Origin of the sequence: Nitrospirillum amazonense (assembly GCF_029594735.1) — a bacterium.
Taxonomy (GTDB): domain Bacteria; phylum Pseudomonadota; class Alphaproteobacteria; order Azospirillales; family Azospirillaceae; genus Nitrospirillum; species Nitrospirillum amazonense.
In genome coordinates this window covers 1,042,536-1,128,018 of record NZ_JARPAF010000002.1, presented here as the reverse complement: position 1 = coordinate 1,128,018, position 85,483 = coordinate 1,042,536, and the positions used below count along the sequence as shown (strand labels likewise).

The following is an 85,483-nucleotide window of genomic DNA, read 5'->3' as shown; positions in this document are numbered from 1 at the left end:
AGGCGATGATCTTCGCGACCACGCCGGCGCCGACGGTGCGGCCGCCCTCGCGGATGGCGAAGCGCAGGCCTTCGTCCATGGCGATCGGGGCGATCAGCTCGACGGTCACCTGCACGTTGTCGCCCGGCATCACCATCTCGGTGCCTTCCGGCAGCGAGACCATGCCCGTCACGTCCGTGGTGCGGAAGTAGAACTGGGGACGGTAGTTGGTGAAGAACGGGGTGTGACGGCCGCCTTCTTCCTTCGTCAGGATGTAGGCTTCGGCCACGAACTTGGTGTGCGGGGTGATCGAGCCGGGCTTGGCCAGGACCTGGCCGCGCTCGACGTCTTCACGCTTCGTGCCGCGCAGCAGCGCGCCGATGTTGTCGCCAGCCTGGCCCTGGTCCAGCAGCTTGCGGAACATTTCCACGCCGGTCACGGTCGTCTTGACCGTCGCCTTCAGGCCGACGATCTCGATTTCCTCGCCCACCTTCACGATGCCGCGCTCGACGCGGCCGGTCACCACGGTGCCGCGGCCCGAAATCGAGAACACGTCTTCGATCGGCATCAGGAAGGGCTTGTCAACCGGACGCTCCGGCTGCGGAATGTAGGCATCGACCTGCTTCATCAGCTCCAGGATGGCTTCCTTGCCGATCTCGGGGCTGCGGTCTTCCAGGGCGCACAGGGCGGAGCCCTTCACGATCGGAATGTCGTCGCCAGGGAAGTCGTAGCTGCTCAGCAGCTCGCGCACTTCCAGCTCCACCAGCTCCAACAGCTCGGGGTCGTCGACCATGTCGACCTTGTTCATGAACACCACCAGCGCGGGCACGCCGACCTGGCGGGCCAGCAGGATGTGCTCGCGGGTCTGCGGCATCGGGCCGTCGGCGGCGGACACCACCAGGATCGCGCCGTCCATCTGCGCCGCGCCCGTGATCATGTTCTTCACATAGTCGGCGTGGCCGGGGCAGTCGACGTGGGCGTAGTGACGGTTCGACGTCTCGTACTCGACGTGCGCCGTCGAGATCGTGATGCCGCGCGCCTTCTCTTCCGGCGCCTTGTCGATCTGGTCGTACGCGGTGAACGTCGCGCCACCGGTCTCAGCCAGCACCTTCGTGATCGCAGCCGTCAGCGACGTCTTGCCATGGTCAACGTGACCGATCGTGCCGATGTTGCAGTGCGGCTTGGTGCGTTCGAATTTCGCCTTGGCCATGGTCTTATCCGCCTTTGCCTGACAGTCTGAAGTTAAGCTTTAGGATTTCGCGTGGAGCTTCGTACTGGAGCGGGTGAGGGGAATCGAACCCCCGTCGTAAGCTTGGAAGGCTTCTGCTCTACCATTGAGCTACACCCGCCTAAGTCTCTGCCGCTCCATACCCCGGAACTGCTTCGCGCACGCGGGGAGCCAGTAAACCCACCCCTCATCACTGGGGGGCGGTTTTACCGGCAAAGTGGTGGAAGGGGTAGGATTCGAACCTACGTACGCTAACGCGGGCAGATTTACAGTCTGCTGCCTTTAACCACTCGGCCACCCTTCCGTCGCCGCGTGTCCGACCGGGGTCGAAAACGGTGGACAGGTGGGTAGGCGTTTCGACCCCCTCCTGTCAACGGGGAAATGTTGGTCGAACGAAAAGACTTGGCGGCAACCGTGCCATGCCTTGCGGAAAGCAGTGGCAACCCTGCACCGCTTGGCGCTAAGGATGGCACCATGAAGCGATCTGGATTTTCCAATCAGGGTGGTTCCCGCGCCGGCGGCAACGGCCCCTCCTCCCCCAATTCCCCCCGCCCGCCCCGCGATGGCGGTCGTCCGGGTGCGTCCACGCCGCGCGTCCAGGGTGAGCGCCCGCGCGCGCAGGATGGGCGTCTGGACGGCGCCAAGAAGACCACAGCCCCCAAAGCCACGCCCAAGCCCGGCATGCTCTACGGCCAGCACCCCGTCGTGGCGGCCTGGACCAATCCCGAGCGGCGCTGCAAGGCCCTGCTGGCCACGCCGGCGGGGCTGGAGCTGATAGCCGAGGCCTTCGCCCAGGCCAAGGCCGCCGGCCTCGCACGGCCCGAGCCCACGGTGGTGGAGCGCGAGGCGCTGGACCGCCTGCTGCCGGCCGGCGCCGTGCACCAGGGCCTGGTGCTGGACGCCAGCCCCCTGCCCGAGCTTGACATCGCCGACGTCGCCCGCGCCTGCGGGGAGACGGATATGGTGGTGGTGCTGGACCAGGTGACCGATCCGCACAACGTGGGCGCCATCCTGCGCTCCGCCGCCGCCTTCGGCGCCAAGGCCGTCATCGTCCAGGACCGGCACGCGCCGGAAGTGACGGGCGTGCTGGCCAAGACGGCCTCGGGCGCCCTGGAAGTGGTCCCCCTGGTGCGGGTCACCAACCTGTCCCGGGCCCTGACCGAATTGCAGGACGGCGGATTCTTCTGCGTCGGCCTGGCCGAATCGGGGCCGAAGCCCCTGCACGCACTGGATTTTCCGGGCCGCGTGGCCGTCGTCATGGGTTCGGAGGGCGATGGACTGCGCCGCTTGACCATGGAACGCTGCGACGCGCTGGCCCATCTACCGACCCGGCCCCCCATCGGCAGCCTGAATGTGTCGAACGCGGCCGCCGTGGCGCTTTACGAGGTCGCACGGCGACGCTAAGGTCTGCCCGCGTTCGACACCCCGGGCTGCCCCGGGGTCCTGGGAGCCGGCTTAGCTCAGTTGGTAGAGCAACCGCCTTGTAAGCGGTAGGTCGCGAGTTCAAGTCTCGCAGCCGGCACCAGTTTCAGGCTTCCCACTCCCAGATGCCGGATGGCCGCCTGCGTGGTCTTGGCCGATCCCCGGTTTCCGGTCCGCTACGCTTCACCTGATCACATACGGCTTGTGCCCCAGATCCAGCCCGACATTGCCCTCGGGCACGTCGTTGAAGCTGCGGTAATGGGTGCCGGGGCCACCGACATATTCGGCCAGCGCGTCGTCGTTCACGTAGTAGACCGCCTGGGAGCGGTAGATGTAGTAGCCGTCCCGACTGATGGAGACGGTCAGCATCAGCTCGGTCGAGGTCTCCTCCACCGTGGCGCGGGCGGTGTCCAGCGCCACGCCGCCGGCTGCCGCCGTGATCCCCCAGGGCATGGCGTCCAGCATAAGCTTGCCCACGGCGACACCGGCACCGAGGGCCGTCAGTGGGCCGGGCACGGTGTGGTTGGCGTTGGTGAACTTGGGATGGGCGATGGCGTTGGCGTCGATGGCCACCGCCACCACGTCGGGCTTGGGCTCCATGGCCACGGCGTGGCCGTTCTGGACGAAGGCCGTGGTCAGCGCCTGCTGGAAGGCGTCGGCGAAGGTGGTGTCGCTGTGCCGCGTCAGGTAGATCTGCACCGGCGGTTTTTGCCCCGTCTGCTCCTGCAGATAGGCGGAAACTGCCGAGGCCACGTCCTTGGCCACGATCACCCAATGGGCCGCCGTCTCCATCTTGTACTGCGGCGGCGTCAGAAAGGCGGCCGCCATGGGCCGCTCCGAACAGCCGGACACCAAGCCGCCCGCCAGCAGCAGGCCACCGAGCGCCGCCACAGGCAGGGCGCGCAGGTGGGGGGAAAGGCGGGACCGAAGCGCGGCGCGGGGCATGGGGCTATTCATCTCTGGCGTCTCGATTCTTGGGGGAGGAGCCGCCACCGGGCGGTCCCCCACCAGTCACAAGAGCAAACCACGTGCCAGGTTTATGCTTGGTTGCCCGCGCCCCGCCCCGGCCGTCACACCCGCGGCGTGACGATGGCCCTAAGTCACGCCGGCGGCGTGACGGCAGTCTCGGGTCACGCCGGGGGCGTGACGATGGTCAGCGCGGTATCATCACCCTTGGCGCGTTCCGCGTCGGGGGCCTGGCCAAGGACCTGGAAGCATAGCGTTTCGGCGATGTTGGTCGCGTGGTCGCCGATACGCTCCAGGTTCTTCGCGGCGAACATCAGATGGGTGCAGGCGGTGATGCGCTGCGGCGCTTCCATCATATAGGTCAGCAGTTCGCGGAACAGGGCGGTATAGGCCAGATCCACCTCGTTGTCCGCCTCGCGCACGGCCAGCGCCGCCGCCGCGTCGGCATCGGCGTAGGCCGTCACCACCCGGGTCAGCATGTCGTTGGCCGCATCGCCGATGCGGCGCAGCGAGCGGGTCAGCTCCACCTCCGGCATCTGGTTCAGGGCGAGCGAGCGCTTGGCCACGTTGGCCGCGAAGTCACCGATGCGTTCCAGGTTGTTGGCAATCTTCAACGCCGCCACCACCTCGCGCAGGTCACGGCCCACCGGGGCCCGCAGCGCCAGCAGCTTCAGCGTCTGGTTCTCGATCTGCTGCTCCAGGGCATCGACCTGGGCGTCATCGGCCATGACGGCCGCGGCCAGATCGCCGTCACGTTCCAGAGTCGCCTTCAAGGCCCGGCTCAGCTGTGTGGAAGCCAACCGCCCCATGTCCGTGATGGTGCGGTGCAGCTGGGCCAGTTCCTCGTCATAGGACGCCACGATATGGCCGGTCGACATTGGTTCTTGTTCCCTGAAAACGATAAACAGCGAAAACGACAAATGGCGGCATCCCGGCAGGGCCGATCCGGATCTTATAGGCCCCTGGCCTCCGATTCTGCCTTGGCCCCGCCATCCCTTTACCCGCCACGCGGATGCAGATTTACGACCTAGCTTGTCCAATGTGCCGCCAGCGTCAATGTTTTCTTAGCAAAGGGGTAGGATGTTTAGTTGTAACCAGCCCGAAAGAAATACAGACTGCCCGCAAATTTGTGATCGCTGCTGAGGGGCCCAATCGGGGCATGACACCGCACGAACTGATCGCCGTATTGGAAAAGCACGATCGCTGGCTGAAGCGGAAGACCGGCGGCGCGCGCGCCATGCTGCCCCTGGTCGATCTGCAGGGCGCCAGCTTCGTCGGCATGAACCTGCAATCGGCCAAGCTGTCGGGCGCCAACCTCACCGGCTGCGACTTCACCACCGCCAACCTCAGCATGGCCGACCTGTTCGCCGCCAAGCTGACCCGCGCCATCCTGATCAACGCCAACCTCTACCGCGCCGACCTGCGCGGCGCCCACATGCGCGGCGCCCGCCTGAAGGGCGCCATCCTGCGCGAGGCCGACTTGCGCGGCGGCGCGCTGCTGGACCGCCGGGGGCCCGGCCAGGTCAGCATGCAGCAGTCCGACCTGCGTGGCGCGGACATGGACGACGCCCTGCTGTCCAGCGCCAACCTGGCGGGCGCCGACCTCAGCGAGACCAGCATGGTGGGTGCCGACTGCTCAGGCGCGCAGCTGTCGGGCTGTAACCTGGCCAAGTCGGTGCTGAAGTCGGCCAACTTCACCAACTGCGACATGCGCGGCGTGAACCTGTCGGGCAGCAACCTGACGGGCGCCGTGCTGCGGGACTGCCGCCTGACCGGCGCCACCCTGGCCGGCGCGATCCTGATGAACGCCGACCTGACGGGGGCCAACCTGGACGGCGTGGACCTGACCGGCGTGGACACCACCGGCGCCAACCTGGCGCGCGGGTCGGAAAACTTCTCGGAGAAGATCCAGAAGGCGCTGGGCCACCATCGCACCTGGATTCTCAGCAACGGCGCCAAAGGCATCCGGGCGGAACTGGCGGCCGAAGACCTGAGCCACATCGACCTGAAGGGCGTGAACCTCAGCGGCGCCGACCTGAAGGGCGCCAAGATGGTGGGCGCCAAGCTGCGCGATTCCATGTTCATCATGTCGGACCTCGCCGGGGCCGACTTGCGCGGCGCCGACCTGACGGGCGCCACCCTGGATGGTGTCAGCCTGCGTGGCACCGACCTGACGGGCGCCAAACTGGACGGGGCCGAGATCGGCTCCGTCGACATCAAAGGGCCGGACGGCCGCCCCATCGGCCGGCTGTGGCCCGCCAACCTGGCCGACGCGCTGTTGCTGAAGGCCAGCCTGCAGCGCGCCAATCTGCGCAGCGCCAACCTGTCGGGCGCCGACCTGCGCGGCGCGGATCTGTCCGGCGCCAACCTGATCGACGCCAACCTGCGCGGCGCGCAGCTGGAGGGCGCCATCCTGGACGGCGCCGCCATGCCCGCCCAGATCGACGACGACGACGAATAAGCGCCGCCATCGGAGCGTTGCCCTACCACTGTAGTACAGGTGGGATGACGCCGCGGTCATCGCCGCGACGGGCTGCCACCTGCCGGTCCTGCGACCCCAGCGCGAATCGGCCATGCCCTGGAACCGATGCCTACCCGTACCATTTAAGGCGCGACGGCGCGCTAGTGCCTGTCATGAAGACGGTTATGATGGGCCCGGTTTCAGGATCGGCGGCTGAGGGAGGGAGTGCGATGCGACAGGTGACGGTGGCGGCCACCCAAACGTGGTGCGACTGGAACAAGGGGGGCAACATCGACCGGGTGGAGGCGCTGGTGCGCCGCGCCGCAGCCGAAGGCGCCCAGATCATCCTGCCGCAGGAACTGTTCGAGACGCCCTACTTCTGCATCAACCAGAAGGCCGCGCACTTCGCCCACGCCGCCCCGGCGGAGGGCCATCCCGTGCTGAGCCGCTTCACCGCCCTGGCCCGCGAGCTGCAGGTGGTCCTGCCCACCAGCTTTTTCGAGCGGGCGGGCAACGCCTATTTCAACTCCCTGGCCATGATCGACGCCGACGGCAGCATCCTGGGCATCTACCGCAAGAGCCATATCCCCGACGGCCCCGGCTATCAGGAGAAGTTCTACTTCAGCCCCGGCGACACCGGCTTCCAGGTCTACAGGACCCGCTACGCCACCATCGGCACGGCCATCTGCTGGGACCAGTGGTTCCCGGAGGCCGCGCGCATCATGGCCCTTCAGGGGGCGGAGATCCTGTTCTACCCCACCGCCATCGGGTCGGAGCCGCAAGACCCCACCCTGGACAGCCGCGACCACTGGCAGCGGGTGATGCAGGGGCACGCCGGCGCCAACCTGGTGCCGCTGGTGGCCAGCAACCGCGTGGGCACCGAGCCGGACGACGACCGGTCCATCACCTTCTACGGCTCCTCCTTCATCGCCGGCCCCAAGGGCGAGAAGGTGGCGGAAGCGAATCGCGAGGAGGAGACGGTGCTGACCGCGACCTTCGACTTGGACGAAATCGCGAAGGTCCGTTCCTCCTGGGGGGTGTTCCGCGACCGCCGGCCGGAGCTGTATGCGCCGCTGTTGACCCTGGATGGACGCACACGCAGGGGTTGACGGCAAATCGTTGCCAATTCAGTAGGCAAATGGCGCGTTAACCAACAATAACCATTACAAATGTGTCATGCATTGGCCTTAACTGCCGCATCCTCAGATAAATCCTTTTGCCAAGGGCGATTCTGCGATAAATGAGGGACGGCAGTTGTTAAATCGAGGTCAATACAAATGGGTGCTCAAAAGAGCTCTGTGACCGGTACCCTTGCGTCCGCGTACTCACTTTCCAAGCGTGGCGAGGGTCCCAATCCTATCGATATCCATGTCGGCAATCGCTTGCGCTTGCGCCGTACTTTGCTGGGCCTGAGCCAGGAAATCCTGGGTGAGGCCGTGGGCATCACGTTCCAGCAGCTGCAAAAGTACGAGCGGGGCATGAACCGCATCAGCGCCAGCCGGCTGTTCAACCTTTCCCAGGTGCTGGGCGTGCCCGTCGGGTACTTCTTCGAAGACCTGCCGGCGACCGAGCAGGCCACGCGCATCGCGCTGGGCAGCGAGGAAGGCGAGACCATGGCCCGGCGTGAGACGCTGGAGCTGGTGCGCGCCTACTACCGCGTGCCGGACGGTGCCGTGCGCCGCCGCGCCTTCGATCTGCTGAAGGCCCTGGGCGGTGACGTTCGGGAAGCCGAAGACGCCTAAAGCCTGAAAGCGTCACGTTTTTTCAGGTATAGTGCCGACCGCCGGATGGTCCCCATCCGGCGGTTGCCTTTTTGGGCCCCTCACCCGCGGATGCCAGAATGCCGCTGACCACCGAAGAGATCATCCTGGACCATGGTTTCCCGGGCACCCACCGGGCCGTGACCGTCCATCGCTTCGGCCCGGCAGACACCGACGCGGCCCCCCGCCCCAAGGCGTACATTCAGGCGGCCCTGCACGCCGACGAGATCCCCGGGCTGCTGGTGGCGCAGCACCTGCTGGCTCGGCTGAAGGCCGCCGACGCGGAAGGCCGCGTGCGGGGCGACATCATCCTGGTGCCCTACGCCAACCCCATCGGCCTGTCGCAAGCCGTGCTGGGCACGGCCATCGGCCGCTTCGCGCTGAGCAGCGGCGTCAACTTCAACCGCGATTTCCCCGATCTGGCCGCCCCGGTTGCCGACCAGGTGCTGGGCCGTCTGGGGTCTGACGCCGCCGCCAACGTGGCCCTGGTCCGCCGTGCCGCCCTGGCCGCCATCGCCGCCTGGGAAACGGCGACCGAGGCCGACAGCCTGCGCAAGACCTTGATGGGCCTGGCCATCGACGCCGACCTGGTGCTGGACCTGCATTGCGACAGCGAAGCCCTGGTCCACGCCTACACCGGCACCGAATCCTGGCCCGACGCCGCCGACGTGATGGCGGAGTTGGGCTGCCGCGCCGTTTTTCTGGCGCTGGAGTCGGGCGGCAATCCGTTCGACGAGGCCTGTTCCGGCCTGTGGTGGCGCCTGCGCAACCGCCTGACCGCCGGCCTGTCCGGCACGGTGCCCCCCCTGCCCGCCGCCTGCCTGGCCGCCACCATCGAGCTGCGCGGCCGCCGTGACGTGGATGACGCCCTGGCCGCCGCCGACGCGGCCGCGCTGGTGCGCGTGCTGACCCGGCGCGGCCTGCTGGCGGGTGACATAGGGGCCCCGCCCGCCCCCGCCTGCCAGGCGACGCCGCTGGCCGGGGTGGACCGCGTGCGGGCCCCCGTGGCCGGGGTGGTGCTCTACACTGTGGCGCTGGGCGACACCGTCACCGTGGGCCAGACGGTGGCGGAGGTGGTGGACCCCGTCACCGGCGCCCGCCACGCCGCCCGCGCCCGCACCCCGGGAATCGTCTGGGCAAGGGCGGAACAGCGCTACACCGCCGCCGGCGCCATCATCACCAGCATCGCCGGCGACCGCCCCCTGGCGGAAGAGGGCAGCGGGCTGTTGACCGCGCGATGACCTCGTCTGCGGTCCCCTTCCTGATAATGGCCCCCTTCCCCTTCACGCGGGCGGCCCTTGCCCCTGAACGCGCTTCCAAGGGAAACTGTTGCCGGGAGAAGACCCGCCGCGGGCGCGGCGGCCGATGAGTCAACGCGGGGATATCATGGTGCGGGGATTTCGGGCGGCGCTGGCCGCTTTCATGTTGGCTGGGCTGACGGCGGTACTGCCGGCGCCGGCCGACGCCGCCTGGTACACAGGGCGCAATGTCACGGTCGACCAAGCGGCCGATGATACGGTCATCGCCTTGGGGCGCAACGTCCAGCTGGATAGCACGGTGGCCGGCAGCGCCATCCTGATCAGCTCCACCGCCACGGTCAGCGGCACGGTGGCCGACAGCCTGATCGTGATGTCGGGCAGCACCACCCTGACGGGCCAGGTGGGCGGCGACGTCGTGCTGGTGGCCGGCAACATCGACATGCAGAAGGGTTCCGTCGTGTCCGGCGACGCCACCCTGCTGGGGGGCGAGGTCACGCTGAACGGCACGGTGGCCGGCGATGTGGCCGTCAAGGGCGGTGAGCTGACCGTGGCCGGCACCATCATGGGCGACGTCGATGCCACCTCCGGCAAGCTGATCCTGCAGCCCGGCGCCCACATCATGGGCGACGTCACCTTCAGCGGCGGCCACGCGCTGGAGCTGCCGGCCGGCGCCCATATCGAAGGCAAGGTGCAGTACAAGGGCGACGGTATGGAACGCCACCGCCACCGGGACCGGGATGAAGACGCCGACGCGGATGGCGGCAACGACACCCGCGGCCACCACCACAGCGGCTGGCACATCTGGATGCCCTGGTTCGGCGGCATCGGCATGATCAGCTTCGCCGTCGGCATGCTGCTGGTGGGCGCCGTGCTTTACATCCTGTTCCCCGGCGCCGTCACCAACGTGGCCGCCGGGATCGCAGGCGATCCCGGCCCGGCGGCGGTGAAGGGCCTGGTGCTGCTGGTCCTGGTGCCGCTGTTCAGCCTGTTCTGCCTGATCACCATCATCGGCATCCCCGTGGCCCTGGTGCTGGGCTTCGCCTACGTCCTGGCCCTGATGGTGGCGATGCCGCTGGCCGGCTTCGCCTTGGCCGACATGGTGACCCAACGGCGCGGCCCGCCGGTCAGCCCGGGGGACCGCATCCGCCGCTATGCCCTGGTGGTGTTGATCCTGGCCGTGCTGCAGCTGATCCCCTTCGTGGGCGGGCTGGTGAAGTTCGGCCTGCTGATGATGGGCCTGGGTGGCCTGGTCAGCCACCTGCGCCGCCGTGGGCCGGTGGCGGCTTACTGAACCGCCACCGCATTAGGGCATTGATGCGGGCGGCCGTGGTCCATCCCAGCCCGCAGCGCCTGTCCCTCCGCCAGGATGTCGGACAGGCGCACCTGGCCCAGCGCTGCCTCCAGCGCCGCGCTGGCTTGGTCCATGGCACCGGTGATGGCCTGGTTGGCCAAATGCTCCACCGGGCACGCCGCGTGGTCGTCGCTGGGGCCGATGGTGAAGACCGACGCCGTCTCCAGCGCCTGGTGCACATCCAACAGGGTGAGCTCCTCCAAGCGCCGCGTCAGGCGCCAACCGCCGCGGGGCCCCTTTTCCGAGGTGACGTAGCCCCGGTCGCGCAGGCCCGCCATGGTCCGGCGCACCACCACGGGGTTGGTGTTCAGCATGCGCGCAATGGTTTCGGACGTGGCCACCCCATCGTGAAAGGCCATGTGGACCAGGACATGCGCCATGCGCGCCAATCGCGAATCCCTGCTCACAGCCCCTAACCTTTCCTGGTGGCGGCCCAGCCTAGCGGCCCCTGCCATCATTCGCAACTGTCACGGTGGCGTGTTCCTTGACAGGCTGAATCAAATCGTAATAGTCGAAGTTACGTTTGATTCAGATGGAGCCTCCCCCATGCGTTACGATGTCCTCATCATTGGCGGCAGCTTCGCCGGCCTGTCGGCGGCCTTGCAGCTGGGCCGCGCCCGCCGCCGCGTGCTGGTGATCGATGCCGGCCAGCGCCGCAACCGCTTCGCCACCGCGTCCCACGGTTTCCTGGGCCAGGACGGCGTGCCCCCCGGCCAGATCATCGCCACGGCGCGTGAACAGCTGGCGCGCTATGCCACGGTGGAGATCCGCGATGGCGCGGCCCTCGGCGTGACGGGGGACGAACAGGGTTTCGTGGTGGGGACCGACGGCGGCCCCGTCGCCGGCCGGCGCCTGATCCTGGCAGGTGGCGTCACCGACACCCTGCCCGAGGTGCCGGGCCTGGCGGAGCGTTGGGGCAAACACGTCTTCCACTGCCCCTACTGCCATGGCTATGAGCTGAACCAGGGCCCCATTGGCGTGCTGGCAACGGGGCCCATGTCCCTGCACCACGCCCAGATGCTGACTGACTGGGGCCCCACCACCCTGTTCCTGAATGGCGCCTTCGAGCCCGACGCCGACCAGTTGGCCGACCTCGCGCGTCGCGGCGTGACGGTGGAACGCACGCCCGTGGCCGGCTTCTTCGGTGAGGCCGCCGACATCCGGCTGGCCGACGGACGCACCGTCCCCTTGGCCGGCGTCTTCACCCTGGCCCAGACCCGCCTCACCGGCCCGCTAGCCGCCGAATTGGGCGTGGACGTCGAGGAGGGGCCGCTGGGCCAGTGCATCCAGGTGGACGCCATGCAACAGACCAGCGTCGCCGGCGTCTTCGCCTGCGGCGACGCGGCCCGCCTGGCGGGCTCGGTGGCCCTGGCAGTGGCCAGCGGCACCATGGCCGGCGTGGCCACCCATCGCTCGCTGATCTTCACAGCGTAACGTTTTGGACCGCCTCTCCGGACGGGGCGGGCGGCGAACCGAGGAGCGGCGGGCGGATGCGCCGCTATCCTCAGTACAGCGCCCGCTTGCCGGGCGGGCGGCGCGGCAACGTCGTTTCCCGGCGCAGGGTGGCGTAGGCGACGGCGATCTGCGCGGCCACGCCGGCGTTGTTCAGCAGCAGGGCGCGGTTGGCCACCAGGCTGGCGCCTTCGGTCAGCTGCTCCAGGCGGGACAGCAGGAAGGGCGTCAGCTCCTTGCCGCGCACGCCCTGCCCCCCGGCCTCCGCCACCGCCAAGCGGATGGCCTGCTCGATGGCCTCGGCATCCAGGGCCGCCTCTTCCGGGATGGGCACGGCGATGATGGCGCCGCCGCTGAGGCCCAGCTGCCATTTGGCGCGCAGGATGCGGGCAACATCGTCCGCCGAATCACAGCGGCTGTCGACCGGCAGGTTGCACTGGGCGGTGTAGAAGGCGGGGAAGTTGTCGGTGCCGTAGCCGACCACCGGCACGCCCCGCGTCTCCAGGTACTCCAGGGTTTTGGGCAGGTCCAGGATGGCCTTGGCGCCGGCGCAGACCACGGCCACGTCGGTGCGGGCCAGCTCCTCCAGATCGGCGGAGATGTCCAAGGTCGTCTCCGCCCCCCGGTGCACGCCGCCGATGCCGCCGGTGGCGAAGACGGAAATGCCGGCCAGGCGCGCGGCGATCATGGTCGCGGCCACGGTGGTGGCGCCGTCGCCGCCGGCCGCCAGCACCAGCGGCAGGTCGCGCCGGCTCACCTTGCGAATGTCGCCGGCGGCCAGGCGCTCAAAATCCTCCGCCTCCAGGCCGATGCGGATGCGGCCGTCCAGGATGGCGATGGTGGCGGGAACGGCGCCGTGGGCCCGCACCGTCGCCTCCATGGCCTTGGCGGCCTCGATATTGGCGGGGTAGGGCAGCCCGTGGCTGATCACCGTGGATTCCAGGGCCACGACGGCGCGCCCGGCCTTGATGGCGGCCGCGATCTCCCCCTTGATCACGCAATAGTCCAGCATGCCCGCCCCCTTTGTCGATGCCCTCAAGCGCCGGGCGCGGCCATCCGGCCGCTTGGCTTCCTCAGTTTCCAGTCCGCTACGCTCCCCGGAAACTTCCGGCGGATGCAGTCGCATCCTAGCAGCGGCAGGCGAAAAGTCTCATGCCGCCGCAGGTGCCTTGATGCCCTCAAGCGCCGGGCGCGGCCATCCGGCCGCTTGGCTTCCTCAGTAGCATGAGCGCGTTACAGTACCGCCGCCAGGCGTCGGATCAATTCGGCGGCACCGGCCGCCGCCGCCTGGCAGAAGGCGGGGAAATCCATGTGGCTGTCGGCCCCGGCCAGGTCGCTGAGGCTGCGCACCACCAGGTAGGGCACGCCCCAGCGTGTCGCCACCTGCGCCACCGACGCGCCCTCCATCTCCACCGCCTGGGCCGCGAAGGTGCGGAACAGCCGGTCGCGCGAGGTCTCGCAGTTCAGGAACTGGTCGCCCGTCAGCACGGTTCCGAAATGGATGCCGGGCACCCGCGCCTCCCCGCCCGTGGCCTCCGCCGACAGGGCGGGCAGCGTCAGGCCGTCCAGGGCCGCACGGGCCTTGGCCTCGAGACCCTTGTCCAGCTCATAGCCGTGCGCCTCGTCGAAGCCCGGCAGGGGCGGCACCCCCGGCTGGTAGACCTTCAGCTCGCCATGCGCCAGGGCGCCGTAGTCATGCTGCACCAGGCGGGTCGCCACCACCACGTCGCCGATGGCCAGGGCTGGGTCCACGCCGCCGGCCACGCCGGAGAACAGCAGGGCGCGGGCGCCGAACACCTGCAGCAGCAGGGTGGAGACGACGGCGGCGTTGACCTTGCCGATTCCCGCCTCCACCAGCACCACCTGGCGGCCGTCCATGCTGCCCCGCTGGAAGGTGAAGCCGGCGATGACGCGCGTCTCCTCGGCCTGGAAATGCGCGCCGAAATGGGCGATTTCCTCCGGGATGGCGCAAATCAGCCCCAGCGGGCCGTCCTTCTGCTCGGTCATGTCGGACTTGATCCCCTTATTCGCACAGGAGGCCGGCAGCATCCTCTTGGGCGCCGGGCCTGAACCTCATATATCCTGAGGACATGCCGCCTGTCGCGCTCTTCCCTGAACCAGAGTTGTTGCCTGCCAACATCGCGGGCTGGTTCGCCCATCGCGGCTGGACCCCGCACGCCCATCAGCTGGAGATGCTGCGTGCCGCCCAGCGGGGGGACCATACCCTGCTGATCGCCCCCACCGGCGGCGGCAAGACGCTGGCGGGATTCCTGCCCAGCCTGATCGACCTGTCGGAACGCCCGCGCGAGGGGCTGCACACACTCTACATCTCCCCCCTCAAGGCGCTGGCGGTGGATATCGCCCGCAACCTGGAACAGCCGGTGGCGGAGCTGCGCCTGCCCATCCGGGTGGAAACGCGTACCGGCGACACGCCGGAGGCCAAACGCCGCCGCCAGCGCGCCCACCCGCCGCAGATCCTGATGACCACGGTGGAAAGCCTGGCGCTGCTGCTGTCGTATCCGGAGGCGGCGACGCTGTTCGGCACCCTGCGCACCGTCATCGTGGATGAGCTGCACGCGCTGGCCGGCAGTAAGCGCGGCGACCTACTGTCGCTGCACCTGGCGCGGCTGGCCAGCCTGGCGCCGGGCGCCCGCCGCGTCGGCCTATCGGCCACGGTGGCCCACCCCCAGGCCCTGGCCGACTATCTGGCCCTGCCCAACCACCCGCTAGCCCCCTCAACGCCCGTGAAAATCGTGCGCGGCGCGCCGGGCGCCCCAGCGGAGGTGGGCATCCTGCTGACCATGGAGATCCCCTGGGGTGGGCATATGGCGCTGCAGACCATGCCGGACGTGTATGAGCAGGTGAAGGCCTGCGGCACCACCCTGATCTTCGTCAACACCCGCGCCCAGGCCGAGCTGGTGTTCCAGGAACTGTGGCGGGTGAACGCCGACGCCCTGCCCATCGCCCTGCACCACGGCAGCCTATCGACCGAGCAGCGCCGCAAGGTCGAGGCGGCCATGGCACGAGGCGCCCTGCGCGCCGTGGTCGCCACCAGTTCGCTGGACCTGGGCATCGACTGGGCCGCCGTGGACCTGGTGGTGCAGATCGGCGCGCCCAAGGGCGTCAGCCGACTGCTGCAGCGCATCGGCCGCGCCAACCACCGCATCGACCTGACCTCCCGCGCCCTGCTCGTTCCCGCCAACCGGTTCGAGGTGCTGGAGTGCAAAGCCGCCATCGACGCCGTTCACGCCGGCACCCTGGACGGCGACCCGCCACGCCCCGGCGGGCTGGAGGTGCTGGCCCAGCACGTGGTGGGCACCGCCTGCGCCGGGCCCTTCGACGCCGACCACCTGTTCGCCGAGGTCACCAGCTGCGCGCCTTATGCCCATCTGACTCGGGAGCGGTTCGAGCAGGTGATGGATTTCGTCGCCACCGGCGGCTATGCCCTGCGCGCCTATGAACGCTTCCAGCGCCTGCGCCGGCGCGAGGATGGGCTGTGGCAGCTGGCCAACTATCAGGTGGCGCGGCAATACCGCCTGAACGTCGGCACCATCGTGGAAGAGCCGACGGTCAAGGTGCGGATGTCCAATGGCGGGTCCATCGGCGATGTGGAGGAATATTTCATCCAGGGCCTGGTGCCGGGCGATACCTTCATCTTCGGCGGCCAGCTGCTGCGTTTCGTCGGCATGCGCGACAACGCCGCCATCGTGGTCAAGGGCGGCCAGGGCCAGCCCAAGGTGCCGGTCTATGCCGGCGGCCGCCTGCCGCTGACCACCCACCTGGCCGACAGGGTGCGCGCCATGCTGGCCGACCCCAGCCAATGGCGCGACCTGCCGGCGGAGGTGGCGGAGTGGCTGCGCATCCAGCGTTATGTCTCAGCATTGCCCGACCGCACCGGCCTGCTGGTGGAAACCTTCCCGCGCGGCGGCAAGGAGTTCCTGGTGGCCTACACCTTCGAGGGCCGCAACGCCCACCAGACCCTGGGCATGCTGCTGACGCGCCGCATGGAAAGGCTAGGCCTGCACCCGCTGGGCTTCGTCGCCACCGACTATGTGCTGGCCATCTGGTCGCTGAGCACCGCCACCGACATGGACGCTCTGTTCGCCGAGGACATGCTGGGCGACGACCTGGAGGAATGGATGGACGAGTCCAGCATGCTGCGCCGGACCTTCCAGACCGTGGCCACCATCGCCGGCACCCTGGAGCGCCGCCATCCCGGGGAGGAAAAGACCAAGCGCCAGATGACGGTCAGCGCCGACCTGATCTACGACGTGCTGCGCCGCCACGACCCCGGCCACCTGCTGCTGCAGGCCACCCGGGCCGAGGCCGCCGCCGGCCTGACCGACGTGCGCCGCCTGGCCGACATGCTGGCCCGCGTGAAGGGGCACATCCGTCACATGGCGCTGGACCGTATCTCGCCCCTGGCGGTGCCGGTGCTGCTGGAGATCGGCCGTGTCATGGTGGGCGGCCGGGCGGACGAGGTGCTGTTGCAGGAGGCGGCCGAAGAGCTGGCGGCGGAAGCGCTGCCTAAATCCATGCGCCAGGGCCAGGGCCTGTTGCCGTTTTGAAGCTCCAGACGCCAAAACGGCGCGGGATCGCTCCCGCGCCGTCTGGAAAAGCGCCGCCGCCTGCGTCAGCCCGCGTTGGACGGATGGGTGTCGTAGGCGTCCATGACGCGGGTGGTGTAGACCAGTGCGGCACCAGCGCCGATGGCTACCGCCACACCCAGGGCCTCGGCGATTTCCTCCTTGGTGGCACCATTCTTGATGGCGGCGTCGGTATGGACGGTGATACAGCCGTCGCACTTGACGCTCACGGCCACGGCCAGCGCGATCAGCTCGCGGGTCTTGGCGTCCAGGTGGTTGGTGTGCTGGCCGGCGCCGCTGATGGTGACGTAGCCCTTCACCGTGTCGGGGCTGAGCTTGGCATAGGCACCGACGCCGGCGCCAATCTGCTGACGATACTGGTTCCAATCGAGCATCATGATCTGCTTCCTTTCATCCGCGGGGCGCTGTCGGGTGAGGCGCCGTCCGGTGTGCGTTTCGATGAGTGAAAGGTAGCCCCGAGCCGCACGCCGCTGAATGCCCGGGCGGATCAAGGTCATGACCGGCAGGATCAACGTTGGCTGGGTGAAGCAAAGTCGATGGACGACGATCGCAACGATGTGCTGAGCACGCTGGCCCCCCTGATCCAGGTGCGCCCGCAGGTAGAGCAGCACTGCCTGTTCGGCCCCGGCTGGTCGGCCCCGCACGGGCGGGAAGCCTTCGGTCTGGCGCCCTTCCACATCGTCACGGCGGGCAAGGCCCAGGTGCTGCTGCCCGACCTGGACCGGACCCTGGACATGAGCGATGGCGATGTCCTGTTGTTGCCCCACGGCGCGCGGCACACGGTGCGCACCGCCGGCGCGCCGGCCGACGCCACAACAAGACTGGAACGTCACGACAACGGCGTGGTGGAGGTGCGGCGGACCAGCGACCTGTCCGGCGGGGCGTCTCCGGCCCCGGCCCTGGACCTGATCTGCGGGCGATTCGCCTTTGAACGGGTGGCCGACAACCCGCTGCTGGCCCTGTTGCCGGAAGCGGTGCGCCTGCGCGGTGGCGGACCGCGCCTGGCCCGGCTGGTGGAAACCATCCGGGACGAGGTGGCCGCCCCACGCCCCGGCGCCCGTGCCATCGCCACCGACCTGGCCCGCGCGCTGTTCACCATGATCTTGCGCGGACATCTGGAGGATCACGGTGAGGGCATGGAGGTGGCGGGATTGCTGGCTCGACCGGCGACGGCCCGCGTGGTGGCCGCCCTGGTGGGGGATCCCGCTCGGCCTTGGACCCTGGATGACTTGGCGGACCAGGCCCATTTGTCCCGCGCCAGCCTGGTGCGCGCCTTCCGTGCCGCCGGTGCCCCCGCCCCCCTGGCCTTCCTGGCCCAGGTGCGCATGACGCTGGCCGTGCGCCACCTGGTGGCCGAGGGGCTGTCGCTGGCTGAAACGGCGGCCCGCGTGGGCTATGAATCGGAAAGCGCGTTCAGCCGCGCCTTCAAACGCCACTACAATGCCGCCCCCGGGGATTACCGGGACGCAGCGCGGGCCTGACCAGTTGGGGACCTTTTACGCATGAACGCCCGTTTCGGCACCGGCAGCACCGGCGACCAGACCAGCCTGACCTTGAATGGCGCCGTGGTGCTGGCCGACGCTAGCGGTGCCCTGTTCTGGCCGGACCGGGGCTTGCTGGTGGTGGCCGACCTGCACCTGGAAAAGGGCACGGCCTTCGCCGGCCGCGGCACCCTGTTGCCCCCCTATGACACCGCCGCAACGCTAGCCCGGCTGGAGGCGGTCTGCCGCCGCTTGGCGCCGCGGCGCGTGCTGTGCCTGGGTGACAGCTTTCACGACCGGCGCGCGGGCGCCCGCGTCTCGGCCGACGACGGGCGGCGCCTGGCGGCGCTGATCCAGGCCCATGAGTGGCTGTGGGTGGTGGGCAACCACGACCCGGCCCCGCCGCCGGACTGGGGCGGTCAAGTGGTGGACGACTGGGTGGAAGGGCCCCTGGTGTTCCGGCACGAGGCCCAGGATGTCACGGCGGCCGGTGAAATCTCAGGCCATTACCATCCCAAGGCCAGCGTCCCCACCCGGGCGCGGCGGGTGGGAGGACGTTGCTTCGTCACCGACGGCCACCGCCTGGTGCTGCCAGCCTTCGGCGCCTACACCGGCGGGCTGGACGTGCGCGAGGCGGCGTTGCGCCGCCTGTTTCCCGGTGCCTTCAGCATCGTGCTGCTGCACCGGGATCGCGGCTACGCCTTCCATTCGACCCATATCCTGGGAGCCGACCTGGCGGATACCGGCACATATTGACGGGGCCCCAAAAAGGAAACGGGCGGCCCGGGGATGGGGGGACCCGGGCCGCCCTTAGGTCGTCCGCTGAACGCGCTTTGGGGGGTGCGCAGCCAGGCCGGGATGGGGGAACCGGTACACTGGATCATCGAGCGGACACTGTTTCAAATAGGATCCCTTCTGGGAAAAACAAGCACGCCAATACATCAGTATAGGGTGGGGAATAGATTTCGCCGGGGGTGATCCACCGGATGGACGGGTACGTATCTTACGTCATATGCGGTTCGTCCTGCGGCGTTCCGTCCAACATCCTGTCAAAACCCGCGCCAGCCCCACGGCTGTCCCCGAATGCCGCCTTTTTTCTTGCCCGCTATTGTAGCGCTCACACCACGCCGGGCCGCCGGCGCATGCCTGTCATCTGCAGAAATGCTAGGGTTCGCCTGATGTCCGCCGTCCCGAAGTCGCCCGTCATCGTCTGGTTCCGTCAGGATCTGCGCCTGGCCGACAACCCCGCGCTGGGCCATGCCGCCCAATCCGGCAGGCCGGTGGTCCCGGCCTACATCCTGGACGACCACACCCCGGGACCGTGGGCGCCGGGGGGCGCCTCGCGCTGGTGGCTGCACCACAGCCTGGCGGCCCTGTCCGGGGCGCTGGCCGGCCTGGGCTGCCCCCTCATCCTGCGACGGGGCCGGCCGGACGTGGCGCTGCGCGCCCTGGTACGCGAGACGGGGGCGGAGGCCGTGGTGTGGAACCGCTGCTATGAGCCGCACGCCATCGCCCGCGACAGCATGCTGAAGGCCGACCTGAAGGCCGAGGGCATCGCCGTCGACAGCTTCAATGCCGCTCTGCTGGCGGAACCGTGGACGGTGAAGACCGGCACGGGCGGCCCCTACAAGGTGTTCACCCCGTTCTGGAAGGCTGTGCGGGAGGGATTGGACCCGGGGCAGCCCGAGCCCGCGCCCCGGCATCTGACCACCCTGCCCACGCCACCGGACAGCGACCGGCTGGCAGACTGGGGCCTACTTCCGACCAAGCCGGACTGGGCGGGGGGCCTGCGCGACAGCTGGACACCCGGCGAGGCGGGCGCGCAACAGCGTCTGGCGGATTTCCTGGCCCGCGCCGTGGCACGCTACCCGGAGGGACGCGACTACCCGGCGCAGCCGCTGACGTCCCGCCTGTCCCCCCATCTGCACCACGGGGAGATTTCCCCCCGCCAGATCTGGGCAGCGGCCCAGGCCCAGGCCAAGACCCAGGGTAATGACGGCGTGGACTCGTTCTTGCGCGAACTGGGGTGGCGCGAGTTCTGCCACCATCTGCTCTACCACTTCCCCTTCCTGCCTGAGCGTCCCTTGAATCCGAAGTTCGAGGCCTTCACCTGGGATGACAACGCCGGCCATCTGGCGGCGTGGCAACGCGGCCTCACGGGCTACCCCATCGTCGACGCCGGGATGCGCGAACTGTGGGCCACCGGCTGGATGCACAACCGGGTGCGCATGGTGGTCGGGTCCTTTCTGGTGAAGCACCTGCTGCTGCCCTGGACGGCCGGCCAGGCCTGGTTCTGGGACACGCTGGTGGACGCGGACCTGGCCAACAACGCCGCCGGCTGGCAATGGATCGCCGGCTGCGGCGCCGACGCCGCCCCCTATTTCCGCGTGTTCAACCCGGTGCTGCAGGGGGAGAAGTTCGACGCCACGGGAGACTATGTGCGCCGCTGGGTGCCCGAGCTGGCGGGCCTGCCCGACCACGTGCTGCACCAGCCCTGGACCGCCGATCCCATCACCCTGCGGGCGGCGGGCGTGCGCCTCGGCCACGACTATCCCTACCCCGTGGTGGAGCACAAGGCGGCGCGGCAGCGGGCGCTGGACGCCTTCGCGGCGATCAGGGACGACAACGATTGACCTCTGGGGTTAAATGCCGATGCGAGATCAGATGGATGACCAGGGACCCGCGAACGACGCGGGCAGCGGGAGCGCGGGTATGAAGATCGCCGTCATCGGCGCCGGCATCACGGGCATGAGCTGCGCCTGGCTGTTGGCGCGGCAGGGCCATGACGTGACCCTGTTCGAGCAGAACAGCTATCTGGGCGGCCACTCCAACACGGTGGACGTGCCCGGCCGCGGCGCCCATCCCATGCCTGTGGACACCGGCTTCATCGTCTACAATGCCGCGACATATCCAAACCTCGTGGCCTTGTTCGAGCATCTGGACGTGCCCACCCAGGCGTCCGATATGTCCTTCGCCGTCACCCTGGACCGGGGCAAGCTGGAATATTCCGGCACGAACCTGGCCGGCATGTTCGCGCAAAAGCGCAACCTGCTGTCGCCCACCTATCACCTGATGCTGCGCGACATCCTGCGCTTCTACAAGACGGCCCCGGCGCTGCTGGACCAGCCCTCGGCCGCCGCCATGACGCTGGGCGAATACCTGGTGGCACAACGCTATGGCCATCGCTTCATCTACGACCACCTGCTGCCCATGGGTGCCGCCATCTGGTCCTCCACCATCGGGGAGATGCTGTCCTTCCCGGTGCAAAGCTTCGTGCGCTTCTTCTGCAACCACGGCCTGCTGAAGCTGAAGGAACGGCCGCAGTGGCGCACGGTCACGGGCGGCAGCCGCGCCTATGTCACCCGCCTGACCCGGTCGCTGGAAGGCCGGCTGCACACCGGCCGGGCCATCGTCGCCCTGCGGCGTTCCGGCACCGCCGTGCACATCCAGGATTCCCAGGGGTGGAGCGGCAGCTATGACCACGTCGTGCTGGCAACCCACGCCGACCAGGCCCTGGCCATGCTGCTGGATCCGTCGGAGGAGGAGCGGCGCATCCTGGGCGCCTTCCGCTACCAGATGAACCGGGCAGTGCTGCACCGCGACCCGCTGCTGATGCCACGGCGCGCCAAGGCCTGGTCCAGCTGGAACTACAGCGCCCATTCCACCCGGGACCGCGACGCCAAGGTGTCCGTCACCTATTGGATGAATTTGCTGCAGGGGCTGGACAAGCGCGTGCCCCTGTTCGTCACCCTGAACCCCATCACCGAACCGCGTCCGTCGCTGAAGGTGCGGGAGTTCATCTACGACCACCCGCTGTTCGACCTGGCCGCCGTGACGGCGCAGCAGGAACTGGGCCTGATCCAGGGGATCCGCCGCACCTGGTTCTGCGGCGCCTATTGCGGCTATGGCTTTCATGAGGACGGCCTGTCCGCCGGCCTCGCCGTGGCGGAGTCGCTGGGCGCCCAGCGGCCGTGGCAAGTGACCGACGCCTCTCCCGCCGGGCGCAACGCCCGCCCGCGGGGCAGTGCCCGCCTGGCGGCGGCGGGATAAGGCGGATGGTCCTGGTCCGCACGCGCATGAAGCGAATTACCACCCCGGCCTGATCCTCAGGCCGGGCCGTTGGCGTTCGCCCCATCCTTCGCGGTTCCCAAGGACATCATCCCATGACATCCCCCACCCCCATGCTGCACCTGGTGTGCGGCAAGATCGCCGCCGGCAAGTCCACGCTCACCGCGGCCCTGGCGGCGGCGCCCGGCACCATCCTGCTGAGCGAGGACCACTGGCTGGCACGCTTGTATCCAGAGGAACTGGCCAGCGTCGCCGACTACATCCGGCTCAGCGCCCGCTTGCGTCAGGTCGTGGGCCCGCACACCGTGGCCTTGCTGCGGGCCGGGCTGTCGGTGGTGCTGGACTTCCCCGCCAACACGCCCGGCTTGCGCCTATGGATGCGCGGCCTGTTCGATGAGGCGGGCGCCGCCCACACCTTGCATTACCTGGAGGTGCCCGATGAGGTCTGCCGCCAGCGCCTGCGCGCCCGCAACGCCGCTGGCGGCCACGACTTCGCCGCCACCGACGCGGAGTTCGACGCCATCACCCGCTACTTCGTCCCACCAGATGAGGCGGAAGGGTTCATGATTGTACGCTACCCGTAAACTCAGCCCGCCAGGAAATCTGCGATGGCCCGGCCCAGGTCGGGCTTGGTCACGGCGCTCATATGGTCGCCGGGGATTTCGACGTAGCGGGCGTTGGGCAGGGCCGCGACCAAGTCGGACGCGGAGCCGTTGTCCTGGTCCTGGGCGCCGGCGGTGACGAGGATGGGCAGGTCCAGGCCGGCCAGCACGCCCGGCGGGGTGTCGACGAAGGTCTCTAGGATGTTCAGCAGGGCGACGGGGTCGCCACCGACCGTCTTCAGGAAGGCCTCCGCCATCCATTCCGGCGTGCCGCGCTCGAAGGTGCCCAGGTTGGTCAGGATGCGGCGGAAATGCTCCCCCCGGCCGGCGGTGTGGGTCAGGCCGGCCAGGCCCATGCCGGCGCAGATGGCCCGGGCCGGGGTGGCGCCGCGCGCCAGCATGCGCATGGTGGTGCGCCCGCCCAGGGAATAGCCGCCCAGGTCATAGTCGGTCAGGCCCAGATGCTCCACCAGCGCCAGACCGTCGTCGGCCAGCACGTCAGGCGGGTAGGCCGAGATCTCATGCGGCTTGGCGCTGTCACCGTGGGCCCGCAGGTCCGGCATGATGACACGGTAGCCGCGCTCCGCGATGCGGGCGGCGTGACCGTATTTCAGCCAGTTGACCGTGGCGGTGGAGAAATAGCCATGGATCAGCACCAGCGGCCGGCCTTGACCCAGTTCGCGGTAGGCCAGGCGCTGGCCATCGCGGCCGAAGAAATGCTGAACAGTGATGTCGGAGGGGGCCACGGGCATGCATCCGGCGTTGGAGGAACCTTGCCCCCAAGCTATCGCCAGGTCACGGGATTGGAAAAGTCTTCCGCCGCCTAACGGCCGAGCGCCTTGCGCATGCCCCACGCGGCCAGCTGGGTGCCGCAGCCCATGGTCATCAGCCGGGGGCCTTGGCGCTGATAGCCCATGGCTTCATAAAACCCCACTGCGTTCATGGATGAGGTGAGGCAGAGGGCGCCGGCGCCCCGGTCGCGCGCCAGGGTTTCGATCTCTTCCAGCAGGCGGCGGCCGGTGCCCTTGGCGGCCACGGGATCGACATAGACGGCCCGCACCTCGGCGCTGTAGAGCGCGGAGAAGCCGACCACGCGGCCCGCCTGCTCCGCCACCAGCACGTGCTCCCCCCACTCCGTCATGGCGGCGCGGTAGTCTGCGGCATCACGGCCGCCCAGAAGGGCGATGAGTTGTTCTGGCGAGTAATGTCCGGCGCAGAAAGCATGGACGGAGCGGATATGGACCTGCCGAATGGCCTCGGCGTCGTCGGCCTCCCCAGCCCGGATCACCGGCGTCGGGGCATCAAGGGGGGGTGTGCGTATGCTCGACCGGTACATGCCGCCCAATTCTATCCTCGCCCAAGGGCTTCGGCAGCGCCCGTCCAGCACCTGGAACAGTCGCGGTCATTTCAAAGGAAACGTGCGCCACCCGGGTCCCCAACGCGGGAAAGCTGCACGTCGATGAAGTATGCACGGGGAAGACGCCGAAAGCGATGTCTCGCATGCACCCATTGCTATTTTCCCGGTAATTCGGGCGGCTTGCAAGCCGGCCATTCATCGTTTCGACATCAGCGGTGCAGGAATGCCCGGCGGGGCCTTCCATCCCCGACTGGGCCAGCTATCCTGCCAAGGCATATTCCCTGCGATAGGCCGCCCCTTGGACACGCTTGCCTCTCCCACCGCCTTGCTCGCCCCTGACGAGCCATCCGCCGTCACGGTGGTGAATCCCCAAGGGCCCGCCCCCGTGGTGCTGCTGTGCGAACATGCCGCACGCCGCGTGCCCGCCCGCCTGGGCACCCTGGGCGTTCCAGCCGCCGACATGGAGCGGCACATCGCCTGGGACATCGGGGCGGAGGCGGTGACTCGCGCGCTGGCCCGGCGGCTGGACGCGCCGGCGGTCATCGCTGGATATTCCCGCCTGGTGGTGGATTTGAACCGCCCGCTGGACAGCGCCACGCTGATGCCGGCGGTCAGCGACGGCACCCCCATCCTGGCCAACCAGGCCCTGACCGATGCCGACCGCCAGGCGCGGCTGGACGCCCTGTTCCACCCCTACCACGCCGCCGTCGCGACGTGCGTCGATGCCAAGCGCGCGGCGGGCCAGGTCCCGGCCATCATCTCCGTCCACAGCTTCACGCCGGTCATGAACGGCTTCCAGCGCCCCTGGCACCTGGGCGTGCTGTGGGACCAGGACGGCCGCCTGCCCCTGCCCTTGTTGGACCTGCTGCGGGCCCTGCCAGGCGTGGTGGTGGGCGACAATGTTCCCTACTCAGGGCGCGACGGCCACGGCTATACCCTGAAGACCCATTCCACCCGCCCGGGCCTGCCCGGCGTGCTGATCGAAATCCGGCAGGATCTGATCGGCGACGCAGAGGGGGTAGAGCACTGGTCCGCCCTGCTGGCGCAAGCCCTTGGACAGCTGATCGGCCGCCCCGATATACACCACGTGCTGGCCGGCACTTGAACCGGCCGTCCCCCTTCACAAGGATATTCCATGGTTCCCGAGATCGACGACGCCACCCGGGTGGAGCTTGAGGCCGCCGCCTTCCGCCGGCTGGTGGCGCATTTGCGTGAGCGCACCGACGTCCAGAACATCGACCTGATGAACCTGGCCGGATTCTGCCGCAACTGCCTGTCCAAATGGTACCGCGCCGCCGCCGAGGAAAAGGGCGTGGCCCTGGACTATGAGGCCGCGCGCGAGATCGTCTACGGCATGCCTTACGAGGACTTCAAACGCCTGCACCAGCGCGAGGCCTCGGCGGAGCAGAAGGCGGCGTTCGAGCAGAGCAAGCCGAAGGACTGAGCGGCCCCTGCCGGCCCTTGCCCACGCGCACCGGCGCGGGTAAGGTCGCGCCCTCACCATTCAGACCACCCACTTAGAACGAAGAGGCATTCCCCATGTCGGACGCCCCTGTTGCGACGGATGTTGGCGGCATCGCCGGCGACCGCCTGCGCTCCATCATCGAGCGTATCGAACGCCTGGAAGAAGACAAGAAGGGCATCGCGGACGACATCAAGGACATCTACGCCGAAGCCAAGGGCACGGGGTTCGATACCAAGATCCTCCGCCAGATCATCCGCCTGCGGAAGATGGAGAAGAACGACCGGCAGGAGCAGGACGCCCTGCTGGAGCTCTACAAGGCCGCGCTGGGCATGGAGTGAGCTGCGGGGCTCGCGAGAGCCTTGCCGCCGTCAGGATCAAGGCCGGGCCGCCACGGGCGCCCGGCCTTTTTCTTCAGCCCTCGAGCCCGATCAGAGCCCCCAACTTCGCCCTCAAGTCCACCAGCACATCCAACGGAACCGCAGCCCCGATGGGCCGGATGAGCCGGGCCAAAGTATCTATACTGCGTACGTGGCTGGTCAGTATTTCGCCCGTGATCGGCAGCCCCTCCGGCAGCACCACGCTGGTTCCGAAGGGGCGAACCTTGCTGGTGATGGGACAGACGATGGCGAAGCGGCTGGCGTCCCAGAACACCGCCGGCGATATCACCACGGCCGGTCGGCGGCCGCCCTGTTCCCGCCCCAACCTGGGATCAAAATCCGTCCAGATGAGATCTCCGGCCTCAGGCCGGTATTCAGTCACTCGATCACCTCGCGGCCGACATCGTCGCCCCAGTCGAAGGCGGTCCCCATAGCGTCGGGAGTCATGCCCACCAGTAGATCAGCCAGCTGGTAACGCGGACGGGTCGGCGAGATGACGATTCGGCCATGCTCGGCCACCACCTCCACGCGGTCGCCTTCGGTCAGACCCACTTCAGCAGCGATATCCTTGGGAACCCGCAGGCCCAGGCTGTTGCCCCACCGTGAAATCTGAACCTGCATGACAGCCTCCTGGCTTCTTCCAGGCCAAAGGATATCCGCCGGATATACAAACTTGTCAATCGAACCGGTAGGCGTCCATGGCCAGGGCGCCCAGCTGCACGCTGGCGTGCAGGCGGCGGCCGGGCTGGCCGGGGCTGGAGGCGCCCACGGCGGCGAACAGGGGCAGCAGGTGCTCGTCGCGCGGGTGGTTCTGGCGGGCGAAGGGCGCGCGGGCGCGGTAGTCGTCCAGGGCCGCGACGTCGGCGCCGCTGACCTTGTCATGGATCCAGGATTGGAAGGCGGCGGCCCAGGGCGCCACCTCATCCGTGCCCTCCCACGCCAGGTCACGCAGATTGTGGGTCAGCGAGCCCGAGGCGATGATCAGCACCCCCTGGTCGCGTAGCGGCCGCAGCGCCTCGCCCAAGCGGCGGTGGTGGGCGGGTCCCAGATGCGGCTGAATGGACAGCTGGGCGACCGGAATGTCGGCCTCCGGGAACATCAGGATCAAGGGGACCCAGGCGCCGTGGTCCAGGCCGCGCGCTTCCCCGCCCGTGACCGTGATACCGGCGGTGGCGAGGGCCGCCAGGGCCGCCCGCGCCACCTCGGGCGCGCCGGGGGCGGGGTAGCGCATCTCGAACAGGGCGCGGGGAAAGCCGCCGAAATCGTGGATGGTCTCCGGCTGGTCAGCCAGGGAAGCCGTCGGTGCCACCGTCTCCCAATGCGCCGAAAGCACCAGGATGGCGCGGGGGACACCCGCCGCCCGGATGTCGCGCCCCAGGGTCTGCAGGAAGCGCCGCGCGTCACTGTCCTGCAACGCCAGCATGGGGGAGCCGTGGGAGATGAAATAGACCGGCTGGCGCTTCACCGCGGCGGCGGCGGGAACGGACGGGAGGGCGGCGGTGGACGACATGGGTGAAGCCTTGGATTCGGAAGGGTGACCCTTCCAACATGGCCCCATCGACACCATTTGCCAAATCACTGGTTATCAACATCACCATTCACCATAGTGATGGTCAGTTGCGAAGGGGGCCATCCATGGACATCAGCCAGATCGACCTGAACCTGCTGCACGTCTTCGACGCGCTGTACCGGGAACGGCAGGTGACGCGGGCCGGCCGGGCGCTGGGCCTGTCGCAGTCCGCCGTCAGCAACGCGCTGGCCCGCCTGCGCCAGCACATGGGCGACGACCTGTTCGTGCGCACCCCCACCGGCATGGTGCCCACCGCCGTGGCCGACACCATGGCCCGCCCGCTGCAAGGCGCCCTGGACCAGGTACGGGCCGCCCTGGCCGCCCGCCAGCCCTTCCTGCCGTGCGAGGCGCGGGACGCGATCACCGTGGGCCTGTCCGACCACGCCGAGTTCGTGCTGGGCCCGCCCCTGGTCTCAGCCCTGCGGGCAGAGGCGCCGGGCCTGTCCCTGGTGCTGCGCCACGCGGACAAGGACAACGCCCTGCCCGGGCTGGAATCGGGCCTGCTGGACCTGGCGCTGGGCATGTTGCCCAACCCGCCCGCCCACATGACGCGGCAGATGCTGGTGCGCGACGGCCTGGCGGTGCTGATGCGTCCGGGTCACCCAGCCCTGGATTCCCCCTGGACCCTGGAGACCTACCTCGCCTATCCCCACCTGCTGGTCTCGGCCACCGCGTCCAAGGTGGGGGCGGTGGACCGCATGCTGGAAACGGTGGGCCGGCAGCGCACCCTGGCGGTGGTGGCGTCCCACCTGCTGGCGGCCGCCCCCATGCTGCGCGACAGCGACCTGGTCTGCACCATGCCGGCACGCGTGGCCCACCCGCTGGCCGACTCCTTCGGCCTGGCGGTGCTGCCCCCGCCTGCGGACATGCCGGTGGGTGACAAGCCAGCGGGCGGCATGCGCCTGTCCATGGTCTGGCACCGCCGCCTGGACAGCCATCCGGCCCACGCCTGGCTGCGCCGCCGGGTGGCGGAGGTCGCCCGGTCCCTGCCTCCCGTCCCCGGGGTCGCGGGCGGCGGGGGCGACACCGCCGCCGCTTGACCTGCCTCATTGGCCGCCAATCGGCGGCGATGTAAAGTGCGGCCCCTGATTCTTCCCCCTGACCTGGTGACGACGCCTTGGCCGAGCCGAACTTTTTCCTGAACGACATCTGGTACTACGCCATGCCCGGCCGCACCCTGGCCGTGGGTGCCATGCGGGCGCAGACCCTGCTGGGCCAGCCGGTACTGTTCGGCCGCACCAAGGAGGGCGCCGTCTTCGCCCTGCGCGACATCTGCCCCCACCGCGGCATTCCGCTGTCCTGCGGCCGGTTCGACGGCAAGGAGGTGGAGTGCTGCTACCACGGCTGGCGCTTCGACCGGGAAGGCAAGTGCACCGACATCCCCTCACTGGTGGAGGGGCAGGAGTTCGACCTGAACCGCATCCGCGTGCGCAACTATCCGGTGCGGGAGATCAGCGGCAACGTCTGGATCTGGATGGGCGCCGGTGAGCCCGACCAGGAACCGCCCCAGCCGCCGGGCCTGCCCGCCGACAAGCAGCCGGACATGGTCATGTCCATGGACTTCCCCTGCCACCTGGACCACGCGGTGGTGGGCCTGATGGACCCGGCCCACGGCCCCTTCGTCCACCAGTCCTGGTTCTGGCGCTCCACCAAGTCCATCCACGCCAAGGAGAAGGCCTTCGGCCCCGGCCCCTACGGCTTCGTCATGAAGAAGCACCGGCCGTCCAGCAACTCGCGCGCCTACACCATCCTGGGCGGCGTGCCGGAGACGGAGATTTCCTTCCGCCTGCCCGGCATCCGGACGGAGACCATCTCCACCGGCAAGCACACCGTCTGGAACCTGACGGCGGTGACGCCGGTGGATGAGGGCAACACCCGCATCACCAACCTGTTCTACTGGACCCTGCCCTGGGCCAACCTGCTGAAGCCGGTGCTGCGCCCCATCGCGGAGCGTTTCCTGGGCCAGGACCGCGACGTGGTGGTGATGCAGCAGCAGGGCCTGCGCCACGACCCGACCCTGATGCTGATCAAGGACGCCGACACCCAGGCGCGTTGGTATTACCAGCTGAAGAATGAGTTCCGCCGCGCCCGGGAGGAGAAGCGCCCCTTCGAAAATCCCGTGCGCGACACCGTCCTGCGCTGGCGCAGCTGAGGGGTCGATCCGCTATAGTCATGTCCGACCCGCTCGCTGATGAGAGACCGGACATGACCGCAACCGCTGAAACCACCATCGACCTCGGGCCCCTGCCCAACTGGGACCTGTCCGACCTGTACAGCGGACCGGACAGCCCCCGGCTGCGGGCGGATCTGGAGCGGGTGGAGCGCGAAGCCCAGGCCTTCCATGGCCGCTATTCGGGCAAGCTGCCCGGCCTGTCGGGCAAGGAGCTGGGCCAGGCCGTCGCCACGTACGAGGCGCTGGATGAGACGCTGACGCGGATCATGAGCTACGCCGGCCTGCTCTACGCCGGCGACCAGAGCGATGGCGCCATCGCCCGTTTCTACCAATCCATGCAGGAGAAGGTGACCGCCGTCTCGGTCCACCTGCTGTTCTTCACGCTGGAGCTGAACCAGCTGTCCGACAAGGACATCGACGCCAAGCTGAAGGCGCCGGAGTTGCGGCGCTACGCTGCCTGGCTGCGCGACGTGCGCATCTTCCGCGCCCACCAGCTGTCGGATGAGCTGGAGCGCTTCCTGCATGAGAAGGCGGTGGTGGGCCGCAATGCCTGGACCCGCCTGTTCGACGAGACCATGGCGTCGTTACGCTTCCGTATCGATGGCCAGGATCTGACCTCGGCAGAGGCCCTGAACCTCCTGTCGGCGCCGGAAGCCGCCACGCGCGAGGCGGCGGCCATCGAAATCGGCGCCGTGCTGGGCCGCAACATCAAGCTGTTCGCGCTGATTACCAACACGCTCGCCAAGGATAAGGAGATCGAGGACAAGTGGCGCCGCTATGACCAGCCCTGGTCGTCGCGCAACCTGTCCAACCGCGTCGAGGACGCGGTGGTGGAGGCGCTGGTGGGTGCGGTCAAGGACAGCTACCCCGCCCTGTCGCACCGCTATTACAAACTGAAGGCCAAGTGGTTCGGCGGCGACACCCTGGACTACTGGGATCGCAACGCCCCCCTGCCCGACGTCGCGGAGCGCACCATCCCCTGGGAGGAGGCGCGGGAAATCGTGCTGTCCTCCTACGCGCGCTTCAGCCCCGACCTGGCTGGCGTGGGCCGCCGCTTCTTCGATAACGCCTGGATCGACGCCCCGGTGCGGCCGGGGAAGAACCCCGGCGCCTTCGCCCACCCCACGGTGCCCAGCGCCCATCCCTATCTGCTGGTCAACTACATGGGCAGGACGCGGGACGTCATGACGCTGGCCCATGAGCTGGGCCACGGCGTGCACCAGGTGCTGGCCGGCGGCCAGGGCCATCTGCAATCCGACACGCCCCTGACCCTGGCGGAGACGGCCAGCGTGTTCGGGGAGATGCTGACCTTCCGGGGCCTGCTGGCCGCCGAGACCGACCCCGCCCGCCGCCGCGCCCTGCTGGCCGGCAAGGTGGAGGACATGCTGAACACCGTGGTGCGCCAGACGGCGTTCTATGATTTCGAGCGCCGCGTCCACAGCGAGCGGCGCCAGGGCGAACTGTCGGAAGAGCGGCTGGGCGAAATCTGGCAGGCGGTGCAGACGGAAAGCCTGGGGCCGGCACTGCGATTCGACGCGGGCTATGCCACCTATTGGTCGTACATCCCGCACTTCATCCACTCGCCCTTCTACGTCTACGCCTACGCTTTCGGCGACTGCCTGGTGAACAGCCTCTACGCCGCGTTCGAGGAAGCGTCGGCCCACAACGGGTCCGAGGCCTTCGCGCGCCGCTATCTGGAGATGCTGGCGGCCGGCGGCACCAAGCGGCATAAGGAACTGCTGGCGCCCTTCAGCCTGGACGCCACCGAACCCGCCTTCTGGCACAGGGGCCTGGGCATGCTGAAGGGCTTCATCGATGAGCTGGAGGCGCTGGGCTGAGCGCCCGCCGGTTCGTCACCTTTCCGATTCGGGTCTTCCCGATCTTGGGGCATTCCTCCTGGTACGAAGAACAACACCCATGAACCATCGCATTTCCCGCCTGGGCCTTGGCCTGCTGGCGGCCCTGGCTTGCAGCGCCGCCGCGGGCACGGCGCTGGCGGCCGCCCCCAAGCATGAAACGGGTAAGCACGAGGCGGCCAAGAAGCCGCCGGCCAAGGCCAAGGACCTGAACGGCTGGGGCCAGGTCACCTGGGGCATGACCCACAAGCAGATCCTAGCCGCCTATCCCAAGGCGCGGGAGTTCGAAATGGGGAACGGCGCACATGTCCGCTACCTGTTCGGCCTGGAAAGCGTGCGCCTCGGCGGCTGCGCCTACGCCGTGGACTTCGAGATGAAGAAGAACGCGCTGCGTCGCGTCACCCTGTACGGCCTGGAAGCATCCAAGGAGTGCAGTGACGGTGTCGACGCGCAGTTGGTGAAGCAGCTAGGCGCCCCCGCCGGCCGCCAGAAGGACGCCGAATCGGCCAGCGCCGAATGGAAGGCCGGCCACACCAAGGTCACCCTGCGCCGGGGCATCGGCAAGGCCGCGCGCAAGGTGGCGCCGGTGGTGGAATACCAGCCGAAGTAGGCCCCTCTTCCCACTTGGCATAGCAAAAGGGCGGCCCCGATGGGACCGCCCTTTTTCATTTCGGCTGTGCCTTCTGATCAGGGGATCAGTGCAGCTTGAACCTTAATGCAGCTTGCCAGGCAGCTCCTCGATGGCCGAGGCCACCATGGCGTCGCTGCGCGACTGGTCAATGGTCTGGGCCAGCAGCGATTCGGTGGCGGCCAGGGCCACGTCGACGGCCAGGCTGCGCACCTGCTGCAGGGCGGCGGCCTCGGCCTGGGCGATCTTCTCCAGGGCCTGGGCCTCGCGGCGCTTCAGGGTCGCCTCCAGGTCCGCTTCCGCGTGCTGGCGGATGCGGTCGGCCTCTTCGCGGGCGGCGGCGATGATGGCGTCAGCCTCCTTCATCGCGTCGCGCTGCTTCTTCTGATAGGCGGTCAGGGCCGCCTCGGCGTCCTGGCGCAGCTTCTGCGCGGTCTCGATCTCCAGGCGGATCTTCTCGGCGCGAGCGTCCAGGCTCTTGCCCAGGGCGCCGAAGCCGCCCTTCCAGATCACCAGGGCGAAAAAGACGACGAAGGCGACGCCAACCCAGAAAGTGGGATTCTGCAGATCGAACATCACGCACGCTCCTTCAGGGCGGCATCGACGGCGCCATCGACGCCGGCCTGATCGGGCTCGACACCCGCCAGCTTGGCGACGGCAGCGGCAGCAGCCTCGGCGGCCACGGCGCGGACGTTGGCGAGAGCTGTCTGCTTCTGGCCCTCGATGCGGGCCTCGGCTTCCTTCTGCTTGGCGGCCAGACCGGCGACGACATCGGCCGTGCGCTTGGCGGCCGCGGCGTCGGCCGTGGCGGCGGTGTCGTTCAACAGCTTGTGGGCGCCGGCGCGGGCCTCGGCCACCGCCTTCTCATAGGCGGCGACGATGGCGTCGGTCTCAGCCTTCAGCTGCGTGGCCTTGTCCAGGTCGCCGGAAATCTTGGCCTCGCGAGCCTCCAGAACGGCGCCGACGCGCGGCAGGCCGACCTTGGACACCAGCACGTAGAGCGTGCCGAAGGTGATGGCCAGCCAGAAAATCTGTGACGCGAACGTCTTGGTGTTCAGCTGGGGCAGACCCTTTTCGTCATGCACGCCAGCCTCGTGCTCCACGCTGTCCGTCGCGTGGGCGGTTTCTTCACCCGACTGCGCGAACGACGGCGTGCCGCCCAGGGCCACCGTCAGGACGGCGGCGGCGGCAAGGCCCTTCAGCCACACCATGAGCCTTGGATTCACCATGAAGATCACCTTGTTTGCGAGATCGCCCGGAAAAGGCTGGCGCTGAAATCACATCACGGGTGTTGGCCCATGAGACATCCCGCACCGGGCCATCGCCGGAAATCGGATCGGAACCTGTGAAGCGGGTTGACGATACGGCCGGCCGCATTGGCCCCGAACATGGGCTCAGGGGCGGCGACCGGCATGATACCGGCCCCGCCCCTTCAACCTACTTCAAACGCGGGCGGCCTTCCCCTAGGGGCTGGCCGCCGCGGCCGTTCCATCAAGCCCAGGGTCAGGCTTAGGCGAACAGGATCAGGAAGGCGATCAGCAGCGCGAACAGCGCCACGGCTTCGGTCAGCGCGAAGCCCAGAATGCCGATCGGGAACACGGAGGCGCGGGCGGCCGGGTTGCGGCCCACGGAGGCGATCAGGTTGGCGAAGATGTTGCCGATGCCGATGCCGACACCAGCCAGGGCGAACATGGCCAGACCGGCGCCGATGAACTTAGCGGCTTGCGGATCCATTATAGACTTCCTCTGTGTGATGGAACGGTTGAAGGGTGAAGACAGGCCCTACGGTCGGACGATCGCGGCTTAGTGCAGCTCGATGGCGTCGCGGATGTAGAGGCAGGTCAGGATGGTGAAGACGTAAGCCTGCAGGAAGGCGACCATGATCTCGAAGCCGATCAGGGCCACGTTGATCGCCACCGGGACGGCGCCGGCCAGCCAGCCGACGGCGCCCAGGGCACCGATCATGGTGATCGTGAAGCCGGCAAAGACCTTCAGCATGGTGTGGCCCGCCATCATGTTGGCGAACAGTCGGATGGACAGGCTGACCGGCCGCATCAGATAAGAAATGATCTCGATGGGGATCAGGATAGGCGCCAGCGCGATGGGCGCGCCCGAGGGGAAGAAGAAGCTGAAGAAGTGGAAACCGTGGCGGATCAGCGCCACCAGGGTCACGAACACGAACACCAGGGCCGCCAGCGTGAAGGTCACGATGATGTGGCTGGTGAAGGTGAAGGTGCCGGGAACCATGCCGATCATGTTGCCGAACAGCACGAAGGCGAAGATCGAGAACACCAGCGGGAAGTACGGGCGCGCCTGGGCGCCGGCGTTGTCCCGCACCATGCCCGATACGAATTCGTAAAGCAGCTCCGCCACCGACTGCAGCCGGCCGGGGACCAGGGCGCGCGACGCGGTGCCGGCGACCAGCAGGCCGGTGACGAGCACGGCCGCGACCACCATGTAGAGGGAGGAATTGGTGAAGGAGACGTCGTGCCCGGCGAGATGCAGAGGAACGATCTGCTCGATGCGAAACTGATGCAGCGGATCAGTGGCCACGATTCCCCTCACCTTCATCCTTGGCGGGGGTGGAGTTGGTTCCGCCCCCTGAGTTGGCGCCCGTGTCCGGTCGCCGATATCCCACCGCGTATCCCATGCCGTTGACGGCCCGGTATACATTCAACATCGCGGCAGCCGACCCCAGGACGAACATCACGATCAGTCCCCAGGGCGACGTGCCCAGCCAGCGGTCGATGACCAAACCGCCACCGACACCGACCACCATCGCCGCGACCAACTCGGCACCGATGCGAAACGCGACGCCCAGCCAACCGTTTCCCGCCTCGTCCTTCCGCTGTGTGGGAGAGGAGGAGGAAGACTCGGCGCTCCGTCGCGCATCCCGCAAGCGGGCCTCAAGCTCATCCAAGGAAGGCGGGGGTGTCTGGTCCGTCAAGGTCTAAACCCCTGGAGGTATGCCCCTTCCGCCGCATTGGAGTCGTCGCCATGCGAAAGCGGCGGCACCATACGGGGCGGTACACCCCCTGTCAAGTCGCAAAAGCACAGTGCCAAGTGTATGATTCTAAAGGACTATTTTATCGCCCCGCGCGGCACGCGCAGGTGCGGTGCCACGAGCTCAACCGCCGCCGCGCGCGCCACCCTGCGTAGCACCGCCGCCCATGCCAGGCTCGGCCCCCGGCGCCAGCACCGTTGCCTCGACGGTAAGGGGGGCCGCGGCCTTGAAGCGCAGGGTCAAATGGACGCGTTGCCCCACCACCAGCGGCTGGGTCAGGCCCATGAGCATGATGTGCGGCCCCTCGGGCTTCAGCGTCACCGTGCCGCCGGCCGGCAGCGCCACGCCATCGGCCAGCGGCCGCATGCGGGCGATTCCGTCCACCACCTCCGCCATGTGGATCTGGGCCACCTTGCCCACGTCAGCCTCCACCCCCACCAGCCGGTCGGCCGGCCCCTTGTTGTGCAGGGTGAGGAAGGCGACACCGGCCCGGGCGCCCCGGATGGTGGGCCGCGACCAGGCGGCGGTGGCCTCGATGGCCGGCGCCGGCGCCTCCTGGGCCACGGCCGGCGCGACGGCCATCACCGGCGCGGCGGCGATCATCAGCGACGCGAGAAGGGAGCGGATGCGGACCATGGTTTGCCCTTGTTTAGGATGCGACGGGCCCCCTCTGCCCCGTGGGGCCGGATGTCGCAATTGGACAGAAGCGCCCAGCGCCCCCTATTTCCCCGCGCCTTTGGCCATGGCCTCGCGGATGCCCTTGACCATGTCCTCCGCCGTGGTGCCCCGGGCGAAGATAGTGGCCAGGCGATTGTCCGGGTCCATGAGGTAGACGTAGGTGGAATGGTCCATCAGGTAGTTTTCCGGGTCGTCGCCGGCCACCTTGGCGGCGTAGACCCGCCAGGCGCGCGTGGCGGTGGACACCTGGGCGGCCGTGCCGGTCAGGCCCACCAGGCGGGGATGGAACTGGGCGACATAGTCCGACAGCTGCTGCGGCGTGTCGCGGCCGGGATCGACGCTGATGAAGATGGGCTGCACCTTGTCGCCCTCCGCCCCCAGCTGGTCCATGGCCTGGGCCATGACCTGCAGCTCGGTGGGGCAGATGTCCGGGCAGAAGGTGTAGCCGAAGAACATCAGCCGCCAGGACCCGGCGTAGCTTTTCTCCGTCACCGTCTTGCCGGACTGGTCCACCAGGGTGAAGGGGCCGCCCACGGCCACGCCCGGCACGATCTGGCCGCCGCCGCCCGAGGCCGGGGCAGCACCCGTGCTGCTGGCGCTGGACGCGGGACGGGAGGACGGCGGCGCCCCCAGCCACCACGCCACCAGGGCCGCGAAGGCGAGCGCCGGCACCAGGGTGACCAGCAGGCGGATCAGACGTTTCTTGGCCATGGGATGTGCGGCGCCCGTGCGACGGGGGATGGGTACCGCTTTAAACTAGCGCGCCACGGGCCCGAAAACAAAGGCGGGCGGCGCCCGTCGGCACCACCCGCCCCTGGTTCTAAAGTCTAGTCCGCCCTTACAGGACTGTCAGCATGCTGGCCACCAGGGGGTGGCGCACGATGTCGCGGTCGTTCAGGCGGACGACGGCAATGCCCTCCACCGCCTCCAGCCGGCGGGCGATGTCGGCCAGGCCGGACAAGCCGTTCAGCAGGTCGGACTGGTCCGGGTCGCCGGTCAGCACCATGGTGGAGTGCCAGCCCAGGCGGGTCAGCAGCATCTTGATCTGGCCGTAGGTGCAGTTCTGCGCCTCGTCGATCACGACGAAGGCGTTGTTCAGGGTGCGGCCGCGCATGAAGCCCACCGGCGCGATCTCGATGGTGCCTTCCGCCATCAGGGTGCGCAGGCGCTTGCCGCCCAGGCGGTCGTTCAGCGCGTCATAGAGCGGGCGCAGAAAGGGGGCCATCTTCTCCCCCATGTCGCCCGGCAGGTACCCGATGCTCTCGCCCGCCTCGATGGCCGGACGGGACAGGATGATGCGGTCGACCCGCCCGGCCTCCAGCGCTTCCACCGCGCTGGAGATGGCCAGGTAGGTCTTGCCCGTGCCCGCCGGACCCAGCGCCAGCGCCAGGTTATGGGTGGCGATGGCCTCCATCAGCACTTTCTGATTGGGGCTTTGCGGCTTGACCTTGCGCACATAGCTCTGATCCCGCCGCTCCTCGATGGGGTCCCAGCCGCCGCTGGCGGGGCCGCCAGCCCCTTGAGCGGACCGGGCGGGCATCGCATCGGGGAAAAGCGGGCGCACCTTGTCGGAGCTGGAGCCGCCGGAAGTCACCTTCACTGGACGCTTGGCCATGTCTGTCTCCTCAGTCACACCGAATTGAGCCGCGGGAACGCCCGCGGCCAGGTTACTAGGCAGGCAGGAACCGCGTGCCGGGCGACCCCGGGGGTTGGGACCCCGGGCGCCGGAGACCGGGCACGAAAAAACCGCATCCCCAGGTCAGCGGGGCATGCGGTTTGGAGAGGGCCATCATGGGGCGCCGGATGGGGGATCCGCATCCCCCTGCGGGGCCGGATGCCGCGGACCGTGCGATGCGGCGGGACGATGGCGGCCGATTGCGGGCGGCCTCAAGGGTCAACGGCGGCGGGGGCATCGGGGGAAGTCCGTTCCCCCGGCAGGCACACGACAGCACAGGCAGCGGCGCACAGTTTGGCAATACCCCGACCCGTCATTCTTGAGTGACGACCCTGGCATGCACTTTACCGCACCTGCGAGCATCTGTCAGCAGGACTTGGGGCATACATCAAATATTCATACCAGATGTGGTGGCCATATAACCCCGAGTCGCCGCGCCCCGCCAACCGCGACGACACTCCCGAGTCGGGCCGCCCTTGCCCTTTGGGGATAGGGTGGCGCAGGCCGGGTGCGGCCGGCCGGCTTTGGCACCGCGGCGAAAACGCCCCCGTGATTCAAGAGGCTGCCCCATGGCCGCCCCCCGCCACCCAGGTTCGTACCGGAGGTGCAGGCACCCCGAAGGTGCACTAAGACTCAATAAATATTGTGTGGGCTGGCGCTTTCCGCTCAAAATGTGGATCTGAGGATTCCCTTGACGCCTGCGCCCATCTGGTCTTGAAACGCGCGTTCGATGGGTCCGGCCTGGGGCGCCATCCTGCCGTTCGGGTCAAGGATGTGCCGTCGCATTTCGAGGACCCTCTGCCCCCCGCGGGCGATCGGACGCAGGCCCCTGCCCCCGGCTGGGGCGCCAAGGGACGTTCCGGCCACGCGCGGACGGGTGATGGTCAGGCAGATTAGGGACTAAGGGGTCAGGGGCGAGATGAGCAACCAGGTGGCATTCCGGGACGCGCCGTTCCAATTGCGCGGCAGCAACTTCACCATGATGGTGCTGAAGGTCTCGGACCCGCATGCCCAGAATTTTTTCTTCGCCCTGTCGGACAAAGTGCGCCAAGCGCCTAATTTTTTCCGCAATGCGCCGGTAGTGCTGGACCTGGACGATCTTCCCCCGGGGCAAGGCTTTGATTTCGAGAATTTCTGCGATCTGCTCCGCACACTGGGCCTGATCGCCGTGGGCCTGCAGGGCGGCACCCGTGAACAGCAGGAGGCGGCGCTGGCCGTGGGCTTGGCCGTGTTCCCGCAGGGCCGTGCCGCGGCGGACGCCCAGCCGGCGGCGCCCCGCCCTGTGGCGGTGGCCGACGCACCGGTCGCCGCAGCACCCGTTCCGGCGCCCGCGCACGACCTGCCCTACCAGAAGGCAACCCTGCTGGTGCGGGAGAACGTGCGGTCCGGCCGGCAGCTGTATGCCCAAGGCGGCGATCTGGTGGTCATCGGGTCGGTGTCGCCGGGCGCCGAGCTAGTGGCCGACGGCAACATCCATGTCTATGGCGCCTTGCGTGGCCGCGCGCTGGCGGGCATGGCGGGGGACCACAACGCCCGCATCTTTTGCCAAAGCCTGGAGGCGGAGATGGTCTCCATCGCCGGGCTGTACCGGGTGAGCGAGGATCTGGAGAAATCCGTCCTGCGCCGCCAGGTCCAGATCTACCTGGACCAAGGTTTCCTGCACATCGATCCGGTCACCGTCTGACGCACGGCCGGTTTTCCCAGTAACCTTCTTTTCCAAGGGAGACGTTCTTGGCCAAGATCATCGTCATGACATCGGGCAAGGGCGGCGTCGGCAAGACCACCTCATCCGCCGCCTTCGGCACCGGCCTGGCCTTGCGGGGGTTCAAGACCTGCATCATCGATTTCGACGTGGGCCTGCGCAACCTGGACCTGATCATGGGGTGCGAGCGCCGCGTGGTGTTCGACTTCATCAACGTCATCAATGGCGAGGCGCGCCTCAGCCAGGCGCTGATCAAGGACAAGCGGGTGGAGAACCTGTACATCCTCCCCACCTCGCAGACCCGCGACAAGGACGCCCTGACCGAGCAGGGCGTCGAGAAGATCCTGAACGAACTCAAGAAAGAGTTCGACTACATCATCTGCGACAGCCCGGCCGGCATCGAGCGCGGCGCCCTGATGGCGCTGTACTTCGCCGACCACGCCATCATCGTCACCAACCCCGAGGTCTCCTCGGTGCGTGACAGCGACCGCATCCTGGGCGTGATCCAGGCCAAGTCGCGCCGCGCCGAGAAGGGCGAGGCCCCGGTGCAGGAGCACCTGCTGGTCACCCGCTACGACCCCGAGCGGGTGGAGAAGGGTGAGATGCTGAAGGTCGAGGACGTGCTGGAGATCCTGGCCATCCCGCTGTTGGGCATCATCCCGGAAAGCCCCGCCGTGCTGCGCGCCAGCAACGTCGGCATGCCCGTGGTGCTGGACGACAAGTCCAACGCCGGCCAGGCCTATTCCGACGCCGTGGGCCGCTTCCTGGGCGAGAAGATCGAGCACCGCTTCGTCAAAGTGGAGAAGAAGGGCTTCTTCGACCGGCTGCTGCGGAGGACCGCATGAGCATCTTCGATTTCTTCCGCACGCCCAAAAAGGCATCTGCGGCCGACCAGGCCAAGGAACGCCTGCAGATCGTCCTGGCCCATGAACGGGCGGGGCGCGACAGCCCCGACTTCCTGCCCCAGCTGCAGAAAGAGCTGCTGGACGTCATCAAGAAGTACGTCTCCATCGACGACGACAAGGTGGCGGTGAAGCTGGACCGGGCCAGCGGCTATTCCACGCTGGAGGTCAACGTGGAACTGCCCGCCCCGGCCAAGGGGGCGGCCCGCGCCGCCTCTGGTGGCAAGGTCGCGGCGGCTGGGAACGCGTAAGGTTTGAAAGGTTCCCCGTTCCGCCGGTGCTCACTCCGGAGCCAGCGGTCGCTGGCCTGAAAAGAGCCGGGTGGAGATGATGTGAACTCGGCAGAGGCCGGTCCCGAGGGACCGGCCTTTGTCGTTTCAGGCGGCATCCGCCCGGCTTTCCTGCTGATGGGGCATCTGCTGGCGCAGCTTGGCGGCCAGCGCCGTGGCCTGGGCGTCGTCGAAGCCGTCCAGCGCCTCCAGCACCACCTCGCGCAGATCGGCGTGGCGGGCGGCGCGGCGCAGGGCCACCAGGCTGTCCGCATCCACGCCGACATGGTCCATGACCGAGGCCAGGGCCGCCACCGTCTCCCGCGTCGGCGCCGCCGTCACCAGTTGCGCCAAGTCGGCGCGCACGGTGGGGCGGCCCAGCCGGCCCAGGGCGCAAACGGCGCCGGTCGCCACCGACCGGTCGGGATCGGCCCGCAACCTTTCCAGCGCGTCGATGACGGGGAATTCCGCCTGGCGCACACACCGGCAGGCCGCCGCCCGGGCGGCGGCGTCCGCCGTGCCCAGCAGGCGCAACAGCACCTTGCGGTCCAGCGCCACCTCCAGCCGCACGGCGGCGGTGAGGGCCGCCACCTCCACGGGGCCGGCCAGCCCCACGCCACCCAGCAGGCCGGCGACGATGGCCGTCGCCTGCGGCCCGCCGATAGCGGTCAGCGCCTCCAGCACCGCCACCGGTTCCCGGCCGCTGAGACCATAGCCGGCCAGCCGCCGCAGGCGCAGGCCCAGCAGAGGCACGGCAGCGGTCAGGCGGCGGCGCCCAGCCTCTGCGATCAGGAGCAGGGCCTTGCTGAGCGGTGCGTCCGGCAGCCGGGCCAGCAGCGCGGCGTCATCCAGGTCGGCTGGCGCCGGTTCGGCGGGTGGGCGGGGACGTAGGGGCGTGGGCGCGTTCACCGCGACCGGGGGCGGCGCACCAAACAAATCCATCTGGTTCACGGCCCCATCCGCCGTCTTGGGCTTGCGCGCCTTCGCCATGATCTTTCCCACCCAGATCGAACAATACAGGAACATACTAGGCACGCCTGTTCCCATTCGTCAATCTCCGGCGGCTGTCCCATCGCCTTTCGGTAGCCGGCTTTTGCAGACTTATCCCCTTCCGGCGGTCGTGATAAGAGGGATGACCTGCAATGTATGGGAGCGCATCGTGGCCGGCCTGTCCTGGATCAACATGTTCGCGGGGGTCCACCGCCCCATCGTCAGGGGCGCCGCGCTTCTGACCCTGTCCCTGGGCATAGTGCTGCATCCGGGCGCCACCCGCGCCGCCAATTGCGACCAGCCGGCTTCGGAGGAGGAGCAGGTGCAGTGCCTGGGCGCCGACCTGCGCCGTACCGACGCCGAGATCAACCGCGTCTATGGCGAAGTGCGCAGCAAGCTGGACGATGCCGGCAAGCTGGCCCTGCGCAATGAGCAGCGCGCCTGGCTGAAGCGGCGGGATGAGACCTGCGGCCTGGACAACAAGGAAAGCGACCGCGAGAAGTGGCTCCAGGCAATCCTGGCCAACCGTGCCAAGGCCGTCTGCGTCGTCCGCTTCACCAATGAACGCTCGGACCAACTAGCGGCGGAGCAGGCCGGCAAGGCCCCGGCACCGGAAGCCAAGGCCGCCGCCTCGTCCGGCGACCTCTACGAGATCTGGGGCAAGCCGCCCGTCAGTGCCGGCAAGTGGTACATCGAGGCCACCATCGATATGGGCGCCGTGGCCAAGCGGGCGGAAACCGCCCTGTTCTTCGGCGCGGAAAGCCAGGAAGGCAGTTACGGTCCGCTGATCCAGCTGCGCCATAACCGGTCCGGTGAGCCCAAACACGTGCTAGGGCTGGCCGTGGATTTGGATGGCGGCTGGCTGTACGCGCGCGTGGACGGCGCCTGGGGGAAAAGCGCGCCCGGTCAGACGGGCGGCCTGCAGATCCCGTCCCGCTTGCCGACCGTCCTGGGTCTGACCTCCAGCGTGTCCATGACCGACATGATCAAGGACGGGCTGATCAGCCTGAACTTCGGCGAGCGGCCCTTCGTCTACGCCGTGCCTGATGGCTACAAGCCGCTGAAATAAGGGTCACACCTTCGGCCGCCTTTCCGCGAACGTGTGCTCGGGCCCGGGGAATCGCCGGGCCCGGACATCCTCGGCATAGGCCTGGGCGGCGGCGCCCACCTGGGTGGCCAGGTCGGCATAGCGCTTCACGAACCTGGGCGTGAAATCGGCGAACAGGCCCAGCATGTCGTCCGACACCAGCACCTGGCCGTCGCAGGCGGCACTGGCCCCGATGCCGATGGTGACCACGGGCACCAGTTCCGTCACCTGGCGGGCCAATGGCTCCACCACCCCTTCGATCACCAGCGAGAAGGCACCGGCCTCGGCCACGGCCCGGGCGTCCCCCAGGATCTTGGCCTGTTCCGCGTCATTCCGCCCCCGGGCACGGTAGCCGCCTAGAACGTTCACCGCCTGGGGCGTCAGCCCGACGTGGCCCATGACGGGTATGCCCCGGCGCACCAGGAAGTCGATGGTGGTCGCCATTTCCTCCCCGCCTTCCAGCTTCACGGCGGTGGCGCCGGTCTCGGCCACGATGCGGGCGGCGACGCGGAAGGCCTGCTCCGGGCTCGCCTGATAGCTGCCGAAGGGCAGGTCCACCACCACGGCGGCCCGATGGGATCCACGCACCACGGCCGCGCCATGGGCCACCATCATGTCGACCGTGACGCCCAGCGTGCTGGGCAGGCCGTACAACACCATGCCCAGGCTGTCCCCCACCAGCAGCACGTCGCAGTGCGGATCCAGCAGGCCGGCCATGGGCGCGGTATAGGCCGTCAGGCACACTACGGGAGTAGCCCCTTTGCGGGCGGATATGTCAGGCACGCTCAGGCGTTTGACGGCAGTGGTGGCGCTCATCCCGATACCGACCCTTATGGGAAAGGACGTTTTGCGCCGCATCCCTACACCAAAGCGGCGCGCCGCGCCAATGGATGGCGGCGCGTCGCAGCCAGTGCATCACTCCCGCCCTCGTTCCGGCACCAGAACTTCGCTATGTTAATCTTTTGGCCCGCCGACGATGGCGGGCCCGGATCAGAGCCAGGACCAGAAAAGGCGGCGCATGCAGTCGGCGGTGGACGCGAGCAAGGACAAATGGCCCGGCCCCTCGGCGGAGCCCACGGCCGGCGTACCCGTCTCCGGGGGTTTCTGGCGCAAGCTGCTGGCCTTTTCCGGCCCCGGCTATCTGGTGGCCGTGGGCTACATGGACCCCGGCAACTGGGCGACCGACATCGCCGGCGGGTCCCGCTTCGGCTATGCGCTGCTGTCCGTGGTGCTGCTGTCCAGCCTGATGGCCATGCTGCTGCAGGCCCTGTCGGTGCGCCTGGGCATCGCCAGCGGCCGTGACCTGGCGCAGCTGTGCCGGGAGCGGTACGGCCCCCGCACCGCCGTCCTGCTGTGGATATTGTGCGAAATCGCCATCATCGCCTGCGACATCGCGGAGGTCATCGGCTCCGCCATCGCACTGAAGCTGCTGTTCGGCCTGCCCCTGATCGTGGGCGCCCTCATCACCGCCCTCGACAGCCTGCTGATCCTGGCCCTGCAAAATCGGGGCGTGCGCCGGCTGGAGGCCTTCATCCTGGGCCTGATAACCCTGATCGGCCTCTGCTTCCTGGCGGAGGTGGCGCTGAGCCGGCCGGGCGTGGGCGCCGTGCTGGCGGGCTTCGTGCCCACGGCCGACCTGCTGGGCGACCCGGCCAAGCTGTATGTGGCGGTGGGCATCCTGGGCGCCACCGTCATGCCCCACAACCTCTATCTCCATTCGGCCGTGGTGCGCACCCGCGCCTTTCCCCGGGATGAGGAGGGCCGGCGCGAGGCCATCCGCTTCGCCACGCTGGACAGCACGGTGGCCCTGTTCATCGCCTTTTTCATCAACGCTGGCATCCTGATCCTGGCGGCGGCGGCCTTCCACGGCCAGGCGCTGGTGGAGGATATCGAGGAGGCCTACCGCCTGCTGGCCCCCATGCTGGGCGCGCCGCTGGCCAGCCTGCTGTTCGCGGTGGCGCTGCTGGCCGCGGGCCAGAACTCCACCGTCACCGCCACCCTGGCCGGCCAGGTGGTGATGGAGGGCTTCGTCTCCCTGCGCCTGAAACCGGTATGGCGCCGGCTGATCACCCGCCTGCTGGCGCTGGTGCCCACCCTGCTGGTGCTGGCCGTCGCTGGCGATGCGGCGGCCACCACGCTGCTGATCTTCACCCAGGTGGTGCTGAGCCTGCAGTTGCCCTTCGCCGTCATCCCCCTGGTTCGATTCTGCGGCGACCGGGGCGTCATGGGACGCCTGGCGGCGCCGCGCTGGCTGCTGGCCCCCGCCTGGGCAGTGGCGGGCATCATCGTCATCCTGAACGGCGTGCTGATCGTCCAGACGGTCACAGGGTAAGAGCGGCGGCAGGGACTAAAGCCCGAACAGGCGGCGGAACGCCACCTCCTGCGCCGCCGGCACGCTGTGCCGGGCCGCCAGCTCGGCCAAGGCCGTCGCCATGGCCGCCATCGGGCCCGACCAGTCGTTCATGCGCGTCTGACGGAACAGCCGGGCGGTCGGGTACCAGGGACTGTCCGTCCGGTCGCGCATCCACCGCCAATCCGGCCGATTGGAAATGAGCAGCCAGACCGGCTTGCCCAAGGCGCCGGCCAAATGGGCGACCGACGTATCGACGGCAATCACCAGATCCAGGTTGGCGATGGCCGCCGCCGTCTCACCGTAGTCGCTCAGGTGTGTGGACAGGTCCGTTATCCGCCCGGCCGCCATTTGCCCCACGTCGGCTGCGCGCGGCCCCACCTGCAGGCTGTACCAGCGCACGCCGGGCACCGTCCATAGGGGGTTCAACGCCGCCAGCTGGTGGATGGACCGATGGCGGTCGCCCCGGTGGCCCGGATTGCCGGCCCAGACCAGCCCCACCCGCAGGCCGGGCGCGCGGGTGTCTGCATCCTCGGCCGCGAACCGGGCGCGCCAGCGGGCCAGGGCCGCGGCCGGCGGTGTCATATAGGGAACCGCCGCCGGCACCGTCGCCAGCGTCGTGCCCAGCAGGTAGGGCAGGCTGAGCAAAGGGGCGTGCACGTCACAGGTCGTCGGCACTTCGTCGCCCACCAGCAGCGCATCGACGCCCGGCACGCTGGACACCAAATCCGCCAAGGTGCGCGGCGTGCGCAGCACGATGCGGGCCGGGGGCCCCGAGCGTCCCGGTCCGCCCCACCAGCGCCGGTCGGCATAGCGGCTGAACTGGATCAGGTCCCCCATGCCCTGTTCGGTATGCAGCGTCAGGGTGCGGCCGGTCAGGTCCTGGCCCGGGCGCCAGGCCCGTTCGGGCATCACGTCCCACAGCCGGGTCTCGTGCCCGTCCCGCAGACGCCACTCATATTCCGCCCAGCCTTCCTCCAGCTGCCCCATCTGCAGGCAGGCCATGCCCAGGTTGACGTGGGCGGTGACGAAATTCGGCTTGAGGGCGACCGCCCGGCGCAGCGAGGCCTGCGCCTCCGCCACCCGCCCGGCGTCCAGCAACACGATGCCCAAGGTGTTGTGCATGTCCGCGTTACCGGGCGCCACCGCCAGGCCGCGGGCCGCGGCGGCGAGCGCCTCTCCGCCACGGTCCAATCCGTGGAGGGCGGCGGCCATCACACCCAGCGCCAGCTCACTGTCCGGCTGCAGCACCAGCGCCCGCCGGGCCATGTCCAGCGCCTCCTCCAGGCGGTTCTGGCCCTGCAAGGCGACCGCCAGGCAAACGCGAGCGTCGATCGACTGCGGGTCGCGGGCCAGGGCGTTGCGCCCCAGCGCCTCCACATCCTCCCAGCGCTGCCGCTCCACCAGGCAGCCCGACAGCGCGTGGATGGCATCGGACAGCCCAGGGTCCAGCGCCACGGCCCGCCGGAGGGAGTCAATGGCGGCGTCCAGTTCCTTCATGTCGCGCAGGGCCACACCCAGGCAGGTGTGGGCCAGGGCCAAGTCCGGCCGCAGGGCGAGGGCCCGGCGCGCCATGTCCGCCGCTTCCGCCAGCGCACCATCAGCCTGCAGCGCAATGCCGAGGTTGCACCAGTGCCCGGCGTCCTCGGGCGCCATCTCCACCGCGCGCCGATAGGCGCTAATGGCATCCCCCAGGCGCCCAAGGCCACGCAGAGCGTTCCCCAGGTTGCCTTGGGCGTCGGCATAACCGGGCCAGAGGGTCAGAGCCTGGGCATACGCGTCCAGCGCGGCCTGGGCGCGGCCCGCTGCAAGGTGGGCGTTGCCGAGGGCGTTCAGCTCGATCGCCTGGTCCCGCCGCCCGTCCGCTTCAGGCGGACGCGGCTCTTCTTCGGCCGGCTGCCGGGCCGGCTGCAGTTCCGCGGCCCGGCGGTGGACCGCCGTGGCCTCGTCCTGGCGACCCGCATCGGCCAGGGCGTTCCCCAGATTGACGAGCAGTTGGGCATTGTCCGGCTGGGCCGCCACGGCGGCGCAGTAGACCTCGATGGCCTCGGCCAGCTGGCCCTGGCGGTGCAAGGCCACGCCCAGATTGGCCAGCGCCGGCAAGGAGTCCGCCCGCACGGCCAGAGCCCGCCGGCAGGCGTCCACCGCCGCGTCGGCATAGCCCAGCTGCAGCAGTGCCACGCCCAGGTGGGTCCAGGCCGCAGGGTCATCCGGCGCCGCCGTCACGATCGCGTTGTAGTGGGTCGCCGCCTCGGCCCACCGGCCATCCAGCATCAATTTGTGGCCGTCGTCACTCACGCCCGCCCCGCTTCTCGTAAGCCGTCCTCGCTGGCGGCATCCTAAAACGAAAATAGGCGCCGATGTCACCACCGGCGCCCGCTTTCCTATCGAATGGACCGCGCTCCCTCCGGGCCGGTCAGTCGAACGCCTCGTCCCAGCTGCCGCCGGTGGCGGCCTTGCTGTATTCCGTGGCGCGGTTCTCGAAGAAGTTGGCGTGTTCCACGCCGTTCAGCATGACGTCCATCCACGGCAGCGGGTTCTTTTCCACGCGATAGATGGGCTGCAGTTCCAGCTGCACCAGGCGGCGGTCGGCGATCCAGCGGATGTATTGCTTCACGTCCTCGGCCGTCAGGCCCTGCACGCCGCCCATCTCGAACGCCAGGTCGATGAAGGCATCCTCATGCGCCACGATGGTGGAGCAGGCGACATAGAGTTCCTTCTGGAAGGCTTCCGTCCAGATCTCCGGGTTCTCGGCCACGAAGGTGCGGAACAGGCGGATGGCGGACTGCGTGTGCAGCGTCTCGTCGCGCACCGACCAGGTCACGATCTGCCCCATGCCCTTCATCTTGTTGAAGCGCGGGAAGTTCATGAGGATGGCGAAGGAGGCGAACAGCTGCAGGCCTTCGGTGAAAGCGCCGAACACCGCCAGGGTCTTGGCGATGTTGGCGGGGTTGTCCACCGTGAATTCCTGCATGTAGTCGTACTTGTCCTTCATCTCCTTGTAATGGAGGAAGGCGGAGTACTCGACCTCGGGCATGCCGATGGTGTCCAGCAGGTGGCTGTAAGCCGCGATGTGGATGGTCTCGATGTTGGAGAAGGCCGAGAGCATCATCTGCACCTCGGTCGGCTGGAACACCGCCGCGTACTTCTTCATGTAGCAGTTGTTCACCTCGACGTCGGCCTGGGTGAAGAACCGGAAAATCTGGGTCAGCAGGTTGCGCTCGCCGTCTGACAGCTTCTGGCGCCAGTCCTTCACGTCGTCGGCCAGCGGCACCTCCTCCGGCATCCAGTGCAGGCGCTGCTGCGTCAGCCAGGCCTCATAGGCCCACGGATAGCGGAAGGGCTTGTAGACGGGGTTCGGGGTCAAAAGCTGGCTGGGCACGGGCGAAATCCGTTCGTCTATACGTCGTTGGTGAAATAATCAGAACCAGCCTGACGACTTGGTCAGCGCCTCGAAGGGCGCCATCATCGCCGCCAGGAATTCATCGGCGGTCACTTTGCCATCGTGGTCGGCGTCCCACTTGTCGAACTTGCGCAGCGACTGGGCGCGCAACTCCTCGCGGGTCACCCGGAAATCGCTGTCGGTGTCGGCCGACATCACCGGATCCAGGCCCACCTGCAGGCGCACGCGGGAGCCCTGATAGCTCGCACCATCGGGAAGCGCCTCCACCGAATCCGGCTGCACCGCGCGGTCCTGGGCACCCAACAAGGGCGTCACCGGATGCGGCTGCGCCCGGAAGGGCTGGGTCAGGCGGTACTTCTCCAGCTCGGCCGAGGTGATGCTGCCATCGTGGTCCAGGTCGAACAGGTCGAAACTCCGGTCCGCGTCGGCGATCACCTCATCCCGGGTCAGCACGCCGTCGTGGTTGGCGTCCGTCTGGTGGAACCAGAGCATCAGCACCGCCTTGTACTGCAGCTGGCTGCCCGAGGGCGGCCCCAGGATCTGCCCCGACGGGCTGACCGGCACCAGCTGCAGGTAGGGATTCACCGGCAGGTCATGCCCCCCGCATCCCGCCAGGCCGAACCCCAGGGCGCCCGCCAAGGCCACCCTGGCCAGTGCCTTCACAACCCGCATGCGACTTCCCCGCCAGCGTCAATGGACCGATCGAGGAAGACCGGCCCCTGGAGCCATCGATCCTGGATCAACGGCTCACTGGCAAGCCAGGCATTCCTCATAGTTGCTGGTTTCCACGGCCGCCGGGGCGCTGGCTTTCGCTTCCGTCTTCTTGGCCACGACGGCGCCGATGTCGGCCTCCGCCCGCTGGATGGACATGGAGCGGAGATAGTAGAGGCTCTTCACGCCCTTCTTCCAGGCCTGAAAATGAATCTGGTGCAGGTCGCGCTTATGCACGTCGGCCGGCAGGAAGATGTTCAGGCTCTGCGACTGGCAGATGAAGGGCGTGCGGTCGGCCGCGTGTTCGATCAGCCAGCGCTGGTCCAGCTCGAACGCCGTCTTGAAGACATCACGCTCCAGATCCGACAGGAAGTCCAGGTGCTGGACAGAGCCGCCGTTCAGGGTGATGGACGACCAGGTGTCCTCGTCATTGCGGCCATAGGTCGCCAGCACCTGCTCCAGATGCTTGTTGCGCACCGAGAACGATCCCGAGAGCGTCTTGTGATTGAAGGCGTTGGCCGCCGCCGGCTCGATGCCGGGCGAGGCGCCGCCGCAGATGATGGAGATGCTGGCGGTGGGCGCGATGGCGATCTTGTTGGAGAAGCGCTCTTCCGAGCCGTAGTCGGCGGCATCCGGGCAGGCGCCACGCTCCCGGCCCAGCTTCAGCGAGGCCTCATCGGCCTGGCGCTTGATGTGGGCGAACATGCGCTTGTTCCACACCTTGGCCATCACGCCCTCGATGGGCAGGCCCTGGCTCTGCAGGAAGCTGTGGTAGCCCATGACGCCCAGGCCCACCGAACGCTCGCGCATGGCGGAATAGCGGGCGCGCTCCATATCGTCCGGTGCCTTCGCGATGAAGTCGCTCATGACGTTGTCGAGGAAGCGCAGCGTGTCCTCGATGAAGGTGGGGTGGTCCTGCCACTCCAGGAAATATTCCAGGTTCAGGGACGACAGGCAGCAGACGGCCGTGCGCTCCTTGCCCAGATGGTCCAGACCGGTGGGCAGCGTGATCTCGCTGCACAGGTTGGACATCTTCACCGACAGGCCGGCCAACTTGTGGTGTTCCGGCATGGCGCGGTTCACATGGTCGATGAACAGCAGGTAGGGCTCGCCCGTCTCGATGCGGGCGGTCAGGATGCGGATCCACAAGGACCGCGCAGAAATGCGGCGGATGACCGAGCCGTCCTTGGGGCTGGTCAGCGCCCATTCCTCGTCGGCCTCGACCGCGCGCATGAAGGCATCGGGGATGACCACGCCGTGGTGCAGGTTCAGCGCCTTGCGGTTCGGGTCGCCGCCGGTGGGGCGGCGCATCTCGATGAATTCCTCGATCTCCGGGTGGGAGACCGGCAGGTAGGTCGCGGCGGAGCCACGGCGCAAGGATCCCTGGCTGATGGCCAGGGTCAGGCTGTCCATAACGCGGATGAAGGGCACCACGCCGGAGGTCTTGCCGTTGCCGCCGACCTTCTCGCCGATGGAGCGCAGGTTGCCCCAGTAGCTGCCGATGCCGCCGCCGCGCGAGGCCAGCCACACGTTCTCGTTCCAGAGGTCGACAATACCCTTCAGGCTGTCGTTGCACTCGTTGAGGAAGCAGCTGATGGGCAGACCGCGCGAGGTGCCACCGTTGGACAGCACGGGCGTGGCCGGCATGAACCACAGCTTGGAGATATAGTCATACAGGCGCTGGGCATGGGCCGCGTCGTCGGCGTAATAGCTGGCCACGCGCGCGAACAGATCCTGGAAACTTTCACCGGGCAGTAGGTAGCGGTCGGTCAAGGTGGCCTTGCCGAACGCCGTCAGCAGATCGTCACGGGAATGATCCACAACGACCGCCGGACGGTTAGCAACTTGAATCCTGCCGAAAACGTCTCCGTCCCGCATGACTTATCCCCAGGCTGTGTATGAATTGCGCTGTGGATAACCGAGGACCGGATACCACATCTAGCGGCAACGAGCGCTGATCCTACCAAATCGTGACAGTACGCCAACGGGTTTTTTGTATCTCCGAAGGGCATTTTTCCATTGCGTCGGAAAAGCCCAGGGATACTGCGGCCAGCATGGGGTATCCTGCCCGCCAGCCATGGTTAATGAGGGTGCGGACCTGCCCGAAAGGGGGCCGCCCGATGCCCTGGAGGGTCGCCTGATGTTCATCGCGTGCTCCAACCTCATCGTTCCCAACCCCCCTATATCTTGTGCCGGCATCGCGGTGGGGGACATAGATGGTGATGGGCGCTTCGATTTCGTCGTCACCTGCGCCGATGCGCCCAACCGCGTGTTGAGCTGGGATGGCGGCGCCTTGGTCGAGCATCCGGCGGGCCCCCTGGCCGACGCCAGCGCCTGCGCCCGGGCGGCCCTGTTCGCCGACATGGATGGCGACGGCCGGGAAGAGCTCTACATATTGAACGAACCCGTCGCGGCCGGCGCGCTGCCCACGCCGGACCGGCTGTTCGCCTGCTTCGGCAACCGCTGGGTCGACTTGGCCGCCCTGCCGGAGAACTTCGCCGCCGCCAACCGTGCGGCCGGCACGTCGCTGGCCTGCCTGGACCGCCACGGCACCGGCCGCTACAGCATCGTGGTCGGGGGAGAGGGCGTGCCCCTGCAGCTGTTCGAGCTGGACCGCCGCGGCCGCCTGCACGAGGTGGCGGAGGAGGCGGGGCTGGACATCGAGGCCGACGCCCGGCTGCTGCTGGGATCCTGCCTCACCGGTTCACTGCCCGATCTGTTCGTCGGCTGCGCCAACGGCCCCAACCTGTTGTTCCGCAACCTGGGCGGCGGCCTGTATGAGGAGATCGCGGAAGAGGTGGGGCTGGATGACCCCTTCGCCAACGCCAGCGCCGCCACCATCCTGGACGCCGACGGCGACGGGCTGGTCGACCTGCTGCTGGGCAACATCCAGGGGCCGCAGCGCCTGTTCCAGCACCGTGCCGGCGGCGGCTTCGTCGATGTGGCGCCGGCGGAGATGGCGCAGCCAGGTCCGGTGCGCGCCGTCATCGCCGCCGATTTCGACAACGACGGCTATGAGGAGCTGTTCTTCCACATGCATGGGCAGCCCAACCGCCTGTTCGCCTGGCGGGAGGATCGCTGGGTGTCCATCGACGTGGGCGACGCCGCCGAACCGGAGGGCCTGGGCACCGCGGCCGTGGTGGCCGATATCGACGGTGACGGCCAGCTGGAACTGCTGCTGGGCCATGGCGACGGTGAGGCCCAGCCCCTGTCCCTGTTCCTGGCCTCCCCCACCGGCAACAACTGGCTGCGCGTCCTGCCCCTGACGGCCGGCGGCGCGCCGGCGCGGGGCGCCACCGTCTGCCTGACCGCCGGCGGCCGGCGGCAGCTGCGCAGCATCACCAGCGGGTCCGGGGGACCCTATCAGCGCGAGCCCGTGGCCCATTTCGGCCTGGGTGAGCTGACGCAGGTCGATCTGCTGGAAATCACGTGGCCCGATGGCGCGACCCTGCGGGTGGAACAGCCCGACCTCTGTCGCCTGATGGTGGTCCACCATCCCAGCCTGGGGCAGCAGGCGACGTGCTGACTCCTGCGGGTGAAACCACCGTCAAGACGGCGCCGCGACCGGCGCCTGGCGACGGATTCTACCCAGGGTCAGGCCATAGAAGCGGGCCAGCATGACGGCATAAGCCCCCCAGCCCACGCCATAGAGGCCGACGCTGACGACATAGCTGGCGGCGATCTCCACCGGATCGGTCAGGCGGCTGAACAGGGGGGTGACGAAGGCGGGCAGCACCGTCAGCAGACTGAGCGCCGTCAGCCGCACGGACAGGCCGCGGGTGGCGATCCAACCCAGGCGGAAGGAGGCGGCGCCCCCTACCGCCAGCGGCACCACCCCCACCATGAGGCGGCCGAAGATGCCCATCATGATCAGCACCAGCGGCAAGGCCACCAGCACGAACAGGCCGCCCGCCACCGATTCCGGCATCTCCATACCCAGCGCCACCAGGGCGCCATCCAGCAGGCGCAGGGAGGGCAGCAGGAAGACCAGCACCGGCAGGGCGCTGACCATGGCTGCCAGCATCCACCCCAGATAAGCCAGTTCCCGCCGGCCCAGGCTGGGGCTGAGGAAGCCGACACCGTCATCGGCCTGCAACACCCAGCGCGCCCACCAGACCTGCATGCGGATGAAGAACCAGGCGTTGAAGGCCATGGGAATGAGATGGAAGGGCAGCACCTCCGCCTCCCACGCGTCCTCCAGCGCCGGATCCACCGGGCGGGGGTGGGTCAGCGCCAGGATGACATAGAGGACCATCATCACCAGGGCCGGCATGCCGGCGAAGCGCACGGTGCGGCCGGGATCGGACAGCACCTCGCGGAACGCGGCCGCCGCCTCATGCCACACCATCGGCTTGCGCCGCACGTCCTCCATAACCACCCAACCCTCGACTACCGTCCCGCCGCCCCGGAGAATGCCGGATCGCGCCGGCCGTGGCGAAGCGTTATGTTGCCGCGCCCCGCCGGTGGCGGCGCCTTTTCCTCAAGGTCTATCCCAATGCCCTCTTCCCCAATGCCCTCGTTGCTGACCGTCCACGCCGAGACCTTCCCCATCCGTGGCACCTTCCGCATCTCGCGCGGCGCCAAGACCGAGGCCCATGTGGTGGTGGCGGAAGTGACGGACGGGGCGGCCACCGGCCGGGGTGAATGCGTGCCCTATGCCCGCTACGGCGAAACGGTGGCCGGCGTGGTGACGGACCTGGAAGCGCTGACGCCCGCCGTGGCCGCCGGCCTGACCCGGACGGAGCTGCAGCGCCTGCTGCCCCCGGGGGCCGCCCGCAACGCCCTGGACTGCGCCCTCTGGGACCTGGAAGCCAAGCGCACAGGCGTCCCCGCCTGGCGCCTGGCCGGCCTGGCGGCAGCCCCCGGGCCGCTCGCCACCGCCTTCACCCTGTCGGTGGACACGCCGGAAGCCATGGCCGCCGCCGCCCGCGCTGCCGCCCATTACCCCTTGCTGAAGCTGAAGCTGACCGGCGAGGGCGACCTGGACCGGGTGGCCGCTGTTCGGGAGAACGCGCCCCATGCCCGCCTGATCGTGGACGCCAACGAGGGCTGGAGCTTGGAACAGCTGGACCACTACGCCCCGGCGCTGGCGGCCCTGGGGGTGGAGCTGCTGGAACAGCCCCTGCCAGCCGGCCGCGATGCCGACCTGGCGGGGTACCAATGCCCCATCCCCCTGGGCGCCGATGAATCGGTGCACGGGCTGGATAGCCTGGAGGCCCTGGTCGGCCGCTACCAAGTGGCCAACATCAAGCTGGACAAGACCGGCGGCCTGACCGAGGCGCTGGCCCTGAAGGCGGCCTGCGAAGCGGCCGGTCTACGCGTCATGGTGGGCTGCATGGTGGCGACCTCGCTGTCCATGGCCCCCGCCCACCTGCTGGCCCAGGGGGCGGCCTTCGTCGACCTGGACGGGCCCCTGCTTCTGGTCCGCGACCGAATGCCCGGCCTTCGCTACGAGGGTGCCACCGCCGACCCGCCGTCCCCTGCCTTATGGGGATAGGGAAAACGAGGCGCACCAATGGCTTATGCGAGGACACCCTCCCCTTTGGCGCCGCCCCCGCCCCTCTGCCGAACGGCCTCCCCCTGGGGGCCTACGCCCAAGGGCGCACTTCGCTTTTGGCCTAAAAGAGGATTAACTCGGGGCCTGCCAAGTAAAACGTCTGGTTGGGGCTATGTTAAATCGAATTCTGGGCCGGGAACAGGGAGAGCAGCGGGAAGAATTGGCTCGTCTGCGCGCGGAAAACGCCGCCCTGAAGGCGGAAAACGCCTTGCTGAACCGCCTGTCTGCCCCCGCCCCCTGTTGGCGTTCGTGCAGGACAACGATCTTCGCTACGTCTGGGCCAAGGGGCCCGTGGCGGCCTTCGGCCCCGGCGTGCTGGGCCTGACCGACCTGGACATTCGCAACGGCCGCGGCAAGAGCGCGGAGGGTTTCACCACCCTGCACGCCATCAAGGGCCGAATCCTGGAAACCGGCCGGGGTGAGCGGCACATGTTCCGCCTGGAAATCCCGGGGGAAACGGAAAGCCGGCTGTACGACCTGGTGCTGGAACCCCACCGCGAGCCAGACGGCAGCATCACCGGCATCATCGGCCTGGGCCTGGACATCACGGTGGAAACGGCGCGGCGTGGCGCCGTGGCCTTGGCCGAGGCGCAGGCGGTGAAGGCGGAAGCGGAACGGGCAAACCGCGCCAAGTCGCGCTTCCTGGCCGCCGCCAGCCACGATCTGCGCCAGCCCTTCCAGGCCATGCGCCTGTTCCTGCATCTGCTGGAAACCCGCCTGACCGACGATCCCCAGCGCGACCTGGCGACCAAGCTGACGGAGTCGCTGGACGCCACCGAGGATCTGCTGAACGCCCTGGTGCAGATCTCCGCGCTGGAGGCCGCGACCGTCACGCCCACACCCACGCGCTTCGCCCTGTCAACGGTGATGGAACGGCTGGCGGGTGAGTTCCGGCCGCTGGCCGCCGCCAACGGCGTCAACCTGCGCTACATCCCCACCACCGCCCAGGTCAACAGCGACCCCGTCCTGCTGGACCGCATGGTGCGCAACCTGATCGTCAACGCCGTGCGCCACACTCGCAAGGGCGGGATCCTCATCGGCTGCCGGCGCCGGGGTCCGACGGTGCAGCTGCAGGTGTGGGACACCGGCTGTGGCATCCCGGCCGACCAGCTGCCCTTCATCTTTGACGAGTTCTACCGCGGCGAGACCGCCGCCGGCACCCCGACCGCCCAGGCCGGGCAAGCCAAGCGCGACGCGCAGCACGGCCTGGGCCTGGGGCTGGCCATCGTCAAGAAGACCGCCACCCTGCTGGGCCTGACGGTCACCGTCGTCTCCACCCCCAACCGGGGATCCGGTTTCACCATCACCCTGCCGCTGGCCGAGACGGTGCGGGTGCCGGCACCCCGCCCGGTCCTGGTGACCGACGTGCGTCCGGCGGCGGCCGCCCCCGCGACCGAACCGGTCAAGGAGCCCCCACCCGGCCCCACCCCTGGCCCGGCCCAGGAGCCGGAAGTGAAGGAGCCCGGCACCACGGAACCACCGGTGAAGGAGCCGTCGAAGGACCAGCCGCCCGGCGGCGTGCTGGTGGCCCTGCTGGAGGATGACCCGCTGCAGCTGGCGGCGCTGGAGGCCATGGTGGAGGATTGGGGCTGCGTCCCCCTGGCGGCGTCCACGCCCGAGGCGCTGTTCGAGGGGTTGGACAAGACGGACGCGACTCCCCGCCTGGTCATTTCCGACAACCGCCTGCCGGGCAACCGGCGCGGCATGGACGTCATCGCCGAGATCCGCAAGCGCTATGGCGGGGATGTCGGCGGCATGCTGGTGACCGGCGACACCGATCCCCAGCTGATGGAGCAAGCCACCGCCGCCGGCGTCGTGGTCGTGCACAAGCCCATCGCCCCGCCCCGCCTGCAGCGCCTGGTGGTGGATGCGCTTCAGAACGGCACGGGGCAGGACGGCACGGGCGCCAGCCAAGGCCGCGCACCCGCCCCGCCATCCCCCGGGATCAGTCCCGGAAATTCTCGAATTGCAGCGGCTGCTCGATCTTAAGCCCCTTCACCAGGCGGATGGCGTCCTGAAGGTCATCGATCTTCTTGCCGGTGACCCGCAGCTCATCGCCCTGAATGGCCGCCTGGACCTTCATCTTGCTGTCCTTGATGGCCTTGACGATGGTCTTGGCCAATTCCTTGTCGATGCCCTGCTTCACCTTGACCTCTTGGCGGCGGGCGTCGCCGGCGGCGCGCTGGTCGTCACCCCAGTCCAGGCAGCCCACGTCCAGCTTGCGCCGGGTCAGGTGCACCTTCAGCATCTCCTGCATCTGGGACAGCTTGGGCGCGTCATCGGCCACGATGGTGATGACGTCGTCCTTGTGCTCGATGGTGCACTTGGCGCCCTTGAAGTCGAAGCGCTGGCCCAGTTCCCGCACCACGCCCGCCACGGCGTTGTCCACCTCGGCTTTGTCGGTCTTGGAAACGATGTCGAAGGACGGCATGGCAGTCAGGCTCCCGCGTGAACGATGATGAAACGGCGCCGCACTGGCGGCGCGCCTTCCCCGGTTCTAGCACGCCCCTTTGACGGGGCACACCCCCGGGGCGGCGGCGGGGGCCATGCGGCGGCCTGGGGCTGGACAGGGCCGTCATCCGGCCGCAACACCTGCCCATGTTTCTCGAGTCTCCCCCCAAGATTTTGTTGCGATACGGCAAGGCGCGGGTCAAACATACCGCATGCGGAAAGGTCCGGGCTTTCCGGGCGCGGCGGCATGCATCGCATGGTTGCGTCGCGGATCGGCACCGCACGCCAAACCACGATTCTCACGCAGTTCATTCGGGCGGATTTAGTTTCATGGATCGCAGGGCCATCCTCCGGCTTGCCGTCGGAATACCGTTCCTGGGCGTCGGCGGCGTTGTCCGCCCGGGACAGGCCGAGCATCTGATCAACATGGCCGCGCGTCCCACCGCGCTGCGGGCCCCCCGGCTGGTGATGATCGATCCCGGCCACGGCGGCAAGGACCCCGGCGCCATCGGCCACGAAGGCACCTACGAGAAGGACGTGACGCTGGACCTGGCCAAGGAACTGGCCCTGCAGCTGCGCAAGACCCAGGGCCTGAACGCCGGCCTGACGCGGGAAGACGATCATTTCCTGGAGCTGGGGGAGCGGGTGGACGTGGCGCGCGAGGCCAAGGCCGACCTGTTCCTCTCCATCCACGCTGACAGCGCCCCCAACGCCAACGCCCGCGGCCTGTCGGCCTACACCCTGTCGGAAAAAGCGTCGGACGCTTTTTCCCAGGCGCTGGCCGACAAGGAAAACTACGCCGACCGCCTGGGCCTGGATCTGAAGCACACGAAGCCGGTGGTGGCCGACATCCTGATGGACCTGGCCACCCGCCGCACCAAGGCGGCGTCGCTGGCGGCGCGCCAGGGCATCGTGCACGGGGCGGGGCGCGACCTGCGTCTGCTGGAAAACCCCATGCGCTCCGCCAACTTCGTGGTGCTGAAGGCACCGGACATCCCGTCCGTGCTGGTGGAGACCGGATTCCTGTCCAACCGCCAGGACGAGGCGCTGCTGCGCGACCCCGCCCAGCGCAAACGCATCGCCGGCATCCTCGCGCGGGAATTGGCGACGCTGCTTGCCTCCCCTACTTTCGCCTGATTTCCGCCATAGCCTGCCGCCGCGATTTTCTGAAAAACAGGGACCAGGGCACGTTCATGACCTCCGCGACCATCATCGGCCGGCGCCGCCCCGTCACCGGCCCCCTCCTTCTGCTGCTGGCGGGCATGGGCGCGCTTCTGGCCGGATGCCAGTCGCCGGGCCGCGAATCACCGGAGCTGGCGCGCCAGCGGGCGGAAGCCGCCGCCGAGGCGCCGGCCGTGCCCGATGGCCAGATCGATGAGCAGATTCACCGGCTTTGGAAGGAAAAAAGCCCGGAGATGAACAGCCGCCTGAACATCACGGTCGATCGGGGCGAGGTACTGCTGACCGGCAACGCCCGCGACCCTGATATGCGGGTGGATGCGGTGCGCCTGGCCTGGCAAGCCGACGGCGTGCGCAAAGTTCTGAATGAAATCAAGATCGCGGACGAAAGCAGCCTGTCCGACAGCGCGACCGACGCCTGGATCAGCACCAAGCTGTGGGCGGCCCTGCTGCTGGACGGGCAGGTCAGGTCCAGCAACTACAGCATCGAAACCGTCAATCAGGTGGTCTACATCATGGGCGTCGCCCGTAGTGGGGTGGAGCTTGAGGCCGTGCTGCAGCACGCCCGCGAACTGCCCCGCGTCCGCCAGGTTGTGAACTATGTCCGTCGTTGAGCGTGTTGCCGTGGGTGCTGTTCGTCCCCTGGGTCGTTTCCTGGCTCTTCCCGTCCTGGCCGTGGCATTGGCCTTGACGCCGGGGGCGCCGGCCGGCGCCCAGCCCATTCCCGGGCTGGCCGGCAACCAGACGCTGCCCGACGCCCAGGCCATGGCCAACCGCCAGTTCGTCCAGGCGATGGAAGCGATCAAGAAGGCCGACCAGAGCTATGATTTGCAGGAGCAGACCAAGCTGCTGCTGCAGGCGGACAAGCTGCTGTCCAACATCCTGGTGCAAAGCCCGGAAAGCCCCCTGGCGGTGCAGCTGTCCACCAATCAGTTCGTGGGCGACTTCGACTACAACGACTTCAAGTCGCGCATCCGCAGCCTGGCCTGCAACGACGCCCAATCCACGGGCTGCTTCCTCTACCGTATCGAAGGGCTGATCCAGCCGGTGGACTATCCCATCACCGCCCCGCGCTGGGATTGGCTGTCGCTGGCGGTCGCCCACTATCACCTGGGCGACAAGGAACGCACCAAGCAGATCATCGCCCCCTTCATCGCCGCCTTCCGCCGCGCCCCGCCGGTGACGGATACCGGCCGCGACCTGTTCCTGGGCCGCGCCCTGTCGCTGACGGGCGAGGTGGACATGGCGCTGGACATCACCCGGCGCATCAACGATTGCTCCACCCGTATCTACAACCTGACCGACATCAGCCAGGCGCTGATCTGGAAGGGGGACAAGGGCCAGGCGGGCAAGCTGGTGGAAGAGGCGGCGGAATACGCCCAGGCCAACAACTGCGCCTGGGAACTGGGCCTGGTGGCCGAAGGCTTCTACAAGGCCGGCAACGAGGCCCGCGCCCACACCATGTTCCTGAACACGGTGGAGGAGCAGTTCAGCCGCTTCAAGGATCGCAAGGGCAATTGCTGCGCGCCAGAGCTGGCGGTGGCCGCCGGCGACCTGGGCGACCCCAACCTGGCGCTTGGCCTGTTGCGCACAGTGCAGCAGGAAAGCCCCTGGACCATCCCCGCCGTGCTGGGTCGCCTGGGTGCCCGGGGCGAGATGCAGCTGGCCACCACCTATGCCGAACAGGTGCAGGACACCGACATCAAGGCCGAAACCTTCGTCCAGCTGATGGCCGACGCGCTGAAGACCGGCGACCGCAAGCAGGCGGAGGCCCTGTCCGGCCGCATCGACAAGCTGCTGTCCGCCGGCACCGACCCCAAGCCCCTGATCCTGGCCCAGCGCGCCCGCGCCGATAAACTGCTGTTCAAGGACCAGCGCTGGCGCAACACCTACCTGGCCGGCCTGTCGGCGGCGGAACGCAGCAACAGCGGCGACACCCAGCGCAAGGACATCGCCGTGCCCATGCTGGCAGCACTGGTGGAGATCGAGACCGGCACGCCCATGCTGCAGTAACGGAAAAGCCCCCGGAGCACAGCCCCGGGGGCTTTTCCTTAAGTCCGCGTCACCCGGCCGTCCGCCGCGCCTCATAGGCCCGTAGGTGGGTGGTGGCGAGGGTCAGCAGGGGCAGGTCCAGCCCCAGGTCGCGGCCCCGGCGCAGCATGTCGCCGACGATGTGCTCACCCTCCGTCGGACCGCCCTTCTCGATGTCGCGCATCATCGAGGCGGAGAGGGTCGAGTCCGGCATGGTCAGGTGATGACGGGATTCGGCATCGCGCTCGGCACTGGGCGGATGGCCGGCGGCGGTGGCGACGCGGGTGCATTCGTCCAGCAGGCCGGTGATGAAGGCCAGGCCGTCCGGCGCCTTCAGGATGGCGCCGATGGGGGCGCGCATCAGGGTGGTGCTGCCCGCCAGCGTGGCCAGGAAATAGAACTTCTCCCACATGTCGTGGACGATGTCCGGGCTGTTGACCACGGTGATGGGGCACTTGGCATAGGCCTGGGCCAGCGCCTCGGCCAGGGGGGCTTGCTCCGGGTGGCGGGCGCCGAAGGTCAGGCGGTTGAACGCGTGCAGGTGGCGGATGGTGCCGTCCGGGTCCATGGTGATGGTCAGGTGGCATAAGCCGCCCATCACCCGCTCCGCCCCGAAGGCGGCGTCCAGCCGGTCCAGGTGGTTCAGGCCGTTCAGCACCGGCAGGATGCGCGTCTCAGGCCCCACCGCCGGACGGATGGTTTCGATGGCCGTGTCCAGGTCGTAGGCCTTGCACGACAGCAGCACCAGGTCGAAGGGCTTGGCTACGCGGGTCACCGCCTGCACCGGGCTGACGATGTTGCCCTGGGGGCTGACCACCACCAGGCCGTTTTCCATCAGCTGGGCATGGCGCTTGGGCCGCACCAGGAAGGTGACGTTCTCCCCCGCCTGCATCAGGTGGCCGCCGTAGAAGCCGCCGGTGGCGCCCGCGCCCAGCACCAGGACACGCATGGTCATCGCTATCACCCCTTCTCGTTCCCCGGCCTTCGCCGGGCCTAATCCTTTTCCACCAGCCAGCCGGCCGCCTTCAGGCGAGGCAGGGCGGTGCGGCTGACCGGCACCACCGTTCCATCGCTGAGGCGTAATTGCGCCGCCTGGCCACGCACCGTGGCCTCCGCCACCGCCGCGCGCGCCACCCAGAAGGAGCGATGGACCTGCATCCCCAGCCCCTCCCCCAATTCGGCGATGGCGTCGCGCAGGCGCATCAGCACCAGCTCGGCCCCGCGATCGGTGTGGATCCGCAGATAGTGGTCCTCCGCCTCCAGCGCCAGAAGCCGTGCGTCGCAAAGACGCGGGCAGGTGCGGGCCAGGAAGGCCGCCGCCACGTCGGGGTCTGGTTCCGGCGCCACCGCAGCCGGTGGGGACGCGACCGGCTCGGGCGCCGGTGTCGCGGCCGGGGGCGCCGACGGGTCCCGGCGGCCCAGGATGACGGCGAAGACCATGCTGGTCACGATCACCTGCGGCCAGGTGCGCCAGAAGTGCAAGGCGCCCAGGGGGACCTTCGCGCACAGGCTGAACAGCAGCATGATCCACAGCGTGGCGGGCAGGGAGGCGATCAGGGCCGACAGCGCGCGTCGCTGCCAGGCGGGCCAGGCGGCCGCGATGGGCCAGCGGCGCAAGCCCGCATGGGCCGACCGCGCCAGGGCGGCGATGCCCAAGGCCGACGCGCACCAGAAGACCACACGCGACACACTGTCCATGGACAGGAAGGTGCCGTAGGGGCCGAACATGGCCAGCACCAGGGACAGCGCCACGACGCCGCCCCAACTGCGCACCCAGTCGGGCAGGTCGAAGGCGACGATGCCGGCCAAGCTGCCCGGCGGCCGCTTGTCCGCGACCCCGGCGTCCGCCCCCTGCTGCATCCCGCGTTCCGCCGTCAAGGCCAGCCTCATCCGTTCGCGCTTCGTGAACGGCCTTTACCAGCCACTCACGAAATCCGTCAAGCGGACCGCGAAGGGACCGTTGCCGGGGAAGGGCGGCCCGAGTGAAGGCTAGGCCCATCAATCACTTGGAAACACGCCGCCTGGCGCAACATCCTGGAGCCCGCCCCGTCATGGAAATCCTCTCCCGCATCATCAGCCACACCCCCACCTGGATCTTCGCGCTGTTCGCTTTCGTGCTGTTCATGGGGGCTAGGCGCATGCGGACCAGCGTGCAGTCGACGGGACGCGTCTGGCTGATCCCCGGCGTCTTCATCATCTGGGGCCTGTACGGGCTGGTCACCCGGCCCGGCCCCTTGGGTCCCGTGCTGATGGACTGGGCCGTCGGCGCCGTGGTGGGCCTGGGACTGGCCAGCTTCGCGACCATCCGGGTGGAGGTGGACCGCGAACACGGCCTGGTGCGCCAGCCGGGCAGCTGGGTGCCCCTGGTCCGCAACCTCTTCCTATTCGGCGCCCATTACATCCTGAACGTGCTGGCTGCGGTGCATCCCGACCTGCACGACGTCGCCATCGCCCTGGACATCGGCGTGTCGGGCTTCAGCGTCGGCTACTTCGCGGGCTGGTCCTGGGGCTTCATCCAGAGCTATCGCCGGGCCCCGGACGTGGCGCTGGCCGCCACCTGAACCGACGGTCGAAACGAAAGCGGCGGGCCCAGCCTCACCCCACACTCTTCCCTGTGCAGCTGGCGTAAAGGGTTTCCACCATCTGCCGGCTGACGTTGCGGGTGATGAAGACGATGCGGCTGCGGTGGTCGTCGCTGGGCCAGGCGTCCAGTTGCACCGGGGGGTGGAACAGGTGCTGGACGCCGTGGATGACGATGGGCTGGTCGCTCTCCACCACGTTCAGCACGCCCTTCACCCGCAGCACGTCGGGGCCGCGCAGGCGGGCCAGCGTCTCCAGGAATCCCACCAGCTCATCCCACACCAGGGGCTGGGTGAAGGTCAGGCAGAAGGCGCCGATGGCCTCGTCATGGCGGTTGGGGTCGTGGTCATGGTCCTCATGCTCGCAATGGCCGTGATCGTGGTCGCAGTCGGCATGGTCATGGCCTTCGTGATCGTGATCATGATCGTGGTGGTCATGATGATGCCCTTGGTCGTCATAGGCCTCTGCGCGCAGCCAGCGCTGCACGTCCAGGCTCTTGGTCTCCGGATTATAGAGGCCGGCATCGAACAGCAGCACGGGCAGCGCCTCGTCCGTCTGGGCGTCCACCACCAAGGCGGCGGGGTTCAGCTCCTTCAGGCGCTGCTTCAGGTAATCCACCGCCTCAGGTGTCGCGATGTCGGTCTTGGTCAGCACCAGCCGGTCGGCCACCGCCGCCTGCTTCAGGCTTTCCTCCTGCGCGTCCAGCTGCCCCATGCCGTGGACGGCGTCCACCGTGGTCACCACGCCGTCCAGGCGGAAACGGGCCGCCACCAGCGGGTCGGTCATCAGGGTGTGCAGGATGGGTGCCGGGTCCGCCAGGCCGGTGGTCTCGATCACCACGCGGTCGAACTCCGGCACCTCGTCGCGCAGGCGGCGCAGGTACAGGTCGCGCAGCGTGTCAGCCAGGTCGCTGCGGATGGTGCAGCAAATGCAGCCCGAATCCATCAGCACGGTGTTCTCGTCCGCCTTGGCCACCAGCAGGTGGTCCAGCCCGACCTCGCCGAACTCATTGATGATGACGGCGGTGCGGGCCATGCGCGGGTCGCGGATGATGCGGGACAGCAGCGTGGTCTTGCCGCTGCCCAGGAAACCGGTCAGGACGGAGATGGGCAGGCGGGCGGCTGAAACAGCGGTCACGGCAGGCATTCCTTGAAGGTCATCGTTGGATCAGGCGGCCGTGGTCAGACCGCCGCTTGGCAAGCCGGGCAAAGGCCGAGGACCTCCACCGTCTGGCGCACGGCGCGGAACCCGCGGGCGGCGGCGCCGTTGGTGATGGCGTCGGTCACGGCGGGGTCGTTCAGCTCGGCGGCGTCGCCGCAGCGCTCGCACACCAGGAACTGGCCCGCATGGCTCTGGCCCGGCTCGGGGCAGCCGACATAGGCGTTCAGCGATTCGATGCGGTGGACCAGGCCCTGTTCCACCAGGAAGTCCAGGGCGCGATAGACGGTCAGCGGCGCCACGCGTTTGCCGTCCACCGCCATCTCTTCCAGGATGGCATAGGCGCCCCGCGGCTTATGGCTGGACCACACCAGTTCCAGCACCCGCTCGCGCAGGGTGGTCAGGCGGGCGCCGCGCGCCTCGCATAGGCTGTGCGCCCGGGTTAGGGCATCGCCGACGCAGGCCTTGTGGTCATGGGCCTTGTGATCATGACCCTGGGACACTTCGCCACCATGGACATGCGGGCTAGGGCTTTGGGTAGCCACCGGCATTGTTGCTAGCCTTTCTCGAACTGCCATTTCAGGCGAACCATAGCACGGAAGGAAGGGTGTCCGGTCCTTCCGCGTAAACCAAATCATGTTACCGTTCGTATCGGCCCGGAGAATATGGCACCCGGCTGGGCCGAAGCCAGGGCACCACCGCATCGAAGGGAAGCGCGATGCCACATGACACCCTTGCTCCGATCGTCTCCAGGCGCGCCAGCCGCGCCGGCGCGGCGTTGGCCCGTGCGGCGCTGATCGTTGGCGCCACCCTGATATGGGGTGGCCCACCGGCCCGCGCCAGCACCGTGACACCGCCCGCCGAGCGGGAGGATACCCCCGCCGCGATGCCCTCGACCCCCGGCACGACGGTGGAACGGTCGCTGGACTTCAGCGCCCATTACGGCCGCGACACGCCCCTGGGCCACCACCGTGTCACGGTGGCCAAGGCGGCCAACGGCGACACGGTCGTGGATGTGGATATCCGTTTCGAGGCCAAGCTGCTGATGATCACGGCCTACCGCTATCACCATGTCAGCCATGAGGTGTGGCATGACGGCCGTCTCGCCGCGCTGGAGAGCAGCACCGACGACAACGGCGAGAAGGACTGGGTGAAGGGCCATGCGGTGGACGACGGGTTCGCGGTCGAAAGCTCGCACGGGGCGGTGACGGCGCCGGCCGACATCATCCCCACCAGCTATTGGAACCCAGCCATACTGACGGCGTCGCGCCTGCTGGACACCATCCGGGGCGTGGTCATGGATGTGAAGGTGGAACGCCAGGGGCAGGAGATGATCCGGGCCGGCGACGCCACTGTGGCAGCCACGCACTATAGCCTGGGCTTCATCACCAACCCGCCGCCCGCCACCAGCCGGGTGGACTTCTGGTATGACGATTCCGGCCATTGGCTGAAGCTGGCCTTCCATGCCAGGGGGCATGACGTCGCCTATGCCCTGCAGGGGCCGCCCGACGCCGGCGCGCTGGTCGCTTCCCCCTCCGGCGCGGAAGCAGGCCCGCCCGCCCCCGAACGGCGGGACTGACCAGGGACCAAAAGCGCTTGCCCGCCCCCGCCGCCCATCGCTAAATGCCGGGCCATGAGCACGGACACTGCCGCCATGGCCCCGCCCCCCGCTTCTTCCTCCACTGGCCCCTTGGCCATCGTCCGCACCCCCGCGGAGCTGCGCGCCCGCGTCGCCGCCTGGCGCAAGGAAGGCCTGCGCGTGGGCCTGGTGCCCACCATGGGCGCCCTGCACGAGGGGCATCTGACCCTGGTGAAGCGCGCGCGCGAACTGGCCGACCGCGTGGTCGCCAGCGTGTTCGTGAACCCCACCCAGTTCGGGCCCAACGAGGACTTCAGCCGCTATCCCAGGGACGAGACCGGTGACGCCCGCCTGCTGGCCGGTGCCGGCTGCGACCTGCTGTACGCGCCGGGGGTGGAGGCCATCTATCCGCCCGGCTTCACCACCACGGTGGATGTCGGGCCGGTGGCCGTGCCGCTGGAGGGCCACTTCCGCCCCGGCCATTTCCAGGGCGTGGCCACGGTGGTGACCAAGCTGCTGTTGCAGGCCCTGCCTGACGTCGCCTGCTTCGGGCAGAAGGACTACCAGCAGCTGGCCGTCATCCGCCGCCTGGCGGCCGACTTGGACATCCCGGTGCGCATCGAGGGCGTGCCCACGGTGCGAGAACCCGACGGCCTGGCCCTGTCGTCCCGCAACCGCTATCTCTCGGCGGAGGAACGCCAGCAGGCCGTCGCCATCAGCCGTGTCCTGAACCAGTTGCGCGATACCCTGGGTGATGGCAGCCGGCCCGTGGCCCCGGCCATCACCCAGGCGACGGAAACACTGACGGCCGCCGGCTTCACCCGCATCGATTATGTGGCGGTGGTCGACGCCGGGACGCTGGCGCCGCTGGAGCGGGTGGACCGCCCCGCCCGCGCCCTGGTCGCCGCCTTCCTGGGCCGCACCCGCCTGATCGACAACCTGGCGCTGGGGCCGGACACCCCCTGATCGACCCTTTAAGGCGACAGGCGGCTTGTGGACGTGGTGACCCAGCCCTGGTCGCGCATGCACGCCAGCACGGCGTCGTGGGCCCTGCCCACATGCCAGTCTGAGATGGGATAACCCCGGCCCGCGTCCAGGTCCGCCAGGCGCTCAGGCTCGTTGGCCGCGACGCAGGCGCGCAGGGTCTCGGGGAAATGCTGTTCCTTTTCCCGCACCAGGGCCTGTTGTTGCGCCAGCGAGGGGTGGTCGCGGGTCAGCAGGGCCATGTCCACGTTCCAGCGCCGGTCACCCGTGTAGGCGCAGGCGCCCAGCGCCAGGCATATTCCCATCATTACCAGCCGCCGCATCGCCATCCCCTCACACCGCCGCGATATAGCCCATCGCCAGCAGCCACACCGTGGCCAGCAGCAGGGATAGCACGGTCATGGGCACGCCGCAGCGGGCGTGGTCGCGGAAGCCCAGGGTCACGCCCGCCGCCGCCGCCCGCTCCACGGTGATGATGTTGGCCAGGCTGCCGGGCAGCAACAGGTTGCCGGCCAGGGTGGAGAACAGGGCCAGGGCGTAGAGCGCGCCCTCTGGCGGGTGGGCCCACACCTTCATCAGCAGCACCACCGCCGGCACGTTGCCGATGCTGTTGCTGGCCAGGACGGAGAAGGCGCCCAGGAAGGGCAGCCGCTCCAGCGCCAGGCCAGACGCCGCCAGCTGATCCACCAGCTGGCCGGGAAGCCCGGTGTCGGCCAGGGCGCCCGTCAGGATGAACAGGCCGGCGAACAGGGCCAGCAGGTGCCAGTCGACCAGACCCAGCATGTCACGGCTGGCGAAGCGGCGGCTGACCAGCATGCAGCCGGCAATGCCCAGCACCGCGACGTCGCGGGGAAAGGGCGTGGTGAAGGCCACCAGCAGAACCACGACCCCGATCAGCCCCTTGGACAGCTGCCAGGCCCGGGGTGCGTCCGGGGGCCCTTCCTTACGATCCACAAGGGCCTGGGCCTGGCCGTCGGACAGGTGACCCCGCCACACCCGCGCCACCACCCAATAGACGATGACCAGCGACAGGAAGGCGGGCACGCCGCAGGCGAAGAGGAAATGCCAGAAACCAAGATGGCCCAGCTGGCCGATGAGGATGTTCTGCGGGTTGCCGATGACAGTGGCGGCGGACCCGGCGTTGGCGGCCCCCGCCAGGGCGATGAGATAGGGCCGCGCGTCCAGCCCCCGCGCCCGCAGGCCCGCGCACAGCAGCGGCGTCATGGCGAAGACCACCACGTCGTTGGCCAGCAGGGCGGACAGGCCGCCCGCCACCACCACCACGGCCGCCAGCAGCGCCTCCGGCCTCCACGGCACGTTGGCCAGGCGCCAGGCGCACCAATCGTAGAAGCCCGACAGCGCGAACTGCGCCGACAGGATCATGAGCCCCAGCAGGATGAACAGGGTGGGGAAGTCGATGGCCTTGATGGCCGCCCCTTCCGTCACCGCGCCCGCCACCAGCAGGACGATGGCCCCCAGCATGGCGATGCCGGTGCGGTCCACCTTCAGCCGGGGCAGGTGGCCGATGGCCATGCCCAAGTAGACGACGGCGAAGGTGACGAGGATCAGCAGAGTCATGGGGCCCAGCGCTACAGCGCGAGCGCCCGACCGGCAAGCGGGAAATAGGCCTAGGGAATCAGATAGATGTGATTAGGCCGCAGCCTCGGCGCCCTTCTTGGGCGTGGCCAGGGCCGCCATGTCCACCTGCATGCCTTCGCGCGCGGCGAAACACTGCGCCCATTCCTGCTGCGCCTCGGCCTCGATGGCCCTCATGCGGACATCGTCATGGTCGGGATCATGGTGGAACAGGCACAGTCGTCCGACGCCGGCGGCCCGGGCCAGGCGCACGCCTTCCCGCCAGGTGGAATGGCCCCAGCCCCGGCGGCCGGCGAATTCCTCATCGGTATAGGAACAGTCGTACGCCACCAGGTCCGCGCCCTGGATCAGGCCCAGGACGTTGGCGTCCATGCGGTCGGGGTCGTGCTCGGTATCGGTGACGTAGCAGAAGCTGCGCCCGTCGTAGTCGATGCGATAACCGGTGCCGCCGCCCGGGTGGTTCAGGCGGGCGGTGTGGACGGTGATGCCGTCGCCCAGGTCAAGGGTGGCGCCGGGGCGGAAATCCTCGAACACCAGCGAGGCGCGCAGCTTCTGCAGCGGCACGGGGAACAGGCAGGAATCCATGGGTTTTTCCATGACGGACTGGATGCAGTGCGCACCCTGGCAGTGGCCCGCCATCACCCGCATGGAAAAGTCGGTGTTGTAGCACGGCTCAAAAAACGGGAAGCCGTTGATGTGGTCGATATGGGTGTGGGTCAACAGCAGCGTGACATCGTTGATGCCGCGTGCTCGCAGGCTCTTGCCCAGCGACCGCAGGCCGGTGCCGGCATCCAGTACGAGCGTTCGGTCGCCCGCCGTCACCTCGATACAGCTGGTGTTGCCACCATACTCAAGATGACTGGCCATCGGACAGGGGACAGTCCCGCGGACGCCCCAGAAGGTAACGGTGAAACCCATAAACCAAAGCCCCGAATTCCATCGCGGCCAAGCTAACCCGTCCTTGAACAGAGGTCTGTGACGTCTCGCACAGGAAGGAACGCGCTTGGGCACAAGTGCACAGGGATTGTCAAGTGATGTTCGCCCCGCGAACGCACAACCACACTTTAAGGGGTACCCTATCCAGTGGGAAAGCCCCCTTGAAATTCAGACCCGCACCACCGTTTTACCGGCGGCGGGGACGCAGGCGATGGTCCAGCCGCTCATCATCCAGGCCGGCCGGCTCTTGATGGATGGTGACCTCCGCATTGGGAAAGGCGGCGCGCAGGGATGATTCGATCTCGTCGGTGATGTCATGCGCCTCAGTCAGCGTCAAATGGCTGTCCAGTTCCAGGTGGAACTCGATGTGCTGGCCCAAACCGGTGGAGCGTGTGCGCAGGTCGTGCAAGCCGCGCGACGCGGGATGGGCGTTCACCAGGTCGACCACCCGGGTACGGTCGACGTCGGGCAGCTCACGGTCCATCAGCACGTCCAGCGCCGTGCGCGAGATGCCGACCGCGCCCCAGACGAGGAAGGCGGCGATACCCAGGCCGAACAAGGGATCCCAGAAGGCTTGGCCCGTCCAGCGGCCCAGCAGCAGCGAGACCATGACGGCGGCGTTCAGCAGCATGTCGCCGCTGTAGTGCAGGCTGTCGGCGCCAATGGCCAGCGAGGCCGTGCGGCGGATGACCCAGCGCTGGAACAGCACCAGCACGAAGGTAAGCACGATGGCGGCGGCCATGACCCACAGGCCCACGCTGATGTCGCCCACCGGCCGGGGTTCGAACAGCCGGCCCAGCGATTCGTATCCCAGGAACAGGGCCGATCCGACAATGAAGGCGGACTGGAAGAGGGCCGCCAGCGGTTCCGCCTTGCCATGGCCGAAACGGAAGGCGGAGTCCGGTGGCTTCAGGGCCCGGGCCACGCTGATGAGGGTGATGACGGAGGCCAGCGCGTCCACGCTGCTGTCGATCAGCGAGGACAGGATGCTGACGGAATTGGTGGCCAGATAGGCGCCAAACTTGCCGGCGATGAGGATGGCAGCCACGGTGACGCTGGCATAGGTGGCGCCGCGGCGCCACCGTCCGTCCGCATCGCCCTCCCCCGCACCGTCGGGCGATTCCGGTTGCACCTTGGCCGTCACATTCATGGGTAGAGGCGTTCCGTCGTCCAGCCCTTGTCCTCAGCATCCCGAGTATAGACCAGGCGGTCGTGCAGGCGGAACTCCCGATCCTGCCAGAACTCCATCCGCACCGGGGTGACGCGATAGCCGGACCAGTGCGGCGGACGGGGAATGTCGCCCTCGCCGAAGCGCGCCGTCTCCTCCGCCACGCGACGTTCCAGGGTCGCCCGGCTGTCCAGCGGCTGTGACTGCGCCGACGCCCAGGCACCAATCTGGCTGCCGCGCGGCCGCACGCGGTAATAGTCGTCGGCCTCCTGAGCCGTCACCGGACTGACGCGGCCGTCCACCCGCACCTGGCGGCGCAGGCTTTTCCAGTGGAAGCACAGGCCGGCGACGGGATGCGCGGCCAGTTCGCGGCCCTTGCGGCTGAGCGTGTTGGTGTAGAAGACGAAGCCGCCGTCATCCAGGCCCTTCAGCAGCACGATGCGTACTGCCGGGATGCCATCGGCACCGATGGTGGCCAGCGACATGGCGTTAGGGTCATTGGGTTCGGTCCGCGATGCCTCGTCCAGCCAGGATTGGAACAACGCGTAAGGATCGGGTGCGACAACAAAATCCATGGTGGTAATCCGTGTCATAGATATGCCGGAATTGCCGCCTACCATACGCCACACTACATCCTTGTCCACGCAGGACGCCGCATGGACGACCCGCACGCCGTCCTGTGATTTAGGGTTGGTTGATTGCCCCAGGTCATTGGCGGACGCCCTGATAAGGGGTAGACGCGGGTATGGTCAGGGGATGCGGGACCGGATTTGCGCAAAGCCAGGCCGCCAGGAAGGCGCGGCCGCAGGAGAGGAAAGAAGGACTAAGAATCATGAAGAAAGTCATCATCGCGTTGATGGCGTCCAGCGTCCTGTTGAGCGCCTGCGACACCACCGGGGGCAAGAACCAGACCGTGGGCATGCTGGGCGGTGCGGCCGCCGGCGGCCTGATCGGTTCGCAGTTCGGCCACGGCGGCGGCAAGCTGGCCCTGACCGGCCTGGGCGTCCTGCTGGGCGGCCTGGCGGGCAGCTCCATCGGCAAGCGCATGGACGATGCCGACCGCGCCGCCATGGAACGCAACACGCAGATGGCTTACAGCGCCCCCGTGGGCCAGCCCATCGTGTGGAACAACCCCAACAACGACCACCAGGTCATCGTGACGCCAGTGCGCGACGGCACCCGCGGCGACGGCGCCTATTGCCGCGAATTCCAGCAGACCATCGTGGTCGGCGGGGAGAAGCAGCAGGGCTACGGCACCGCCTGCCGGCAGCCGGACGGCAGCTGGAAGATCGTCAGCGAGAACTGATCCTGCCGCCCTTTGCGGGCCTTGACGCGAACCCCTGGCCGCGATCGCGCGGCCAGGGGTTTGTGCATGGGCTGCCCCGATCCCCAAAATAGCCGGTCCCCGCATGCTTGAAGCCGCGCGCGCGTTGCGCATATTGTGGGGGCAGACCGGCAATAGATAGTGCGACCATGCGCGATCCCTACCAAATCCTTGGCGTCGGCCGCAGCGCCAGCGCTGAGGACATCAAGCAGGCGTATCGCCGCCTCGCCAAGCAGTACCACCCCGACCTGAACCCGGGCCGGGCCGATATCGAGCTGAAGTTCAAGGAAGCCAACGGCGCCTACAGCCTGTTGTCCGACCCGGACAAGCGCGCCCGCTATGACCGGGGCGAGATCGACGCCAGCGGCGCCGAGCGGCCGGACCGTTCCTTCCGCCGCGCCTATGCCGGCGCCGGGCGCTCGGGCGACTTCGATTATGAGGACGATCCCTTCGCCGATATCTTCGGCGCCGCCCGCAAACGCGGCGGCAGCGGTGTCAAGGCGCGCGGCAGCGATGTGGCCTATTCCGTCACCGTGCCGTTCACCGAGGCCTGCCTGGGCGCCAAGCGGCGCCTGAGCCTGTCCACGGGCAAGAGCATCGACATCAACATCCCGCCTGGCACGCAGGACCAGCAAAAGCTGCGCCTGAAGGGCCAGGGCTTGGCGGGGCTGGGCGGCGCCGGGGCCGGCGACGCCATTGTCGAGGTGCACGTCACCCCCCATCCCTACTTCGTGCGCCGGGAGGACGACATCCACCTGGACGTGCCCATCACCCTGCAGGAAGCGCTGCTGGGCGCCACCATCAAGGTGCCGACCCTGGATGGTGCCGTGCAGGTCAAGGTGCCCAAGCCTGCCAATTCCGGCACCACCCTGCGCCTGAAGGGCAAGGGTGTCGCCAATCCCGAGCGCGGCACCCAGGGCGATCAGTATGTGAAGCTGACCGTGGTCCTGCCCGAGCGGCCGGATGCCGAACTTCAGGCCTTCATCGAGAAGTGGGGCAAGACCCATGAGTACGATGTGCGGCGCAAGGCCGGCCTGATCTGAGGCCGGCGCCTGGGGGAACAGCGAAAAGGGCGGGGCCTCGCGGCGCCCGCCTTTTTCATGTCACCTCAGCGATCCACCATGGCCATGGCACGCTCCACATAACGGGGGCCGGCCACCTGGTAGGTCTCCAGCGCCGCGTCCAGGCGCGCCACATCCTGCGCCGACAATTTCAATGCGTCGGCGGCCAGATTCTCTTCCAGGTATTTGCGGCGCTTGGTGCCGGGGATGGGCACGATGTCCGGCCGCTTCTGCAGCAGCCAGGCCAGCGCCACCTGCCCCGCCGTGGCGCCGTAGCCCTGGGCGACGTCGCGCACGAATTCCGCCAAGCACATGTTGGCGTCGAAATTGTCGCCCTGCAGCCGGGGATCGTTCTTCGAGCGGTAGTCGCTCTCCGGATACTCCTCCGCCCGTTTGGCGATGCCCGTCAGAAAGCCGCGCCCCAGGGGGCTGAACGGCACCATGCCGATGCCCAGCTCGGTCAGCAGGGGCAGCACGTCCTGCTCCAGGTTCCGTTCCCACAGGGAATATTCGCTCTGCAGGGCCGTCACCGGCTGTACCGCATGCGCTCGGCGGATGGTGTCGCACCCGGCCTCCGACAGGCCGAAATACAGCACCTTGCCCTCCTGGATCAGGTCCTTGACCGTGCCGGCCACGTCCTCGATGGGCGTGTTGGGATCGACGCGGTGTTGGTATAGCAGGTCAATACGGTCGGTGCGCAAGCGCTTCAGCGACGCCTCGACGACCTCGCGGATATGCTCCGGGCGGCTATCGGTGCCGCTCAGCGGCCCTTTGCCCTCGCCGATGACAAAGCCGAACTTGGTGGCGATCTGCACCTGGTCGCGGCGGCCTTCCAGCGCGCGACCCAGCAGTTCCTCATTGGTGTAGGGACCGTAGACCTCGGCCGTGTCCAGGAAGGTGCAGCCCAGCTCGATGGCGCGGTGCAGGGTGGCGATGGATTCCGCGTCATCCGGGCTGCCATAGGCGTGGGTCATGCCCATGCACCCCAGGCCCAGCGATGATACCTCCAGGCCCTGCCGGCCCAGTTTGCGTCGTGTCAGCATGTCCAACTCCCGTTTGTATTCTTGCCGGGCCGCCGTCACCGGCCGCTGTTGCCGCGGAAAAGATCCAGCGTGCGCTTGCGGGCCACCTGCGCGTCCTCACGATCGGACTCGGGCCGGCCGTCGTTGTTGAAGCCATGGCCGGAGTTCTCATAGATGTAGACCGGCACGTTCGGGTGCGCCTTCTGAAGGGCCTCCGCCACCTGGTCGGCCGGGATGTGCTGGTCCTTGCGGCCGAAATGGCAGATGACCGGGCAGAGGGGCTTCAGGTTCACCAGGCCGGCCAGACCGCCACCGTAATAGCTGGACACCGCCGCCAGGCCCTGGACCGTGGCGGCCGCGCGCCAGGCGACGGTGCCGCCGTAGCAATAACCCACCAGAAAAACAGGGCCCTTGGCCTTCAGCGCGTCGACGCAGGCCTGGACGTCGGCCACCGGGTTCTCCGCACCATTGGCCTGGGCGTATTGGCGACCGACCGCGAAGCCATGCTCGTCATGCCCGGCGACGAAACCCTTCTCCTGGCGGTCGAACATGGAGGGGGCGATAACCTCGAAACCCAGCGCCGCCCAGCGGGCCACATCCTCGGCCACGTAGGAATCCAGGCCAAAAATCTCCTGGATGACGATGACGCCGCCCTGGCGGGCCCCCTCGGGCTCGGCATGCAGGGCGGTGAACTCGAACCCGTCGATGGCGGAGCGCAACGTGATGGTCGTGGCCATGTCGGCCTCCTGTCTGGTGGAAAGACGTGTAGGGACTTAGCGTCCCGGGGGCTGGGCCGCCACCCGCATGCGCTCTTCCGCCGCGAGCTGGGCCGTCCCAGGCTCGGTCGTCCCAGGCTCGGCCGGCCCGGCGTCGGAGGCCAGCAGGTCGGCCAAGGGCGTTTCCATCGCGGCGCCGGCATCGTGCCGCACCTGCTGGAAAATGCCGTGCACCTTGCGCTGCCAGGGGGCCTGCAGATGGCCCACGGACAGAAGGTCACCCCACATGCCGAAGTCCAGCGCCAAGTATAGGTCGCTGAGGGTGGCGTCGTGCAGGTCGCGGGTGGCGACCCAGGCGCCGTCGGCGGTGCGGATGGTCCAGTTGGCGGCGCACAGCTGCTCCAGCATGCCGTCCACCGCCACGGCGCCCACCGGCACCCGGGCGATGACGTCGGCGCGCTTCAGGGCATGGCCGTCGCGGGCGGCCAGCATCAGTTCCCGCAGGATGGCCAGGGCCACCACCAGGCGCTGGGCCGGCGACAGGCCGGCGGGCCCCATCTCGGTGATGCGGCCGGAGCGCCACTCCGGCAGGGCCGCCGTCACCTCCGCCCCGAACAGAATCAGGCACCACACCAGGTACAGCCACAGCAGCACGGTGGGCAGCACCGACAGGGCGCCATAGATGGTGGTGTAGGTGTGAACCTGGCCGATGTAGAGGGCGAAGCCAACCTTCGCCACCTCCATGGCGACGCCGGCCACCACGCCGCCCACCAGGGCGTCCTGCCAGCGCACCGGCCGGGTGGGAATGGCGAGGTAGGTAAGCCCGAAGAAGGCCGTCTCCAGCAGGCCGGGCAGCACGCGGCGCACCAGTTCCACCACCACCGAGCCTTCGGCGCCCAGATAAGAGACGGCGACGGAGGACAGCGACAAACTGACGCCCAGCAGCAGGGGCGCCATGGTCAGCACCGCCCAGAAGGAGAGCACCCGCACCAGCACCGAATGGCGCTCACGGCTGCGCCAGATGGCGTTGTATGCCCCCTCGATGGAGAAGAAGAGCAGGATGGACGTGACCGCCAGGCCCAGCACGCCCACGCCCGTCATGGTGCCGGCGTTGCTGACGAACTCATGCAGGCGGTCGTTCAGGTTCTCCCCCACCTGGGGCACCAGGTTTTCCAGCAGCAGCATCTCCGCCTCCGCCCGCAGCTTCTGGAAGGCGGGGAAGGCCTGGAAAATGGCGAAGCCCACGGTGAACAGCGGCACCACCGCCAAGAGGCTGGTGTAGGTCAGCGAGCCCACCGCCTGCAGGCAGTTGTCGCGATAGAAGCGGCGGACGGCATAGCTGGTGACCCCGACGAAGGCCAGGATGAAGTGCTGCACCGACTGTGGCAGACGGTCGGTCAGCCGGGCCCAGGCCGTGGATTGGGTTCGCATTTCAGTCATGGGACGCCGCCCCCACCAAGGCTTCGAAACGTAAAACTGCCAAGGGAAGACCTTTCGCGCGTGTATTCTAGGTGTGCGCAGATATAGGGCGCCCAGCCTTTGACCGCAAAACCGCTTCGTGTAGGATGCGCGCCTAATTTTCCGGAGAGAGACGGATGACCATTTCGACGGCAACCCCCGCCCCCGGGCCCGCCACTGGGACCCTGATGGCCGGCAAGCGCGGCCTGATTATGGGCGTTGCCAATGACCGGTCCATCGCCTGGGGCATCGCCAAGGCGGTCGCCGCCCAGGGGGCCGAGCTGGCCTTCACCTACATGGGCGACGCGCTGGCCAAGCGCGTGAAGCCCCTGGCCGAGCAATTGGGCGTGCCCCACGTTCTGCCCTGCGACGTCACCGACGAAGCCAGCATGGACGCGGTGTTCGCGACCCTGAAGGAACAGTGGGGGACCCTGGACTTCGTGGTGCATGCGATCGGCTTTTCCGACAAGAACGAGCTGGACGGCCTGTACCTGAACACCTCACGGTCTAACTTCGCGTTGACCATGGATGTTTCCTGCTACTCGTTCACCGCCATCGCCCAGCGGGCGGTGCCGATGATGACCAACGGCGGCAGCCTGCTGACCCTCAGCTATTATGGCGCCGAACGGGTGATGCCGCATTACAATGTGATGGGTGTCGCCAAGGCGGCGCTGGAGGCCAGCGTGCGCTACCTGGCGGCCGACCTGGGCCCCCAGAACATCCGCGTCAACGCCATCTCCGCCGGCCCCATCAAGACCCTGGCGGCCAGCGGCATTGGCGACTTCCGCGCCATCCTGAAGTGGAACGAGCTGAACGCCCCCCTGAAGCGCAACGTCACCATCGGTGAGGTCGGCAACTCCGCCCTTTACCTGCTGAGCGACCTGGGCAGCGGCGTTACCGGCGAAGTGCACCATGTCGACAGCGGCTACCACACCGTGGGCATGCTGGCGGTGGACAGCGCCGCGGAGACCTCGGCCCTGCTGCAGAGCCTGGTCAAGTCGGAAGGGTAAGCGGTCATGGCCGGTAACGGCATCGGAACCCAGTTCCGCTTCACCACCTTCGGCGAAAGCCATGGGGTGGCGCTGGGCTGCGTGGTGGACGGCGTTCCGCCCCTGATGGACCTGGACGAGGCCTGGATCCAGGCCTTCCTGGACCGGCGCAGGCCGGGGCAGTCGCGTTTCACCACCCAGCGACGCGAACCGGACACGGTGCGCATCCTGTCAGGCGTGTTCGAGGGCAAGACCACGGGCACGCCCATCTGCCTGATGATCGAGAACGAAGACCAGCGGTCCAAGGACTACGGCGACATCAAGGACAAGTTCCGGCCGGGCCATGCCGACTACACCTATTGGGAGCGCTATGGCATCCGCGACTATCGCGGCGGCGGGCGCTCCTCCGCGCGCGAGACGGCGGCCCGCGTGGCCGCCGGCGCCGTCGCCCGCCGGGTGCTGGAGGCGGTGCCGGGTGGCGTGACCATCCGCGCCGCCCTGGTACAGGTAGGTCCGCACAAGGTGGACCGCGCGCGCTGGGACTGGGGTCAGGTGGACCAGAACCCCCTGTTCTGCCCCGACGCCGGGACGGCGGAGGAATGGGCCGCCTACCTGGACGGCATTCGCAAGAACGGGTCGTCCGTGGGCGCGGTGGTCGAGGTGGTGGCGTCCGGCGTGCCGGCCGGCCTGGGTGAGCCCATCTACGACAAGCTGGACAGCGACTTGGCCCGCGCCATGATGACCATCAACGCGGTCAAGGGCGTGGAGATCGGCGCCGGCTTCGCCGCAGCCGAACTGACGGGCGAGGAGAACGCGGACGAGATGCGGGCCGGCCCTGATGGCAAGCCCCTCTTCCTGTCCAACAATGCGGGCGGCATCCTGGGCGGCCTGTCCACAGGCCAGGACGTCGTGGTCCGCTTCGCCGTGAAGCCCACCAGTTCCATCCTCACCCCCCGCCGCACCCTGGATGTGCATGGGAACGAGACGGATATCCTGACCAAGGGCCGCCACGATCCCTGCGTCGGCATCCGCGCCGTGCCGGTGGGCGAGGCCATGATGGCCTGCGTGCTGGCCGACCATTGGCTGCGCTTCAGGGCTTATAAGTAGGCCCCTTAAGTAGGTCCCTCTGGCGTCGAGCGACGACGCTCGCCGCTTGGCTTCGCAAGAACAGCAACGGCCCCGCCTGGAGGACAGGCGGGGCCGTTCTGTTTGGGGGCGGACCCTTGCGGGCTTACTTGCCGGCGATGGTGATGGTCAGGGTGTCGCTGTAGCTGCCGGCGATGGCTTGGGCATTGGCCGGGACCGTCACGGCGACGGTGGCGGTCTTGCCGAACTGGGCGCTGGAGCGGGTGACGTTCACGCTGCCGGTGCCGGACTGGCCGTCATAGATGGTGGTGTAGCTGACGGGCGGGACCGTCGGGGTGGTGCCGCGCAGGCTGCCGCCGTTGGCGGAGGCGACGGTGATGGTGTAACCGGCGCCGTCGTTGCAGGTCTCGACCACGCTGCCGACCGTGACGTTGTTGGAACCGGCCAGGATGTTCAGCTGGGTCTGGGCGTCCGTCACCGCCACGGTGCAGGTCTGGGCCACGGTGCCGCTCAGCTTGATGCTGCCCGAGGTGTCGGCCAGGGCCGGGGTGGCGAACAGGACGGCAACGATGGCGGCGGCGGCGAAGCGGATCATGACGAAGTTCCTATCGGTTCGGCTGGGCTTGTTGCCCGTTTGCTTGATGCTTTCGATATAAGCAAATCGAGTGCCAAGTTCGCCGCGCACCCGAATCATTCCATTAACACGTTGATATTACTACAATATAAAGGATTAATCCCGACGCGGTCATTGATCTAGGTGGAAGCGTCATTGCGATCTGCAACGTTCCATCTTTCAAATATCCAACAGAATCAATGCATTAGTATTTGCAGTCCGCCAGGATGCGGATACGAAAAGGGCGCCCCGGCGTGGGGGCGCCCTCTTCCGAACCTTGGCCTGATGTGACCGTCGCTGGCGGCTTACTTGCCGGCGATGGTGATGGTCAGCGTGTCGGCGTAGCTGCCGGCGATGGCCTGGGCATTGGCGGGCACGGTCACGGAAACGTTGGAGGTCTTGTTGAACTGGGCGCCCGAGCGGGTGACGGCGAAGCTGCTGCCCGAACCGTTGGTGCCGTCATAGCTGGTGGTGTAGCTGATGGCCTGGGCCCCGGTGGCGGAGGACTTCAGCGTGCCGTTGTTGGAAGAGGCAACCGTGATGGTGTAGCCGGCGCCGTCGTTGCAGTTCTCGACCACGCTGCCGACGGCGACGTTGCTGGAGCCGGACAGGATGTTCAGGGTGGCGCCGGCGTCGGTGACGGCCACGGTGCAGGTCTGGGCGACGGAGCTGTTCAGCTGGATGGTGCCCGACGCGCCGGCGGCGGCGAAAGCGGGGGCGGCGGCGAACAGGGCGACAACAGCGGCGGCGGCGGCGATGCGGATCATGATGAGGTTCCTATCGGTTCGGTGGGGGCTTCAGCGGCCCCGGTTGGTTCATGCCTGGTTATAAGCACCCGTCGTGCCAAGGGTGGACCAAACCGCGCGACAAACATCAAAACCCAATAATTTCCGTCTCTTAAGGTAATTCGCCGCGCAAGGCAATTTTACCTCCTTTGCCGTAAGCCTTACGAGGTACGCCCTGTTGATGCATCTCGCATCGCACCCTTAGGATAGGGCCAGCCGCGATCATTGCGTCATTCCATGCAAAATGCATCAGGTGCGCCGCAGGGCGGCAGCGGCCATAGCCCCCGGCCGACCGTCGCCTACCGCCTGGCCATCTAGCGCCACCACCGGTCGCACCATGAGGCTGGAGGTGAGGAACACCTCTGTCGCGCGCGACAGGTCGGCCGGCGCCAGGGTCCGCTCCTCCCCCCCCAGGGCGGCCAGAACCGCTGCACGCCGGGTACCCGGCAGGGCGCCGGACGGAAGCGGGGGGGTCACCAGGGCGCCATCCACCATCGCGAACAGCGTGGCGGCGGTGGCGCAGGCCACCTCCCCGGCGGTGTTGAGCAGCACGGCATCGTCCGCGCCACGGGCCATCGCCTCAGTGCGCGCCAGGATTTGGTCCAGGTAGTTCAGGCATTTGATGCCGCTGAGGGGCGAATGCTCATTGCGGCGGGTGACGGTGGCGGTCACCACCCGTGCAGGCGGCAGCGGGGTTTCCCCCGGCGCGGCCGTGACCAGCAGGGTGGGCACCGGAACGGCCGGGCGCGGCAAGCCGCGGGCGCCCGGCCCGGCGCTGACCGTCAACCGCAGCGAGCCGTCCGTGAGGTCGTTGGCGACGGCCGTGTCGGCCAGGGCGGCCGCCAGTGTGGCCAGCGGCGGCAGGGGCAGGCCCAGCACGGTCGCACCCCGGGCCAGGCGGGCCAGGTGGGCGTCCAGCCGCACCACGGCCCCGTCCCGCCAGCGCAACGTCTCAAACAACCCGTCACCCAGCAGGAAGCCCCGATCGGCCACGCCGATTCCGGCGGACGCCGCCGGCAGCAGGCCGCCATTCAGCCAGACCAGGCCCGTCATGCCGCCTCGCTCCCCGGTTCCGGCCCAGCCATCGCCCTAGGCGGCGGCCAAGCCATGGCAGGGTCCAGCGCCGTCAGCAGGGCGCGCGCCTTGACCAGGCTTTCCTCATATTCCGCCGCCGGGTCGCTGTCGGCGACGATGCCGCCGCCGGCCTGCACCACCACCTGTCCCGCCCCCATGGCCAGGGTGCGGATGATGATGCTGCTGTCCATGGCGCCATCCCAGCCCAGCCACAGGACGGAGCCGCAATAGGGCCCGCGCCGCGCCGGCTCCAGCTCATGGATGATCTCCATGGCGCGAATCTTGGGCGCCCCGGTGATGGAGCCGCCGGGGAAGGTGGCGCGCAGCAGGTCGATGGCATCGACGCCGGGCGCCAGCCGCGCCGTCACGACGCTGACCAGGTGATGCACGGTGCGATAGCTTTCCAGTCCGCACAGCGTGGGCACGGTGACGGATCCGACCACCGCTACGCGCGACAGGTCGTTGCGCATCAAATCGACGATCATCAGGTTTTCCGCCCGGTCCTTGGCCGAGGCCAGCAGCTCCGCCGCCAGGGCGGCGTCACGCACGGGATCGGCGTCGCGCGGCCGCGTGCCCTTGATGGGCCGCGTCTCCACCCGCCCCTCCGCATCCACCGCCAGGAAACGTTCGGGTGACACGGACACCACGGCGCGGGCCTCTCCGCCTTTTGGGCCCAGATCCAGCAGGGCGGAGAAAGGGGCCGCCGCGCGGGTGCGGAGACGGACGTAAAGGTCCAGCGGCGTTACCTCCGGCGCCAGCGTCCCCAGGAAACGCTGGGTGATGTTGGCCTGGTAGATGTCGCCGGCGGCGATGTAGTCCACCGTGCGGGCCACGGCGGCCTCGTGATCCGTCCGGCTCCAGCCCGCGCGCCAGCCGGGGGCGGCCAGCCAGGGCCCTTCCCCCGCCGTGACCGCCGGGCGCGGGGTCCCCAGCAGGTCCCGCCACTCCTCCGCTTCCGCCCGGTGGGCGGACAGGACCCAGGCGCGGCCCGCGGCATGGTCGATGGCGACGATGCGGTCGTAGAAGCCCACCGCCATGTCCGGCAGGGCGATACCGTCGTCCCGGGGCGTCGGCAGCGTCTCCAGCTGCCCGCCCAGTTCATAGCCCAGGAAACCCACTGCCCCGCCCCGGAAGGGCGGCAGGCCATCGGGCGGCGTCGCGTCCCCCAGCCGGGCGCGGCCGGCCCTCAGCAGGGCGCCCAGCGTGTCGAACGCGTCAGCCCCGGCTGGCTGGCCGTCCACGGTGACAGCGCCATTCGCGCACTCCACCCAGGCCTGCGGATCGGCACCGACATAGCTGTAGCGGGCGCGGGCGGCATCGGCGGCGCCGCCGTCCAGCAGGAAAGGCCGGGGCAGATGGGCCAGCCGGGCGTAGGCCGCCACCGGGTCGGGCGGCGGGATTTCCAGCGCGACGATGCCGCCGGGCGATGCGGAATGGGGGGACGTCATGAGCGCGGACCTTACCCCTTCCTTCCCCGCTTCGCCAACGCCGGCCTCGGCCGAAAGGCCGAAAGGGTGGGCATAGACATGAAGGCACAGACGGGCATGGGTCCGCCTAAGCGGGCCCTACCGCCCGGCCGCCTTGGCAAGCCTCACGCGCTGTGGTGGTATGGCAGCCGGATTTTACGGCTTCCAGGAACCGCGTTCATGCGTTTCATCGTCCGGTTGTTCGCCCTTATCGGCCTGTTCGGGGTCCTGCTGACCGCGGGATTGATCCTGTTGGCCATCAAGGCGAAGGACAAGCAACCCACCCTGCCCCAGTCCGTGGTGCTGGAGTTCAACTTCGAGCGCCCCTTGGCGGAGGCGCCGGGCGAGGACGGCTGGTCCAGCCTTATCAACAGCCGCCGCGGCAGCGTGCGTGAGGTGATCGACGCGCTGGAGCAGGCCGGCCGCGATCCCAAGGTCAAGGGCCTGGTGGCCAAGGTCGGCAACGCCAGCCAAGGCATCGGCACCACGCAGGAACTGCGCGACGCCATCGCCCGCTTCCGCGCCACCGGCCGCTTCGCCTACATCCATGCCGAAAGCTACGGCGACGCCGGCAGCGGTATGACCCCCTATTACCTCGCCAGCGCCTTTGACCAGGTGTGGCTGCAACCGGTGGGCACGGTGGGCATCACCGGCATCGCCGTCACCCAGACCTTCTTCCGGGGCGCCTTGGACAACATCGGGGTCCAGCCGCAGATCTCAAAGCGCGCCGACTACAAGACGGCGGCCGAGATGTTCGCCGAGAAGCAGGCCACCCCCGCCAACCGCGAAATGACGGAAAGCCTGGCCGGCGACATCTATGACCAGATGGTGCTGAGCATCGCCGATGGCCGCCATCTGAACCCCGACGCGGTGAAGGCCGCCATCGACCACGCCCCCCTGCTGGACAGCGAGGCGCTGGCGTCCAAGCTGGTGGACAAGCTGGGCTATTTCGATGAGGTGGAGACCGCCGCCAAGGAGCGGGCGGGCGGCAAGGCCGCCGGCGCCGACACGGTCGACCTGCTGACCTACGGCAAGATCGCCGGCAGCGCCTACACCCAGGGCCCCACCGTCGCCCTGATCGTGGGCGAGGGCGAGATCGTGCGCGGCGGCAAGGACGGCGGCGCCTTCAATGACGAGCCGTCGTTCGCCGCCAACCGCATCGCCGACGCCTTCGACACCGCCATCGAACAGTCCAACGTCAAGGCCATCCTGTTCCGGGTGAACAGCCCAGGCGGCAGCCCCGTGGGATCGGAGACCGTGCGCCACGCCGTGGACCGGGCGCGCAAGGCCGGCAAGCCGGTCGTCATCTCCATGGGCGACGTGGCGGGGTCCGGCGGCTATTGGGTCGCCATGGATGCCGACCGCATCGTCGCCCTGCCGGGCACCCTGACCGGGTCCATCGGCGTGCTGGGCGGCAAGTTCGTGGCCAAGGGCCTGGCCGACAAGCTGGGTGTGGGCGTGGACCAGGTGACGCGCGGCGCCAACGCCACGATCTGGAGCCCGGCCAGCCCCTACACCGACAGCGAGGCCGCCCGCCAGGACGCCATGCTGGACGCCATCTACGCCCAGTTCACCGAGGGCGTGGCCAAGGGCCGCAAGCTGGACATCGACAAAGTGCGCGAGCTGGCCAAGGGCCGCGTCTACACCGGGCGCCAGGCCAAGGACCTGGGCCTGGTGGACGCCCTGGGCGGCTATGACATCGCCCTGCAGCAGGTGCGGCAGGTGGCGGGCATTCCCGGCAACGCCGATCTGCACATCGTCCAGTTCCCCCGGCCCAAGAGCGGGTACGAGATGGTGCTGGACCTGTTCAACGGCAAGGCGGCGGCGGAGATGGCCAGCGTGGCCCAGGCCCGCGGAGCGGAGAAGGTGCTGGCCGACTACGGCCCCCTGCTGGACATGGTGCAGCCCATGGTCCGCGCCGCCAAGCGGCAGGAACAGGTGCTGATGATGCCGGACCTCAGCGTCAACGGCGCCGCCCGCTGACGCTGATGAGAAGCGAACCCCCGGCCTGGACACCTGGGCCGGGGGTTTTCTTTTGAATTCATGCGACTTGCCCTGGCAGGTGCGACAAATCGTCCCTATCTGACAAGCTCACAACGAACAGGCCCCATTGATGGACTTCCTTGCCGATCCCGGCGTCTGGCTCGGACTCTTGACCCTGGTCTCCCTCGAGGTCGTCCTCGGCATCGACAATCTGGTCTTCATCGCCATCGTCGCCGACAAGCTGCCGGCGGAGCAGCGCAACCGCGTGCGCCTGGTGGGCCTGTCGCTGGCGCTGATCATGCGCCTGCTGCTGCTGTTCTCCATCTCCTGGATCGTGACGCTGACCCAGCCGCTGTTCAGCGTGGCCGGTTTCGCCCTGTCGGGACGCGACCTGATCCTGGTGCTAGGTGGTGCCTTCCTGCTGGCCAAGGGCACGATGGAGCTGCATGAACGGCTCGAGGGGGGCGCGGGGCACAAAGCCCCCAAGCCCGGCGCCGCCGCCAATGCCTTCTGGCGGTCGGTGGTGCAGATCGTGCTGCTGGACGCGGTGTTCTCGCTGGACAGCGTCATCACCGCGGTGGGCATGGTGGATGAGCTGCCCATCATGGTGGCGGCCGTCTGCATCGCCATGGGCGTCATGCTGGTGGCGTCCAAGCCGCTGATGGCCTTCATCTCCCGCCACCCCACCGTCATCATCCTGGGCCTGGGCTTCCTGCTGATGATCGGCTTCAGCCTGGTGGCGGAGGGCCTGGGCCTGCACATCCCCAAGGGCTACCTCTACGCCGCCATCGGCTTCTCCATCCTGATCGAGGCCGCGAACCAGCTGGGCCGGCGCAAGCGGGCCTCACCCGAGGCCGGCGGACGCGAGGCCCTGCTGCGGGGCTTGCGTGACACGCCCGACGGAAGGGTGACCATCACGGATGGCCAGGGCCAGGTGCGGGTCACCGCCTCCGCGGCCGACGCGCTGGCGCTTCTCGATCCGCACTGAGCCCCCCATTGGCGCGCGGCAGGCGGTGGCGCGGCAGTCGGCGGGACGTCAGTCGGCGGGGCGTCAGTCGCGCCGGGCGCCGATCAGGAATTCCTTGTTGCCCTCAGGGCCCAAGATGGGGCTGGGGTCCACGCCCAGGACCGTCCAGCCGGGGCGGGCGGACAGCCAGGCGACCACGGCGTCGCAGACCTCCTGGTGCAGTTCGGGTTCCCGCACCACGCCGCCCTTGCCCACGCGGCCCTTGCCCACCTCGAACTGCGGCTTGATCAGGGCCACCAGCCGGCCGCCGGGCTGGACCAGGTCGAGGGCGGCCGGCAGCACGGTGGCGAGGCCGATGAAGCTGGCGTCGCACACCACCATGCCGATGGGGTCGGGAATCTGATCGGCGGTCAGGTGCCGGGCGTTGGTCTTTTCCATGACCACCACGCGCGGGTCGGTGCGCAGCTTCCACGCCAGCTGGCCGTGGCCCACATCGACGGCATAGACCTTGGCCGCCCCCCGCGTCAGCAGCACGTCGGTGAATCCGCCGGTGCTGGCGCCCACGTCGATGGCGGTCACGCCCGTCGGATCGAATCCGAAATGATCCAGGCCATGCACCAGTTTCAGCCCGCCCCGCGACACCCAGGGATGGTCCTGGCCCTTCAAGATCAGGGGCTTGTCGGCGGGGATGGTCTGGCCGGGCTTGTCGATGCGCAAGGTGTCGGCATAGACCAGGCCGGCCAGCACCAGGGCCTGGGCCCGGGCGCGGCTTTCCACCAGGCCGCGTTCCACCAGGGCCTGGTCCACGCGGATTTTCCCCGGCTTCTGGGCCTTATGCGGGGTTTCGTCCGACATCAGGCGTTGGGCGTCCGCGCCGCCGCCTGGTT

At 68.4% G+C, this 85,483-nt stretch carries 85 protein-coding genes and 3 tRNA genes; 41 read left to right on the top strand and 47 right to left on the bottom strand.

Annotated features, from left to right (window positions below):
- The 3 genes from tuf to P5F91_RS11330 form a co-directional block, all read right to left on the bottom strand.
- Positions 1–1,189: elongation factor Tu (gene tuf / locus P5F91_RS11340; RefSeq protein WP_277907214.1), on the bottom strand; the 1,189-nt coding region annotated here is incomplete at its 3' end.
- A gap of 65 nt (positions 1,190–1,254) precedes the next feature.
- Positions 1,255–1,328: transfer RNA gene (locus tag P5F91_RS11335), tRNA-Gly, on the bottom strand.
- Positions 1,329–1,425: 97 nt separating this feature from the next.
- Positions 1,426–1,511: transfer RNA gene (locus P5F91_RS11330), tRNA-Tyr, on the bottom strand.
- A 170-nt stretch (positions 1,512–1,681) separates the two neighbouring features.
- Between P5F91_RS11330 and rlmB the strand changes: the two genes are divergently transcribed.
- Positions 1,682–2,611 (top strand): 23S rRNA (guanosine(2251)-2'-O)-methyltransferase RlmB, encoded by a 930-nt coding sequence (gene rlmB / locus P5F91_RS11325; RefSeq protein ID WP_145613789.1) that lies wholly within the window; start codon positions 1,682–1,684, stop codon positions 2,609–2,611.
- Positions 2,612–2,656: 45 nt separating this feature from the next.
- Positions 2,657–2,732: transfer RNA gene (locus P5F91_RS11320), tRNA-Thr, on the top strand.
- Positions 2,733–2,812: 80 nt separating this feature from the next.
- On the opposite strand, the gene P5F91_RS11315 is transcribed toward P5F91_RS11320, so the two are convergent.
- Both P5F91_RS11315 and phoU read right to left on the bottom strand, forming a co-directional pair.
- Complete coding sequence (locus P5F91_RS11315; RefSeq protein WP_145613790.1) at positions 2,813–3,574, bottom strand: hypothetical protein; 762 nt, start codon at positions 3,572–3,574, stop codon at positions 2,813–2,815.
- A gap of 185 nt (positions 3,575–3,759) precedes the next feature.
- Entirely contained in the window at positions 3,760–4,473 is a 714-nt protein-coding gene (gene phoU, locus P5F91_RS11310) for a phosphate signaling complex protein PhoU (protein ID WP_145613791.1), read from the bottom strand.
- A 281-nt stretch (positions 4,474–4,754) separates the two neighbouring features.
- On the opposite strand from phoU, the gene P5F91_RS11305 reads away from it, so the two are divergent.
- The 5 genes from P5F91_RS11305 (at position 4,755) to P5F91_RS11285 (ending at position 10,366) form a co-directional block, all read left to right on the top strand.
- Entirely contained in the window at positions 4,755–6,056 is a 1,302-nt protein-coding gene (locus tag P5F91_RS11305; RefSeq protein WP_145613792.1) for a pentapeptide repeat-containing protein, read from the top strand.
- A 230-nt stretch (positions 6,057–6,286) separates the two neighbouring features.
- The gene (gene aguB, locus P5F91_RS11300) at positions 6,287–7,165 is read left to right on the top strand and encodes an N-carbamoylputrescine amidase (protein WP_145613793.1); all 879 of its coding nucleotides are present in this window, start codon (positions 6,287–6,289) and stop codon (positions 7,163–7,165) included.
- Between the two features lie 168 nt (positions 7,166–7,333).
- Complete coding sequence (locus P5F91_RS11295; protein WP_040848567.1) at positions 7,334–7,798, top strand: helix-turn-helix domain-containing protein; 465 nt, start codon at positions 7,334–7,336, stop codon at positions 7,796–7,798.
- A gap of 98 nt (positions 7,799–7,896) precedes the next feature.
- A complete protein-coding gene (locus tag P5F91_RS11290; RefSeq protein WP_145613794.1) occupies positions 7,897–9,057 on the top strand; it encodes a succinylglutamate desuccinylase/aspartoacylase family protein in 1,161 nt (386 codons plus the stop codon).
- Between the two features lie 145 nt (positions 9,058–9,202).
- Positions 9,203–10,366, top strand: a complete 1,164-nt coding sequence (locus P5F91_RS11285) for a bactofilin family protein (RefSeq protein ID WP_186455030.1) — start codon at positions 9,203–9,205, stop codon at positions 10,364–10,366.
- Here P5F91_RS11285 and P5F91_RS11280 read toward each other — a convergent pair.
- Positions 10,360–10,833: an Rrf2 family transcriptional regulator gene (locus P5F91_RS11280; RefSeq protein WP_145613796.1), complete on the bottom strand. Its 474-nt coding sequence runs from the start codon at positions 10,831–10,833 to the stop codon at positions 10,360–10,362. The two genes, P5F91_RS11285 and P5F91_RS11280, sit on opposite strands and share 7 nt — an antisense overlap.
- Before the next feature lie 139 nt (positions 10,834–10,972).
- Between P5F91_RS11280 and P5F91_RS11275 the strand changes: the two genes are divergently transcribed.
- Positions 10,973–11,860 (top strand): NAD(P)/FAD-dependent oxidoreductase, encoded by an 888-nt coding sequence (locus P5F91_RS11275; protein ID WP_145613797.1) that lies wholly within the window; start codon positions 10,973–10,975, stop codon positions 11,858–11,860.
- A gap of 70 nt (positions 11,861–11,930) precedes the next feature.
- Here P5F91_RS11275 and P5F91_RS11270 read toward each other — a convergent pair whose 3' ends face one another.
- The gene (locus tag P5F91_RS11270; protein ID WP_145613798.1) at positions 11,931–12,890 is read right to left on the bottom strand and encodes a pseudouridine-5'-phosphate glycosidase; all 960 of its coding nucleotides are present in this window, start codon (positions 12,888–12,890) and stop codon (positions 11,931–11,933) included.
- Between the two features lie 221 nt (positions 12,891–13,111).
- Complete coding sequence (locus P5F91_RS11265; protein WP_186455031.1) at positions 13,112–13,885, bottom strand: 5'-methylthioadenosine/adenosylhomocysteine nucleosidase; 774 nt, start codon at positions 13,883–13,885, stop codon at positions 13,112–13,114.
- Positions 13,886–13,968: 83 nt separating this feature from the next.
- Between P5F91_RS11265 and P5F91_RS11260 the strand changes: the two genes are divergently transcribed.
- Positions 13,969–16,446, top strand: coding sequence for a ligase-associated DNA damage response DEXH box helicase (locus tag P5F91_RS11260; protein WP_277907213.1), 2,478 nt, complete (start codon positions 13,969–13,971; stop codon positions 16,444–16,446).
- A gap of 65 nt (positions 16,447–16,511) precedes the next feature.
- Here the strand turns inward: P5F91_RS11260 and P5F91_RS11255 are convergent, their stop codons facing one another.
- On the bottom strand, positions 16,512–16,862 hold the full coding sequence (locus P5F91_RS11255; RefSeq protein ID WP_425465746.1) for a carboxymuconolactone decarboxylase family protein: 351 nt from the start codon (positions 16,860–16,862) through the stop codon (positions 16,512–16,514).
- A 159-nt stretch (positions 16,863–17,021) separates the two neighbouring features.
- Here P5F91_RS11255 and P5F91_RS11250 point away from each other — a divergent pair, with 159 nt between their 5' ends.
- The 5 genes from P5F91_RS11250 (at position 17,022) to P5F91_RS11230 (ending at position 22,618) form a co-directional block, all read left to right on the top strand.
- Positions 17,022–17,966: an AraC family transcriptional regulator gene (locus P5F91_RS11250; protein WP_277907212.1), complete on the top strand. Its 945-nt coding sequence runs from the start codon at positions 17,022–17,024 to the stop codon at positions 17,964–17,966.
- Positions 17,967–17,987: 21 nt separating this feature from the next.
- Entirely contained in the window at positions 17,988–18,722 is a 735-nt protein-coding gene (gene pdeM, locus P5F91_RS11245; RefSeq protein WP_145613802.1) for a ligase-associated DNA damage response endonuclease PdeM, read from the top strand.
- Between the two features lie 422 nt (positions 18,723–19,144).
- Positions 19,145–20,599, top strand: a complete 1,455-nt coding sequence (locus tag P5F91_RS11240) for a cryptochrome/photolyase family protein (protein ID WP_277907211.1) — start codon at positions 19,145–19,147, stop codon at positions 20,597–20,599.
- Between the two features lie 79 nt (positions 20,600–20,678).
- On the top strand, positions 20,679–22,016 hold the full coding sequence (locus P5F91_RS11235; protein ID WP_277907210.1) for an NAD(P)/FAD-dependent oxidoreductase: 1,338 nt from the start codon (positions 20,679–20,681) through the stop codon (positions 22,014–22,016).
- Between the two features lie 113 nt (positions 22,017–22,129).
- Positions 22,130–22,618 carry a P-loop nucleotide/nucleoside kinase family protein gene (locus P5F91_RS11230; RefSeq protein ID WP_145613805.1) on the top strand — a complete coding sequence of 163 codons (489 nt, stop codon included), beginning with the start codon at positions 22,130–22,132 and terminating at the stop codon, positions 22,616–22,618.
- 2 nt (positions 22,619–22,620) lie between these two features.
- Here P5F91_RS11230 and P5F91_RS11225 read toward each other — a convergent pair whose 3' ends face one another.
- Together P5F91_RS11225 and P5F91_RS11220 are read right to left on the bottom strand one after the other, a co-directional pair.
- The gene (locus P5F91_RS11225) at positions 22,621–23,388 is read right to left on the bottom strand and encodes an alpha/beta fold hydrolase (RefSeq protein ID WP_145613806.1); all 768 of its coding nucleotides are present in this window, start codon (positions 23,386–23,388) and stop codon (positions 22,621–22,623) included.
- Positions 23,389–23,459: 71 nt separating this feature from the next.
- Complete coding sequence (locus P5F91_RS11220; protein ID WP_145613807.1) at positions 23,460–23,972, bottom strand: GNAT family N-acetyltransferase; 513 nt, start codon at positions 23,970–23,972, stop codon at positions 23,460–23,462.
- Positions 23,973–24,291: 319 nt separating this feature from the next.
- Here P5F91_RS11220 and P5F91_RS11215 point away from each other — a divergent pair, with 319 nt between their 5' ends.
- From P5F91_RS11215 to P5F91_RS11205, 3 genes are all read left to right on the top strand, one after another.
- Positions 24,292–25,098, top strand: a complete 807-nt coding sequence (locus tag P5F91_RS11215; RefSeq protein ID WP_246134635.1) for an N-formylglutamate amidohydrolase — start codon at positions 24,292–24,294, stop codon at positions 25,096–25,098.
- Positions 25,099–25,128: 30 nt separating this feature from the next.
- On the top strand, positions 25,129–25,437 hold the full coding sequence (locus P5F91_RS11210; RefSeq protein WP_145613809.1) for a DUF1244 domain-containing protein: 309 nt from the start codon (positions 25,129–25,131) through the stop codon (positions 25,435–25,437).
- Between the two features lie 95 nt (positions 25,438–25,532).
- Positions 25,533–25,796, top strand: coding sequence for a DUF2312 domain-containing protein (locus P5F91_RS11205; protein ID WP_145613810.1), 264 nt, complete (start codon positions 25,533–25,535; stop codon positions 25,794–25,796).
- Between the two features lie 73 nt (positions 25,797–25,869).
- Here the strand turns inward: P5F91_RS11205 and P5F91_RS11200 are convergent, their stop codons facing one another.
- Genes P5F91_RS11200 through P5F91_RS11190 form a run of 3 tightly spaced genes read right to left on the bottom strand, consistent with a single transcriptional unit; the run spans position 25,870 to position 27,345 of the window.
- Positions 25,870–26,217, bottom strand: a complete 348-nt coding sequence (locus tag P5F91_RS11200) for a type II toxin-antitoxin system PemK/MazF family toxin (RefSeq protein WP_145613811.1) — start codon at positions 26,215–26,217, stop codon at positions 25,870–25,872.
- The gene (locus P5F91_RS11195) at positions 26,214–26,456 is read right to left on the bottom strand and encodes an AbrB/MazE/SpoVT family DNA-binding domain-containing protein (protein WP_145613812.1); all 243 of its coding nucleotides are present in this window, start codon (positions 26,454–26,456) and stop codon (positions 26,214–26,216) included. Before P5F91_RS11195 ends, P5F91_RS11200 begins: the two co-directional genes overlap by 4 nt.
- 55 nt (positions 26,457–26,511) lie before the next feature.
- On the bottom strand, positions 26,512–27,345 hold the full coding sequence (locus P5F91_RS11190) for a DODA-type extradiol aromatic ring-opening family dioxygenase (protein ID WP_145613813.1): 834 nt from the start codon (positions 27,343–27,345) through the stop codon (positions 26,512–26,514).
- Between the two features lie 125 nt (positions 27,346–27,470).
- Here P5F91_RS11190 and P5F91_RS11185 point away from each other — a divergent pair, with 125 nt between their 5' ends.
- From P5F91_RS11185 to P5F91_RS11170, 4 genes are all read left to right on the top strand, one after another.
- On the top strand, positions 27,471–28,445 hold the full coding sequence (locus P5F91_RS11185) for a LysR family transcriptional regulator (RefSeq protein WP_186455032.1): 975 nt from the start codon (positions 27,471–27,473) through the stop codon (positions 28,443–28,445).
- Between the two features lie 77 nt (positions 28,446–28,522).
- Positions 28,523–29,557, top strand: coding sequence for an aromatic ring-hydroxylating oxygenase subunit alpha (locus P5F91_RS11180; protein WP_211107255.1), 1,035 nt, complete (start codon positions 28,523–28,525; stop codon positions 29,555–29,557).
- Between the two features lie 53 nt (positions 29,558–29,610).
- Entirely contained in the window at positions 29,611–31,416 is a 1,806-nt protein-coding gene (locus P5F91_RS11175; RefSeq protein WP_277907209.1) for a M3 family oligoendopeptidase, read from the top strand.
- 79 nt (positions 31,417–31,495) lie between these two features.
- Positions 31,496–32,044 carry a hypothetical protein gene (locus P5F91_RS11170; RefSeq protein WP_277907207.1) on the top strand — a complete coding sequence of 183 codons (549 nt, stop codon included), beginning with the start codon at positions 31,496–31,498 and terminating at the stop codon, positions 32,042–32,044.
- 102 nt (positions 32,045–32,146) lie between these two features.
- On the opposite strand, the gene P5F91_RS11165 is transcribed toward P5F91_RS11170, so the two are convergent.
- From P5F91_RS11165 to P5F91_RS11130, 8 genes are all read right to left on the bottom strand, one after another.
- Positions 32,147–32,638: a F0F1 ATP synthase subunit B family protein gene (locus tag P5F91_RS11165; protein WP_145613818.1), complete on the bottom strand. Its 492-nt coding sequence runs from the start codon at positions 32,636–32,638 to the stop codon at positions 32,147–32,149.
- Positions 32,638–33,291, bottom strand: a complete 654-nt coding sequence (locus P5F91_RS11160; RefSeq protein ID WP_246134636.1) for a F0F1 ATP synthase subunit B family protein — start codon at positions 33,289–33,291, stop codon at positions 32,638–32,640. Before P5F91_RS11160 ends, P5F91_RS11165 begins: the two co-directional genes overlap by 1 nt.
- A 280-nt stretch (positions 33,292–33,571) precedes the next feature.
- Positions 33,572–33,796 carry an ATP synthase subunit C family protein gene (locus P5F91_RS11155; RefSeq protein WP_088870973.1) on the bottom strand — a complete coding sequence of 75 codons (225 nt, stop codon included), beginning with the start codon at positions 33,794–33,796 and terminating at the stop codon, positions 33,572–33,574.
- A gap of 69 nt (positions 33,797–33,865) precedes the next feature.
- Positions 33,866–34,633: a F0F1 ATP synthase subunit A gene (locus P5F91_RS11150; RefSeq protein ID WP_145613819.1), complete on the bottom strand. Its 768-nt coding sequence runs from the start codon at positions 34,631–34,633 to the stop codon at positions 33,866–33,868.
- Positions 34,605–35,009, bottom strand: a complete 405-nt coding sequence (locus P5F91_RS11145; protein WP_145613820.1) for an AtpZ/AtpI family protein — start codon at positions 35,007–35,009, stop codon at positions 34,605–34,607. Before P5F91_RS11145 ends, P5F91_RS11150 begins: the two co-directional genes overlap by 29 nt.
- 180 nt (positions 35,010–35,189) lie before the next feature.
- On the bottom strand, positions 35,190–35,702 hold the full coding sequence (locus P5F91_RS11140; protein ID WP_145613821.1) for a copper chaperone PCu(A)C: 513 nt from the start codon (positions 35,700–35,702) through the stop codon (positions 35,190–35,192).
- 84 nt (positions 35,703–35,786) lie between these two features.
- Positions 35,787–36,455: an SCO family protein gene (locus P5F91_RS11135; RefSeq protein WP_277907206.1), complete on the bottom strand. Its 669-nt coding sequence runs from the start codon at positions 36,453–36,455 to the stop codon at positions 35,787–35,789.
- 127 nt (positions 36,456–36,582) lie between these two features.
- Positions 36,583–37,359, bottom strand: coding sequence for a PhoH family protein (locus P5F91_RS11130; protein ID WP_145613822.1), 777 nt, complete (start codon positions 37,357–37,359; stop codon positions 36,583–36,585).
- Positions 37,360–38,338: 979 nt separating this feature from the next.
- Here P5F91_RS11130 and minC point away from each other — a divergent pair.
- From minC to minE, 3 genes are read left to right on the top strand one after another with little or no spacing between them, the layout of a single operon-like run.
- Positions 38,339–39,103, top strand: coding sequence for a septum site-determining protein MinC (gene minC, locus P5F91_RS11125; protein WP_145613823.1), 765 nt, complete (start codon positions 38,339–38,341; stop codon positions 39,101–39,103).
- A gap of 47 nt (positions 39,104–39,150) precedes the next feature.
- Positions 39,151–39,966 carry a septum site-determining protein MinD gene (minD, locus tag P5F91_RS11120; protein ID WP_088870968.1) on the top strand — a complete coding sequence of 272 codons (816 nt, stop codon included), beginning with the start codon at positions 39,151–39,153 and terminating at the stop codon, positions 39,964–39,966.
- The gene (minE, locus tag P5F91_RS11115) at positions 39,963–40,274 is read left to right on the top strand and encodes a cell division topological specificity factor MinE (protein ID WP_088870967.1); all 312 of its coding nucleotides are present in this window, start codon (positions 39,963–39,965) and stop codon (positions 40,272–40,274) included. Before minD ends, minE begins: the two co-directional genes overlap by 4 nt.
- Before the next feature lie 126 nt (positions 40,275–40,400).
- Here the strand turns inward: minE and P5F91_RS11110 are convergent, their stop codons facing one another.
- Positions 40,401–41,282, bottom strand: coding sequence for a hypothetical protein (locus P5F91_RS11110; protein WP_145613824.1), 882 nt, complete (start codon positions 41,280–41,282; stop codon positions 40,401–40,403).
- A 142-nt stretch (positions 41,283–41,424) separates the two neighbouring features.
- On the opposite strand from P5F91_RS11110, the gene P5F91_RS11105 reads away from it, so the two are divergent.
- Positions 41,425–42,351: a lysozyme inhibitor LprI family protein gene (locus P5F91_RS11105; RefSeq protein ID WP_277907205.1), complete on the top strand. Its 927-nt coding sequence runs from the start codon at positions 41,425–41,427 to the stop codon at positions 42,349–42,351.
- A 3-nt stretch (positions 42,352–42,354) separates the two neighbouring features.
- On the opposite strand, the gene panB is transcribed toward P5F91_RS11105, so the two are convergent.
- The gene (gene panB / locus P5F91_RS11100; protein ID WP_277907204.1) at positions 42,355–43,185 is read right to left on the bottom strand and encodes a 3-methyl-2-oxobutanoate hydroxymethyltransferase; all 831 of its coding nucleotides are present in this window, start codon (positions 43,183–43,185) and stop codon (positions 42,355–42,357) included.
- 202 nt (positions 43,186–43,387) lie between these two features.
- Here panB and P5F91_RS11095 point away from each other — a divergent pair, with 202 nt between their 5' ends.
- Entirely contained in the window at positions 43,388–44,701 is a 1,314-nt protein-coding gene (locus P5F91_RS11095) for an Nramp family divalent metal transporter (RefSeq protein ID WP_246134639.1), read from the top strand.
- A gap of 15 nt (positions 44,702–44,716) precedes the next feature.
- Here P5F91_RS11095 and P5F91_RS11090 read toward each other — a convergent pair whose 3' ends face one another.
- The 4 genes from P5F91_RS11090 to P5F91_RS11075 all read right to left on the bottom strand — a co-directional run bounded on the left by P5F91_RS11090 (position 44,717) and on the right by P5F91_RS11075 (position 50,711).
- A complete protein-coding gene (locus tag P5F91_RS11090) occupies positions 44,717–47,017 on the bottom strand; it encodes a tetratricopeptide repeat protein (protein ID WP_145613828.1) in 2,301 nt (766 codons plus the stop codon).
- A 118-nt stretch (positions 47,018–47,135) separates the two neighbouring features.
- On the bottom strand, positions 47,136–48,101 hold the full coding sequence (locus P5F91_RS11085; RefSeq protein WP_145613829.1) for a ribonucleotide-diphosphate reductase subunit beta: 966 nt from the start codon (positions 48,099–48,101) through the stop codon (positions 47,136–47,138).
- A gap of 39 nt (positions 48,102–48,140) precedes the next feature.
- Positions 48,141–48,794 (bottom strand): EF-hand domain-containing protein, encoded by a 654-nt coding sequence (locus P5F91_RS11080; RefSeq protein WP_088870962.1) that lies wholly within the window; start codon positions 48,792–48,794, stop codon positions 48,141–48,143.
- A gap of 75 nt (positions 48,795–48,869) precedes the next feature.
- Positions 48,870–50,711, bottom strand: a complete 1,842-nt coding sequence (locus P5F91_RS11075) for a ribonucleoside-diphosphate reductase subunit alpha (RefSeq protein ID WP_145613830.1) — start codon at positions 50,709–50,711, stop codon at positions 48,870–48,872.
- A gap of 262 nt (positions 50,712–50,973) precedes the next feature.
- On the opposite strand from P5F91_RS11075, the gene P5F91_RS11070 reads away from it, so the two are divergent.
- The gene (locus P5F91_RS11070; RefSeq protein ID WP_145613831.1) at positions 50,974–52,359 is read left to right on the top strand and encodes a CRTAC1 family protein; all 1,386 of its coding nucleotides are present in this window, start codon (positions 50,974–50,976) and stop codon (positions 52,357–52,359) included.
- 21 nt (positions 52,360–52,380) lie between these two features.
- Here P5F91_RS11070 and P5F91_RS11065 read toward each other — a convergent pair whose 3' ends face one another.
- A complete protein-coding gene (locus P5F91_RS11065; protein WP_277907203.1) occupies positions 52,381–53,205 on the bottom strand; it encodes a hypothetical protein in 825 nt (274 codons plus the stop codon).
- A 123-nt stretch (positions 53,206–53,328) separates the two neighbouring features.
- Between P5F91_RS11065 and dgcA the strand changes: the two genes are divergently transcribed.
- Entirely contained in the window at positions 53,329–54,330 is a 1,002-nt protein-coding gene (gene dgcA, locus P5F91_RS11060; protein WP_277907202.1) for an N-acetyl-D-Glu racemase DgcA, read from the top strand.
- A gap of 309 nt (positions 54,331–54,639) precedes the next feature.
- Positions 54,640–56,379, top strand: a complete 1,740-nt coding sequence (locus tag P5F91_RS11055) for an ATP-binding response regulator (RefSeq protein ID WP_277907201.1) — start codon at positions 54,640–54,642, stop codon at positions 56,377–56,379.
- Here the strand turns inward: P5F91_RS11055 and P5F91_RS11050 are convergent.
- Positions 56,336–56,821, bottom strand: a complete 486-nt coding sequence (locus P5F91_RS11050; RefSeq protein WP_145613834.1) for a YajQ family cyclic di-GMP-binding protein — start codon at positions 56,819–56,821, stop codon at positions 56,336–56,338. The two genes, P5F91_RS11055 and P5F91_RS11050, sit on opposite strands and share 44 nt — an antisense overlap.
- Positions 56,822–57,171: 350 nt before the next feature.
- On the opposite strand from P5F91_RS11050, the gene P5F91_RS11045 reads away from it, so the two are divergent.
- From P5F91_RS11045 to P5F91_RS11035, 3 genes are read left to right on the top strand one after another with little or no spacing between them, the layout of a single operon-like run.
- Positions 57,172–57,978 carry an N-acetylmuramoyl-L-alanine amidase family protein gene (locus P5F91_RS11045; RefSeq protein WP_277907200.1) on the top strand — a complete coding sequence of 269 codons (807 nt, stop codon included), beginning with the start codon at positions 57,172–57,174 and terminating at the stop codon, positions 57,976–57,978.
- 56 nt (positions 57,979–58,034) lie between these two features.
- On the top strand, positions 58,035–58,634 hold the full coding sequence (locus P5F91_RS11040; protein ID WP_145613836.1) for a BON domain-containing protein: 600 nt from the start codon (positions 58,035–58,037) through the stop codon (positions 58,632–58,634).
- On the top strand, positions 58,621–60,033 hold the full coding sequence (locus tag P5F91_RS11035; RefSeq protein WP_246134641.1) for a hypothetical protein: 1,413 nt from the start codon (positions 58,621–58,623) through the stop codon (positions 60,031–60,033). Before P5F91_RS11040 ends, P5F91_RS11035 begins: the two co-directional genes overlap by 14 nt.
- Positions 60,034–60,082: 49 nt before the next feature.
- On the opposite strand, the gene panE is transcribed toward P5F91_RS11035, so the two are convergent.
- Complete coding sequence (gene panE / locus P5F91_RS11030) at positions 60,083–61,006, bottom strand: 2-dehydropantoate 2-reductase (protein ID WP_277907199.1); 924 nt, start codon at positions 61,004–61,006, stop codon at positions 60,083–60,085.
- 38 nt (positions 61,007–61,044) lie between these two features.
- Positions 61,045–61,941: a LytTR family DNA-binding domain-containing protein gene (locus P5F91_RS11025; RefSeq protein ID WP_277907198.1), complete on the bottom strand. Its 897-nt coding sequence runs from the start codon at positions 61,939–61,941 to the stop codon at positions 61,045–61,047.
- A 161-nt stretch (positions 61,942–62,102) separates the two neighbouring features.
- Here P5F91_RS11025 and P5F91_RS11020 point away from each other — a divergent pair, with 161 nt between their 5' ends.
- On the top strand, positions 62,103–62,612 hold the full coding sequence (locus P5F91_RS11020; RefSeq protein ID WP_277907197.1) for a DUF6622 family protein: 510 nt from the start codon (positions 62,103–62,105) through the stop codon (positions 62,610–62,612).
- 34 nt (positions 62,613–62,646) lie between these two features.
- Here the strand turns inward: P5F91_RS11020 and P5F91_RS11015 are convergent, their stop codons facing one another.
- Positions 62,647–63,777: a CobW family GTP-binding protein gene (locus P5F91_RS11015; protein WP_277907196.1), complete on the bottom strand. Its 1,131-nt coding sequence runs from the start codon at positions 63,775–63,777 to the stop codon at positions 62,647–62,649.
- A gap of 35 nt (positions 63,778–63,812) precedes the next feature.
- On the bottom strand, positions 63,813–64,292 hold the full coding sequence (locus tag P5F91_RS11010; RefSeq protein WP_246134644.1) for a Fur family transcriptional regulator: 480 nt from the start codon (positions 64,290–64,292) through the stop codon (positions 63,813–63,815).
- A 215-nt stretch (positions 64,293–64,507) separates the two neighbouring features.
- On the opposite strand from P5F91_RS11010, the gene P5F91_RS11005 reads away from it, so the two are divergent.
- Together P5F91_RS11005 and panC are read left to right on the top strand one after the other, a co-directional pair.
- Positions 64,508–65,368: a DUF6134 family protein gene (locus P5F91_RS11005; protein WP_145613840.1), complete on the top strand. Its 861-nt coding sequence runs from the start codon at positions 64,508–64,510 to the stop codon at positions 65,366–65,368.
- A gap of 75 nt (positions 65,369–65,443) precedes the next feature.
- Positions 65,444–66,334 carry a pantoate--beta-alanine ligase gene (gene panC / locus P5F91_RS11000; protein ID WP_422394476.1) on the top strand — a complete coding sequence of 297 codons (891 nt, stop codon included), beginning with the start codon at positions 65,444–65,446 and terminating at the stop codon, positions 66,332–66,334.
- Between the two features lie 8 nt (positions 66,335–66,342).
- Here panC and P5F91_RS10995 read toward each other — a convergent pair whose 3' ends face one another.
- The 5 genes from P5F91_RS10995 to pdxH form a co-directional block, all read right to left on the bottom strand.
- Positions 66,343–66,660, bottom strand: coding sequence for a hypothetical protein (locus tag P5F91_RS10995; RefSeq protein WP_277907194.1), 318 nt, complete (start codon positions 66,658–66,660; stop codon positions 66,343–66,345).
- Between the two features lie 25 nt (positions 66,661–66,685).
- A complete protein-coding gene (locus P5F91_RS10990; RefSeq protein ID WP_145613842.1) occupies positions 66,686–67,930 on the bottom strand; it encodes an ArsB/NhaD family transporter in 1,245 nt (414 codons plus the stop codon).
- Between the two features lie 72 nt (positions 67,931–68,002).
- On the bottom strand, positions 68,003–68,866 hold the full coding sequence (locus P5F91_RS10985) for an MBL fold metallo-hydrolase (protein WP_277907193.1): 864 nt from the start codon (positions 68,864–68,866) through the stop codon (positions 68,003–68,005).
- Between the two features lie 205 nt (positions 68,867–69,071).
- Positions 69,072–70,034: a cation diffusion facilitator family transporter gene (locus P5F91_RS10980; RefSeq protein WP_145613844.1), complete on the bottom strand. Its 963-nt coding sequence runs from the start codon at positions 70,032–70,034 to the stop codon at positions 69,072–69,074.
- A complete protein-coding gene (gene pdxH, locus P5F91_RS10975) occupies positions 70,031–70,627 on the bottom strand; it encodes a pyridoxamine 5'-phosphate oxidase (protein ID WP_145613845.1) in 597 nt (198 codons plus the stop codon). The genes P5F91_RS10980 and pdxH overlap by 4 nt, the downstream gene beginning before the upstream one ends.
- Before the next feature lie 257 nt (positions 70,628–70,884).
- Between pdxH and P5F91_RS10970 the strand changes: the two genes are divergently transcribed.
- Positions 70,885–71,358: an RT0821/Lpp0805 family surface protein gene (locus tag P5F91_RS10970; RefSeq protein WP_088870945.1), complete on the top strand. Its 474-nt coding sequence runs from the start codon at positions 70,885–70,887 to the stop codon at positions 71,356–71,358.
- 167 nt (positions 71,359–71,525) lie between these two features.
- Entirely contained in the window at positions 71,526–72,419 is an 894-nt protein-coding gene (locus P5F91_RS10965) for a DnaJ C-terminal domain-containing protein (RefSeq protein ID WP_040842530.1), read from the top strand.
- A gap of 65 nt (positions 72,420–72,484) precedes the next feature.
- On the opposite strand, the gene P5F91_RS10960 is transcribed toward P5F91_RS10965, so the two are convergent.
- Genes P5F91_RS10960 through P5F91_RS10950 form a run of 3 tightly spaced genes read right to left on the bottom strand, consistent with a single transcriptional unit; the run spans position 72,485 to position 75,615 of the window.
- Positions 72,485–73,480 carry an aldo/keto reductase gene (locus P5F91_RS10960; protein ID WP_145613846.1) on the bottom strand — a complete coding sequence of 332 codons (996 nt, stop codon included), beginning with the start codon at positions 73,478–73,480 and terminating at the stop codon, positions 72,485–72,487.
- A 35-nt stretch (positions 73,481–73,515) separates the two neighbouring features.
- Positions 73,516–74,196 (bottom strand): dienelactone hydrolase family protein, encoded by a 681-nt coding sequence (locus tag P5F91_RS10955; RefSeq protein WP_145613847.1) that lies wholly within the window; start codon positions 74,194–74,196, stop codon positions 73,516–73,518.
- A gap of 36 nt (positions 74,197–74,232) precedes the next feature.
- On the bottom strand, positions 74,233–75,615 hold the full coding sequence (locus tag P5F91_RS10950; protein ID WP_145613848.1) for a YihY family inner membrane protein: 1,383 nt from the start codon (positions 75,613–75,615) through the stop codon (positions 74,233–74,235).
- A 155-nt stretch (positions 75,616–75,770) separates the two neighbouring features.
- On the opposite strand from P5F91_RS10950, the gene fabI reads away from it, so the two are divergent.
- Positions 75,771–76,643 (top strand): enoyl-ACP reductase FabI, encoded by an 873-nt coding sequence (fabI, locus tag P5F91_RS10945; protein ID WP_198924784.1) that lies wholly within the window; start codon positions 75,771–75,773, stop codon positions 76,641–76,643.
- 6 nt (positions 76,644–76,649) lie between these two features.
- Positions 76,650–77,729: a chorismate synthase gene (gene aroC, locus P5F91_RS10940; protein WP_145613849.1), complete on the top strand. Its 1,080-nt coding sequence runs from the start codon at positions 76,650–76,652 to the stop codon at positions 77,727–77,729.
- A gap of 124 nt (positions 77,730–77,853) precedes the next feature.
- Here the strand turns inward: aroC and P5F91_RS10935 are convergent, their stop codons facing one another.
- The 4 genes from P5F91_RS10935 to pabB all read right to left on the bottom strand — a co-directional run bounded on the left by P5F91_RS10935 (position 77,854) and on the right by pabB (position 81,628).
- Positions 77,854–78,303 (bottom strand): hypothetical protein, encoded by a 450-nt coding sequence (locus tag P5F91_RS10935; RefSeq protein WP_145613850.1) that lies wholly within the window; start codon positions 78,301–78,303, stop codon positions 77,854–77,856.
- A 323-nt stretch (positions 78,304–78,626) separates the two neighbouring features.
- On the bottom strand, positions 78,627–79,088 hold the full coding sequence (locus P5F91_RS10930) for a Csu type fimbrial protein (protein ID WP_145613851.1): 462 nt from the start codon (positions 79,086–79,088) through the stop codon (positions 78,627–78,629).
- A gap of 267 nt (positions 79,089–79,355) precedes the next feature.
- The gene (locus P5F91_RS10925; RefSeq protein ID WP_145613852.1) at positions 79,356–80,159 is read right to left on the bottom strand and encodes an aminotransferase class IV; all 804 of its coding nucleotides are present in this window, start codon (positions 80,157–80,159) and stop codon (positions 79,356–79,358) included.
- Complete coding sequence (pabB, locus tag P5F91_RS10920) at positions 80,156–81,628, bottom strand: aminodeoxychorismate synthase component I (RefSeq protein WP_277907192.1); 1,473 nt, start codon at positions 81,626–81,628, stop codon at positions 80,156–80,158. The genes P5F91_RS10925 and pabB overlap by 4 nt, the downstream gene beginning before the upstream one ends.
- 198 nt (positions 81,629–81,826) lie before the next feature.
- On the opposite strand from pabB, the gene sppA reads away from it, so the two are divergent.
- Positions 81,827–83,629 (top strand): signal peptide peptidase SppA, encoded by a 1,803-nt coding sequence (gene sppA / locus P5F91_RS10915; protein WP_186455034.1) that lies wholly within the window; start codon positions 81,827–81,829, stop codon positions 83,627–83,629.
- Between the two features lie 130 nt (positions 83,630–83,759).
- Positions 83,760–84,617 carry a TerC family protein gene (locus P5F91_RS10910; RefSeq protein ID WP_145613855.1) on the top strand — a complete coding sequence of 286 codons (858 nt, stop codon included), beginning with the start codon at positions 83,760–83,762 and terminating at the stop codon, positions 84,615–84,617.
- 63 nt (positions 84,618–84,680) lie between these two features.
- On the opposite strand, the gene P5F91_RS10905 is transcribed toward P5F91_RS10910, so the two are convergent.
- The gene (locus P5F91_RS10905; RefSeq protein WP_145613856.1) at positions 84,681–85,451 is read right to left on the bottom strand and encodes a TlyA family RNA methyltransferase; all 771 of its coding nucleotides are present in this window, start codon (positions 85,449–85,451) and stop codon (positions 84,681–84,683) included.
- Positions 85,452–85,483 lie beyond the last annotated feature (32 nt).

Coding starts and splice junctions, on each gene's coding strand:
- P5F91_RS11025 (WP_277907198.1), bottom strand. CDS start 61,941: ATGAGGCTGGCCTTGACGGCGGAACGCGGGATGCAGCAGGGGGCGGAC.
- P5F91_RS10980 (WP_145613844.1), bottom strand. CDS start 70,034: ATGAATGTGACGGCCAAGGTGCAACCGGAATCGCCCGACGGTGCGGGG.
- P5F91_RS11040 (WP_145613836.1), top strand. CDS start 58,035: ATGACCTCCGCGACCATCATCGGCCGGCGCCGCCCCGTCACCGGCCCC.
- P5F91_RS10995 (WP_277907194.1), bottom strand. CDS start 66,660: ATGATGGGAATATGCCTGGCGCTGGGCGCCTGCGCCTACACGGGTGAC.
- minE (WP_088870967.1), top strand. CDS start 39,963: ATGAGCATCTTCGATTTCTTCCGCACGCCCAAAAAGGCATCTGCGGCC.
- pabB (WP_277907192.1), bottom strand. CDS start 81,628: ATGACGTCCCCCCATTCCGCATCGCCCGGCGGCATCGTCGCGCTGGAA.
- P5F91_RS11170 (WP_277907207.1), top strand. CDS start 31,496: ATGAACCATCGCATTTCCCGCCTGGGCCTTGGCCTGCTGGCGGCCCTG.
- panB (WP_277907204.1), bottom strand. CDS start 43,185: ATGAGCGCCACCACTGCCGTCAAACGCCTGAGCGTGCCTGACATATCC.
- P5F91_RS11260 (WP_277907213.1), top strand. CDS start 13,969: ATGCCGCCTGTCGCGCTCTTCCCTGAACCAGAGTTGTTGCCTGCCAAC.
- sppA (WP_186455034.1), top strand. CDS start 81,827: ATGCGTTTCATCGTCCGGTTGTTCGCCCTTATCGGCCTGTTCGGGGTC.
- P5F91_RS11070 (WP_145613831.1), top strand. CDS start 50,974: ATGTTCATCGCGTGCTCCAACCTCATCGTTCCCAACCCCCCTATATCT.
- P5F91_RS11165 (WP_145613818.1), bottom strand. CDS start 32,638: ATGTTCGATCTGCAGAATCCCACTTTCTGGGTTGGCGTCGCCTTCGTC.
- P5F91_RS11195 (WP_145613812.1), bottom strand. CDS start 26,456: ATGCAGGTTCAGATTTCACGGTGGGGCAACAGCCTGGGCCTGCGGGTT.
- P5F91_RS10905 (WP_145613856.1), bottom strand. CDS start 85,451: ATGTCGGACGAAACCCCGCATAAGGCCCAGAAGCCGGGGAAAATCCGC.
- P5F91_RS11230 (WP_145613805.1), top strand. CDS start 22,130: ATGACATCCCCCACCCCCATGCTGCACCTGGTGTGCGGCAAGATCGCC.
- P5F91_RS11240 (WP_277907211.1), top strand. CDS start 19,145: ATGTCCGCCGTCCCGAAGTCGCCCGTCATCGTCTGGTTCCGTCAGGAT.
- P5F91_RS11235 (WP_277907210.1), top strand. CDS start 20,679: ATGAAGATCGCCGTCATCGGCGCCGGCATCACGGGCATGAGCTGCGCC.
- P5F91_RS11290 (WP_145613794.1), top strand. CDS start 7,897: ATGCCGCTGACCACCGAAGAGATCATCCTGGACCATGGTTTCCCGGGC.
- P5F91_RS11035 (WP_246134641.1), top strand. CDS start 58,621: ATGTCCGTCGTTGAGCGTGTTGCCGTGGGTGCTGTTCGTCCCCTGGGT.
- P5F91_RS11020 (WP_277907197.1), top strand. CDS start 62,103: ATGGAAATCCTCTCCCGCATCATCAGCCACACCCCCACCTGGATCTTC.
- aguB (WP_145613793.1), top strand. CDS start 6,287: ATGCGACAGGTGACGGTGGCGGCCACCCAAACGTGGTGCGACTGGAAC.
- P5F91_RS11305 (WP_145613792.1), top strand. CDS start 4,755: ATGACACCGCACGAACTGATCGCCGTATTGGAAAAGCACGATCGCTGG.
- P5F91_RS10950 (WP_145613848.1), bottom strand. CDS start 75,615: ATGACTGAAATGCGAACCCAATCCACGGCCTGGGCCCGGCTGACCGAC.
- P5F91_RS10990 (WP_145613842.1), bottom strand. CDS start 67,930: ATGACTCTGCTGATCCTCGTCACCTTCGCCGTCGTCTACTTGGGCATG.
- P5F91_RS10935 (WP_145613850.1), bottom strand. CDS start 78,303: ATGATCCGCTTCGCCGCCGCCGCCATCGTTGCCGTCCTGTTCGCCACC.
- P5F91_RS11130 (WP_145613822.1), bottom strand. CDS start 37,359: ATGGCCAAGCGTCCAGTGAAGGTGACTTCCGGCGGCTCCAGCTCCGAC.
- P5F91_RS11250 (WP_277907212.1), top strand. CDS start 17,022: ATGGACGACGATCGCAACGATGTGCTGAGCACGCTGGCCCCCCTGATC.
- dgcA (WP_277907202.1), top strand. CDS start 53,329: ATGCCCTCTTCCCCAATGCCCTCGTTGCTGACCGTCCACGCCGAGACC.
- P5F91_RS11210 (WP_145613809.1), top strand. CDS start 25,129: ATGGTTCCCGAGATCGACGACGCCACCCGGGTGGAGCTTGAGGCCGCC.
- P5F91_RS11205 (WP_145613810.1), top strand. CDS start 25,533: ATGTCGGACGCCCCTGTTGCGACGGATGTTGGCGGCATCGCCGGCGAC.
- P5F91_RS11255 (WP_425465746.1), bottom strand. CDS start 16,862: ATGATGCTCGATTGGAACCAGTATCGTCAGCAGATTGGCGCCGGCGTC.
- P5F91_RS10955 (WP_145613847.1), bottom strand. CDS start 74,196: ATGGCCACGACCATCACGTTGCGCTCCGCCATCGACGGGTTCGAGTTC.
- P5F91_RS11110 (WP_145613824.1), bottom strand. CDS start 41,282: ATGGCGAAGGCGCGCAAGCCCAAGACGGCGGATGGGGCCGTGAACCAG.
- P5F91_RS11190 (WP_145613813.1), bottom strand. CDS start 27,345: ATGTCGTCCACCGCCGCCCTCCCGTCCGTTCCCGCCGCCGCCGCGGTG.
- minC (WP_145613823.1), top strand. CDS start 38,339: ATGAGCAACCAGGTGGCATTCCGGGACGCGCCGTTCCAATTGCGCGGC.
- P5F91_RS11155 (WP_088870973.1), bottom strand. CDS start 33,796: ATGGATCCGCAAGCCGCTAAGTTCATCGGCGCCGGTCTGGCCATGTTC.
- P5F91_RS10930 (WP_145613851.1), bottom strand. CDS start 79,088: ATGATCCGCATCGCCGCCGCCGCCGCTGTTGTCGCCCTGTTCGCCGCC.
- P5F91_RS11175 (WP_277907209.1), top strand. CDS start 29,611: ATGACCGCAACCGCTGAAACCACCATCGACCTCGGGCCCCTGCCCAAC.
- P5F91_RS10970 (WP_088870945.1), top strand. CDS start 70,885: ATGAAGAAAGTCATCATCGCGTTGATGGCGTCCAGCGTCCTGTTGAGC.
- P5F91_RS11105 (WP_277907205.1), top strand. CDS start 41,425: ATGACCTGCAATGTATGGGAGCGCATCGTGGCCGGCCTGTCCTGGATC.
- phoU (WP_145613791.1), bottom strand. CDS start 4,473: ATGTCGACCGGCCATATCGTGGCGTCCTATGACGAGGAACTGGCCCAG.
- panE (WP_277907199.1), bottom strand. CDS start 61,006: ATGACCATGCGTGTCCTGGTGCTGGGCGCGGGCGCCACCGGCGGCTTC.
- aroC (WP_145613849.1), top strand. CDS start 76,650: ATGGCCGGTAACGGCATCGGAACCCAGTTCCGCTTCACCACCTTCGGC.
- panC (WP_422394476.1), top strand. CDS start 65,444: ATGGCCCCGCCCCCCGCTTCTTCCTCCACTGGCCCCTTGGCCATCGTC.
- P5F91_RS11080 (WP_088870962.1), bottom strand. CDS start 48,794: ATGCGGGTTGTGAAGGCACTGGCCAGGGTGGCCTTGGCGGGCGCCCTG.
- P5F91_RS11140 (WP_145613821.1), bottom strand. CDS start 35,702: ATGGTCCGCATCCGCTCCCTTCTCGCGTCGCTGATGATCGCCGCCGCG.
- P5F91_RS11015 (WP_277907196.1), bottom strand. CDS start 63,777: ATGCCTGCCGTGACCGCTGTTTCAGCCGCCCGCCTGCCCATCTCCGTC.
- P5F91_RS10965 (WP_040842530.1), top strand. CDS start 71,526: ATGCGCGATCCCTACCAAATCCTTGGCGTCGGCCGCAGCGCCAGCGCT.
- P5F91_RS10985 (WP_277907193.1), bottom strand. CDS start 68,866: ATGGGTTTCACCGTTACCTTCTGGGGCGTCCGCGGGACTGTCCCCTGT.
- P5F91_RS11285 (WP_186455030.1), top strand. CDS start 9,203: ATGGTGCGGGGATTTCGGGCGGCGCTGGCCGCTTTCATGTTGGCTGGG.
- pdeM (WP_145613802.1), top strand. CDS start 17,988: ATGAACGCCCGTTTCGGCACCGGCAGCACCGGCGACCAGACCAGCCTG.
- P5F91_RS11005 (WP_145613840.1), top strand. CDS start 64,508: ATGCCACATGACACCCTTGCTCCGATCGTCTCCAGGCGCGCCAGCCGC.
- rlmB (WP_145613789.1), top strand. CDS start 1,682: ATGAAGCGATCTGGATTTTCCAATCAGGGTGGTTCCCGCGCCGGCGGC.
- P5F91_RS11185 (WP_186455032.1), top strand. CDS start 27,471: ATGGACATCAGCCAGATCGACCTGAACCTGCTGCACGTCTTCGACGCG.
- P5F91_RS11135 (WP_277907206.1), bottom strand. CDS start 36,455: ATGGCCAAGAAACGTCTGATCCGCCTGCTGGTCACCCTGGTGCCGGCG.
- P5F91_RS11075 (WP_145613830.1), bottom strand. CDS start 50,711: ATGCGGGACGGAGACGTTTTCGGCAGGATTCAAGTTGCTAACCGTCCG.
- P5F91_RS11265 (WP_186455031.1), bottom strand. CDS start 13,885: ATGACCGAGCAGAAGGACGGCCCGCTGGGGCTGATTTGCGCCATCCCG.
- P5F91_RS10960 (WP_145613846.1), bottom strand. CDS start 73,480: ATGCTGACACGACGCAAACTGGGCCGGCAGGGCCTGGAGGTATCATCG.
- pdxH (WP_145613845.1), bottom strand. CDS start 70,627: ATGGATTTTGTTGTCGCACCCGATCCTTACGCGTTGTTCCAATCCTGG.
- P5F91_RS11150 (WP_145613819.1), bottom strand. CDS start 34,633: ATGAAGGTGAGGGGAATCGTGGCCACTGATCCGCTGCATCAGTTTCGC.
- P5F91_RS11095 (WP_246134639.1), top strand. CDS start 43,388: ATGCAGTCGGCGGTGGACGCGAGCAAGGACAAATGGCCCGGCCCCTCG.
- P5F91_RS11315 (WP_145613790.1), bottom strand. CDS start 3,574: ATGCCCCGCGCCGCGCTTCGGTCCCGCCTTTCCCCCCACCTGCGCGCC.
- P5F91_RS11225 (WP_145613806.1), bottom strand. CDS start 23,388: ATGCCCGTGGCCCCCTCCGACATCACTGTTCAGCATTTCTTCGGCCGC.
- P5F91_RS10910 (WP_145613855.1), top strand. CDS start 83,760: ATGGACTTCCTTGCCGATCCCGGCGTCTGGCTCGGACTCTTGACCCTG.
- P5F91_RS11050 (WP_145613834.1), bottom strand. CDS start 56,821: ATGCCGTCCTTCGACATCGTTTCCAAGACCGACAAAGCCGAGGTGGAC.
- P5F91_RS11270 (WP_145613798.1), bottom strand. CDS start 12,890: ATGCTGGACTATTGCGTGATCAAGGGGGAGATCGCGGCCGCCATCAAG.
- P5F91_RS11220 (WP_145613807.1), bottom strand. CDS start 23,972: ATGTACCGGTCGAGCATACGCACACCCCCCCTTGATGCCCCGACGCCG.
- P5F91_RS11045 (WP_277907200.1), top strand. CDS start 57,172: ATGGATCGCAGGGCCATCCTCCGGCTTGCCGTCGGAATACCGTTCCTG.
- P5F91_RS11160 (WP_246134636.1), bottom strand. CDS start 33,291: ATGGTGAATCCAAGGCTCATGGTGTGGCTGAAGGGCCTTGCCGCCGCC.
- fabI (WP_198924784.1), top strand. CDS start 75,771: ATGACCATTTCGACGGCAACCCCCGCCCCCGGGCCCGCCACTGGGACC.
- P5F91_RS11065 (WP_277907203.1), bottom strand. CDS start 53,205: ATGGAGGACGTGCGGCGCAAGCCGATGGTGTGGCATGAGGCGGCGGCC.
- P5F91_RS11275 (WP_145613797.1), top strand. CDS start 10,973: ATGCGTTACGATGTCCTCATCATTGGCGGCAGCTTCGCCGGCCTGTCG.
- P5F91_RS10925 (WP_145613852.1), bottom strand. CDS start 80,159: ATGACGGGCCTGGTCTGGCTGAATGGCGGCCTGCTGCCGGCGGCGTCC.
- P5F91_RS11295 (WP_040848567.1), top strand. CDS start 7,334: ATGGGTGCTCAAAAGAGCTCTGTGACCGGTACCCTTGCGTCCGCGTAC.